The 114,665-nt window shown below is 69.5% G+C and carries 90 protein-coding genes and 1 pseudogene; 46 read left to right on the forward strand and 45 right to left on the reverse strand.

Features of this window, described 5'->3' with window-relative positions; all coding sequences use genetic code 11:
* Positions 1–272, forward strand: a 272-nt coding sequence (locus tag EAO72_RS37295; RefSeq protein WP_222724140.1) for a peptidoglycan-binding domain-containing protein, incomplete at its 5' end; no start/stop codon positions are given.
* Positions 273–376: 104 nt separating this feature from the next.
* Here EAO72_RS37295 and EAO72_RS37300 read toward each other — a convergent pair.
* From EAO72_RS37300 to EAO72_RS37335, 8 genes are all read right to left on the reverse strand, one after another.
* Positions 377–1,168, reverse strand: a complete 792-nt coding sequence (locus EAO72_RS37300; protein WP_148021425.1) for an ABC transporter permease — start codon at positions 1,166–1,168, stop codon at positions 377–379.
* A complete protein-coding gene (locus tag EAO72_RS37305) occupies positions 1,165–2,160 on the reverse strand; it encodes an ATP-binding cassette domain-containing protein (RefSeq protein WP_148021426.1) in 996 nt (331 codons plus the stop codon). Before EAO72_RS37305 ends, EAO72_RS37300 begins: the two co-directional genes overlap by 4 nt.
* 83 nt (positions 2,161–2,243) lie before the next feature.
* Entirely contained in the window at positions 2,244–3,089 is an 846-nt protein-coding gene (locus EAO72_RS37310) for a DUF4097 family beta strand repeat-containing protein (RefSeq protein WP_148021427.1), read from the reverse strand.
* Positions 3,090–3,172: 83 nt separating this feature from the next.
* Positions 3,173–3,691, reverse strand: coding sequence for a toxin-antitoxin system HicB family antitoxin (locus tag EAO72_RS37315; RefSeq protein ID WP_148021428.1), 519 nt, complete (start codon positions 3,689–3,691; stop codon positions 3,173–3,175).
* Between the two features lie 389 nt (positions 3,692–4,080).
* Positions 4,081–5,166, reverse strand: coding sequence for an ABC transporter ATP-binding protein (locus EAO72_RS37320; protein WP_148021429.1), 1,086 nt, complete (start codon positions 5,164–5,166; stop codon positions 4,081–4,083).
* The gene (modB, locus tag EAO72_RS37325; RefSeq protein ID WP_148021430.1) at positions 5,163–6,020 is read right to left on the reverse strand and encodes a molybdate ABC transporter permease subunit; all 858 of its coding nucleotides are present in this window, start codon (positions 6,018–6,020) and stop codon (positions 5,163–5,165) included. Before modB ends, EAO72_RS37320 begins: the two co-directional genes overlap by 4 nt.
* Positions 6,017–6,835 (reverse strand): molybdate ABC transporter substrate-binding protein, encoded by an 819-nt coding sequence (gene modA / locus EAO72_RS37330; RefSeq protein WP_148021431.1) that lies wholly within the window; start codon positions 6,833–6,835, stop codon positions 6,017–6,019. Before modA ends, modB begins: the two co-directional genes overlap by 4 nt.
* 259 nt (positions 6,836–7,094) lie before the next feature.
* Entirely contained in the window at positions 7,095–8,555 is a 1,461-nt protein-coding gene (locus tag EAO72_RS37335; RefSeq protein ID WP_261991749.1) for an MFS transporter, read from the reverse strand.
* A 302-nt stretch (positions 8,556–8,857) separates the two neighbouring features.
* Here EAO72_RS37335 and EAO72_RS37340 point away from each other — a divergent pair, with 302 nt between their 5' ends.
* The 4 genes from EAO72_RS37340 (at position 8,858) to EAO72_RS37355 (ending at position 12,248) form a co-directional block, all read left to right on the forward strand.
* Positions 8,858–9,181, forward strand: a complete 324-nt coding sequence (locus EAO72_RS37340) for a rhodanese-like domain-containing protein (RefSeq protein ID WP_148021432.1) — start codon at positions 8,858–8,860, stop codon at positions 9,179–9,181.
* A 96-nt stretch (positions 9,182–9,277) separates the two neighbouring features.
* Positions 9,278–10,672 carry an MBL fold metallo-hydrolase gene (locus EAO72_RS37345; RefSeq protein WP_148021433.1) on the forward strand — a complete coding sequence of 465 codons (1,395 nt, stop codon included), beginning with the start codon at positions 9,278–9,280 and terminating at the stop codon, positions 10,670–10,672.
* Between the two features lie 83 nt (positions 10,673–10,755).
* On the forward strand, positions 10,756–11,340 hold the full coding sequence (locus EAO72_RS37350) for a rhodanese-like domain-containing protein (RefSeq protein ID WP_148021434.1): 585 nt from the start codon (positions 10,756–10,758) through the stop codon (positions 11,338–11,340).
* Positions 11,337–12,248, forward strand: coding sequence for a sulfite exporter TauE/SafE family protein (locus EAO72_RS37355; RefSeq protein ID WP_148021435.1), 912 nt, complete (start codon positions 11,337–11,339; stop codon positions 12,246–12,248). Before EAO72_RS37350 ends, EAO72_RS37355 begins: the two co-directional genes overlap by 4 nt.
* Positions 12,249–12,255: 7 nt before the next feature.
* On the opposite strand, the gene EAO72_RS37360 is transcribed toward EAO72_RS37355, so the two are convergent.
* Positions 12,256–12,765 (reverse strand): DinB family protein, encoded by a 510-nt coding sequence (locus tag EAO72_RS37360; protein WP_187285339.1) that lies wholly within the window; start codon positions 12,763–12,765, stop codon positions 12,256–12,258.
* Between the two features lie 522 nt (positions 12,766–13,287).
* On the opposite strand from EAO72_RS37360, the gene EAO72_RS37365 reads away from it, so the two are divergent.
* Positions 13,288–14,004 (forward strand): LmeA family phospholipid-binding protein, encoded by a 717-nt coding sequence (locus EAO72_RS37365; protein WP_261991750.1) that lies wholly within the window; start codon positions 13,288–13,290, stop codon positions 14,002–14,004.
* A 211-nt stretch (positions 14,005–14,215) separates the two neighbouring features.
* On the opposite strand, the gene EAO72_RS37375 is transcribed toward EAO72_RS37365, so the two are convergent.
* Complete coding sequence (locus tag EAO72_RS37375; protein ID WP_148021436.1) at positions 14,216–14,794, reverse strand: Dps family protein; 579 nt, start codon at positions 14,792–14,794, stop codon at positions 14,216–14,218.
* Between the two features lie 243 nt (positions 14,795–15,037).
* Here EAO72_RS37375 and EAO72_RS37380 point away from each other — a divergent pair, with 243 nt between their 5' ends.
* Entirely contained in the window at positions 15,038–16,405 is a 1,368-nt protein-coding gene (locus EAO72_RS37380; RefSeq protein WP_187285340.1) for a dihydrolipoyl dehydrogenase family protein, read from the forward strand.
* Positions 16,406–16,676: 271 nt separating this feature from the next.
* On the opposite strand, the gene EAO72_RS37385 is transcribed toward EAO72_RS37380, so the two are convergent.
* The gene (locus tag EAO72_RS37385) at positions 16,677–17,399 is read right to left on the reverse strand and encodes an alpha/beta fold hydrolase (RefSeq protein WP_148021437.1); all 723 of its coding nucleotides are present in this window, start codon (positions 17,397–17,399) and stop codon (positions 16,677–16,679) included.
* A 47-nt stretch (positions 17,400–17,446) separates the two neighbouring features.
* Entirely contained in the window at positions 17,447–18,418 is a 972-nt protein-coding gene (locus tag EAO72_RS37390) for an alpha/beta hydrolase (RefSeq protein ID WP_148021438.1), read from the reverse strand.
* A gap of 439 nt (positions 18,419–18,857) precedes the next feature.
* Here EAO72_RS37390 and EAO72_RS37395 point away from each other — a divergent pair, with 439 nt between their 5' ends.
* From EAO72_RS37395 to EAO72_RS37415, 5 genes are all read left to right on the forward strand, one after another.
* Positions 18,858–20,735, forward strand: a complete 1,878-nt coding sequence (locus EAO72_RS37395; protein WP_187285421.1) for an amidohydrolase — start codon at positions 18,858–18,860, stop codon at positions 20,733–20,735.
* Between the two features lie 126 nt (positions 20,736–20,861).
* Complete coding sequence (locus EAO72_RS37400) at positions 20,862–21,524, forward strand: hydrolase (protein ID WP_148021440.1); 663 nt, start codon at positions 20,862–20,864, stop codon at positions 21,522–21,524.
* 45 nt (positions 21,525–21,569) lie between these two features.
* Positions 21,570–22,094: a DoxX family protein gene (locus EAO72_RS37405; protein WP_148021441.1), complete on the forward strand. Its 525-nt coding sequence runs from the start codon at positions 21,570–21,572 to the stop codon at positions 22,092–22,094.
* Positions 22,075–22,812 (forward strand): YoaK family protein, encoded by a 738-nt coding sequence (locus EAO72_RS37410; RefSeq protein ID WP_148021442.1) that lies wholly within the window; start codon positions 22,075–22,077, stop codon positions 22,810–22,812. The genes EAO72_RS37405 and EAO72_RS37410 overlap by 20 nt, the downstream gene beginning before the upstream one ends.
* Before the next feature lie 217 nt (positions 22,813–23,029).
* The gene (locus tag EAO72_RS37415; RefSeq protein ID WP_148021443.1) at positions 23,030–24,745 is read left to right on the forward strand and encodes an MFS transporter; all 1,716 of its coding nucleotides are present in this window, start codon (positions 23,030–23,032) and stop codon (positions 24,743–24,745) included.
* Between the two features lie 79 nt (positions 24,746–24,824).
* On the opposite strand, the gene EAO72_RS37420 is transcribed toward EAO72_RS37415, so the two are convergent.
* The 3 genes from EAO72_RS37420 to EAO72_RS37430 all read right to left on the reverse strand — a co-directional run bounded on the left by EAO72_RS37420 (position 24,825) and on the right by EAO72_RS37430 (position 28,635).
* Complete coding sequence (locus EAO72_RS37420) at positions 24,825–27,137, reverse strand: ATP-binding protein (protein WP_261991751.1); 2,313 nt, start codon at positions 27,135–27,137, stop codon at positions 24,825–24,827.
* Between the two features lie 165 nt (positions 27,138–27,302).
* The gene (locus EAO72_RS37425; protein WP_148021444.1) at positions 27,303–27,644 is read right to left on the reverse strand and encodes a GNAT family N-acetyltransferase; all 342 of its coding nucleotides are present in this window, start codon (positions 27,642–27,644) and stop codon (positions 27,303–27,305) included.
* A 10-nt stretch (positions 27,645–27,654) separates the two neighbouring features.
* Positions 27,655–28,635 (reverse strand): pirin family protein, encoded by a 981-nt coding sequence (locus EAO72_RS37430; RefSeq protein ID WP_148021445.1) that lies wholly within the window; start codon positions 28,633–28,635, stop codon positions 27,655–27,657.
* A 120-nt stretch (positions 28,636–28,755) separates the two neighbouring features.
* Between EAO72_RS37430 and EAO72_RS37435 the strand changes: the two genes are divergently transcribed.
* On the forward strand, positions 28,756–29,262 hold the full coding sequence (locus EAO72_RS37435; RefSeq protein ID WP_148021446.1) for a carboxymuconolactone decarboxylase family protein: 507 nt from the start codon (positions 28,756–28,758) through the stop codon (positions 29,260–29,262).
* Positions 29,263–29,595: 333 nt separating this feature from the next.
* Positions 29,596–31,815, forward strand: coding sequence for a helix-turn-helix domain-containing protein (locus EAO72_RS37440; protein WP_261991840.1), 2,220 nt, complete (start codon positions 29,596–29,598; stop codon positions 31,813–31,815).
* 147 nt (positions 31,816–31,962) lie between these two features.
* Here EAO72_RS37440 and EAO72_RS37445 read toward each other — a convergent pair whose 3' ends face one another.
* The 8 genes from EAO72_RS37445 to EAO72_RS37480 all read right to left on the reverse strand — a co-directional run bounded on the left by EAO72_RS37445 (position 31,963) and on the right by EAO72_RS37480 (position 40,409).
* A complete protein-coding gene (locus EAO72_RS37445) occupies positions 31,963–32,952 on the reverse strand; it encodes an alpha/beta hydrolase (RefSeq protein ID WP_148021448.1) in 990 nt (329 codons plus the stop codon).
* A 161-nt stretch (positions 32,953–33,113) separates the two neighbouring features.
* Positions 33,114–34,163 carry an AraC-like ligand-binding domain-containing protein gene (locus tag EAO72_RS37450; protein WP_148021449.1) on the reverse strand — a complete coding sequence of 350 codons (1,050 nt, stop codon included), beginning with the start codon at positions 34,161–34,163 and terminating at the stop codon, positions 33,114–33,116.
* A 374-nt stretch (positions 34,164–34,537) separates the two neighbouring features.
* Positions 34,538–35,497, reverse strand: a complete 960-nt coding sequence (locus EAO72_RS37455; protein ID WP_261991753.1) for an SMP-30/gluconolactonase/LRE family protein — start codon at positions 35,495–35,497, stop codon at positions 34,538–34,540.
* Between the two features lie 452 nt (positions 35,498–35,949).
* Entirely contained in the window at positions 35,950–36,669 is a 720-nt protein-coding gene (locus EAO72_RS37460; protein ID WP_148021451.1) for an alpha/beta fold hydrolase, read from the reverse strand.
* Positions 36,670–36,686: 17 nt separating this feature from the next.
* Positions 36,687–36,929 (reverse strand): hypothetical protein, encoded by a 243-nt coding sequence (locus EAO72_RS37465; RefSeq protein ID WP_148021452.1) that lies wholly within the window; start codon positions 36,927–36,929, stop codon positions 36,687–36,689.
* A gap of 236 nt (positions 36,930–37,165) precedes the next feature.
* The gene (locus tag EAO72_RS37470; protein WP_261991754.1) at positions 37,166–37,762 is read right to left on the reverse strand and encodes a helix-turn-helix transcriptional regulator; all 597 of its coding nucleotides are present in this window, start codon (positions 37,760–37,762) and stop codon (positions 37,166–37,168) included.
* A 299-nt stretch (positions 37,763–38,061) separates the two neighbouring features.
* Entirely contained in the window at positions 38,062–38,925 is an 864-nt protein-coding gene (locus EAO72_RS37475; protein ID WP_148021454.1) for an alpha/beta fold hydrolase, read from the reverse strand.
* 227 nt (positions 38,926–39,152) lie between these two features.
* On the reverse strand, positions 39,153–40,409 hold the full coding sequence (locus EAO72_RS37480; protein WP_148021455.1) for a PucR family transcriptional regulator: 1,257 nt from the start codon (positions 40,407–40,409) through the stop codon (positions 39,153–39,155).
* Positions 40,410–40,944: 535 nt separating this feature from the next.
* Between EAO72_RS37480 and EAO72_RS37485 the strand changes: the two genes are divergently transcribed.
* From EAO72_RS37485 to EAO72_RS37500, 4 genes are all read left to right on the forward strand, one after another.
* Complete coding sequence (locus EAO72_RS37485) at positions 40,945–41,337, forward strand: SsgA family sporulation/cell division regulator (RefSeq protein ID WP_261991755.1); 393 nt, start codon at positions 40,945–40,947, stop codon at positions 41,335–41,337.
* Between the two features lie 133 nt (positions 41,338–41,470).
* Complete coding sequence (locus tag EAO72_RS37490) at positions 41,471–42,568, forward strand: LLM class flavin-dependent oxidoreductase (protein WP_148021457.1); 1,098 nt, start codon at positions 41,471–41,473, stop codon at positions 42,566–42,568.
* Positions 42,565–43,245, forward strand: a complete 681-nt coding sequence (locus EAO72_RS37495) for a CE1759 family FMN reductase (protein ID WP_148021458.1) — start codon at positions 42,565–42,567, stop codon at positions 43,243–43,245. Before EAO72_RS37490 ends, EAO72_RS37495 begins: the two co-directional genes overlap by 4 nt.
* Positions 43,242–43,604 (forward strand): WhiB family transcriptional regulator, encoded by a 363-nt coding sequence (locus EAO72_RS37500; RefSeq protein ID WP_148021459.1) that lies wholly within the window; start codon positions 43,242–43,244, stop codon positions 43,602–43,604. The genes EAO72_RS37495 and EAO72_RS37500 overlap by 4 nt, the downstream gene beginning before the upstream one ends.
* A 787-nt stretch (positions 43,605–44,391) precedes the next feature.
* Here the strand turns inward: EAO72_RS37500 and EAO72_RS37505 are convergent.
* Genes EAO72_RS37505 through EAO72_RS37525 form a run of 5 tightly spaced genes read right to left on the reverse strand, consistent with a single transcriptional unit; the run spans position 44,392 to position 49,337 of the window.
* Positions 44,392–45,099, reverse strand: coding sequence for a GH32 C-terminal domain-containing protein (locus tag EAO72_RS37505; RefSeq protein WP_148021460.1), 708 nt, complete (start codon positions 45,097–45,099; stop codon positions 44,392–44,394).
* Positions 45,100–45,104: 5 nt separating this feature from the next.
* Positions 45,105–46,403, reverse strand: coding sequence for a phosphopyruvate hydratase (gene eno, locus EAO72_RS37510; RefSeq protein WP_148021461.1), 1,299 nt, complete (start codon positions 46,401–46,403; stop codon positions 45,105–45,107).
* Positions 46,400–47,398, reverse strand: a complete 999-nt coding sequence (locus tag EAO72_RS37515; RefSeq protein WP_148021462.1) for a phosphotransferase family protein — start codon at positions 47,396–47,398, stop codon at positions 46,400–46,402. Before EAO72_RS37515 ends, eno begins: the two co-directional genes overlap by 4 nt.
* On the reverse strand, positions 47,395–48,396 hold the full coding sequence (locus tag EAO72_RS37520; RefSeq protein WP_148021463.1) for a C-terminal binding protein: 1,002 nt from the start codon (positions 48,394–48,396) through the stop codon (positions 47,395–47,397). The genes EAO72_RS37515 and EAO72_RS37520 overlap by 4 nt, the downstream gene beginning before the upstream one ends.
* Positions 48,393–49,337, reverse strand: a complete 945-nt coding sequence (locus EAO72_RS37525) for a fumarylacetoacetate hydrolase family protein (protein WP_148021464.1) — start codon at positions 49,335–49,337, stop codon at positions 48,393–48,395. Before EAO72_RS37525 ends, EAO72_RS37520 begins: the two co-directional genes overlap by 4 nt.
* Before the next feature lie 185 nt (positions 49,338–49,522).
* Here EAO72_RS37525 and EAO72_RS37530 point away from each other — a divergent pair, with 185 nt between their 5' ends.
* The 5 genes from EAO72_RS37530 (at position 49,523) to EAO72_RS37550 (ending at position 54,840) form a co-directional block, all read left to right on the forward strand.
* Positions 49,523–50,452 carry a LysR family transcriptional regulator gene (locus EAO72_RS37530; RefSeq protein WP_148021465.1) on the forward strand — a complete coding sequence of 310 codons (930 nt, stop codon included), beginning with the start codon at positions 49,523–49,525 and terminating at the stop codon, positions 50,450–50,452.
* 125 nt (positions 50,453–50,577) lie between these two features.
* Entirely contained in the window at positions 50,578–51,552 is a 975-nt protein-coding gene (locus tag EAO72_RS37535) for a fumarylacetoacetate hydrolase family protein (RefSeq protein ID WP_148021466.1), read from the forward strand.
* Between the two features lie 7 nt (positions 51,553–51,559).
* Positions 51,560–52,516: a PDR/VanB family oxidoreductase gene (locus tag EAO72_RS37540; protein WP_148021467.1), complete on the forward strand. Its 957-nt coding sequence runs from the start codon at positions 51,560–51,562 to the stop codon at positions 52,514–52,516.
* Between the two features lie 166 nt (positions 52,517–52,682).
* Complete coding sequence (locus tag EAO72_RS37545; RefSeq protein ID WP_148021468.1) at positions 52,683–53,609, forward strand: VOC family protein; 927 nt, start codon at positions 52,683–52,685, stop codon at positions 53,607–53,609.
* Between the two features lie 100 nt (positions 53,610–53,709).
* Entirely contained in the window at positions 53,710–54,840 is a 1,131-nt protein-coding gene (locus tag EAO72_RS37550) for an FAD-dependent monooxygenase (protein ID WP_148021469.1), read from the forward strand.
* Positions 54,841–55,343: 503 nt separating this feature from the next.
* Here the strand turns inward: EAO72_RS37550 and EAO72_RS37555 are convergent.
* Positions 55,344–56,873, reverse strand: a complete 1,530-nt coding sequence (locus EAO72_RS37555; protein WP_148021470.1) for a helix-turn-helix domain-containing protein — start codon at positions 56,871–56,873, stop codon at positions 55,344–55,346.
* A gap of 487 nt (positions 56,874–57,360) precedes the next feature.
* On the opposite strand from EAO72_RS37555, the gene acnA reads away from it, so the two are divergent.
* The gene (gene acnA / locus EAO72_RS37560) at positions 57,361–60,075 is read left to right on the forward strand and encodes an aconitate hydratase AcnA (protein WP_148021471.1); all 2,715 of its coding nucleotides are present in this window, start codon (positions 57,361–57,363) and stop codon (positions 60,073–60,075) included.
* A gap of 85 nt (positions 60,076–60,160) precedes the next feature.
* Here the strand turns inward: acnA and EAO72_RS37565 are convergent, their stop codons facing one another.
* From EAO72_RS37565 to EAO72_RS37575, 3 genes are all read right to left on the reverse strand, one after another.
* Positions 60,161–61,075, reverse strand: a complete 915-nt coding sequence (locus tag EAO72_RS37565; protein WP_261991756.1) for an FG-GAP repeat domain-containing protein — start codon at positions 61,073–61,075, stop codon at positions 60,161–60,163.
* 115 nt (positions 61,076–61,190) lie between these two features.
* Positions 61,191–62,042 carry an FG-GAP repeat domain-containing protein gene (locus EAO72_RS37570; RefSeq protein WP_148021473.1) on the reverse strand — a complete coding sequence of 284 codons (852 nt, stop codon included), beginning with the start codon at positions 62,040–62,042 and terminating at the stop codon, positions 61,191–61,193.
* A gap of 174 nt (positions 62,043–62,216) precedes the next feature.
* Positions 62,217–64,229 (reverse strand): FUSC family protein, encoded by a 2,013-nt coding sequence (locus tag EAO72_RS37575; RefSeq protein WP_261991757.1) that lies wholly within the window; start codon positions 64,227–64,229, stop codon positions 62,217–62,219.
* A 546-nt stretch (positions 64,230–64,775) separates the two neighbouring features.
* Between EAO72_RS37575 and EAO72_RS37580 the strand changes: the two genes are divergently transcribed.
* Positions 64,776–66,008, forward strand: a complete 1,233-nt coding sequence (locus EAO72_RS37580; RefSeq protein WP_148021474.1) for an ROK family protein — start codon at positions 64,776–64,778, stop codon at positions 66,006–66,008.
* Positions 66,009–66,112: 104 nt separating this feature from the next.
* Here EAO72_RS37580 and EAO72_RS37585 read toward each other — a convergent pair whose 3' ends face one another.
* From EAO72_RS37585 to xylA, 5 genes are all read right to left on the reverse strand, one after another.
* The gene (locus tag EAO72_RS37585) at positions 66,113–67,492 is read right to left on the reverse strand and encodes a GH1 family beta-glucosidase (protein WP_148021475.1); all 1,380 of its coding nucleotides are present in this window, start codon (positions 67,490–67,492) and stop codon (positions 66,113–66,115) included.
* Positions 67,493–67,500: 8 nt separating this feature from the next.
* Entirely contained in the window at positions 67,501–68,355 is an 855-nt protein-coding gene (locus EAO72_RS37590) for a carbohydrate ABC transporter permease (protein WP_148021476.1), read from the reverse strand.
* A 5-nt stretch (positions 68,356–68,360) separates the two neighbouring features.
* Positions 68,361–69,332, reverse strand: coding sequence for a carbohydrate ABC transporter permease (locus EAO72_RS37595; protein WP_148021477.1), 972 nt, complete (start codon positions 69,330–69,332; stop codon positions 68,361–68,363).
* An 11-nt stretch (positions 69,333–69,343) separates the two neighbouring features.
* Positions 69,344–70,582 carry an ABC transporter substrate-binding protein gene (locus EAO72_RS37600; protein ID WP_148022259.1) on the reverse strand — a complete coding sequence of 413 codons (1,239 nt, stop codon included), beginning with the start codon at positions 70,580–70,582 and terminating at the stop codon, positions 69,344–69,346.
* 179 nt (positions 70,583–70,761) lie between these two features.
* On the reverse strand, positions 70,762–71,931 hold the full coding sequence (xylA, locus tag EAO72_RS37605) for a xylose isomerase (RefSeq protein ID WP_148021478.1): 1,170 nt from the start codon (positions 71,929–71,931) through the stop codon (positions 70,762–70,764).
* A 267-nt stretch (positions 71,932–72,198) separates the two neighbouring features.
* Between xylA and xylB the strand changes: the two genes are divergently transcribed.
* From xylB to EAO72_RS37625, 4 genes are all read left to right on the forward strand, one after another.
* On the forward strand, positions 72,199–73,683 hold the full coding sequence (gene xylB, locus EAO72_RS37610) for a xylulokinase (protein ID WP_148021479.1): 1,485 nt from the start codon (positions 72,199–72,201) through the stop codon (positions 73,681–73,683).
* A gap of 64 nt (positions 73,684–73,747) precedes the next feature.
* Complete coding sequence (gene yicI, locus EAO72_RS37615; RefSeq protein WP_148021480.1) at positions 73,748–76,003, forward strand: alpha-xylosidase; 2,256 nt, start codon at positions 73,748–73,750, stop codon at positions 76,001–76,003.
* A 113-nt stretch (positions 76,004–76,116) separates the two neighbouring features.
* Positions 76,117–77,001: an aminoglycoside phosphotransferase family protein gene (locus EAO72_RS37620; protein WP_148021481.1), complete on the forward strand. Its 885-nt coding sequence runs from the start codon at positions 76,117–76,119 to the stop codon at positions 76,999–77,001.
* Positions 77,002–77,128: 127 nt separating this feature from the next.
* The gene (locus EAO72_RS37625) at positions 77,129–77,773 is read left to right on the forward strand and encodes a histidine phosphatase family protein (protein WP_148021482.1); all 645 of its coding nucleotides are present in this window, start codon (positions 77,129–77,131) and stop codon (positions 77,771–77,773) included.
* Between the two features lie 9 nt (positions 77,774–77,782).
* Here the strand turns inward: EAO72_RS37625 and EAO72_RS37630 are convergent.
* The 3 genes and pseudogenes from EAO72_RS37630 to EAO72_RS37640 form a co-directional block, all read right to left on the reverse strand.
* Positions 77,783–77,869 (reverse strand): annotated as a pseudogene (locus EAO72_RS37630) (DUF397 domain-containing protein); the annotation flags it as partial.
* Between the two features lie 15 nt (positions 77,870–77,884).
* Positions 77,885–78,358: a DUF5753 domain-containing protein gene (locus EAO72_RS37635; RefSeq protein WP_261991758.1), complete on the reverse strand. Its 474-nt coding sequence runs from the start codon at positions 78,356–78,358 to the stop codon at positions 77,885–77,887.
* A gap of 119 nt (positions 78,359–78,477) precedes the next feature.
* Positions 78,478–82,323 carry a GH92 family glycosyl hydrolase gene (locus tag EAO72_RS37640; protein ID WP_148021484.1) on the reverse strand — a complete coding sequence of 1,282 codons (3,846 nt, stop codon included), beginning with the start codon at positions 82,321–82,323 and terminating at the stop codon, positions 78,478–78,480.
* Between the two features lie 501 nt (positions 82,324–82,824).
* On the opposite strand from EAO72_RS37640, the gene ngcE reads away from it, so the two are divergent.
* The 9 genes from ngcE to EAO72_RS37685 all read left to right on the forward strand — a co-directional run bounded on the left by ngcE (position 82,825) and on the right by EAO72_RS37685 (position 95,180).
* A complete protein-coding gene (gene ngcE / locus EAO72_RS37645; RefSeq protein ID WP_148021485.1) occupies positions 82,825–84,270 on the forward strand; it encodes an N-acetylglucosamine/diacetylchitobiose ABC transporter substrate-binding protein in 1,446 nt (481 codons plus the stop codon).
* Positions 84,271–84,320: 50 nt separating this feature from the next.
* Positions 84,321–85,244, forward strand: a complete 924-nt coding sequence (locus EAO72_RS37650; RefSeq protein WP_148021486.1) for a carbohydrate ABC transporter permease — start codon at positions 84,321–84,323, stop codon at positions 85,242–85,244.
* 91 nt (positions 85,245–85,335) lie between these two features.
* Positions 85,336–86,253, forward strand: a complete 918-nt coding sequence (locus EAO72_RS37655; protein ID WP_148021487.1) for a carbohydrate ABC transporter permease — start codon at positions 85,336–85,338, stop codon at positions 86,251–86,253.
* A 196-nt stretch (positions 86,254–86,449) separates the two neighbouring features.
* Complete coding sequence (locus EAO72_RS37660) at positions 86,450–87,649, forward strand: ROK family transcriptional regulator (protein WP_148022260.1); 1,200 nt, start codon at positions 86,450–86,452, stop codon at positions 87,647–87,649.
* Positions 87,650–87,772: 123 nt separating this feature from the next.
* Positions 87,773–88,840 (forward strand): sugar ABC transporter substrate-binding protein, encoded by a 1,068-nt coding sequence (locus EAO72_RS37665; RefSeq protein ID WP_410090533.1) that lies wholly within the window; start codon positions 87,773–87,775, stop codon positions 88,838–88,840.
* Between the two features lie 229 nt (positions 88,841–89,069).
* A complete protein-coding gene (locus EAO72_RS37670; protein ID WP_148021488.1) occupies positions 89,070–89,858 on the forward strand; it encodes an ATP-binding cassette domain-containing protein in 789 nt (262 codons plus the stop codon).
* Positions 89,855–91,171, forward strand: coding sequence for a sugar ABC transporter permease (locus tag EAO72_RS37675; protein ID WP_148021489.1), 1,317 nt, complete (start codon positions 89,855–89,857; stop codon positions 91,169–91,171). Before EAO72_RS37670 ends, EAO72_RS37675 begins: the two co-directional genes overlap by 4 nt.
* Positions 91,172–91,585: 414 nt before the next feature.
* Entirely contained in the window at positions 91,586–93,511 is a 1,926-nt protein-coding gene (gene dxs / locus EAO72_RS37680) for a 1-deoxy-D-xylulose-5-phosphate synthase (protein WP_187285422.1), read from the forward strand.
* Between the two features lie 163 nt (positions 93,512–93,674).
* Complete coding sequence (locus EAO72_RS37685; RefSeq protein ID WP_148021491.1) at positions 93,675–95,180, forward strand: amino acid permease; 1,506 nt, start codon at positions 93,675–93,677, stop codon at positions 95,178–95,180.
* A 70-nt stretch (positions 95,181–95,250) separates the two neighbouring features.
* On the opposite strand, the gene EAO72_RS37690 is transcribed toward EAO72_RS37685, so the two are convergent.
* The gene (locus EAO72_RS37690) at positions 95,251–96,348 is read right to left on the reverse strand and encodes an LCP family protein (RefSeq protein WP_148021492.1); all 1,098 of its coding nucleotides are present in this window, start codon (positions 96,346–96,348) and stop codon (positions 95,251–95,253) included.
* A 306-nt stretch (positions 96,349–96,654) separates the two neighbouring features.
* Between EAO72_RS37690 and EAO72_RS37695 the strand changes: the two genes are divergently transcribed.
* From EAO72_RS37695 to EAO72_RS37730, 8 genes are all read left to right on the forward strand, one after another.
* Entirely contained in the window at positions 96,655–97,734 is a 1,080-nt protein-coding gene (locus EAO72_RS37695) for a PLL family lectin (RefSeq protein WP_261991759.1), read from the forward strand.
* Between the two features lie 185 nt (positions 97,735–97,919).
* Positions 97,920–99,026: a PLL family lectin gene (locus tag EAO72_RS37700; RefSeq protein ID WP_261991760.1), complete on the forward strand. Its 1,107-nt coding sequence runs from the start codon at positions 97,920–97,922 to the stop codon at positions 99,024–99,026.
* 59 nt (positions 99,027–99,085) lie between these two features.
* Positions 99,086–100,549: a PLL family lectin gene (locus EAO72_RS37705; protein ID WP_261991761.1), complete on the forward strand. Its 1,464-nt coding sequence runs from the start codon at positions 99,086–99,088 to the stop codon at positions 100,547–100,549.
* A 191-nt stretch (positions 100,550–100,740) separates the two neighbouring features.
* Complete coding sequence (locus tag EAO72_RS37710) at positions 100,741–101,967, forward strand: CDP-alcohol phosphatidyltransferase family protein (protein ID WP_148021493.1); 1,227 nt, start codon at positions 100,741–100,743, stop codon at positions 101,965–101,967.
* Positions 101,964–106,439 carry a bifunctional glycosyltransferase/CDP-glycerol:glycerophosphate glycerophosphotransferase gene (locus EAO72_RS37715; protein ID WP_148021494.1) on the forward strand — a complete coding sequence of 1,492 codons (4,476 nt, stop codon included), beginning with the start codon at positions 101,964–101,966 and terminating at the stop codon, positions 106,437–106,439. The genes EAO72_RS37710 and EAO72_RS37715 overlap by 4 nt, the downstream gene beginning before the upstream one ends.
* Positions 106,440–106,452: 13 nt before the next feature.
* Positions 106,453–107,238: a rhamnogalacturonan acetylesterase gene (locus EAO72_RS37720; protein ID WP_148021495.1), complete on the forward strand. Its 786-nt coding sequence runs from the start codon at positions 106,453–106,455 to the stop codon at positions 107,236–107,238.
* Positions 107,239–107,312: 74 nt separating this feature from the next.
* On the forward strand, positions 107,313–107,975 hold the full coding sequence (locus EAO72_RS37725) for a cadherin-like domain-containing protein (protein WP_261991763.1): 663 nt from the start codon (positions 107,313–107,315) through the stop codon (positions 107,973–107,975).
* A gap of 368 nt (positions 107,976–108,343) precedes the next feature.
* A complete protein-coding gene (locus EAO72_RS37730; protein WP_261991764.1) occupies positions 108,344–109,345 on the forward strand; it encodes a phosphodiester glycosidase family protein in 1,002 nt (333 codons plus the stop codon).
* 50 nt (positions 109,346–109,395) lie between these two features.
* On the opposite strand, the gene EAO72_RS37735 is transcribed toward EAO72_RS37730, so the two are convergent.
* The 4 genes from EAO72_RS37735 to EAO72_RS37750 all read right to left on the reverse strand — a co-directional run.
* Positions 109,396–111,525, reverse strand: a complete 2,130-nt coding sequence (locus EAO72_RS37735; protein ID WP_148021496.1) for a 3-hydroxyacyl-CoA dehydrogenase NAD-binding domain-containing protein — start codon at positions 111,523–111,525, stop codon at positions 109,396–109,398.
* The gene (locus EAO72_RS37740) at positions 111,522–112,748 is read right to left on the reverse strand and encodes a thiolase family protein (protein ID WP_148021497.1); all 1,227 of its coding nucleotides are present in this window, start codon (positions 112,746–112,748) and stop codon (positions 111,522–111,524) included. The genes EAO72_RS37735 and EAO72_RS37740 overlap by 4 nt, the downstream gene beginning before the upstream one ends.
* Before the next feature lie 243 nt (positions 112,749–112,991).
* Positions 112,992–114,266, reverse strand: a complete 1,275-nt coding sequence (locus EAO72_RS37745) for a ribonuclease D (protein ID WP_187285343.1) — start codon at positions 114,264–114,266, stop codon at positions 112,992–112,994.
* Between the two features lie 115 nt (positions 114,267–114,381).
* Positions 114,382–114,665: response regulator transcription factor (locus EAO72_RS37750; protein WP_261991765.1), on the reverse strand; the 284-nt coding region annotated here is incomplete at its 5' end.

Genomic DNA, 114,665 nt, shown 5'->3' on the forward strand with positions numbered 1-114,665 from the left:
GGCAGCGGACGCAGAACTGGCTGCGGATCCAGTCCGGATACACCGGACCGATCGACGGCGTTCCCGGCCCCCGCACCTACACCGCACTCCAGCTGAACATGCGGAACTGGGGCTACACCGGACCCCTCGACGGAGTCCCCGGAACCAACACCTGGGCCGCGGTACAACGACTCTCGGCAGCACACGGCTACACCGGCCCCATCGACGGCGTCATGGGACCCAACTCCTGGCGAGGCTTCAGCCGCTTCATCAACCAGGACCAGTGGGACTGACCCCACCGAAAAGGGCGGCGCACGACCGACGTGGTGTCGGGTGCGCCGCCCTGGAGGCCGGACGGAGTGCGGGGAGTCCCTGTGCAGGCATGACCGAGGTTCGGCTACTTCGGGTCGTTGTTGAACTTGGCGGTGGACCAGAAGTAGCCGAGGACGGTGAGGGCGAGGGACCAGGCGAGGGTGAGCCAGCCGTTGTGGCCGATCTCGGTGCCGAGGAGGAGGCCGCGGAGGGTTTCGATGGCGGGGGTGAAGGGCTGGTATTCGGCGATCGGCTGGAACCAGCCGGGCATGGTGTCGACGGGGATGAAGGCGCTGGAGAGGAGGGGCAGCAGGATCATGGGCAGGGCGTTGTTGCTGGCGGCTTCGGCGTTGGGGCTGATGAGGCCCATACCGACGGCGATCCAGGTGAACGCGGTGGCGAAGAGGACCAGGAGCCCGAAGGCGGCGAGCCACTCCAGGGTGGTGGCGTCGGTGGAGCGGAAGCCGATGGCGACGGCGACGGCGCCGACGAGGACGACGCTGGCGATGCATTGCAGGACGCTGCCGACGACGTGTCCGACGAGGACGGAGCCGCGGTGGATGGCCATGGTGCGGAAGCGGGCGATGATGCCTTCGGTCATGTCGTTGGAGACGGAGACGGCGGTGCCGATGGTGGTGGAGCCGATGGTCATGAGCAGCAGACCGGGCACGATGTAGGCGATGTAGTCGGAGCGGGTCGCGTTGCCGCCGCCGATCCCGGCGCTCATGACGTCGCCGAAGATGTAGACGAAGAGCAGGAGCAGCATGATCGGGGTGAGCAGGAGGTTGAGGGTGAGGGAGGGGTAGCGGCGGGCGTGCAGGAGGTTGCGGCGGAGCATGGTGTTCGAGTCGCGGACGGCGAGGGCGAGGGCGCTCATCGGACTGTCTCCTTGGACTGGTGGGGCTGGGCGGCCGGCTGGTCGTTGCCTGTCAGGGCGAAGAACACGTCGTCGAGGTCGGGGGTGTGGACGGTGAGTTCGTCCGCCTCGATGCCGGCCGAGTCCAGCCGGTCGAGGATGGAGCGCAGCTCGCGCTGGCTGCCGTCGCTGGGGATCTGGAGCGCGAGCGCCTCGTCGTRCCGGGTGACCTCCTGCAGAGCGGACGCCGCGGAGCGGTAGGCGGCCGGGTCGGTGAAGCGGAGGCGGACGTGCCCGCCCGGAATGAGGCGCTTGAGTTCGTCGGCGGTGCCTTCGGCGGCGATRTTTCCGTCGTTCAGTACGGCGATGCGGTCGGCGAGTTCGTCCGCCTCGTCCAGGTACTGGGTGGTGAGGAAGACGGTGACGCCGCTGGTGACGAGGGCGCGGATGATGCCCCACATGGTGTGGCGGGAGCGGGGGTCGAGGCCGGTGGTCGGCTCGTCGAGGAAGATGATCCGGGGGTTGCCGACCAGGGTCATGGCGATGTCGAGGCGGCGTTTCATGCCGCCGGAGTAGGTGGAGGCGGGCTTCTTCGCGGCGTCGGTCAGGTCGAACCGTTCCAGCAGTTCGGCGGCGACCCGCCGTCCTTCCTGCTTGGACAGGTGGTGCAGGTCGGCCATGAGGAGCATGTTCTCCTCGCCGGTGATCAGGCCGTCGACGGCGGAGAACTGTCCGGTGACACCGATCGCCGCGCGCACCGCCTGCGGGTCGGTGGCCAGGTTGTGGCCGTCGACGTGCAGGTCGCCGGCGTCCGCGGTGACGAGGGTGGAGAGGATCTTCACCGCGGTGGTCTTGCCGGCGCCGTTCGGGCCGAGCAGCGCGAACACGGTGCCCGCGGGGACGGCCAGATCGATCCCGTCGAGGACGACCTTGTCCCCGTAGGACTTGCGCAGACCGACGGCGGAGACGGCGTCCGGCACCGACCGGCCGTCACCCTTCCTGGATGTGGGCATGACAGATGAAGGCATGGAGCCCTCCCGTTCGGAGGCTGGAGACGGATGGGAGTGGGCGAGCTGAAGGCTGTTGCCGCGGAGGGTCAGACCTTGGCGCGGCGGATGTCGATGTTGCCGAACCGGGTGCGGGCGCGGATGCTGACGGTGTCGTCGGTCTGCGCGGGGGTCTCGGAGGCGGTGAGCGTGTTGCGCACCTGGCCGGAGCCGGAGTTGACGTCGAGCCAGGCGGCCGTGCCCTCGCGGACGCCGACCTCGATGGCTCCGTAGCTCGTCTCCAACGAGACGGACCCGCGGGCGACTTCGGCGACGCGCAGGGTCCCGTGGGCGGTCGTGGCCGTGACCGAGTCATCCGCCCGGGTGATGTCGATGTCGCCGTTGGAGCCGCTCACCCGCAGCTCGCCGGTCGCGGCGCCGACGGTCGTGGTGCCGTGCGAGTTCTTCAGGACGGCGGGGCCGTCGACGAAGCCGACGCGCATGCTGCCGGAGCTGGTGGTGATCTCCGCCTTGCCCTCGACGTGGTCCACGGTGATCGAGCCGTGCGACGCGGTCAGGTGAAGCGGGCCGGTCGAGTCGAGGCGGACGTCCCCGGACGAGGTCTTCACGCGGACCTCACCGAGCCGGCCCTCGCCGAGTACCTGGGCCCAGGCGCCGGTCACGTCGATACGCGACCCGGTGGGCAGCTCGACCGTCACGTCGACCGTGCCGGTGCGGCCGATCAGATAGCGCTGCTTGGGCGTCCGGACGGTCAGCGCGCCGCCCGAGTACGTGATCTCGGTCTGCTCGGCCGCCCGGATGTCCTGGTCCTTCTTCGGGTCGCGCGGCCGCGCCTCGACGACGGTGTCGGGGCGGTCGCCCGCGGTGAACTGGATGGAACCGGCCTCCACGTGAGCGGTGACCGAGATCGGTTCGGAGGTGTCGAAAGAAGGCATGGCTGTCCCGTCCTCTTGGCTCTTGGTGGCGTCCCCGCAGGTGGGACGTGGTGTGGGTGAAGTGGTGCGGGTGGCGGATGTGGCTAGCGCACCCAGCCCGTGTAGCCCTGTCCGAGCGTCTGGCTCTTCTCTGTCGTGCGTGGTGCGGTGCCGCCGTCGACCGCGGCCGACACGGCTCGTACCAGCCACGCGTTGACCGACAGCCCCTCGCGGGTCGCGGCTTCCTCGGCGCGTGACTTCAGGTGGGCCGGCAGGCGCAGGTTGACGCGGGCGGTGCCACCCTCGTCGCCCTCCGGCAGGGCCGGGGCCTTGAGCGGTTCGGCGGGTGCGGAGGCGGACTCCGCGGGGCCGATGCCGGTGGCCGGCAGTGTCACGACGAAGTCGGGGTCGAGCCCGCGCAGCCGTACGTCGACCGAACCGGGGGCGAGCTCGCGGGTGATCTCGTCCATCGCGGCGGACAGGACGTTGAGCATGGTCAGCCGGGTCGCCGACTCCAGCGGAGCGGTGAGCCGCTCTGCCAGCGCGCGGGCTTCGTCGCCGCCGGCCTCGGCAGCCACCGCGAGTTCGCGGCGGAGGGTGTCGACATACGGGGTGAGGTCCATAACGCCATGATGGCATCACGATGGCATCATGCGCAACCCGTCTGGCGCCATTCTGGAGCGCGTTGCGACGAAACCCTTTCTGACCTGCGCACATGCGATGCGCTCTGGAGGCATGGGCGGAGTCTCCCGCCTGCCTGCGTGTCTCCACGCGCACGGAACGGCACCTCGTGGCACCTCGTGGTGCCACCTGGCGTCACGTGATGCCGCATCGTGCGGGCGCCGAGCCACGCGAGGGTCACCACCGGCGGACGACGTCAGTCGCGCGTCAAGGGCCGGCCGCCCGGGATCAAGACTCCGCCGCCAGGGAACGGTCGGCGATCCGCCGCTGACCACGCCGGGGTGCTGCCGGGCAGCCCCGGCCCCAGGTGTTCCCCGGTCAGGAGCTCGCCTCAGACCGGGTAGGCGTGGGTCTGCGCCGCCTTCACCGTCGCCCAGACCGCCGCGCCCGGGTGCAGGTCGAGTTCGGCGGCGGAGGCCGTGGTCAGGTCCGCGGTGAGCCGCAGCTCGCCGGTGAGGTCGGCGCGGATCTGGTCGCCGTGGGTCTCCAGGCCCGCGATCTCGCACTGCCAGAGGTTGCGGGCGCTGGAACCTGCGGGGCGGTCGCGGTGGAGGGTGACGGCGCTCGGCGGGAAGGCCACGAAGACCGGACCGGACAGGGCCTCCGTGGTGGTGGCGCATGGACCGTCGTCGAGGCGGACGGTGTGGCCGTCGGCCGAGCCCCGGTAGAGGTTCAGGCCGACCAGACGGGCGATGTAGTCCGTACGGGGATGGCGGGCGATGTGGGACGGCGCGCCCTCCTGGACGACCCGGCCGTCCTCGATCACGACCAGGCGGTCCGCCAGGACCATCGCGTCCAGCGGATCGTGGGTGACCAGGACGGCGACGGCCTCGAACTCCGCCAGATGTCTGCGCAGTTGCGAGCGGACCTCCAGCCGGGTGCGGGCGTCCAGCGCCGCCAGCGGCTCGTCCAGGAGCAGCAGACGCGGCCGGGTCGCCAGCGCGCGGGCCAGGGCGACACGCTGGGCCTGGCCGCCGGACAGGCTGCGTGGCCTGACGTCGGCGTGCTCCGCGAGACCGAGGCGGCCGAGCCACTCCGCGGCCTCGCCACGGGCCGCGGCCTTGGCCGCCCCGTGGCAGCGCGGTCCGAAGGCCACGTTGTCCAGGGCCGTGAGATGAGGGAAGAGCAGGTAGTCCTGGAAGACGACGCCGACGGGGCGGGACTCCGGCGGCGTACGCTCCAATGCCGTGCCGTCCAGCCGCAGATGGCCCTCGCTGAGGGGCGTCAGGCCGGCCAGCGCGCGCAGGGCCGTGGTCTTGCCGGCGCCGTTGGGACCGAGCAGGGCGACGACTTCGCCGGGTGCGACGGCCAGCCTCACATCGAGGCGGAAGGTGCCACGCTCGACGACGAGGCGGGCGTCGAGTCCCTCCTGGGGCGCATCGGCGCGCGGGGTGCGGGCGGGAGGCTCGGTCGTCATCCTGCTGTCATCCAACGGTCGCGCAGGCCGGCCAGCACCGCGATGGACACGGCGAGCAGGACCAGGCTGAGGGCGATGGCCGCCTCCGGATCGCTCTGCAGGGCCAGGTACACGGCCAGCGGCATGGTCTGGGTACGGCCGGGGAAGTTGCCGGCGAAGGTGATCGTCGCGCCGAACTCGCCCAGGGCGCGGGCCCAGGCCAGTACGGCTCCGGCTGCGATGCCCGGAGCGATCAGTGGCAGCGTGACCCGGCGGAACGCGGTGAAGCGGGAGGCGCCGAGTGTGGCGGCAGCCTCCTCGAAGCGCGGATCGGCGGCGCGCAGGGTGCCCTCGACGCTGATGACGAGGAACGGCATCGCGACGAACGCCTCCGCGATCACGACCCCCGCCGTGGTGAACGGCAGGGTGATCCCGAACCAGTCGTCCAGCGTCTTCCCGACGATGCCGTTGCGCCCCAGCGCCATCAGCAGGGCCACACCGCCGACCACGGGTGGCAGGACGAGCGGCAGGGTGACCAGGGCCCGTACGAGCCCGCGCCCGGGGAACTCGACACGGGCCAGCAGCCAGGCCAGCGGCACACCGATGACCAGGCTCACCGCCGTGGCGGCCGTGGCGCAGACCAGGGACAGCCGGAGCGCCTGCCATACCTCGGCACTGGTCAGCAGCTCGGGCATGCTGGTCCACGGGGCCCGTACCAGCAACGCGGCGAGCGGCACGATCAGGAACGCCAGGCCGATCAGCGCCGGGACCAGAAGGGGCAGCGGAACACCCCGGCCGACGCCCGCCCGGACACGCCGCCGCGGGCCGCCCCGGACGGGACCGGTCGCGGCGGCGGACTTGCCGAGATCCGTCACGGCTTCAGGAACCCCGCACCGGTCAGGACCTTCTGGCCGGCGGAGGACCGCACCAGGGCGATGAACGCCTGGGCGGCCTCGGTGTTCCGCGTGTCCTTGAGCCGGACGATCGGGTAGTCGTTGATGGCGTTCGCCGACTCGGGGAAGTCCACACCTTCCACCTTGTCACCCGCCGCGTGCACATCGGTCTTGTACACGACGGCCGCGTCGGCCTCCTTCAGCTCGACCTTGGTCAGGGCAGACTTGACGTCCTGCTCGTACGAGACCGGTGTGAGCTCGAGCCCGGCGGCGTCGAGCGCCTTCTGGGCGGCGGCGCCACAGGGCACCTCCTTGTCGCACAGGACCACCTTGAGTCCGGACCCGGTGAGGTCCTTCAGGGTGGAGATCCCGTCGGGGTTGCCCGGGAGCGTGGCGATCTCCAGCTGGTTGCGGACGAAGGTGGCGGGTGTACCGGAGGCGTCCCCGGCATCGGTGACGATCTTCATCGTCTTGGGACTGGCCGAGGCGAAGACGTCGGCCGGGGCGCCGCCGGTGATGCTCGCGGCGAGCGAGTCGCTGCCCCCGAAGCTGAAGGTCACCTTCGTACCGGGGTGCTGCTCCTCGAACTCCTTGCCCAGGGCCGTGAAGGACTCCTTGAGGGAGGCGGCGGCGAACACGGTCACCGTGCCCGACAGCTGGTCCGAGGAACCGGACGCGGAGGAGTCCGACGTCGAGGAGTCGTCGGAGGAGGAACAGGCGCTCAGGGCCAGTAGCGCGGCAACGCCTGCACCGGTCACCTGAAGCGTCCGGCGGGTCCGGCGTGCGGTACGGGTCATCACGGGTCTGCTCCCTCTCGTCCTGACGGACACATCACCTCTGGTCCCGGCGGACCGTCCACGGTCTCCCGACGGCCACGCCGGTCGGCTGGGGCACGGCAGCCGCCGGAACACCGGGCGTCCGCTCCGGTAGCCGAGCGTGCGCTGATGATAATGCCGCAGATGCGAGGCAAAAGTCTCCTGGCTCTTCGCATGAGTCCGGGCAATGCCTGACGTGGCTGGTATGTGCGTTTGTACGGTGCCTGCGTCCGGGTACCGGTCAACCGGGAGGTGGTAGTCCGTGAGTCAGTCCTTCGCCCGGCTCCGGACCGGGCTGTGCACGGGTCCGTTCGGCAGGCTCGTTCCGTTTCAGGAGCTGGGCACGGCGTGACGGTGGGCGGCCTCGGAGCGGCTGAGAACGGTCCAGTGATGGCACCGTGTCGCCGGCGAGCGCCGTACGGGGATGCCAGGGCCTTGCGGTGTCGGTCATCCAGCGGGCGGCGAGGAGCCCTGAGCCGGCGGTGAGGACGGCGGCTGCGATGACGGTTGCCTTCAGGCCGAATGCGTCGGCCAGGACACCGGCGACGAGGGCTCCTGCGGCGTAGCCGATGTCCCGCCAGAAGCGGTAGGTCCCCAGGGCGTTGGCGCGCCGGGCGGGGTGGGCGTGGTCGGAGACGGAGGCGATGAGGGTGGGGTAGACCATGGCGGTGCCGAGTCCGAGGACGACGGCGGACAGGATTCCGGCCAGGAGCGGAGTGTCCAGCAAAGCAGGGGCGAGGGCGAGGCCGACGGCTTGGATGAGCATGCCGGTGACGATGAGGGGTTTGCGCCCGATGCGGTCGGCGAGGTGGCCGGTGGGTATCTGGCCGAGGCCCCACAGGATCGGGTAGAGGCCTTTGATGAGGCCGACTGCGGCGAGGCCGAGGCCGTGGTCGGTGAACAGCAGAGGGAAGACACCCCAGGTCAGGCCGTCGTTGAGGTGGTTGACCAGGCCGGCCTGGCTGGCGCCGCGCAAAGAGCGGTTGCGCCAGGAGGTGCGGGCGAACGTGGCAGCCAGGCCCGTGCCCTCGCTGCTGGGCAGGGGCTTGCTGTGCTGGGCGAGTTCGAGGGCGGCATGTGCTGCGGTGTCCCGTACGGCGATGGTCAGCGCGAGGCCGGCGGCGACGAAGACGACGCCGATGAGTTCCGGGACGGGGCGTAGACCGTAGGAGGTGGCGAGGTAGCCGGTGAGCAGGGCGGTGGCGCCGACGGCGGTGTAGCCCGCGGCCTCGTTCAGCCCCGTGGCCAGACCCCTGCGGGAAGGCCCCACAAGGTCGATCTTCATGTTGACCGTCATCGACCAGGTCAGGCCCTGATTGAGACCGAGCAGGACGTTCGCGGCGACAATCCATCCCCAGGACGGCGCCCAGGCGAGGGCGAAGGGTACGGGGATTCCGATCAGCCAGCCGGCGACGAGGAGCTGCTTGCGGCGGAAGCGGGCTGTCAGCGTTCCGGCGGCGAGGTTCGTGAGTGCCTTGGTGAGGCCGAAGGCGATGATGAAGGAGAAGACCGCCAGGTCGCTCGTCAGGCCGAAGGCGCCGGTGCCGATGAGCGGCACCGTGGTTCGCTCCAGGCCCACCAGGCCGCCTACGGCGACGTTGACGACGACGAGCAGGGAGAACTGAAGCCAGTTCTCCCGCAGGCCGAGCCGGACAGGACGCCCCGACGCGCCGATCGGTTTGGCGGTCGCCGTGGCTTTCATGAGCATGCCCTTCCTGTCATGTGAGGCGGTAGGGAGGCGCCGGGCGTCCGGTGCCGGATTGGGCAAGTCGGGCCGGCCGCAGAGCTGCGGAGGGCATCTTCTGCCCGGGCGGCGGCGGTCCTGAGCTGTCGGGCAGGTCAAACCTGCACTTCAGAATACCCCCCACCGTATTTTCGGGTTCGGCCATGAAGCACCTTCCCTTGTGGCTCGGGATACCCAGGGGGGTATTTGACTTCCTCGTGGGCGTCGCCTTACCGTCGAGTACGTAAATACCTAGGGGGGTATCTGGAAGGGATGCCTCGATGCGTGAGGTACATCTGGACGTCTTCGCAGCCGAGCTCGCTGATGGCGTGTTCGTCATCGACGTCCGCGAGTGCGACGAGTACGCGACCGGTCACGTGCCGGGAGCGCTCAGCCTTCCCCTGCCGGCGCTCGGCGCCGCACTCGGCGAGCTGCCCGCCGACCGGCCGGTCCACGTGATCTGCGCGAGCGGCAATCGCAGCGCCTGGGCCGCCGAACACCTCGCCGGCTTCGGAGTGGATGCCGTCTCGGTCATGGGCGGCACCGCGGCCTGGGCCCGCACCGGCCGTCCGCTCCTGCGCGGGACGGGCGTGCGCGCAGCCTGAGCACCGCCTTCACCCCACAGCCCGGTTGTGGCACCGCCCGTGACACAACACCCTCGCACCCACCCTGGGGTGCGCGTTCCTTACGAAGGGATTGCCGTGTTCTTCACCCAGTACTACCTTGACTGCCTCTCCCAGGCGTCGTACATGATCGCCGACGAGGAGACCGGCCAGGCGGTGGTCGTAGATCCCCGGCGGGACGTCTCCGAGTACCTGGCAGACGCAGCCGCGCACGACCTGACGGTGGTCGGCGTGATCAACACGCACTTCCATGCCGACTTCGTCGCCGGCCACCTGGAGATGGCGGACGAGACCGGCGCCTGGATCGCGTACGGCCAAAGGGCCCGGACCGAGTACCCCATCCGCCTGCTGGCCGAAGGCGAGCGGATCTCCCTCGGCGACGTGACCCTGGAGATCCTGGAGACCCCCGGGCACACACCCGAGTCGATCAGCGTCCTCGTGTACGAGCACGCCGACGACACCGTGCCGTACGGCGTCCTCACCGGTGACGCGCTGTTCATCGGCGACGTCGGCCGCCCCGACCTGCTCGCCTCCGTCGGCGTCACCGCCGAGGAACTCGGCGCGATGCTCCACGACAGCGTCCAGAACAAGCTGATGGGGCTTGCCGACGCGGTGCGCGTCTTCCCCGCCCACGGCGCCGGCTCCGCCTGCGGCAAGAGCCTCTCGACCGAGAAGCAGTCCACGATCGGTGAGCAGCGTGCCACCAACTACGCGTGCGCCCCGATGGGCCGCGAGGAGTTCGTCTCGCTCGTCACGGCCGGCCAGTCGACCGCGCCCGGATACTTCGCCTACGACGCCGAGCTGAACCGCAAGGACCGCGCCCGGTACGACGCGACGACGGCCCCCCGGCCGCTGGCGCTCCCAGAGTTCACCGCGCTGCGCGCCGCCGGAGCGGTCGTGGTCGATGCCCGCGATCCGCAGGAGTTCGCAGCAGGACACCTGCGCGGCGCGGTGAACGTGCCTGCGGACGGGCGGTTCGCCGAGCAGGCAGGAACCGTGCTGGCCCCGGCTGACGAACTGGTCGTCATGGCGCCGCAGAACCGGGAAGAGGAAGTTGTCACCCGCCTCGCCAGGATCGGCTTCGACCACGCCGTCGGCTACCTGCGCAATCCCGAGGACGCGCTGGAAGCCCTGGCCGGCGAAGTCACTCCCGCCAGCCGTCTGACTGCCACGCACCTGCGCACCGCTCTCGCCGGGGACACTCCTCCCCTTGTCGTCGACGTCCGCACCTGCGGTGAGCGTGAGGCGAACGGCTTCATCGAGTCCGCCCTGCACATCCCGCTCAGCGAGCTGCCCGGGCGTACGGACGAGCTGCCCGCCGACCGGCCGTTGGTCCTGCACTGCGCTGGAGGCCACCGCTCGTCGATCGCGGCAAGCCTGCTGCGCTCGCGCGGATTCGAGGACGTCTCCGACATCCTCGGCGGCTACGCCGCCTGGGCCCTGGCGCCCGAGCCGGCCGAAGCCGGCGCCTGACCCCTGGGGGCCCCGGCAAACACCGGGGCCCCCTACACCCCCGAATATACCCCCCCGGGTATCTGTCCCTGAATGGAACCCTCATGAGCCCCACGCCCGCATCAGCCTCCTCCCTCAGCCCCGCCGCACTGCACCGCCTCGTCCGCGAAGGGCGGGCCCCACGCCTGCTCGACGTGCGCACGCCCGGCGAGTTCCGTGCCGCGCACATCCCGGGTTCCTACAACGTGCCGCTGGAAACCCTGCGTGAGCACCGGGCCGAGCTCCTGGCCCACCTCGACGAGGACGTCGTGCTCGTCTGCCGTTCCGGAGCCCGCGCCGCCCAGGCCGAGAAGGCCCTGGCCGAGGCGGGTCTGCCCAACCTGCGCGTCCTGGAAGGCGGCATCGTCGCCTGGGAGACCGCCGAGGCACCCGTCAACCGGGGCCCCGAGCGGTGGGACATGGAGCGCCAGGTCCGGCTGGTCGCCGGCTCGGTCGTCCTGGCCACCGGCCTCGCCGGCGTGTTCGTCCCCGGCGCGCACCTGATCGGCACCGCGATCGGTGCCGGCCTGACCTACGCCGCCGTCAGCAACTCCTGCGCCATGGGAGTCCTGCTGTCCAGGCTGCCCTACAACCGGGGGCCGCGCCCCGGCATCCGCACCGTGATCGCGGAGCTGCGGAGCACGTCATGAGCGCCCTGGTCGTCGCCGCCTCCCTGCTGATCGGTGTCAGCCTCGGTGTTCTCGGCGGCGGCGGCTCGATCCTGACGGTGCCGATCCTGGTCTACCTGGCGGGACAGGGCACCAAGGAGGCCATCGCCACCTCGCTGTTCGTCGTCGGCGTCACCAGCCTCGCCGCCCTGATCCCGCACGCCCGGGCGCACCGGGTCCGCTGGCGGACCGGCCTGCTCTTCGGCGCGTTCAGCATGGTCGGTGCCTACGGAGGCGGGCGCCTTGCCGAATACATTCCTGGCACCGTCCTCCTCGTCGCCTTCGCGCTGATGATGCTGGCCACGGCCTTCGCGATGCTCCGCAAGCCCCGCAACGGCCGGAAGAAGACACGACCCGCGCACCATGACCTGCCCCTGAAGCACATCGCGGCGGAGGGTCTCGTCGTCGGCGCGGTGACGGGCCTGGTCGGCTCCGGCGGCGGGTTCCTCGTCGTCCCCGCCCTCGCTATCCTCGGCGGACTGCCCATGGGCATCGCAGTCGGCACCTCGCTCCTGGTCATCGCGATGAAGTCCTTCGCCGGTCTCGCCGGCCATCTCTCCGGTGTCACGATCGACTGGCGCCTGGCCCTGATCGTGACCGCGGCCGCAGTGGTCGGCAGCCTGATCGGCGGCCGAGTCGCGGGCCGCATCCCCCAGGACGCGCTGCGCAAGGCGTTCGGCTGGTTCGTCGTCGTCATGGGGGTTTTCGTCCTCGCCCAGCAGCTCGACACGGCCATGTGGAGCCACCCGGCCACGTGGGCAGGACTCGGGGTTGCCGTGGTCGCCTTCCTGGTTGGGCGAACGAAGCGGACCGGCTCCGCGCTGCCGGCGAAGGAGCCTTCCGTAACCGAGGAAGAGCCCGCTCGGCGCGCTGTGAAGGCGCAATCCTGAATTAGGATCAGCCGGCGTAGGGGTTACCGCCGAGCCACGTGGTGCCGTCGATCAGTTCGCGCGCCGCGTCCAAGTGGCCACTGTGGCAAGCGACTTCGGTGAGCACGTGGATCAGGATGCGCCGCACATCAGGCAGTCGCCAGGTCGGCCAGAACTCCACAGGCCAAGCTGCCGGCTCCTGGTCGAGCGCGGTGGCGTCGAGCACAGTGTTCGCGGCCGTGATGGCTGCCCGGTAATCGGCGAAGACCTGCTCGGCGCTCATCCCCTCGGGCACGTACCAGTGCGCCTCCGCGCCCGCAGTGAGCTGTCCGGCCACCTCTGGATCGCCTGCGATCACCCCGAGGAACCAGAAGCGTTCGACGTCCACGGTGAGGTGGCGCAGCAATGCCAGACAGCTCCAGCCGCTGGGCAGGACCGGCCGCCGCAGATCCTCCTCCGACAGCCCTTCGAGGACTCCGATGACGTGATTGCGCTGGTGGTCAAGGGCGCTCTTGAGGGCGTCGAGTTCGGCGTTCACCGCACGGTGCGCAGTTCGGCGAGGCGTTCCAGGGTGCTTGCCGGCTGTCTCTCCCAGCTCTCCTGTCGTACCTGTCGTACCTGTCGTACTCGTCATCACGCGCCTCCGGTCTCCCGCAGATCATCTGCGGCCTGGACGCTACACCGGGGCTACGACAACACCTGGCCGAGCACGGACGAAGCCAGCCCTGCGCACACCCCCACCGATCCAGTCCTGCCGCCGGCACCACATGCCTCGGATGCGCGGTGACCTCCTGCGGGAAGTAGTCGCGCCAGTTGCGGCTCTTCTCCTGCGTCGGCTGCCCCGGCCGCTCAGCGCCACGTCGTCCGGCACCCGCCAACCCGGTAAACCTTGCCGGTCAGGTCACTAGCCCCTACTGGCGGACCCTCTAAGCCGACGGTTCAGTCCGCCGATGGTGGGTACGCGGCCCCGAGCCGTGCGGGTACTATGCCCCGTCGCCGTGTGTCTGTTCGGCGGCGTGGTCGCTGCCAGGGGGCGCGGCCATGGGATGGGGGCAGAGGAATGCGGCGGCGTTGGGTCAAGGTGCTCGCGATCGTCGCCGTTGCACTGGCTGTGCTGTTTACGGTGGCGGACCGGGTCGCGGTGCACTTCGCGGAGGGGGAGGCGGCTCAGCTCGCACAGCAGAAGTACGGATACGGCTCGGGCTCGACGGACGGTTACACCCATGTGTCGATCCACGGTTTCCCGTTCCTCAGCCAGGCGGCGGGCCGCGAGCTCGACCATGTCACGATCAGTGCGGGGAACTTCTCGCTCAACACGACGTCCAACGCGCAGGGCGACTACCTCGACGTGCGACAGCTCGCCCTCGACCTGCACGACCTGACGGTCACCTCGCTGTCCTCCCGCACGGCGCAGGCGAACCTGGTTACCGGCGACGTGTCCTTCTCCTACGAGGCGCTGTCCGGTGTGATCACGCGACTGATGGGCAAGGGCGGGGCGCTCACCGTCGGTCCGGCGGCCGGGTCGCACGGGCAGGAGGCGCGTATCCGGGTCAGCGGCACCTGGGACGGCCATGAGGTCAACACGGGCGGGAGTCTGCTGGCGCAGGGCGACGAGATCAGCGTCGCGGTGCCGGGCATCGGTGGACACTCCTACGTGTGGCGGCTGTCCCTGCCGCAGAACGCCGGCTTCACCGCTGCCCGTTCCACGCCGTCGGGGGTGGACTTCGGGATCACCGGCCACCAGGTCGTGCTCGGTTCCTCGATGTACACGAGGTGACGGGCCGCGCACGGATGACGTGGCGCGACCCGGGGCCGGGTATCCGAGGACGCGCAGCCCCCTCCGGGTACCCGACTCAAAGAGCGTTTTGTCCCCAGCAGCCCTGCGCTACGCGCTGCCGCAGCTGGTTGCCCTGCATCACCAGGACTTCGAGTACGCCATCCGTGACTTGATGCGCCGTGACGGGGGCACCGACGCCCGGCAGTGCCCGTCAGGCGCGGACGAGTGGGGTGTCGACCAGATGCTCGGCGAGGAACCACGTCTGCAGCTCCCCGGTCCTGATGACCTGTGAGACCAGCAGGTCGTTCGTGCCGTCGTCACCCAGCTCGATGGTCCGGGCGGCGGCGTCGTGGGCGTCGATCAGGATGGCCTCGTGAGCCTCCAGCAGCCGTGCCAGCATGGCGGGCACTTCCTCCACCCCGTCCGGCGGCCGCGGAATCGACGTGATCTCCGCGACGTGCCTGGCATCGCCCACCGCGACTCCGCCCAGGGACTGGACGCGTTCGGCGAGGGTGTCGATGAGTTCGAGCTGCTCCCCTGCGTGCTTGTCCAGGACCAGGTGCAGTTGATAGAAGGTCGCGCCGCGCATCAGCCAGTGATGCTTCTTGTAGAGCCCGTAGAGGATCTGTGTATCCGCCAGGGCCTTGTTCAGGCGCTGGCAGGAGTACATCCGCGCCTCGTAGGAAAGGCCGATCGGGAACTGCTTGACCGTGCCGAACTCCTGGATCACCGCGCCCTTCTGGTGCAACCGCGGCTGGCTGCTGCTCACGGGCTTGGAACTGGTGGTCATGGTCTTCCTCCTGCGCTGCCGTGCTGTGCGTACTCGGGTGACGCTAGACACCCGGCCGGAGTGCGCCTTGCCGGTCAGCGCACGCAGTGGCGTCCGCCAGCGCACTGGTGCGGCGTCCCGTGTGCGTCGTTCGCTCTCGGACAAGCCCCCGTGCGCCGTCGGAAACGGGTTCCCGGCCGACCCGCTCTAGCCTCGGGACGCCCCACGCACGCGTGGAGCGCGAAAACCCATGAGAGGCACGCAATGAGTGCGCATATGCAGGCGGATGTGGTCGTCGTCGGACTGGGGCCGGGGGGCGAGTACGTCGCGGGCGCCCTGGCCGAGGCCGGCCTGGACGTGGTGGGGGTCGAGGCGGAACTGGTCGGTGGTGAGTGTCCCTACTGGGCGTGCGTGCCCAGCAAGATGATGACGCGGGCCGGGAACCTGCTCGCCGAGGCGGGCCGGATGTCCGCCCTCGCCGGCGAGGCGGTCGTGACTCCGGACTGGGGCAGGGTCGCCGGCCGCATCCGTGACGAGGCGACCGACGACTGGGACGACCGGGTGGCCGCCGGCCGTCTCGCGGCCAAGGGCTGTCGGCTGGTCCGGGGACGGGGCCGCCTCTCCGGGCCCCGCCGGGTGACGGTCGGCGACCGTACATGGGAAGCGCGGCGCGGCGTCGTGCTGGCCACCGGCGCCAGGCCCCGGGTGCCCCCGGTGCCGGGACTCGCGGCCACGCCGTACTGGACCAACAGGGACGCCATGGCCGCCAGGGAACTGCCCGCGTCGATGGCCGTTCTCGGCGGGGGAGCCATCGGTGCCGAACTCGCCCAGGTGTTTGCCCGGTTCACGTGTGCGGTCACCGTGATCGAGGGACAGGACCGGCTGCTGGCGCAGGAGGAACCGGAAGCCGGGGAACTGGCCGCGGAGGTTCTGCGGGCGGACGGGGTCACCGTACTCACGGGCTCCCGGGCCCAGCAGGTCAGCCACGACGGCACCGCGTTCACCATCAGCCTGGGTGACGGCGCGGAGCCGCTGCGTGCCGAACGGCTCCTGGTCGCCGCTGGGCGCCGCGCCGACCTGACCGCGCTGGCCGTCGACACGGTGGGGCTGGATCCCGCGGCGTGGGCCGTCCCCACCGACGGGCAGATGCGGACCGGGGAGGGGCTGTGGGCGGTGGGAGACATCACCGGCCGTGGCGCCTTCACCCATGTGTCGATGTACCAGGCGCAGATCGCCGTGAGGGACATCCTCGGGGAACCCGGTCCCGACGCCGACTACCGGGCGCTGCCCCGCGTCACGTTCACCGACCCGGAGATCGGGGCCGTCGGGTTGACCGAGCAGCAGGCGCGAGCGCGGGGGCTGCGCGTGCGCACCAGTGTGCTGACCATCGCCTCCTCCACCCGCGGATGGATTCACGGGCCGGGCAACGAGGGGTTCATCAAGCTCGTCGAGGACGCCGACCGGGGCGTACTGGTCGGCGCGACCTCGGCGGGTCCCGCGGGAGGCGAGGTGCTCTACGGGCTGAATGTGGCCGTCCACGCCGCCGTACCCGTCGACCGGCTCCAGCACATGATCTACACGTACCCGACCTTCCACCGAACGGTCGAGGCCGCGCTCGGAGCCCTCCGCTGAGTCACCACCCGATCGCCTGGGCGTCCCTGTCCGGGCGACGGCAGACCACGGCCGAGTGGACTCCGTCCCCCGGCGCCGCGCTCGGTGTCCGGCCGGTCGCCTGCTCCCGCCACCAGCGCTCGCCATCGGTGCGCCGCAGGCGGTTCCCGTCGTGGTGGCCACGGTCGAACGCGGATGCGAGAGGACGCGGCGATATCTCGTGCGCGCTCAAGAGCGAAGGGCCGTGCGGCCGACTCCCSGGGAGRCGGCCGCACGGCCCTTCGCTGCTTCGTCAGCTCGTGGCGCGCACCGCGTCACGGATCAGAGCGGCGACCTCCTTGGGCCGGGACACGGCCACTGCGTGTGAGGCGCCCTCGATCTCGACGATCGTCGCGCCGGCCCGCTTCGCACCGAAACGCTCGACCTCCGGGTTGATGGCCTGGTCCGCGCCGGCCACGAGTGCCCAGGAGGGCTTGGTCCGCCACGCGGCTGCCGAGGCCGTCTCCGTGAACGCGGAAGCGGCCAGCGGACGCTGGGTCGTCGCCAGGACCTTGGTGACGGCGGCCGGAACGTCGGCGGCGAAGATGTCCGGGAACGCCTCGGCCTTGATGGTGACCTCGACCGCGGGCTCCGCCCCCTCCACGGGGTACGTCTCCTCCTTCAGGTTGCTGACGAGCGGCGAGAGGGGGAAGCGCCCCTGCAACTCGCCCAGGCTCTCGCCCTTTTCGGTGACATAGGCCGCCACGTAGACCAGCCCGACGACGTTCTTGGTGGCGCCTGCCACGGAGATGACCGCCCCGCCGTAGGAGTGACCGACGAGCACGACGGGACCATCGATCTGAGCGGCCACGGAGGCGATGTACGCGGCGTCGGACTCCAGGCCGCGCAGCGGGTTCGGCGGCGCCACCACGGAGATGCCGTCGTTCTGCAGTTCCGCGATGACCCCCGTCCAACTGGCTGCGTCAGCGAAGGCACCGTGCACGAGAACTGCGGTGGCGAGGGGAGACGTGGTCATGTCGGGTGATTCTCCTTGTTGGGTGGGTGTACGAGGGGGGGCTGGTGTCAGCCGGCGTGGAGCGCGGTGCGCAAGGTGCCGATGGCCAGCGTGATCGCCGTCTCGGCGGCGTGGGTTCCGCGGAGTGCGTTGAGCATCACGAAGTCGTGGATGACGCCCTGGAACCGGACGGCGGTGACCGGGACGCCGGCCTCACGGAGCTTGTTGGCATATGCCTCGCCCTCGTCGCGCAGGACGTCCGCTTCGCCGGTGATGACCAGAGCCGGGGGCAGGCCGGTGAGCTGGTCGGTGGTGGCCCGCAGCGGGGAGGCGGTGATCTGGGCGCGGTCCGCTTCGTCGGCGGTGTACTGGTCCCAGAACCACTGCATGCCGTCGCGGCGCAGGAAGTAGCCCTCCGCGAACTGGCGGTAGGAGCCGGTGTCGAAGTTCGCGTCGGTGACCGGGTAGAACAGCACCTGCTGCACGAGGGGGACGTCGCCGCGCTCCTTGGCCATCAGGGTCAGCGCGGCGCTCATGTTGCCGCCGACGGAGTCGCCGGCGACGGCCAGCCGCGAGCCGTCCAGTTCCTTGGACGCGCCCTGCTGTACGACCCACTTCGCGACCGCGTAGTTCTGCTCGATGGCGACCGGGTAACGGGCCTCGGGGGACAGGTCGTACTCGGGGAAGACCACGGCGGCGTTCGCGCCGACGGCGAGTTCCCGTACGAGACGGTCGTGGGTGCGGGCGTTGCCGAAGACCCAGCCCGCGCCGTGGATGTAGAGGATGACGGGCAGAGGTCCTTCCGCGCCCGCGGGGCGCACGATGCGTGCGCGGACGCTGCCTGTCGGACCACCCGGCGCGGTGATCCACTCCTCGTCGATCAGGGGCTTGTCGATCTCGCCCGACTGCACCTCGTCGACGGCCTTGCGCCCCTCTGCGGGCGGCAGGTCGAAGAGGTAGGGCGGATTGGCGGTGGCTTCGGCGAAAGCGGCTGCTGCCGGCTCCAGCACCGGCTGAACCGGCTCGACGGCATCAGACATGTGGTTCTCCTGGGATAGTGGGATGCGCCGGGCTTTCCGGCAGGGCGAGGCGACCGGGGGCAGACACAGATATCTGCGGGGCCGTCGCTCCGCACATTAAGACACCGAACGCGGCGGAGATTGACCACCAGCGCACTGGCGCTGAACTCACAGCGCATGGAGAGGAGGGCAGTGCGCTCGAGGAACGATTCCAGTGCACTGCCGGGACACTCGGACCCTTGCGCTCCAAATAGCCTGATGGCGAAGAAGTCGGGGGCCGCCGGGGCCCGGGCCTGCGTTTTGCACGAGAGCCCGCCCGGAATCCACTTCGGCGGGGTATGGGCGCGGTGAGCGCGAGTTTCTCCGGTCCTTCTCCGCTCGTTGCCCTCTCCCGTCGGAAGTCGATGCAAACGAAATCGACGCTGTTCACGCCTCAGGAGGTTGTCGAAAGGTGTCCACGATGCCGGTCGGTGGGCTGGTTCCCAGCGCCACCGACAACCCCGCGGACCTCGTTGTCCGCAATGCGAAGATTCATACGGGCGACCCGGGTCGTCCGAAGGCCGAGTCGATAGCCGTACGCGACGGTGTCGTCATCGTCGTCGGCGACGACAAGGACGTGGCTCCGCACGTCGGCCCGGCCACGAAGGTGGTCGACGCCCTCGGCCGCCGGATGATTCCCGGCCTCAACGACTCCCACCTCCACGTCATCCGGGGCGGACTCAACTACGTACTCGAGCTGCGCTGGGACGGCGTTCGTACCCTGCGCCAAGGGCTGGCGATGCTGCGCGAACAGGCGGCGCGGACGCCGAAGGGCCAGTGGGTGCGCGTGGTCGGCGGGTGGTCGGCCGAGCAGTTCGCCGAACGGCGGCTGCCGACCGTCGCCGAACTGAACGCCGCCGCGCCGGACACGCCGGTGTTCGTCCTGCACCTGTACCAGTCGGCGGTGCTCAACCGGGCGGCTCTCAAGGCCGCCGGATACACCAGGGACACGCCCGACCCGAAGGGCGGCCAGATCGTGCGGGGCCGGGACGGCGAGCCCACGGGCATGCTGCTGGCCGCCCCGAGCGCCCTGATCCTGTATTCGACGCTGGCCAAGGCGCCTGTGCTGGAGGGTGAGGACAGGAAGACCTCCACCCGTCATTTCCTGCGCGAACTCAACAGATTCGGTCTCACATCGGCGATCGACGCGGCGGGCGGATTCCAGAACTTCCCCGACAACTACAGCACGGTCGTCGAACTGGCCAAGGCCGGTCAGCTGTCGCTGCGCATCGCCTATCACCTCTTCCCGCAGACCGCCGGCCAGGAAATCGAGGACCTTGCCCGTTGGATCGAAATGGCCCGGCCCGAGGACGGAGATGAATGGCTGCGCCTCAACGGCGCAGGAGAGAATCTCACCTGGGCGGCGGCCGATTTCGAGAACTTCAACCAGCCGCGGCCGCAGCTCGCCGCTTACGAATCGGAATTCGAGAAGGCTGTACGGCTCCTCATGGAGAACGGCTGGGGATTCCGGCTGCACGCCACATATGACGAGACCATTCGCCGCGACCTCGCCGTATTCGAGAAGCTTTCCGCGGAAGGACTGTTCCCGGCCGGAAACCGGTGGCTGTTCGACCACGCGGAGACCGTTTCCGCAGACAGTCTCGACCGCATCGCGGCTCTTGGCGGCGCGATGTCGGTCCAGAACCGGCTGTCCTTCCAGGGCGAGGCGTTCGTCAGCCGCTACGGCCCCGGCGCGGCCGCGGACGCCCCACCGGTCCGGGCCATGCTGGAGCGCGGCCTGACGGTCGGAGCCGGCACCGACGCCACGCGGGTCTCCACCTACAACCCGTGGATCGCCCTGCACTGGCTGGTCACCGGCCGGACCGTCAGCGACCTGGTCGTCCGCCCGCCGCACAACCGGGTCGACCGGCAGACGGCGCTGGCGATGTTCACCGAGGCGGGTGCCTCCCTGACCGGCGAGGAGGGTCTCAAGGGCGTCCTGCGGCCGGGCTTCCTCGGCGACTTCGCGGTCCTGTCCGAGGACTACTTCGCCGTGCCCGAGCCGGAGATCCCCCACATCGAGTCCCTGTTGACGGTCGTCGGCGGCCGGATCGTCTACGCCGCCGCCGAGTACGAGGGCCTCGACGAACAGCTTCCGCCGGTCAGTCCCCGGTGGAGCCCGGTCGCGCACTTCGGTGGTTACCAGGCCACGCCGGGCACGGGCCTGTCGGGCTCCCGACAGGCCGAGTTGCTCGGCCAGGCCGCCGCCGAGTCGGAGCAGCACCGCCGGTGGCGCGCCCGCCGCGGCCTGGCCCCGGAAACCGAGAGCACGTTCTTCGACCCCTGCTTCTCGCTCTGAACTTCCGGGAGGGGCCCGGCCACGAGCCGCCCCTCCCGGGACACCACCCGATCCGCGCCGTCCACGGACGGTCGCCCACCACAGCGGTCACCTGACCGCTCACCCACCCATCGAAAGGTTCTTCCCATGGTCACCATCTCCGACGTCACCGCGGCCCCCAGCATCGACCTGCTGACCCCCGACAACTGCGCCGTGCTGTTCGTGGACCACCAGCCGCAGATGTTCTTCGGTACCGGCAGCGGCGACCGCACCGCGATCATCAACTCCACCCTGGGTCTGGCGAAGGCCGCCAAGGTCTTCGACGTGCCGGTCGTGCTGAGCACCGTTGCGGCCGAGTCCTTCTCCGGGCCGATCATGCCGCAGCTGGCCGCGGTCTTCCCCGAGCAGGAGATCATCGACCGCACCACGATGAACGCCTGGGAGGACGTCGCCTTCGTCGAGGCCGTCAAGACGACCGGCCGCAAGAAGCTCGTCATCGCGGGGCTGTGGACCGAGGTCTGCGTCGTACTCCCCGCCCTTTCCGCGATCTCTCAGGGGTACGAGGTCTACGTGGTCACCGACGCTTCCGGCGGTGTCAGCCCGCAGGCGCACGAACACGCCATTCAGCGCATGGTGCAGGGCGGCGCGATTCCGGTCACCTGGGTGCAGGTGCTGCTCGAGCTCCAGCGTGACTGGGCGCGGACCGAGTCGTACGTCCCCGTCACGGAGGTGGTGAAGGAGCACGGCGGCGCCTACGGCCTCGGGCTCGTCTACGCGCAGGCGGTCATGGGCGCCCACGCCGCCGGCTGACCTCGTCACACGGATATCCGGAACGTCAGGAACAGGCAGGAACGAATGAACACCGGACTATTGGTCCTCCGGCTGGTGGTGGGCCTCCTCATCGCCGGGCATGGAGTGCAGAAGGTCAGTTTCCGGCTGGACGGCAACGGTCTGGCGGGCGGAACCGCGGAGTTCCGGCACGACGGCTTCCGCGGCGGCCGGCTCACGGCGCTTGCCGCGGGCGCGGGCCAGATCGGCGCAGGCCTGTTCCTGGCGTCCGGACTGCTCACCCCCGCGGCGGCGATGGCCGCCGTGGGAGTGATGACGGTCGCCGGCACGGTCAAATGGCACAACGGGCTGTGGGTGCAGAACGACGGCTACGAGTACCCGATGGTCCTCGTCGTGGCCTCAGCGGTGCTGGCCCTGACCGGCCCGGGCCGCTGGTCGGCCGACAACCTCCTCGGGCTGACCCCCTGGCCGTCGTGGATCTGCCTGGCGGCCATCGGCATCGGCCTGGCCAGCGGACTGCTCACCCGCGTGCTACTGCACCGCCCGCCCGCCCCCGGTGAGAGGATCCCGCATGTACAAGCTGCTGACTGACGCCGCCCGCACGCTGGTCCCTCCGAAGGGGGACCGGCACGGCCCGCTGCCGCCGCTGATGCTGACGCTGACCGTGGTGACGGGGCTGGTCGACGCCGTGAGCTATCTGTCGCTCGGGCACGTCTTCGTGGCCAACATGACCGGCAACGTGGTCTTCCTGGGGTTCGCACTGGCGGGTGCCCAGACGCTGTCCGCGTCGGCGTCCGTCGTGTCGATGACCGCCTTCCTCGCCGGCGCGCTGGCGGGGGGCCGGTTCGGCACCCGGTTCGCGGCACATCGTGGGCGGCTGCTGACCATGGCCACGGCACTGCAGGCGGTTCTCGTGGCGGCGGCCGTCATCACGGCTGCCGCCTCCGACGGCAGGATGACCACCACCGTCCAGTACACCCTGATCGTGCTCCTCGGCCTCGCCATGGGGATGCAGAACGCGGTCGCCCGGCGGCTCGGCGTCCCGGACCTCACCACGACCGTGCTGACGCTGACCCTGACGGGACTGGCCGCGGACTCCAGCCGAGTCGGTGGGTCGGCGCCCCGGCCCGGCCGACGGATCCTGTCCGTGCTGGCCATGTTCCTGGGAGCGCTCGGCGGTGGCCTGCTCCTGCTGCACGCCGAGTTCGCCCTCACCCTGGGCCTGGCGCTGCTGCTGCTCGTGATGACCTCCGCTGCCGCCCATCGCCTCTCGGGCTCCGACGCCGCCTGGACCCGGCCGCCGTCGTGAACGCGGCGCCGGCCCCTCACCCGCATCGCGGGTGGGGGGCCGACGCACGTCCCGGCGTAGCTCGTCGAGATCACTGCGCCCAGGGGCCACAGACAGTGCGTTCTCAGTCAACCGGCTCGCACCGGCCGCTCCTACATTGGCCATCGGCTACGCCCGTACGGCGCCTGGGACATTGCCGGATGCCGGGCGCCGCTCCCCGATTCCGGCCTGGACCAGCATGAGCGCGATACCGTCAGCGAAAGACCGCCGTCCGGCCCCGGCCCCGGGTTCGGCCTGGGCCCCGTTCGCCGCGCGGGTCTTCCGCGCCCTGTGGATCGCGCAGCTGGTCTCCAATATCGGCAGCTGGATGCAGACAGTGGGCGCGCAGTGGCTGCTGGTCGGGCACAGCGCCGCACTGGTGACCCTCGTGCAGACGGCTTCCAGTCTCCCCGTCGTGCTGCTGGCCCTGCCCTCGGGCGTACTGGCCGACCGCTACGACCGCCGCAAGCTGCTGCTGGCCGCGCAGTTCGCCATGCTCGCCGTCTCCACAGCGCTTGCCGTGCTGGCCTTCGCGGGCGCGCTCACTCCCGGGCTGCTGCTCGGCCTCACGTTCCTGCTGGGGTGCGGCACCGCTCTGATGGGACCCGCCTGGCAGGCGATCCAGCCGGAGCTCGTGGACCGCCGCGAGCTGGGACAGGCGGCCGCGCTCGGCGCCGTCAACATGAACCTCGCCCGCGCCCTCGGCCCGGCACTCGGTGGAGCGGTGGTCGCGGCAGCGGGCGCGGGCTGGGTCTTCGCCTTCAACGCCGCGTCCTACCTCGGCATCGCGGCCGTTCTCATCTTCTGGCGGCGTTCCCCGGTCCAGGAGCCCGTGGCCCGGGGCGAGAGACTCTGGACGGCCCTCGACGCCGGCCGCCGCTACGTCTGGTACGCGCCCGGCGTCCGTCGGGTCCTGTGGCGGACAGTGCTGTTCATCCCCGGCGGCGCCGCGCTGTGGTCGCTGCTTCCCCTGGTGGCGAGCCGTTCCCTGGGCTTGGGCTCGGGAGGGTACGGGGTGCTGCTCGGTGCAGTCGGTGTCGGTGCCGTGGGCGGAGCCTTCGTCCTGCCCGCCGTGCGTCGCGCTCTCGGCGCCAACGGCACTCTCTCCGCGGGCGCCGTCGTCTTCGCCGGGGTGCTGGCGGTCCTTGCCACGACGCGGACCCCCTGGCTCGCGGTGGTCGCCCTGCTGCCGGCCGGTGTGGCCTGGATCGGTGTGCTGTCGACCCTCAACGCGGCCGTTCAGACGAGGCTGCCGGGCTGGGTCAGGGCCCGGGGACTCGCCGTCTACCTCCTGGTGTTCCAGGGCGGTCAGGCGCTTGCGGCGCCCGTGTGGGGCGCGCTGGCCGACGGTCCCGGGCTGACCATCTCCCTCCTGGCCGGCAGCGGGCTGCTCCTGGCCGGCGCGGTGGCGGCGCGGCGGCGGCCGCTGCACGGCATGGATGGCATCGACCCGACTCCGTCCGATCACTGGCCCGTTCCGCCCTTGGTGTTCGAGCCCGGACTCTCCGACGGGCCCGTGCTGGTCTCCGTGGTGTACCGGGTCGACCAATCGAACAGCGCCGCCTTCACCGCCTGCATGGAGCGCGTGGCCCGTTCGCGTCGGCGCACGGGAGCCGTCACGTGGGGCCTCTTCCAGGACGGCGCCGATCCGGAGCGATTCGTCGAGAACTACCTGGTCGGCTCGTGGCAGGGGCATCTCGCCCAGCACCACAGCAGACTCACGGCCACCGATCACCGTGACGAGGAGCGGGCCCGCCGTCTGCTGGTGGAGGGCACCGCACCGGAGGTGACCCACGCCTTCGACGCCGCCGCGGGGCCCGTGGTGCCCGGGACGGAGAAGAGGGCCGGGGTGGCAACGCCCACCGGACGGGGTGAGGACGAGGAGCCGGTCCTCGGCGCCGGTCGCGATGGCTGACAAACCAGGACCCGGGCCGTCGGTCGCGCGTGTGGCCCGGCCCCCGAGTCCTGCTTCCGGCAGCAGGCATGGGCTTGGCCTACTCGGTGCCGGTCGTACGGCAGCCCGCCTGGCCTTGCTCCGCGGACGGTTCCCGGTGGGTGCCGAGCTCAGCGAGGCGATCGCGGGCGCCGGCGAGGCTGCTGGGGTCGGCTGCCTTGCCGAGGGACACAGCGCGGGTGAAGGCGGTGCGGGCCTCGTCGCGGCGGCCGGCGGCCCGCAGGGCGTCACCGAGCCGGACCAGGGTGCGGCTCTCCAGACCGTGGTTACCGCTGTCCCGCCAGAGGTCCGCGGCGGCGCGCAGGTGCTCGGCGGCCTCGGACCAGTCCTCAAGGGCCGTGTGGGCGAGGCCGATGTTCATCTCCAGCGTCGTACGGGTGAACGCGGCGATATGCGGTTCGATGCGGTCACCGGCCTGATCGAGGAAGGCCAGGGTGCGCACGATCTCCGTGATGGATTCCTCGTGCCGGCCCCCCAGGGAGAGGTTCTGGGCGGTGCTGCTCCTGGCCTGGAGGGTGCCGTGGAGGTCACCGACGGCTTCGAAGAGCCTGGCTGTCTCGCGGTTGTGCCGCGCCGCCGCGGCGTGGTCGCCGAGCAGACCGAGGGCCCAGGCACTGTAGTAGTGGGACCAGCCCTGCTGCGTGAGATCTTCGGCGCGCTGGGCGGCGGCGAGGGCCTGGGCGGAGCGCTCGACGCTGTCGCGGTGGCGGCCCTCGCAGATCAGCAGGGCCCAGGCGTGGTAGTTGAGTTGGGTGGCTTCGACGAGCGGGTCCCCGAGCGCCTGGGCGCTTCGGACGGCGGTTCGGAAGACCTCGGGCCAGTGCCCCCAGAAGATCCACTGGTCGGAGAACCAGTGCAGGGCCTCGGCGACCTCCACGACGGTGGCGTGGTCCCCTGCCGCAGCGGCCGAGTGAAGGGCAGCGAGCCAGTTGTTGCCCTCGGCCTGGAGCCACCTGCGGGCGTGTTCGGCGGTGGACAGGTCGACGGTGCCCTGCCAGGAGGGGGGCGGGGCGCCGTGGTCGGGTTCGTACCAGCGCCCGGCCACGACCGCGGTGTCGAGCAGCCAGCGGTGCAGTGCCGACCGGGCCGCCTCGGCGTTCCCGTCGGGCTCCTCGGCCCGCAGCCGGCTGCGGGCGTACAGGCGCAGCAGGTCGTGGAAGCGGTAGCGGTCCTGGTCGGTTCCCAGCAGTCCGGTCTCGACCAGTTCCTCGAGGGTGTCCTCGGTGTCGAACAGTGACTGCCCGGTCAGCTGGGCGGCACCGGCGGCGCCGACATCGGGGCCGTCGACCAGGGCCAGCAGCCGGAACAGGCGGGCTGCCTTGGGGGTGAGCTGGCGGTAGGACAGCTCGAAGGCCGCCGAGAGATGCAGGTCACCGGCGGTCAGGGTGTCCAGGCGGCGCTCTTCGAGCGCGAGACGGTCGGCGAGGCGGCGTACGGTCCAGCCGGTGCGGGTGGCGAGCCAGTTTCCCGCCACACGCAGGGCCAGCGGCAGATGCGCACACCGCTGGGCGACCTCGGCGAGCGCGGTCGGGTCGGCATCCGCGCGCTCCTGGCCGACCAACGTGGTCAGGAAGGTGGCGGCTTCCGCGGGGGAGAGCTCGCCGAGGGGCAGGCGATGGACGCTTTCCAGGCCGGTGAGCATCCTTCGACTGGTGATCATCACCATTCCCGTGCCGGCGCTCGGCAGGAGCGGGCGGACCTGCGCTTCGTCGCGGGCGTTGTCCAGTACGAGCAGGCAGCAGCGTTCGGCCAGCGCCTGCCGGTACAGCTCAGGGTGGCCCTGCGGGCCGGCCTTGGCCAGGTCCCGGTCCGCCACCCCCAGGGCCTTCAGGACACGGAGTATCAGCTCGGCCGGACCGGGCGGGGTGTCGTCCATGCCGCGCAGGTCGACCATGAGCTGCCCATCGGAAAAGCGGTCGGCCAGCGCTCGGGCGGCGTGCAGTGCCAGAGTGGTCTTGCCCGTCCCCGGCGGTCCGGGAAGCGCCACTACCACCGGCTGTCCGGAGGCTGCCTGGTCGGCCAGTGCCGTCAGCCGTGTCAGCTCCGCCTCCCGGCCGACGAAGTGGTGGATGCCGCGTGGGAAAGCGCGCACGCCGACCGTGCTGTGGCGGGGTTGACGGCCCGTCCGTGCGGCGGCCAGCAGACGCTCCCGCTCCGCCTCGCCCAGCCCCAGCCCGTCCGCCAGCGCGGCGACCGTTCCCCGCTGTGGAGTCGCACGCCGCCCCCGCTCGAGATCCCCGATCCCGCGGACACTCACCCCCGACGCCTCCGCCAGCGCCTCGATCGTCAGAGTCGCTTTCAACCGCGACTGCCGCAACAGCGCCCCGAACTCCACACCACCCGCGTCGGCCACCGACCCCACCTGTTCCCTCACGTCGTCCGGGTCCGAACCGCCGGCCCGAACAAAACGGGGCGTCCTGCGGCGAAGAAGACTCTACGGCGGCCGACCAGGAGCGCCGGGCCGCGGTTCCGCGAGCGCACGCGGCAGGAGGAGGGGGAGAGGGCGGCGGCGCGGCGGTCAGTGTCGCAGCTCGGCCTCCAGCCACTGCAGGACTTCGGGGGTCACCGGGTCGGTGATGTCGGCGAACTCCTCGTGCTTCCTGAGGAACTTCGCGACGTAAGGGCAGACCGGCACGATGCGCTTGCCGCAGGCGCGTACGTCGGTCAGGGCCTGCTGCACGAGTGTCGCGGCCAAGCCCTGTCCGGCGAAGGCGTCGTCGATCTCCGTGTGGTAGAAAACACGCTGGTCATCCCGGTCCCGGTAGGCGGTGAGGCCTGCCTTCGTGCTGTCGACCAGGATCTCGTAACGGTGCTTGGCGTGCACTCGCCGGACAGTGGGAGCGGCGGCGGGCTGGGTCATGGTGTGCCTTTCAGTGACGTGTCGGGTTGGTGCGCGGTGCGAGGGTGGCGTTCGGCAGGGCGGGCGCGGGCAGACGGTCGCCGTCGTACGCTTCGACGCTGCCGAACCGGTCGGACGCGTTCTGCCACGCCGTCCGGGCTTCCGCGATGTCTTCGTGGCTGCGTCCGATGAAGTTCCACCACATGACGATCTGTTCTTCGAACGGTGTCCCGCCGAGCAGGACCGTCCGGGCGGGGGCGTCCGTCTCGTTCGTCAGTGTCAGTGTGTCGTTTCCCGTGCGCAGGTATCCGAGTTCCGTCGGCCGGAGGGGTGTTCCGGAGAGTCGGACGTCTCCTCGGTCGACCAGCAGTCCGTACTCGAAGGCGGGGTCCACCGGGAGCGTCGTCGTGGAGCGTGGTGCGAGGAGGAGTTCGGCGCCGAGCAGGGGAGTGAACGTCCGCACCGGAGAGGTGTCGCCGGCCAGAGACCCGAGGAACACGCTGATTTCCGCCCCGCCCACCCGGACCGGGCTCGGCACGTAATGCCGGAAGTCACGGCCGGCGTGCTGGTGTTCTCCGGGCAGAGCCACCCATAGCTGCACGCCGTGCAGGACCGTGGTGCGGGTGGTGGAGACTTCCGTGTGGCTGATGCCGTGACCGCCGGTCATGAGGTTCAGCTCACCGGGTCGTACCAGCGCGTGGGTGCCCATGCTGTCGCGGTGTTCGATCTCTCCGCTGAACAGCCAGCTCACGGTTTGCAGGCCGGTGTGGGGATGAGGAGCGACGTCCATGCCGCCGGTGTCGGCGACGTCGTCGGGGCCGTAGTGGTCGATGAAACACCAGGCCCCGATCAGCGTGCGGGCACGCTGCGGCAGCGTCCGGCGGACCGTCATCGCTCTCGGGCCGCCCAACGGGACGTCCCGCGCGGTCAGCACGTCGACCTGCGAGGCGCTCTCGCCGTGCTCCGCGGCACCCCCGAGCAGGCCGGTGGGATCCGTGTCGACGTTGCTCATCGCACTCCCTCTCACGCGAAGGTAATTTCATATTCAACAATAATGCCTGATAGTAAGTCCATGTCCTGCCTCCGCTCGGCAGATTGAGCGAGGGCGCAAGCGGCCCCGAAGGAGCCCACGTTGAGTCACACCGCAGCAGTTCCCGCGAGCCGCCGGGTCTTCATCGACAAGCAGAGCCCCAAGGCCTACCGTGCCCTGGTCGCGGCGGCCGAAGCGGTCCGCGCGGTCGCCGACGAGGCGGGCCTGGACCGCCGCTTGGTGGAGCTGATCAACCTCCGCGTCTCCCAGCTCAACGGCTGCGCCTTCTGCCTCGACGTGCACACGAGGGCCGCGCTGCGCGCCGGCGAGTCCGCCCAGCGGCTGGGCGTGCTGGCTGCGTGGCGCGATACCGGACTCTTCACGGAGCGGGAGCGCGCGGCACTCGCCCTGGCGGAGTCGACCACCGATCCGGCGGACGCGACGGCGCAGGACAGCGCGTACGAATCGGCTCGCCAGGTCCTCGACGACGATGAGATCTCCGCGGTGATCTGGGTGGCGATCACCATCAACGCGTTCAACCGGGTCTCCGTCCTGAGCAAGCACCACGTCCGCAGGATCCCCCCGACAACCGGATCGCCGAGTGAATGATCACCACCTCGTTCGCGGGTGAACACCGTCCGGACGACGGTGGCCGGGACCTTTCGTCCGGATCCTGCCGCGCACAGAACATTAGGGCGGCCGGGGAAGGGGCCTTGCCCGTCGGTGCACCACATGTGGCCTGTCCGCGCCTGGGGGAGGTGGCCAGGATGCTCCGGCCCCGCATTCCGTGGACCTGCCGACGGGCCCACGGACTCCGTCCGCTCATCACGACGCTGGGACTTCGGTACCCCGGCCCTGAGCCCGTGACCTGGAGAAACACGCCGTATTATTCCGTCGGGGGAGAAAGAGGGGGCGGTCGTGTCCGAGAAGTCGTTCGCGGTGGTGCTACGTGGTCTGCGGCAGCGGAGCCGTTTGACGATSGAGGSGCTGGCSGAGGTCTCGGGCGTGAGCGTCCGGGCGATCGGCGACATGGAGCGGGGGCGCAGCCGGGTTCCGCAGCGACGCACGGTGGTGGCGCTGGCGGASGGGCTGGGGCTGGCGGACGCGGAGCTGGAGTCGCTGCTCGTCGCGGCGCGGGCGGCGCGTTCGACGCGCGCGATGGCGGGGACCGCCGTGCCACGGCTTGTGGGGGACTTCACGGGGCGTGATCGTGAGCTGGCGCGGCTGACAGAGGCCGCAGCACGCTCAGGCGCGGGCGTCGGGGTGTCGGTCTCGGTCGTCTCGGGTCCTCCGGGGTGCGGGAAGACGGCGCTGGCGCTCAAGGCGGCAGCGGACCTGGCAGGAGACTTCCCTGACGGGTGCTTCGTGGTCGACCTGCACGGGGTGGAGGGCCCGTTGGACCCGGGGGAGGCAATGCTGAAGCTGCTGAGAGCCCTCGGCGTGCCCGACCGACGGCTGGCGCAGGAGGATCCGCAAGGTCGTGCGGGACTGCTGAGGGTGCTGTTGGCTGAGCGCAGGTGCCTGGTGGTCCTGGACAACGCCCGCGACGAGGGACAGGTCCGGCCGTTGCTGCCCGGCGGAGGGCGGAGTCTGGTACTGGTCACCAGCCGGCGGCCCTTGACCGGGTTGGAGGACGTCGACCGGCTGGCGCTGTCGGAGATGGCGCAGCCGGAGGCGGTCGAGCTGCTGCGCCGGATCCTGGGCGAGGCGCGCGCCGACGCCGAAGCGGAGGCCGTGGCGCGGGTCGCGGAACTGTGCGGGCGTCTGCCGTTGGCCTTGCGAGTGGCGGGAAACTGGCTGTCGGTCCGGTCCGGGTGGAACGTTGACCATCTGGTCCGTCGCCTCACCGACGAGGAGCGCCGGCTGGGCGCCCTGGTCGCGGGTGATGTGCGGGTGGAGGCGGCGTTCGAACTCTCCTACCGGCAGCTGACCGGCCAGGCCGCCCGGATGCTGCGGCTACTGAGCCTGGTCCCGGGGCCGGACATGACCGCCGCCTACGGAGCGGCGCTGACCGCGACGGGCGTCTTCGAGGCCGAGGACGTGATGGAGGAGCTGATCGAGGCCGGCCTGGTGCAGGCCACCTACACAGGGCGCTACCAACTGCACGACCTTCTCAGACTCTTCGCCCGCGCCCATCTTTCTCGCGAGGAGGAACCCGCCGAGCGGGAGGCGGCCGAGGATCGGCTGCGGACCTGGCTGCTGGAGACGGCCGCGGTCGCCGGCCGCTGGTACAAGCCCGGGTACGGGGCGCCGCCGCCCTCCTGGCAAGGACTGGTTTCGCTGGAGAGTGCCGAACAGGCCCGGGACTGGCTCCAGAGTGAGGCCCCCGCCTGGCTTGCCGCGCTGCGCGGCGCCGCCCAAAGGAATGAGCACGCCCTGGTCGTGGAGACCGCCGACGCCATGGGATGGTTCTGCGGCGTATGGGTCTGGGCCCATTGGACCGAGGTCTTCCGTCTGTCCAGCGAAGCCGCCGCCGCACTCGACGCCCCGTACCTGCGGGCTGTCCACCTCAACTACTGCGCCTGGGCCCTGAGCATCTGCGAGCACAGGGACCGGGAAGCCATCGAACGGGCCGACGAAGCGCTGGAATTCGCCCGCCGCGCCCAGGACGCCACCCAGCAGGCGTGGGCGCTGATGTACGCGGTGACTCCGCACCGGCGGTTCGGCGAGCTCCAGGAGGGATTCGATAAGGTGCGCGCCGCCGCCGACCTGTTCGAAGCCGCCGGTGATCACGATGGCTGGATCGGAGCCATAGGCGTCTACGGAGGCTGCCTGCGCGACCTCGACCGTGCCGAGGAAGCCCTGGTCCAGCACGAGCGCGTCATCACTTTCCTCGATGCGCCCGAATGCCCGGTGACCGGGCACGCCGCCGACACCTACCGTGCCATTGCGACCGGCGCCCTCGGTCACGACTACGCCGCTCTGGGGCGATGGCACGAGGCCGCCGAGTTCTATCGGGAAACGGTGGATCAGGCCCACCGCACCGGCCAGACCATCCTGGAGGGACTCACGCTCCTGGGTCTGGGTGAGGCGCTGAACGAACTGGGAGAAGCTGAGGAAGCCCGCTCCTGCTTCCGTCAGGTCCTCGCACTCAAGGGCGCGGCCGACAGCAGCCACCTGAGGACAGCACAGGAACTCCTGGACGCGCACCCCGCTGAGTGAGCGACACCGGGCCGGGCGCCGGCCCGTACGGGTCCGTATCTCCGTCCCGCAACCGCACCCCACGCCCCCGGCACCTGCGCTCGCCCGCTCGCGTACGGGGAAGACCTCCGCGCGCACCCGCGTCCACCTGGCCCGGAGCGGAGGCGATCAGCCGCGGTGCCGGTGCAGGGCGACGTGCACGGTGTCGAGGGCCTGGGTGAGAGCCGCACGGGCGGCGTCCGTGTTGCGCAGCGGATCCAGCAGCATGAAGCCGTGGATCGTCCCGTGGTACCGCATGGAGACCACCGCGACTCCGGCCGCCCGGAGCTTCGCCGCATAGGCCTCCCCCTCGTCGCGCAGCACGTCCGCCTCGCTGGTGACCACCAGCGCGGGAGGGAGCCCGGTGAGTTGCTCAAGGGTCGCCTTCAGCGGTGATGCGGTGGCCTCGTCGCGCTGCCGCGCATCGGGCAGGTACTGGTCCCAGAACCAGCGCATGGTCTCGCGGCCGAGGAAGTAGCCCCTGGCGAACCGCTGGTACGAGGGAGTGTCGAAGTCGGCGTCGGTGATGGGGCAGAGCAGCACCTGCTGCAGCAGTCGCACCCCGCCGCGCTCCTTGGCGAGGAGGGTCAGCGCCGCCACCAGGTTGCCGCCGGCCGAGTCGCCCACGGCGGCCATCCGGCTCCCGTCCAGACCGATCTCGCCGCCTCGTTCGCAGATCCATTTCGCGACCGCGTAGCACTGCTCGATGGCGACCGGATACCGCGCCTCGGGGGCGCGTTCGTATTCGACGAAGACCACAGCCGCGTCCGTACCGAGGGCGAACGCGCGCACCAGACGCTCATGGGTGCGGGCATCACCCAGGACCCAGCCCAGCCCGTGCAGGAACAGCACCACCGGGATTCTGCCGACGCTGTCGGCGGGCTTGACCACCTTCACCCGTACGTGACCGGTCGGCCCGCCCGGCAGTGCGAACCACTCCGTGGAGGTGTCCTGCTCCTGTGGCGGTCCGTCCTCGCCCTGCAGTCGGACCAGGTCCAGACGGACCTGGTCCAGGTCCGTGTCGCGCCCCGGCGGAGGGCAGGCGTGCCTGTCCACGAACGCTCGCGTGGGGTGGTCCAGGACCGGCTGCCGAAGGGGCGAGCGAGGGAGGTCGGTCACACGGTCTCCTGCCGAGAGGGCCAAGGGAAGAACTTGGAGGAAGGGGGTGGCCGGCACACCCCATCATGGTCGCCGGGCGGCGAAGCGATGGTGCGGCTGCCGGGCCGGGACAGACACCCGCCGGGGGCGCGGGGCAGCCGGCATGGCTCCGAGCGGGCACCCTACCCCCTGGCAGGCGCAAGGTCGGCCCCCGGCCGGCCGGCTAGCGCGGACGAGAGCGCGGGTCTGCCCGCGGGAGACGGTGCGATGCCGTCCTGGGGGGTGCGCAGGTCCCGCCACTCCCGGGGGGAGACGCCGTAGACGGCGCGGAAGACGCGGCTGAAGTGTGCGGGGTTGACGAAGCCCCACCGCTGGGCGACGGCGGAGACGGTCGGGGCTGTCCTGCCCCGGCGGGCCAGTTCGCGGCCGCACTCCTCCAGGCGCCGCTTCTGGATGAGCCGCCCGACCGTGGTCCCCTCGCCTTCGAACAGCCGGTGGAGGTACCGGGTGGAGATCCGGTGCGCCCGGGCGATGCTCTCCGGCGACAGGTCCGGGTCACCCAGGTGCCGGTTGATGTGGTCGCGAACGCGCAGGAGCAGATGGCTGCGCGCGGTGTCCTCGGCCTCCGTGCCGCTCGGGTGGGCCCGCTCGGTGATCAGGGTGGCGAACAGGTCGACGACATGGCCGGCCAACCGGTCCGCGACGGCGGGCGGGTAGGCGTCCGGCGAGGCGGCCAGGGATGCCAGGAACGGGAGCAGTACCGCGCCGAAGCCGTGGCGGGTGCCGATGGCGTGGCCGGTGACCTCCCGGAGGTCGCTGTCCGGCACGCCCAGCATGCGGCGGGGCAGTTGGAAGACGTGGGTGGCGAACCGCTGCGGATAGTCGAAGGAGTACGGCCGGCTCCTGTCGCACACCACGAGGTCTCCCTCACCCACCTCGGCCCGCCGGCCGTCCTGGATGAAGGTGGCCGTGCCCGATATCTGCACACCGACGGCCACCAGGGCCTCGGACGAGCGGGCGATCAGTGCCGGAGTGCGGCTGACGTGCTCCGCGTCGGCCTCCATGCTGGAGACCTGGAGGTACCCGAGCCGGTTGGTGGCGATCCGGGCGTCGAAGAGGCCGTCGCCGTGCGGGGTGACGGCCACCGGCACGAGCGTCCTGTTCACCGCATCGTTCCAGTAGGCGACCCTGTCCTGGTCCGGCACCGAGGTGGTCGTCAACACCGAGCTCAATTTGCTCCTCTTTCAGGGAAGTGACTCAAGGGCTGCAACGGACGGCTGGACCCTCCCGGAAGGCAGGGCCGGCGCCCGGCAGTACCGGGCGGCGCGTTGTACGGGCAGCGACTTCGCTGAGAGCGCGACCGGCCTGCTTCCCCGCGGTCCGGGGGGTTCCCGCCCGCGAACACAGCCAACCAGGGGAGCACTTCGGTCTCCAGGCAGAACCACAGGCAGAAATGGCGGGAGCGGACAGCCGCATCCGGTGCGGTGCGGTGCGGACCGGGTGCGGTGCAGAGGGCGCCATGAGGCGAGAAGAGGTCCTGCCCCGCCGGACAGGACATCCGGTCGCCCGGCGGAGGCGGCCCTGCGGTGGGCCGCCTCCGCTGCCCTTACCTGCCAGGGGTGATCCGGGCCGAGAGGATGTTGGGGTCGTGGTTCGTGGAGTAGGCGCCGCTGGCGATGGATGCCTTGGTGCCTCGTACGGCAAGGGACGTCGGGTTCTCCAGACCATCGGCAGCCGTCAGCACCACGGTGTGAGTGCCGTCGGGCCTGACCAGGACGACCTCGTTGTCCGCGTTGATCGCGGCCAGCAGGGTGTCGCCTGGTCCGGTGAACGCGAAGTCGTCGATGTTCACCAGGCCGGCGGCACGGGTCTCGACTCGGCCGGCAACGCCGTGGCGGGTCAGCGGGATGCGCAGCACAGTGCCCTTGTCCAGGTTGGACACCCAGGCGGCACCGTTGTGGATCTTGATGCCGTTGGCTCCCAGGAACCCGGCGGCTTCCAGCTCGGGTGCGGTGGCCCAAGGGCTGGGGGTGCCCCCGGCGGTGGGCACCCGCCAGACGGTGCCCAGGACCGAGTCGGCCACGTAGAGCCGGCCGCTGTTCCGGTCGAGGGCCAGGCCGTTGGGCAAGCTGTCGGCAGGGAGCGCGGCGATGCGCTCCGCCGTGCCGCCGGGGCGTAGGCGCCACACGCCGGTCAGGTCGCTGCTGCCGGTGGCGTACGAGAAGTACAGCGTTCCGTCATCGGTCCGGACGATGCCGCCCAGGAAGGGCGAGGCCAGGACGGGAGTGCCGGCGCCGGCCGATGGCGCCGGCAGCGTCGCGAGGACGTGCACTCGGCCGGTGGGGGTGATGCGGGCGACCTGGCGACTGAAGGCGAAGGTGACATCGGCGCTGCCGCCGGGTTCCAGGGCGATGTTCTCCGGCCGCTGCCCGTCGGTCATGTTCAGATGCGACACGAAGCGCACGTCGGACACGGGGGCGGTGGCGGCGGTCGCCGCCCCGGCGGTGGTCGCGGCGAGGACTGCCGCCGCGGCCGCGGCCAGAAGGGCGGTCCGCCTGACCTGCATGGTTGTTGCCATTGTCTCTTGCTTTCTCTCGGTTCTGCTTCTCTGCGGGATCGTGCGTGGGGCGAGGCAGCGCGCTCCGGCGTAGAAACGCCGGCGCGGTCCGAAGCCGGCTGTGGCACCGATGACTTGGTCGCCGGAGAGAGCCAGTGCCGCGGCTGGAGCGCCGGCGAGGACGACATCCCGCGGCGGTGGGGGAGCACCCCGGACGGACGGCCGGGAGAAGAAGACCGAGACGGATGACTCAGCCGGGTAGGGCCGCGCTGTACCTGCCTCGGTGACTCCTTCGGAGGGCTGCCGTCAGGACCCGCGCGCGGACTTCGTCGCGCGGGGCATCCCTGGCACGTGAGTGACTCTAGGAACTGACGGACGGCGCATTTGTCTCTCCGTGCCCTGACTATGGCCTGCTCGTGCCCATGTACCGGGGCGAGGCGGGAGAAGCGTCGCCGCAGGCGTCAACTCGTCGCGCGAACGGCGTCACGGATCAGGTCCGCCACCGCCGTCGGCCGGGAGACGGCGACCGCGTGGGAAACGCCTTCCAGTTCCACGGTCGTCGCACCGGTCCGCCGGGCTCCGAAGCGCTCGACCTCGGGGTTGATCGCCTGGTCCGCGCCGGCCACGAGGGCCCAGCAGGGCTTCGTCCGCCAGGCCGCCGCGGAGGCCGCCTCGGTGAACGTCGCTGCGGCCAAGGGGCGTTGCGATGCCGCCAGCACCCTGGCGACGGACGGGGAGACGTCGGCGGCGAAGACTGAGGGGAATGCCTCCGGGTCGATGGTGACCTCGGTGGCGGTCTTGCCCCCGTCGTCCGTGTAGGTCCACTGCTTCAGGCTGTCGACGAGCGGAGAAGCGGGAAAGCGGCCCTGCAACTCGCTGAGGCTTTCACCCTCTTCGAGCGCGTAGGCGGCGACGTAGACGAGTCCCACGACGTTGTCCGCCGTGCCCGCCACCGTGATCAGCGCACCGCCGTAGGAGTGGCCGACCAGGACGACCGGGCCGTCGATCTGCGAGATCAGCGAGGCAAGGTAGGCGGCGTCGCAGGTCAGGCCGCGCAGTGGGTTGGCCACCGCGAGGACCGCGATGCCGTCGCGCTGGAGTTCGTCGATGACGCCGAGCCAGCCCGCGGCGTCGGCGAAGGCGCCGTGGACGAGGACGACCGTAGGGGGAGCAGCAGACATGTGAGGACTCTTTCTTCTCACACCGTGTTCAGTGCGGTGTGCGGGGTGTTGGTGACCGGTGTGAACGCCGTTTCGCAGCGGGTGTGCCGGAGCGAGCCGGTTCCGGCCCTGCCCTCGTCGCCAGGACTTCGACTTCGCGGTGATGACCGGAGCCTGCGGAAGCCGGTGAACTGTTCGGCGGCGGCGGGCAGGCGAGCGGCGGTCCCGGGCGCGGTCGGCTGCACGGCGCGCGCCGGGGTGTGCGACAACACCCCTGTCACGACCTCCCGTACGGGAAACTCGCCGCCGGCGCGCACGTGGCCGGGGATTCCCCGCGTACGACCGCGCAAGAGGGTCCTCGATGGAGAGGATGGCGGGCGCGGGCAGGGGCAGGGGCCCTTCCACGACGGCGGGCCCACAAGCGTTCGCGGGCGTTGCCTGTCGAACCACCGGAACAGTGAGCCGCTTCTCGTCGATCAGCGGCTCGTCGGTCCGTCGGCGGCACCGGACTCGAATGTCAAAGGCCCCGTTCCCGGGCGGAAGCCGACACCTGCCATGCCCTGGGGGACTCGCCGTAGGCCTGGCGGAAGAGACGGCTGAAGTGGGAGGGGCTGGCGAAGCCCCAGCTCTGCGCGACCGCGGCTACGGAGCGCCTGCGGTTCGACACCCGACCGAGGTCGAAGCGGCAGGCGGCGAGCCTGCGCTGCCGTACATGCGTACCCACCGTCGTACCGTCGCCCTGGAACAGTTTGTGCAGGTAGCGGACTGATATGTGGTGGGCGCGCGCGATCGACTCCGGCGACAGGTCCGGGTCCATCAGGTTCTCTTCGATGTACGACCTTATGCGGGCCAGCATCTCGCCGCCGTTCTCGGGGGAACCGGACCGGTAGGGCGCGAGGAGTTCGGCGACGAGCAGTGCGATGACGTCCACGGCGTTGAGGGCGAGCCGCCTGCCGTTCGTCGCTTTCCACAGCCCGTCCTCTCCGATCAGTGCGGCCAGGAACTGCGACACCAGCGCCGCGACGCCGCCTGCCGCGCTGACCCGTAGGCCCGCCAGGTGCCGTACCTCGGCCTGCGCGATCCCCAGACAGGAGCAGGAAATGCGGAAGAACACGAACTCGTCGCCGCGCAGGTGCCGGGAGTGCAGAGCGTCGAGGAAGACGAGGTCCCCGGCCGTCGGTGAGGGTTCGGCTTCGTTCTGCGAAGACGTCTCCGCCGGGGGGCGTTCGAGTCCCAGACAAGGACGCCCAGGGAAGCGTTCGGAAGTGCCCGGAATCCGCGTTTCGCAGTATCGCCGGTCCGTGCTGTTCTGCGTTTTTGGGCATGTGTGAAATGACCGACCTGGTCATTGTGAGCTCCAGTCGTGCCGTTGTTCGTCCAAGTGAGGTGAAACGCCCGCCGATTGCGCGGCAGTTATGCGATCGCGAGGGAAGAGATCTCGTCCGCTGCAGAAAGGAAGGTGTCGACCACCGCGTTGAAGGCAGGCGGGTTTTCGAGGAAGGGGAAGTGGGAGTTCGCCACGCCGGCCGGGAAGACATGGAGACGCGCGTCGGGGATGAGGCCCGCGATGAACCGCTGGGAGGCCGGACTCACATGGCTTCCCTCGCAGCCGATCACCAGGGTCGGCACGTCCACTCGGGGAAGGACGTCGCGCCAGTCCTGCGCGCAGTGGTCGTAGAGCAGGGGCACCCCGGCGAAGGACGGGGTCGACTTGATCTCTTCCATGACGAACGCGATGAGGTCGCCGTCGGGGTCGCCGGAGAACATGCCGCGTACGAAGTCGTCACGCACCCGTCCGCCGTCCGGGCCGGCCAGTGCGGCGCCGAGTTCCAGCAGGTCGGCCACGCCGAAGATGGCGCCTGAGTCCCGCTGCTCCTCGGGGGTCAGCCAGGGCACGGCCGCCACGGCCGCCGGCTGGTCCACAGCGACGAGCCGGCGGATCCGGCCGCTGCCGTACTGGTCGATGAAGCTCCACCACACCGAGGCGCCCATCGACCAGCCGAGCGCGTCGAAACGATCGAGCCCCAGATGATCGACGAGGTCGAGAACGTCGTGGGCCAGCCGGGCGATGCGGTAGCCGTGCCGCGGCTTCTCCGAGAGTCCGTGGCCCCTGAGGTCCAGTGTGATGACGCGGCGGGCCGGAGCGAGACCGTCCATCTGATGACGGAACATCTTCTGGGTCTGCCCCCAACCGTGCAGCATGACCAGGGGAACGCCCTCGCCCCCGGTGTCCCTGTAGGTCAGCCGAACACGGTCGTTCGTCATCAACTCGCCCATGGTCCCCGCCTCATTCTCATGCCAAGCCTTCACGGCGCGTCCTGCTCCGCTGTGTCGGCAACCAACGCGACGGCCGGCCGACGTCGTCGTCGGCTCGTGCCTGAACCCATTGTCATTCGATCTAGTCCGCCGCCACCACCGCGCTTCGTAGGGATCGGCCGACAAAAACCGCGTCACTTCGTAGCAGTGGACCGGACAGACGGGGCAGGGCGAGGCCGCCGGTCCGTTCAGCCGGCGGTGGCGTGCCCGTCCGGCTGCAGCAGTGCCCGGATGCGCAGGCCGAGGTGCAGGACCAGTCGGTCCGCGCCGCTGTCCAGGTCCAGGCCGGTGATCTCCTGGATCTGTCGCAGCCGGTAGTACAGCGAGGTGCGGTGGATGTGCAGCGCTTCCGCGGTCCTCGGAACCGAGCCGGCGTGCTCCAGGAAGACCTGCAGGGTCTCCTCCAGCCGATGTCCCTGTCCTCCTGCGGCCGCGAGCAGGTCCCGCAGCGGCTTCGGCAGCAGGGATGCGTTCAGGGCGTGATCCGGAAGCTGGAGGAGGACCGCGAACTCCCCCAGTTCCTCCCACTCGCCGACGCGCTCGAAGTGGGGCATCCGTCGGGCCGCGCGCGCTGCCACGCGTGCCTCCTCGTAGGAGACCCACGCTTCGGCCACGCCGGTCCGACCCCCTCCGATGCCGAGCACGGGCGAGGCGGCGGCATCGAGGAAGGTGTCGAGGGCTTCGACGATCCGACGGGACTGCTCCTTCAGCTCCTTCGGATCCGGCGGCTGCTCGCTCAGCTGGAGCAGGACCGCGCTGTCAGCGGTGACCGCGACCGCGCCGTGTGCCCACCGCGTGCGGCAGAACCGCTCCAGCGCAGCACGCAGCGCGATCTCGACCTGCCCGGACGGCTCGTGGGAACGAGCCACCTGCACGACGCTGACGACGACGTGCGGGGCGTCCGGGAGCGCGCCGGTGTCCAGGATCTGCTGGTGGGCCGCACGGCGCGCGGTGGGGCTCGTGTCGAGAAGGGCCCAGGGCAGCTCCTGCGCGCCGCTCTCCTCGCCCTGTTCGGCAGCCCGTTCCGAGTACATCTGGGCTGCGATGCCCTGGGCCGACTTGGCGATGGCGGCTGTCTCGTCCGCTGTCAGGTCCCGGCCGGCGGAGACGACCATGAGCAGGCCGAGCAGGTGGCCGCGTTCTCGCAGCGGCACGCAGTAGCGCGGAAGCAGTCCCAGGTCGTCCCGGCCCTCGATGTACCCGGGCTTCGCCCACTGGGCAACCCCCTGGTCGAGTACGTACCGGATGATCTCGCTGTCCGCGAGGCCCTGGAGCAGGCTGCGGATGCGTACGGGGTCCGCGTCGTCGAAGTGCCTGCTGGAGCAGATGAACCTGACGAGCGGGTCATCGAGGACCACGGACCGCTGCAGCCTCTCGGCCAGCTCTTCCACGAGTTTCTGCAGGGCGTCGCTCCCCGCCCGAGCCCGTTGCAGCCGTTCCGTCATGGTGATCCTTCCGTGGATCTACTTTCTACAAGGCGTGAAACCGAGACTCCAAATTTTCGACAGTGTGAGGTGCGGCACCCCACCCGTCCCATGGTGTCCGGTTTGTGCTCGTCGGCAGTTGCCCATGGCCGACACGTGCGGCTGTGCCGAAGGGCCGGAGTTCCGGAGCGGCATGGCGGCCCGATCCGGGGCGAGAAGCCGGGCGGCGCGGCCCGGCGTGCGGAGACCCCGGCGCACCCCCGCACGGGTCGGGCGGTCGGCGTCCACGTCGGCAGCGGTCTGCCCGTACAGCGTCGCGAACCCCCTCCGGATCACTGCTGTCACGGCACTGCGGAGTTGCCGGAACGACTGCCGACGAGGCGGCGGAATTCACGGAGACGTGGGCCGGAGGGCAGTTCTTCCACGGGCAATACTCCGTGCGTTCCCCGTCAATCCGCAGCGGCAGACGGAATTTAGTGTCAGGCGTAGAAAACCGCTTCTGCAATCATCCTTTGGGGCAACCATGGTTCAGCGTCTCAGCACGGTCACATGCCCAGTGACGACGCACGTAAGCGACCTGAAGGGGCTGTCCGCTCCGCTGTCCGCGGACCTGCACTACGACATGGCGGACCCTTATGCCGTGCGCCTTTCCATCGGCGTGCCGATGGAAAGGCCCGTCGACTGGGTGTTCGCCCGCGAGCTGCTGGCCGAGGGGCTGCATCGGCCGACCGGGGACGGTGACGTGGTGGTCATGCCCTGGCGCCACCCGCACCCGGACTCCGTGCGCGTCGTCTTGAGGAACCGCTCCGGCACGGCGCTGGTCGAGATGGCGACTGCGGAGGTTGCCACGTTCCTTCTCCGGACCTTCGTGCTCGTTCCCGAGGGAGCGGAGGGCCGGCACCTGGACCTCAACCGCGCCATCAGTGAACTCACTGGAACAAGCGGCTGACGGAGACGACGGCCCACGTCGCACCTGGCGAGCACCCAGGACGTGCGCCGCGCCGCGACCGTCACCCCCGCCCGATCGTCCCCCCCAGCCCGTACGTACCCGAGAGGAATTCCGCGTGACCCGGAAGAGCGAAATGACCGCCACACAGTTCGGCGTCTTCACCATCGGTGATGTCACCCCCGACCCGACCACGGGCCGCCCACCGACCGAGCGTGAGCGCATCAAGGCCATGGTCGCGATCGCGCTGAAGGCCGAGGAGGTCGGGCTCGACGTCTTCGCGACCGGCGAGCACCACAACACACCCTTCGTCCCCTCGTCGCCGACCACGATGCTCGGCTACATCGCGGCGCGCACCGAGCGGCTGATCCTTTCCACCTCCACCACCCTCATCACCACGAACGACCCGGTGAAGATCGCCGAGGACTTCGCGATGCTCCAGCACCTGGCCGACGGCCGGGTGGACCTGATGATGGGGCGCGGCAACACCGGGCCGGTGTACCCGTGGTTCGGCAAGGACATCCGGGAGGGCATCAGCCTCGCCATCGAGAACTACGCCCTGCTCCACCGGCTGTGGCGCGAGGATGTCGTGAGCTGGGAGGGCAAGTTCCGCACACCGCTCCAGAGCTTCACGTCCACGCCCCGCCCGCTGGACGAGGTCGCGCCGTTCGTCTGGCACGGCTCGATCCGCTCCCCGGAGATCGCCGAGCAGGCCGCGTACTACGGCGACGGCTTCTTCCACAACAACATCTTCTGGCCGGCCGACCACACCAGGCGGATGGTCGAGCTCTACCGGAACCGATACGCCCACTACGGGCACGGCACGCCCGAGCAGGCGATCGTCGGCCTCGGCGGGCAGGTGTTCATGCGGAAGAACTCGCAGGAGGCGGTGCGCGAGTTCCGGCCGTACTTCGACAACGCACCGGTGTACGGGCACGGCCCGTCGCTGGAGGAGTTCACCGAGCAGACGCCGCTCACGGTGGGCTCACCGCAGCAAGTGATCGAAAAGACCCTGTCGTTTCGTGAGTACGCCGGTGACTACCAGCGTCAACTGTTCCTGATGGACCACGCGGGGCTGCCCTTGAAGACCGTCCTGGAGCAGCTGGACCTGCTCGGCGAGGAGGTCGTGCCGGTGCTGCGCAAGGAGTTCGCGAGGGACCGTCCGGCGAACGTGCCGGACGCGCCGACGCACGCGTCCCTGCGTGCCGCCGCCGAGGCAGGAGTCCGCGCATGAGGCTCGTCGTCGTCTCGGCGGGACTGAGCGTCCCGTCCTCCACCCGGCTGCTCGGCGACCGGCTGGCCGTCGGTGCCGCAGACCGGACCTCGGCGGACGTGACCGTGGTCGAACTGCGGGACCTGGCTGTGGAGATCGCGCACGACTTCACCAACGGGTTCCCTGGGCGGGCGCTGGGCGCCGCCTTCGACGCGGTGGCAGAGGCCGACGGAATGGTCGTCGTCACGCCGGTCTTCTCGGCCTCGTACAGCGGGCTGTTCAAGGCGTTCTTCGACGTGCTGAGCGTGCACGACGAGGGAGCCCTGGCCGGGAAGCCGGTGCTGATCGCCGCGACGGGTGGCACGGCCCGGCACTCTCTGGTCCTGGACCACGCGCTGCGCCCGCTCTTCGCCCACCTCAAGGCGGTCGTCGTCCCGACAGGGGTCTACGCAGCCTCGGAGGACTGGGGTGCCGAAGGGCTCGACGGTCGGATCCAACGGGCCGCGGGCGAACTGGCGGCGCTGATGACCGGTCCCTCGACGGCCGGACGGCCGGCTGGTGAGAGTCCCGCCGTGCTGCCCTTCGAGCAACGACTCGCCGCGCTGAAGCCGCCGACCGGGCAAGCGCGTTCCGCGTTTGTTCCTGCGACTGTCCCTCTCTCATCAGACCCGCGGGCACACGGAAGAAGCATCCGATGAAGACACCGCTCAAGCCACAGCGCACGCCACAGGGAAGGCCACAGGGCAAGCCGCAGACCAAGCCCCTCCTGCGGCTGTGGGCTTGGCAGGCCGACGCGGCGTGCCGTGGTGTGGACAGCTCGGTCTTCTACTCGCCGACCGGCGAGGGGGTCCAGGCGCGCCGTAGACGCGAGGAGGCGGCACGCGCCATCTGCCGGCGGTGTCCCGTGATTGATCCCTGTCGCCTCTTCGCTATGACAACCGACCAGAGGTTCGGCGTCTGGGGCGGACGAACGGAAGCCGAGCGCCGCTCGACGACCACTCCATCGTCGTCCGCGCGGCGCGCCGCCGCGCACGTGGACAGCTGGGCTGATTCATGACTGACCGGCCTTCGAGGCTCATGACAGCGCACGCCCAGAACTCAGGCACCCGTGCCGTTTTGAAGGACAGCGATCTGGAGATAGGGACTACGCCGACACGAGTACGGCTCCTGCGACCGCTCCGGCCACATGCGGGCCCCGCCGCATCACGAGCGAGGTCGCTTCGGCGACAACTCCGGGTGAAGGGTGCCGGCTGCTCAGTTTGGCCTGACGCAGGCCCTGAACAGCGGTTTCTGCTGGCCCGCTCCCCGCGACGTCTTTCCGATGACCTCATCACGTGAAGAGCGCGGTGCACGGAAGCCGTCGCTCCTGGTTCAAAGTCCCAGGGAATCCGTCACACCCCGCCGTGACTCGCATTTGTGCACGTCAAAAGGGGTGTGACGGTGCTTCTTCAGCAGGCTGTCAGATGTCCCGGAAGGGACCACGCAGTCCCATGATCTGCGGTGATACGCGGTCGTAGGCCGTTGACCTGCGTGAATCATCTTTCAGATGTTTCCTGCGCGTGCACGTTGATGCGGCCGAAAGTCCCAGAGAAGTCCCAGGGTTTCCTTCAGTCCACGATCGTTCTCTGGGCTACATGCGGCCCCGGCCCTTTGTGGGAGCACGGTGGAGCGGACGGCCCGACGCATGAGGTCGGCGGCGTAGGAGCCCCCTCCTTACAGGGGGCTGCGGCTCTGCGAGGCCGTAGGGAATCGCCTGTTCGGTCCACAGCCACGAGGCTGCGGACCGAACAGGTTGTGGGCACGGGAAACCGGTAGCTGCCTTGCTACCTGCATGCGTGGTCAGGTCAGTCGGTCATGTTGCCCATCTTCCAGACGGTCATGGACTTGATGACGCTGCCGTCGCCGAACAGGCGCAGGCCCTGGGAGTCCTGGCGGAAGGGGTAGGCACGGGTGGTGATGGACTTGTGTGAGTTGGCGCATGCCTCGATCATCGAGTGGTCGAGGAACACGTCGAGGGTCAGGTTGCCGTTGGTGAGCGCGAGCGGGCCCTTCTGGATCCCGAGGTCGGGTTCGGCGCTGGAGTTGTTCCCGGATCGTGTGCGGTCGACGCCCAGTTGTCCTGCGGGGGCGTCGTAGAAGAGGCGGGTGCGTTCCTCGTCTCCGGGGCTGCGCAGTACGTCGAGTCCGAAGGTGCCGGCGGTGCCTTGCTCCATGGTCAGCTTGATGTGGAGCATGTCGCCCTTGATGCCGGCCAGGCGTGTGTTGGCGTCGTTGACGGAGGTCGGTTCGCCGATGTCCAGGAGCGGCGCGCCGGTGTGGAGGCGGGAGACTTCCTCCACGGGGCTGAAGCCGAGGTCTCCGTCGGGGCGCATGGACAGTTCGATGGCGAGGCCGGCGTTGTGGGCCCACCCGGCGTCGTAGTGGGCGCGTTCGGTGCGCCGGTCCTGCGCGATGCTGAAGACGAGGGATCGTCCCTTGTCGTCGACCGTGCCGCTGGGGCCGGTGAAGTGGTCGCCGTAGTCCATCAGCTTGGGCTCGGTCAGGAGGGGCATGGGTGTCACGGCTGCTTGGCGAAGGCAAGCGCCTGCGCCCCGGCGTATTCCGCGCGGTCACCCAGTTCGGCCTCTATGCGCAGCAGGCGGTTCCACTTGGCGGTGCGCTCCGAGCGGGTGGTGGAGCCGACCTTGATCTGGCCGGTGCGCCAGCCGACGGCCAGGTCCGCGAGCCAGTTGTCCTCGGTCTCGCCGGATCGGGCGGACAGGACGGTCCCGTAACCGGCGGCGTGCGCGTGACGGACCACGGTGCGGGCGGCGTCCAGCGTGCCGGTCTGGTTCGGCTTGACCAGGACGGCGTTCGCGACCCCCTGGGTGATGCCGCGGCCGAGCCTGTCCAGGTCGGTGACGAAGAGGTCGTCCCCCAGCAGTTGCCGACCCGCGAGCCGCTTGCTCACCAGCGACCACCCGTCCCAGTCGTCCTCGGCCAGGGCGTCCTCAAGAGAGACGATCGGGTAATGGGCGCACCAGTCGGCCAGTTCCTCGACCAGTGCCGCTGAGGTCAGCTCCCGGTCCTCGGCGGCGAGCCGGTAGGAGCCGTCCTCCTGCTGGAACTGGGTGGCCGCGATATCGATGGCGATGCCGACATCGTCGCCGGGTCGCAGTCCGGCCCGCTCGATGCCCTGGACGAGTACGTCCAGGGCCGTACGGTTGCTGGGCAGGACGGGGCCCAGACCCCCTTCGTCGGCGACGAGAGCTACGGGCAGGCCCTGCTCGGCGAGGACGTCGGCGGTGCCTGCGCGGACACGGGAGGCCCATGCGATGGCCTGCTCGAAAGTGGTCGCGCCCAGGGGCACGGCGAGGAAGTCCTGCACGTCGATCGAGCGGCCCGCGTGGGCACCGCCGGAGATGATGTTGATCATCGGCAGGGGGAGCAAGGGGGTGGTGCCGGGTTCGGCGACCGCTTCGTACAGCGGGAGGCGCCGGGCGTCGGCGGCGGCGCGTGCCGTCGCGGCGGACACGGCCAGGATCGCGTTGGCGCCCAACCGTCCGAGGTCGGCGGTTCCGTCAAGTGTCCGCAGGGTGCTGTCGAGCTGCTGCTGGTCGGCGCCGTCCAGGCCGCGCACGGCGTCGGCTATCTCGCCGGTCACGTTCGCCACGGCCCGGCGGACGCCGTTGCCGTCGTAGCGGGCCTCGCCGTCGCGCAGTTCCCGTGCCTCGTGCCGACCGGTGGAGGCGCCCGAGGGCACCGTCGCCGTGCCACGTCCGCCGCCCGCCAGCCCGACTTCGCACCCGACGGTGGGCTTGCCCCGGGAGTCGAGGGCTTCCCAGGCGAAGAGGCGGGTGATGAGGGTGTCGTTCACTTCAGGTACTCCCAGGCGTCGGTGATGAGTGCGGGCGGGTGGTGCAGGAGGTCGCGGCCGAGCGTTCGGGCCCTGTCGCGTGCCTCGGCGTCGAGGTAGGGGGCGGGGCTCTTGCCGTCGACGCGTGCGAGGACGAGGCAGGCGGTCTGCCGGACGAGCTGTGCGGGGTCGAGGGCGACCACCCCCTCGGTTTCTGTGCGGAGGGCGCGCAGGAAGGTCCGGGCGGCCTCGGCGTACGACGCGGCGTAGCGGGGCTCGTTGATGGTCTTGAGCAGCAGATGGCCGGTGATCCAGGCGGGGTCGAAGGTCGGGTCACCGACGTGGGCGACCTCCCAGTCGATCACCCAAACGCCTCCCCCGGCGGGGTCGGCAAGCACGTTCTTGGGCGAGTAGTCCCCGTGCACCAGGCAAGTGCGCGCTTCCGCCATGACGGCGACGGTCTCCTCGATCGGCTCGGCGAGGTCCGGGTGCCGTTCGCGGATGGCGTCATGGAAGGGATCGACACGCAACTGCCTGAACACCGTCAGGTCCGTGAACTCGGCCGTCAGATGTGGCTCCTGCGCGGTCGTCCGTTGCCAAGTGCCAAGGACGTGGCCGAGTTGTTCGGCGACCGACAGGCTCACGGCGCCGACCATGAGGTCGTCCCGCCAGGTGTGCCAGCTGTGGGGGGCGCGCTCGATGACCAGGTACCCATCGCTGAGATCGTGCACCTGCGGCACCGCCGCGGGGGTGAGACGACCGGCCAGGCGCAGTGCGCGGCCCTCGGTGTCCAGACGCGCCGTGTCGGCAGTCCAGGGCTGGGCCACGCGCAGTTGACTCAGGGCACGTTTGACCACGACATCGAGGCCGGGTCCGGTGACGGCGAAGACGTCGTTGGAGACGCCGCCGGTCATCGGTCGGATGTCCGGGGCGGAGTCCGGGGAGGCGAGGCCGCGACGGACGAGGTGCTCGGTGAGCGCTTGAGCCTGTTCGGTGCCGGTGGGGTGGGCGGTCATGAACGGTCCTCCAGGGCCGGACGCAGTGCGGGGCTGGTCAGGACCGTGGGATTCACGACAGTCGCAGGGGAGCGCCCGAGCAGCACGTCGGCGGCGTTGGCGGCCGCCTTCCTCGCGAGCTCGGCCAGGGAGCCGTCGGAGGAGAAGGCGACGTGCGGGGTGATCACCACGTCGTCGCGGTGACGAAGCGGGTGATCCGCGGGCAGCGGTTCGGGATCGGTGACGTCGAGGCCGGCGCCGGCGATGTCTCCGCGTTCCAGGGCGGCGACCAGTGCCTCGGTATCGACCAGCGGTCCCCGCGCGGTATTCAGCAGGACGGCCGTCGGCTTCATCGTAGCGAGTTCGGCGGCGCCGATCAGACCCCGGGTGTCGGAAGTGAGAGGACAGTGCAGGGAGACTGCGTCCGCCTCAGCCAGCAACTCCTCCAGGGACGAGACGGTACGAACGCCTTCCGGGGTCTCACCCGGCCGCCGCTGCAGGGCGATCACGTCCATGCCGAGTGCCTGTGCGCGGGGGACCAGGGCCCGCCCTATGGTGCCCAGGCCGACCAGGCCAAGGACCTTGCCCCGCAACCGAACGGGAGTCGGCACGGCGGTCCCGTCCCAACCGCCGGCGCTGATCTGCCGAGCCAGAGGCAGGAGCCGCCTGGAGAGGGCCAGAAGCATCAGCAAGGCGTGGTCCGCGACTTCTTCGGAGCAGTAGTCTGGGACGTTGCTGACGATCACGCCGAGCCGGGTCGCGTGGTCGACGTCGATGTTGTCCACGCCCACGCCGTAGCGGGCCACCGTGCGGCAGCGCGGCGCCGCGTCCAGTACCTCTTGGGACACTTTGGCGAAGCAGGTGAGGATCGCGTCGGCGTTCTCGGCCAGGCGGACGAGTTCTGCGGTGTCACCGGTCTTGGCGACGACGAGTTCGGCGTCAACCCGGGCGAGCACCGAGGTCTCGACGTCCAGGGTCGGCCAGGCGTGGTCGGTGACGAGTACCTTGAACGTGCTCATGGCTGGCTCCAAGGCTGGATGACATGGGGTTCAGCGCCGGCGATGACGCGGTTCTGAGTGCCGCCGAGCAGGTCGACGCTGGTGGTGACGGTGTCACCGGGCTGGAGCGGCCGGTGGAAGTCGTAGCCGTGCCGGCCCCACATCTCGGCCAGGCATCCGCCCTGGCAGGTGCCGGATCCCAGCAGGTCGCCCGGGCGGATCCACGTTCCTCGCGAGGCGTAGGCGGCGAGGGCTTCGAAGCTCCAGGCCATGTTGTCCAGCCGGTCGCTGCCGAGGAGTTCGCCGTTGACGCGTACCTCCATGGTCAGGTCGAACGACGCTCCCGATCGGCGTTCTGCCAGTTCATCGGCGGTGACGAAGAATGCACCGAGCGCCGTGGCGGTGTCCTTGCCCTTGGCGGGGCCGAGCCGCATCCGCATCTCGTGGAACTGCACGTCCCGCGCCGAGAAGTCGTTCATCACCACGAAACCCGCGATGTGCGACGTGGCGTCCTCGACGCTCAGGTCCCGGCCGGGCGCCCCGACGACGGCCGCGACCTCCAGCTCGTAGTCGAAGCGCTTCGCGCCGGGCGGTACAGGTACGTCGTCGTTCGGACCGATCGTTGCGTAGGGATTGGAGAAGTAGAACGTCGGTATCTCCCAGAATTCCGGTGGGATGCCCCCTGCCGGATCCAGGGTCTTCACGATGCCCGCGGTGTGCTCGGGGAAGGTGGAGAAGTCCCGCACGGTGGGTGGGTCCAGTGGGGCCATCAGTTCGGCCGTGGCCAGCGGGGTGACCGAGCGCCGGGTCCGCAGGGCGGTGGTCGCCGCGTCCGCGAGACGGCCTTCCTCGGCAAGCAGGTCAGGCAGCCCCCCGGGCCCAGGTAGATCGACCAGATGGTCTTCTGTGTCCAGGACGGCGAGCCGTGGGCCCTGCTGCGTCCAGTGGCGGGCAAACCTCATCACGTCTCCTTGTGCGGCTCTGTGCGCCGATGCTAGGGAGGCGGAGACCCGGGCGGAAATACACAGTGTGATTGGCTGCCATAAGCGCTGCGCATACATCCGTGCCAGGGACGGCACGGCCTTGCGCGGTAGTAGACGTGAGCCGTGGCGGCCGTGCCGCCGTATCGAAGAGCAGGTGATGAGCGATGAAGCTCGGCCAAGTGGACCTCAACCTCCTCGTCGTCCTCGACGCACTGCTGCGCGAGCAGAACGTGACCCGGGCGTCGGAGAGTCTGCACATGACCCAGCCGGCCACCAGCACCGCTCTCGCCAGACTCCGAAAAGTTCTGGGCGACCCGCTCTTGGTCAAGCACGGTCGCCACATGCAGCTGACCCCACGGGCCGAAGCGCTCATCGAGCCCGTGCGCGGGGTGCTGGCGACGATCGAGCAGACGATCGTACGGCCGCCCGGATTCGACCCCGCCCGCGACAGCCGGGTGTTCGCCCTGACAGCCAGTGACTACATCGGCGTCGTACTGATCCGCCCCCTGCTGGTCGGCATGGCCAGCCTCGCGCCTCACCTCAGGCTCGACCTGGGGCCGATCAGCGGGCGGTTCCTCGCGGCACTCCAGCGGGACGAGATGGACCTTGTGGTGCTGCCCGACCGGATCGTCGCGGAGACCGACCTGCGGGACTGCTCCCGGATGCCCGTGATCGAGGACCGGTTCGTCGGGGCCGTCTGGAAGGAGCATCCCGCGGCCGGGAAACGGCTCACCGCAGACGTCATCGCGGCCCACCCCTACCTGGCCTACCAGCCGGTCGGCGGACGAAGTCTGGTGGAGGACGACCTGGACGCGGCCGCTGTGCTGCGGCGGACCGAGGCCACCGCCAGCACGTTCACGACCATGCCGTTCATGCTCGCCGAGACCGATCTCATCACCATCATTCCGGAACGTCTCGGGCGCAGAGTCGCGCAGGCGGCGGACATCGTCCTGCTGGACACCGACATCGAACTCCAGCCGCTGCGCCAGTCCGCCTACTGGCACTCCCGGCGCGACGCCGACCCGGGGCACCGCTGGTTGCGCGAGAAACTGCTCGCCGTCGCCCAGTGCGACGGCGACGGCCGAACCCCGTGACGGGCGCCCCGCCCATGCCGGCCGTACCGCCCACGGGCAGGCGGGTATAGCTCGTATTCACAGCGTTTATTTCCGCCCGGCGTGCACTGTCACTAGCGTCACCGGCGGAACCAAAGGAGGACGCAGTGAAGCGCTGGGTGGAAGGTCATGCCCTTGGCACCTTCTCGGACGGACAGGACCCGTATGCCGGTCTTGTCGTCGGAGACCGGGTGCTACGTCTTGACCAGTTCGGGCTGGTCGAATCGCCGGTGACGGTCAGAGCGCTTCTGGAGCACTGGGACGCCGTGCAGCCCAGACTCACCGAGATCGCCGCGACCGCGGACGAGGTGAACACGCGACCCCTGACACAGGTACGCGTCCACGCACCGGTCGACGCGCGTCAGATCATCCAGGCGGGCGCCAACTACCGCTCCCACGTCGCCGAGATCATCGTCTCCGGCCGTGCCGACGACGACCCGCGCTCCGAGGACGAACTGCGCCGCGCGGCCGAGGAGATGATGGACGAGCGGGCCCGCACCGGGAGTCCCTTCTTCTTCACCGGTCTGGCATCCGCCGTGTGCGGCCCGGACGACGATGTGGTCCTTCCGGCCGAGGCGCACCAGGTCGACTGGGAAGTGGAACTGACCGTCGTCATCGGCAGGACCGCCCGGCGTGTGCCGCCGGAGCAGGCCATGGACTACGTCGCCGGGTACACCGTCTGCAACGACATCAGCGCCCGTGACCTGCAGTTCCCGGCCGAGCACCGTGCCCTGGGCGGCGACTGGCTCCGGTCCAAGAACCGTCCGACCTTCCTGCCGTGCGGACCGTTCATCGTCCCGGCCGGCCTTGTCCCCGACCACCGTGAGCTGGAGTTGACGCTCGACCTCAACGGCGAGCGCAAGCAGCGGGACTTCGCCGCCAACCTGCTCTTCGACGTGCCCACGTTGATCGCCGAGGCTTCGGCAGCCACCACCCTCCACCCCGGCGACCTGATCCTCACCGGCAGCCCTGCGGGCAACGGGGGCCGCTGGAAGCGCTGGCTGCGCCCTGGCGACGTGCTGGAAGCCGCTATCACCGGCCTCGGCGGTCAGCGGAACACCTGTGTGGCGGAAAAGGTGTGACCACGCCGTGGGCGAGACGCGACGTGTCCGTGACCTTGTCGTACGGGGCAAACGCCCGGTCGGTGCCCGTACGGTGGAACTCCTGCTGTGCGACCCGGACGGGAGGAAGCTGCCCAGGTGGCCGGCAGGAGCACACATCGACTTGTTGCTCCCCCATCGGTTGATCCGCCCGTACTCCCTGGCCGGAGACCCTTCCGACACGGCCGGCTGGCGTCTGCTGATCAGGTGCCCGTCGGCCGCGGACAGCCGGGAAGCGGCCGTCTCGGCTTCCGCGTACGTGCGGGACGTCCTGGCCGTCGGGGACCGGGTGAGAGCACGTGGACCGTACGACCGCTTCCGGCTGGCAGGTGCCCCCTCTTACCTGTTCCTGGCTTCGGGCGCGGGCATCGCACCGCTCCTGCCGATGGCCCGCCTGATCCAGGCGGCCCTTGTCTATCCGTGGTCCCTGATCCACATCGACCGGGCGGAGGAGTCCGGTGCGCTGCGCGCAGAGGTGTTGTCCCTGGGGCCGGGCGTATCTGTCCAAAAGGAGCTGGACATCGACGCGGTACTCACTGCGGCCGCGCCCGGAACCGCCGTGTACGTCTGCGGTCCGAGCCGCTTCGTGACCGCCATGGAGGCGGCCGCGCAGCGCACTCCTCACGTGCAGGTGCACAGGCAACGCTTCGACGCGGCGGAACCCCGGGGCGGCAGCGGCCGCCCCTGCGACATCGTGCTGGCCAGGCGAGGCGAGCGCGTCCATGTTGATGCGGGCACTCCGGTCCTCACCGCTCTGCTCGACGCGGGCGTCGACGTGCCGTACGCCTGCGGCGCCGGAATCTGCGGCGCCTGCGCCGTCCGGGTCATCGACGGACCCATTGACCACCGCGACTCCGTTCTCACGAAGCGCGAACGTGACGGGGGCGCGGTGATCATCACCTGTGTCTCACGTGCGTCGGGCGACGGGATCACCCTCGACCTTTGACGCCTTCGCGTGTCCGGTAACGGTTCCGGGCGGCGGCGATCTATTCGGATTTCCGCATGCCAGCAATAGAGAACAAGTATTTCCGCTGTGTTACCGCGAGCTTCTAACGTCGCGTCCACACGAATTCACCGCAGCACCGCCCTTCGGCGGAGAGTGGAGAACCCCCATGGGTGAGATCGCCAAACTCGGCTACGTAGGAGTCGAGTCCCCCGACCACGAGGAATGGCGCACCTGGGCGCCGAAGGTACTCGGATGCATGATCGGTCCCGATGGCGCGGACGGTGCCGTGCGCGTCAAGATCGACGATGCCGACTACCGGATCTCCGTTCACCCCGGCGAGGAGCACCGGTTCGCGTACGCGGGCTGGGAGGTCCTCAACCACCGTGACCTGGGCGCCGCTGTGAAGCGTCTGGAGAACGCCGGCGTCAAGACCGAAGTCGCCGACCAGGAGACCACCGAGGCGCGCGGTGTGGACCGGCTGGTGCATTTCGAGGACCCCTTCGGTCAGCGTCTGGAGCTGTTCTGCTACCAGGAGTCCGGCTACCGCGACTGGAATCCGCCTCGGCCGCACGCCGGGTTCGTCACCGGTGACCAGGGCCTCGGCCACGTCGTCTTCGCCGTACCCGACGTCCGCAAAGCGGTCGACTTCTACGTCGACGCCATGGGCTTCCTCACCAGCGACATCATCACGCTCAATGAGCCGCTCGGCGAGATGTGGTTCCTCCGGGCCAACCCGCGACACCACAGCGTCGCACTGCTCGAAGTCCCCAACTCCCTCGGCCTGCACCACGTCTACCTGGAATCCCGCACCCTGGACGACGTCGGCTACTCCTACTACGACGTCCTGGGCGGCGACGAGAACCCCGACCTGCTGATGAACCTCGGCAGGCACATCGGCGACCAGACGGTCTCCTACTACATCCACTCGCCGGCCGGCTTCTTCATCGAGTACGGCTGGGACGGCCTGGCCATCGACGACCTGGAGCGCAGGTCACCGCACAACATCAACGTGCGCAAAGGCAAGCGGCCGGAAATGTGGGGGCACAAGTTCCGCTTCCAGCCCAACGAGACGGTCAAGCCCTACGAGTCCTGAACCCGGCCTCGGAGGATCACATACCTCCGGGCCACCAGCACCACGGCCGCGCACCGTAAACACCGCGCACGACAACGAACCGGCCCGGAGGGAACACACGATGCCCGCAGTCAGCAACGTACTTGTTGTAGGAGGTGGTACAGCCGGTACCGCAGCCGCGATCCTGCTCGCCGAGGTCGGCGTTGCCGTCGATCTCGTCGAGCTCAAACCCGACATCACCGCTCTGGGATCGGGGATCACCCTGCAGGGCAACGCGCTGAGGGTGCTGCGGCGGCTCGGAGTGTGGGACGACGTCCAGCGCGAGGGGCATTCGCACAACCGGCTCGCACTGCGCGCACCCGACGCCGAGGCCACAGTGCTGGTCGAGCTGGACGTGGAGCGGACCGGCGGTCCAGACCTGCCCGCCACGGTCGGCATGTACCGGCCGGCGCTCGCGCGTATCCTCATGGACCGTGCGGTGGCCACGGGAGTGAAGGTCCGCACCAGCACGACGTTCGCCGAACTCGAACAGGACGGCACCGGGGTGACCGCACGGTTCACCGACGGCTCGACCGGGCGTTACGACCTGGTGATCGGCGCCGACGGAATCCGTTCCGCGACGCGGCAGGCGCTGGGAATCGACGCGGACATCCAGGGCGCGGGCCTCGGAGCGTGGCGGGCCATCGTGCCCCGCCCGGCGTCGGTCACTCACACCGAGCTCTACTACGGCGGCCCCTCCTACATCTCCGGTTACTGCCCGATCAACGACCGTGCCATGTACGCCTACTTCACCGAGATAGCCCAGGACCGCATGCGGACGGCCCCGGAGGAGAAGCTCGCCGTCATGCGCACGTTCGCCGAGCACTATCACGGCCCCTGGGACGAGATCAGGGAATCACTGACCGACCCTTCGGCGATCCACTACACCTGGTTCGAGTCCCACCTGCTCGACGACCCCTGGCACCGGGGCCGCGTGCTCCTCATCGGCGACGCGGCCCACTCCTGCCCGCCCACTCTCGCCCAGGGAGCCGCCATGGCGCTGGAGGACGCCCAGGTCCTGGCAGAGATGCTGGCGACCGCCGACCGCGTGGACGACGAGTTGCTGGAATCGTTCGCGAGGCGCCGGCTGCCGAGGGCCCGAGCCGTAGTGGAAGCCTCCCGGCAGATCGTGCAGTGGACACTGGCCCGGGACGTCGGCGACGTGCCCGCTCTGCAGGCCCGGATTGCCGCGTTGGTGACGGACCCCGCTTGAGAAACTGCCCTTCGTCCCGCACAGGAGGGAGTGTGCGGCACGTCCACGTCGAGGTGGTGAACACCGTGCGGCGCCGCTGTGCGGCCTCGTCGACGGTCCGGGGTCCGGAAGGCCAACCTAGGGCGCTACAGGCACCTGGCGTGCAGGGGTCCTCAATACGGGTGCATCAGGCTGTTAACGGCTGCCGCCGCTATGGCGGCGGTGTGGGAGCTCGCAGCGATCTCCCCCTGTGTCGCCAATTCACCGCCGTGACGCTCCTTTGACGCTCCGAGCTCCGTACGTCTCCCTGACCGAGTAGAAAAAGGGTACCTGACCTGCAGTTTCGTGCCCAGACGTCCAGGTCGACATCTTTCCGATGACTCATCACGTGAAGATCGCGGTGCACGGAAGTCGTCGCTCCTGGTCCAAAGTCCCAGAAAAGTCCCAGGGACTCCGCCACACCCCGCCTCAACTTGCATTTGTGCAGGTCAGAAGGGGTGTGACGGGGCCATTTTTGCGGGCTTTCAGATGTCGCGGAAGATCTCGATCTGCGCCCCCACCGAGTTCAGCCGCTCCGCCAGCTCCTCGTAACCGCGGTTGATCACATACACGTTGCGCAGTACGGAGGTCCCCTCGGCCGCCATCATCGCGAGCAGTACCACCACGGCCGGGCGCAGGGCCGGCGGGCACATCATCTCCGCCGCGCGCCACCGGGTCGGGCCCTCGACCAGGACCCGGTGCGGGTCCAGGAGTTGGAGCCGGCCGCCGAGGCGGTTGAGGTCGGTGAGGTAGATCGCGCGGTTGTCGTAGACCCAGTCGTGGATCAGGGTCTGGCCGTGGGCCGAGGCCGCGATGGCCGCGAAGAACGGCACGTTGTCGATGTTGAGGCCCGGGAACGGCATCGGGTGGATCTTGTCGATGGGCGCCTCCAGTTTGGAGGGCCGGACCGTCAGGTCGACCAGGCGGGTGCGCCCGTTGTCGGCCGCGTACTCCGCGGTGCGGGCGCAGTCGACGCCCATCTCCTCCAGGACCGCGAGCTCGATCTCCAGGAACTCGATCGGCACCCGGCGGATCGTCAGCTCCGACTCCGTGACGACGGCGGCGGCGAGCAGGCTCATCGCCTCGACCGGGTCCTCGGAGGGGGAGTAGTCGACGTCCACGTCGATGTTCGGCACGCCGTGCACGGTCAGCGTCGTCGTACCAACGCCGTCCACCCGTACGCCCAGAGCCTCCAGGAAGAAGCAGAGGTCCTGGACCATGTAGTTGGAGGACGCGTTGCGGATGACGGTGGTGCCGTCGTGCCGGGCGGCGGCCAGCAGCGCGTTCTCGGTCACGGTGTCGCCGCGCTCGGTCAGCACGATGGGGCGGCCGGGGACGACGGAGTGGTCGACCTGGGCGTGGTAGATGCCCTCGGTCGCGGCGATCTCCAGGCCGAAGCGGCGCAGCGCGATCATGTGCGGCTCGATCGTGCGGGTGCCGAGGTCGCAGCCGCCCGCGTACGGCAGCTTGAACCGGTCCATGCGGTGCAGCAGCGGACCGAGGAACATGATGATCGACCGGGTCCGGCGGGCCGCGTCCGCGTCGATGGCGTCCATGTCGAGCCGGGCCGGCGGGATGATCTCCAGGTCCGTGCCGTCGTTGATCCACCGGGCGCGCACCCCGATGGAGTTCAGCACCTCCAGGAGGCGGTAGACCTCCTCGATCCTGGCCACCCGGCGCAGCACCGTACGGCCCTTGTTGAGCAGCGAGGCGCAGAGCAGCGCCACACACGCGTTCTTGCTGGTCTTGACGTCGATGGATCCGGAGAGCCGGCGCCCGCCGACCACCCGCAGATGCATGGGTCCGGCGTAGCCGAGCGACACGATCTCGCTGTCGAGTGCTTCACCGATGCGGGCAATCATCTCAAGGCTGATGTTTTGGTTGCCGCGCTCGATGCGGTTCACGGCGCTCTGGCTGGTGGCGAGCGCCTCGGCGAGCTGACTCTGTGTCCAGCCCCGGTGCTGACGGGCGTCACGGATGAGCTTGCCGATACGTACGAGGTAGTCATCTGACATGCCGGAAGGCTATCTCAGATATGAGATGAGGATCTTGGTGGGGTGTGGCGTTCGGGTGACGGGGGTGTGTGAGGGGTGCGACCGTATGCGCCGTGGGTGGTGGGGCCGTTGCTCATGTTCCGGCCGGTGGGCCCGTTCGGCGCGTGGTGCGCACCCATCGGCGCAGCTGGACGGTGGGGGTGGGGTGGCGGATGGCCGGCCCGGGCCCATGAGGCGTTGTCGGGTACGGCCGGGTGCGCCACCGAAGGACACGATCGACTGACGGCGGCAGGGGGTGGCCGGACATGACCCGTCCACGGTGATGTACTAGAGTTATCTCGACATCGAGATATATGCCGAAGGCGCACAGCGGGCCACCGTGCGGTAAGGGTTACCTAACTAAGCCTTACCTTAGCGGATGTCCGGCTCGCCGAAGGCGGCACCACGCGGCGCCCGCCGAAGTGAGGCGCGGCGCGGAGTTACGCGCACATTGATGAAGGAGACTGTCGTGTCGGCGAACAGCTTCGACGCCCGCAGCACGCTGCGCGTGGGCGACGAGTCGTACGAGATCTTCAAGCTGGACAAGGTCGAGGGCTCCGCGCGCCTCCCTTACAGCCTGAAGGTGCTGCTGGAGAACCTGCTCCGCACGGAGGACGGCGCGAACATCACCGCCGACCACATCCGGGCGCTCGGCGGCTGGGACTCCCAGGCCCAGCCCAGCCAGGAGATCCAGTTCACCCCGGCCCGCGTGATCATGCAGGACTTCACCGGTGTGCCCTGTGTCGTGGACCTCGCCACCATGCGTGAGGCCGTCAAGGAGCTCGGCGGCGACGCGACGAAGATCAACCCCCTCGCGCCGGCCGAGCTGGTCATCGACCACTCCGTCATCGCCGACAAGTTCGGCACCAACGACGCGTTCGCGCAGAACGTCGAGCTGGAGTACGGCCGTAACAAGGAGCGCTACCAGTTCCTGCGCTGGGGCCAGACCGCCTTCGACGAGTTCAAGGTCGTCCCCCCGGGCACCGGCATCGTCCACCAGGTCAACATCGAGCACCTGGCCCGCACCGTCATGGTCCGTAACGGCCAGGCGTACCCCGACACCCTCGTCGGCACCGACTCGCACACCACCATGGTCAACGGCCTCGGTGTGCTGGGCTGGGGCGTCGGCGGCATCGAGGCCGAGGCCGCGATGCTCGGCCAGCCGGTCTCCATGCTCATCCCGCGCGTCGTCGGCTTCAAGCTGACCGGCGAGCTGCCGGCCGGCACCACCGCCACCGACCTTGTGCTGACCATCACCGAGATGCTGCGCAAGCACGGCGTCGTCGGCAAGTTCGTCGAGTTCTACGGTGAGGGCGTCGCCGCCACCTCCCTCGCGAACCGCGCCACCATCGGCAACATGTCGCCGGAGTTCGGCTCCACCGCCGCGATCTTCCCGATCGACGAGGAGACGCTGAAGTACCTGCGTCTGACCGGTCGTGACGCGCAGCAGGTCGCGCTCGTCGAGGCGTACGCCAAGGAGCAGGGCCTCTGGCTCGACCCGGCCGCCGAGCCCGACTTCTCCGAGAAGCTGGAGCTCGACCTCTCCACGGTCGTCCCCTCCATCGCCGGCCCGAAGCGCCCGCAGGACCGCATCGTCCTCGCGAACGCCAAGGCACAGTTCGCCCAGGACGTCCGCAACTACGTGGACTGCGTCGACGAGGCGGGCAAGGAGTCCTTCCCGGCCTCCGACTCCCCGGCCATCGGTGCGGCCGGCCCGACGAACCCGGTCACCGTCACCGCCCCCGACGGCACCACGTACGAGCTGGACCACGGCGCCGTCACCGTCGCCGCGATCACGTCCTGCACCAACACCTCGAACCCGTACGTCATGGTCGCCGCGGCGCTCGTGGCGAAGAAGGCCGTCGAGAAGGGCCTGACCCGCAAGCCGTGGGTCAAGACCACCCTCGCCCCGGGCTCGAAGGTCGTCACCGACTACTTCGACAAGGCGGGCCTGACCCCGTACCTCGACAAGGTCGGTTTCAACCTCGTCGGCTACGGCTGCACCACCTGCATCGGCAACTCCGGCCCGCTGCCGGAAGAGGTTTCCAAGGCGGTCAACGAGCACGACCTGGCCGTGACCTCGGTGCTCTCCGGCAACCGTAACTTCGAGGGCCGGATCAACCCCGACGTCAAGATGAACTACCTGGCGTCCCCGCCGCTGGTCGTCGCGTACGCCATCGCCGGTTCGATGAAGGTCGACATCACCAAGGACGCCCTCGGCGTCGACCAGGACGGCAAGCCCGTCTTCCTCGCCGACATCTGGCCGTCCGAGGCCGAGGTGAACGACGTCGTCGCCAACTCCATCGGCGAGGACATGTTCAACAAGTCCTACCAGGACGTCTTCGCGGGCGACGCCCAGTGGCAGGCGCTCTCGATCCCCACCGGCAACACCTTCGAGTGGGACGCCGAGTCCACCTACGTCCGTAAGCCCCCTTACTTCGAGGGCATGACGATGGAGACGACGCCGGTCGAGGACATCACCGGCGCCCGCGTCCTCGCCAAGCTGGGCGACTCGGTCACCACCGACCACATCTCCCCGGCCGGTGCGATCAAGGCCGACACCCCGGCCGGCAAGTACCTCACGGAGCACGGCATCGAGCGCCGTGACTTCAACTCCTACGGCTCGCGCCGTGGCAACCACGAGGTCATGATCCGCGGCACGTTCGCCAACATCCGTCTGCGCAACCAGATCGCGCCGGGCACCGAGGGCGGCTTCACCCGCGACTTCACGCAGGCCGACGGCCCCGTGTCGTTCATCTACGACGCCTCGCAGAACTACCAGGCCGCCGGCACCCCGCTCGTCATCCTGGCGGGCAAGGAGTACGGCTCCGGCTCGTCCCGCGACTGGGCGGCCAAGGGCACCGCGCTCCTGGGCGTCAAGGCCGTCATCGCCGAGTCCTACGAGCGCATCCACCGCTCGAACCTCATCGGCATGGGCGTCCTCCCGCTCCAGTTCCCGGAGGGCCACACCGCCGAGACCCTCGGCCTCACCGGCGAGGAGACCTTCTCCTTCACCGGCGTGACCGAGCTGAACGACGGCACCACCCCGCGCACCGTCAAGGTCACCACCGACACCGGTGTGGAGTTCGACGGTGTCGTCCGCATCGACACCCCCGGTGAGGCGGACTACTACCGCAACGGCGGCATCCTGCAGTACGTGCTCCGCAGCCTGATCCGCAAGTAGGCATCAGCGGCAGTACGGCGAGAGGGCCGCACCCCCGGCGACGGGGGTGCGGCCCTCTCTCATGATGTGGGGGTGACTACCGGGCTCAGTAGAGCAGTCGGTAGGTGCTCCAGCCGCCACCGATCTTCACGCGCGCCTTGAACGGCGAAGCCGCGTTGCCGGTGCCGGAGTAGCGCCAGAGGACGCCGTCCTTGTCACGGGCGAGCAGGTCGGCCCTGCCGTCGTAGTCGAGGTCGCCCGTCGAGATGAGCGTGTTGTACGCGCCCCAGCCGCTGCCGATCTTGGTGCGGGCGGCGAAGGGGGCCTTGTAGTTGCCGGTGCCCTTGTAGAGCCACAGGACGCCGGACTTGTCCTGGGCGACGAGGTCGTGCTTTCCGTCGCCGCTCAGGTCGCCGTTGCCCGCGATCTGGCTGTACGCGTTCCAGCCGCTGCCGACCTTGTAACGGGTCGTCAGCTTGCCGTTGCCCGTGCCCAGGTAGAGGTAGAGCACGCCCGAGCCGTCACGGGCCAGCAGGTCGCCGGCTCCGGCGCCACCGAAGTTGCCCGCGGAGACGATCTTGTTGTAGATGTTCCAGCCGCTGCCGACCTGCGACCCGACACTCTTCCAGGGCAGGTACAGCAGGTGGCCGTAGTAGTCCCGCGCCCACAGGCCGTCGGTCATGGCGTCCGTGCCGTTGTTGACCTGGGCGAGGTCCTTGATGTCCGACCAGTTGTCGTCGCTGTTCGACTCGCGGGCGAGGAAGCCGCCCTTCTGGTTCTGCGTGTAGCCGTACGAGTTGCCGGCCTTGTCGATTCCGTACAGGGCGGACGACACGGTGGCAGCGGCGGCTGCTGCTGCCGCGGCGGGCTGCTGCGCGGAGTTGGCCGAGCTCGGAGCCACCGGGCTCGGGGAGTCGGCGGCGACGGCGGAGGTGCCGGTGCCGACGAGGGCGGCGGTGATCGCCGCGGCGGCCACGCGGGCGGCTATGCGTCTGTGCTTACGGCCAGAGGTTTTGGCCACGAAGTACTCCATGGATCTAGATGAAGGGTGGCCCGCCCGACCCAGGAGGGCGGACAGGCCACGGGTTTCATCCGAATCGTGTCATGACTTCGGTCGCGAAACCTTCACTTTTTGATCAGAAGACAAGACGGTAGGTGTTCCAGCCACCGGTCCCGATCAGCGCGCGGGTGCCGTACGGCGCCGCGGCCTTGCCCGTGCCCTTGTAGAGGTACAGCGCACCCTTGGCGTCGCGGCCGACGAGGTCGGTCGTGCCGTCCAGGTCGATGTCGCCGGGGGCGAAGACGGTGTTGTACGCGTTCCAGCCACCGCCGACCTTGGTGCGGGCGGTGAACGGGGCCTTGTAGTTGCCGGTGCCCTTGTAGAGCCACAGGACGCCCGACTTGTCGGCGGCGACGATGTCGTTCTTGCCGTCACCGGTCAGGTCGCCGTTGCCCGCGAGCTGCGTGTACGCGTTCCAGCCACCGCCGACCTTGTACCGCTGGGTGACGGTGCCGTCGCCGTAACCCAGGTACAGGTACAGGTTTCCGGCGGCGTCGCGGCCGAGGAGGTCACCGGCCTCACCGCCGCCGAGGTTGCCCGCGGAGACGAGCTTGTTGTAGATGCCCCAGCCGTGACCGACGTTCTTGAGGTCGGAGTTGTCGTTGGCCGCGTAGCTGAGGACGCCCGCCGCGTTGGTCTGCCAGCGGCCGTCGGGGAGGCTGTCCGCGTTGCTGTCCACGAGGCCGAGGAACTTGGTGTCCTTCCAGCCCGTGTCGAACGGGACGCGGGCCTGCAGGCCGCCTTCGCCGTCCGGTGCGTAGTAGTACGAGGCGCCCGTGCTGTCCACGCCCGTGATGCCGTACAGGGGCGCGTCGCCCGTGTCCGCCGCGAAGGCGGAGGTGCCGGTGCCGATGAGGGCCGCGGTTATCGCGGCGGCGGCGACGCGGGTGGCTGCCCGCCCGGGCYGACGGSCGGAGATCTTGGCCACGTGTGTTCTCCATGGGTGGTGGGTCGAGGCGTGACGCGCCGCGGGATACGGGGACACGCCACGGAATTGAGGGTGATCCTTTCACGAGTCCCTCACGGCTCCAAGGGTTTGACGGAAAGGCGTCAAAGCGACATCTCCGCCCGTCCGCCCGGGCGTTGCGCCAGGGCCCCCAGGTCAGGGACGGGTCACGGAACGGGCCGCCGAGGGCTCGGCGGACCCCGCTGTGGTCAGCCGGTGAATGCCGTGCAACTGCGTCATCACATCCCGCAGCGACCGGCAGTCCCGCGGACCCGGGCCCGGCGCCGGCCGGGCGGTGCGGTGGCCGTCCTCCAGGGCGTCCGCCAGCACGGACAGCGCCGTCGTCACCCGCTCCGCCTCGCCGGACGAGGGCCGCGGCACCCCGTTCTCGACCCGCAGCGCGCACGCGGTCGCCGCGTCGACGACCAGCTCGGCGGCCACCGTCACCGCCGACCAGTCGTGGCGCCGCCCGCCGAACGGGCCCGGCAGCTCGGCCGCGACGGTCTCCGCGGCGGCCCGTGCCTCGGCCAGCGCCCGGTACGCGGCGCCGCGCAGCGCCAGCCCTTGCGCGTCGTCCCGCTGCCGGTCCCCGGCGTCGGCCCGCGGCCGTCCGTCCCCGGCGCCGCGCGGCTGCCGCCCACCCCCGGCGCCGCCCGGCAGCCCGTCCTCGGCCGGGTGCGGAGTGCCCAGGACATGGCGCAGATACCGCTCCGTGCAGCGCAGCGTGACGGCGAACCGGTGACCGACCCGTACCCGGGGGTCGGCCACCAGCGGCAGATGGCCGACGAGCAGCACGATGACGCAGGCCAGGAAGGTCTCCAGCAGCCGGGACGCCGCCGCCTCGGTGTCACCCGCGGTGTGCACGAACGACAGCACGAGCACGGTGATCACCGCGGTCTGGAACGCGAAGTGGCGGGTGGACAGGGGCACCAGGGCCCCGGCCACGACGACCGCCGCCACGACCACGGGCGCGCCGAGACCGCCGAGCGCGGCCATGAGGGCGACGAAGGAGAGGACTCCGGCGACGGTCCCGGCGAACCGGTTCACCACCCGGGAGAACAGCGGGCCCATGTCGGGCTTCACCAGGAACGCGGCGGTGGCGGGCAGCCAGTACCAGTGGTTCTCGTGCAGCAGCAGCGCGACGGCCGCCGTGACGGAGACACAGAGCGCCACCCGCAGCCCGTACTCACGCCCGGCGGAGGTGAACAGACCCGGACGGAGACCGGGGCGCGGGCCCACCGCACGGGCGTGCCCGGGGTCCTGCGGGGCGTGCGCACCGGCCGTCGTCCGGTCGAAGACCACCGCGGCCTCCAGCACCGCCCGGTCGAAGGCGAGCCGTTCGACCGTGTCCGGCGGCGGGCCCGGCAGGGTGCCCGCCGGTCCGCCGGAACGGACCGCCGCGGCGAGCCGCCGGGGGCCCTCGGCCACCGTCTCCGGGACGGGGCGGCCCTCCCACAGCAGCGCGATGCTCGCCTCGCAGAGCGCGACGCCGGAGCCGTACCTCTCGACGAGGGCGTGCTCCGTCCGGCCCGACCGGCGGGGCCACGGCAGCAGCCGCATCAGGCGCAACGCCTCGTCGGCCTGCTGCTGCGCGGCGACCAGAGTGCGCCGGGCGGGGGCCGCACCCGGTCCGCCGAGCGCGCCCAGTGCGTCCGCCAGCGCGTCGAACACGGCGGCGACGGCCTCGCGTTCACCGCTCCACCGGGTCGCACCCGGTGAGCGCGGGGCGCGCAGCAGCAGCCGCAGGAGGACGAGCCAGCCCGCGCCGGCGAGGAAGCACAGCGCCTTCAGCCACGCGGGACCGGCCAGCGGCATCCCCATGCCGATCGTCGTGGCGACGAGCATCTGGAGGGCGGCCGCCGACCACACGGCGCCCCTGGCGCTCAGCGCCCCGGAGACCCAGCCCACCATGAAGAGCACGGGGACCGCCGCCCACCGCCCCGTCGCGTCCGCGACCAGGGCGCCGACGAGCAGCCCCAGCGATCCGGCCGCGGCCGGCAGCCCTATGTGGACGAGACCCTTGCGACGGGTGCCTGGGCGGTCGTTGACCCCGGCGAGCATCGCCCCGAGCGCGGCGAGGACACCCGCCCCCGGCTGCCCGAGGGCGATACCCGCGCCGAGGAGGGGGCCGGCGCCGAGCGCGCCGCGCACCATCGCCGTGCGGGGCACCGGGGCGCGGCGCAGGCGAAGGACGTGGGTGAGCCAGGCGGGCGCGGGGCGCCGCCGTGGCCTCGTGCGGGCGGATCGGTCGGACCGGATGGACCGGATGGACCGGTCGGATCGGCGGTCGGACGGGACGGACCGGTCGGACGGGATGGATCGGTCGGACGGGATGGATCGGTCGGACCTGCGGTCGAGCCAGGTGGATCGGTCGAACCGGTCGGACCGGCGATCGAACCAGATGGATCGGATGGATCGGCCGCCGACCCCGATGGATGGGCCGTCGGGCCGGATGGATCGGCGGTCGGATCGGTCGGCCGGAACGTGCACCGCTTACCTCCTCGTTCACCGGCCGGACCACGGGTCCGGCGGCGGGTGGGGCGGGCAACGGCGGCCGCGTACACCGAACGTAACAGGGGGACTTGTCGGGCGGGCTGCGGTGATGTTTCGGGCGTGTGATCTTGCCGGACAGGCAGCCGCAGCGGACGAAACCCGCAGGTCGTCCGCGGGTGTGCGCGCGACGCGGACGGCCGAGGGCCTACGCTCGAAGGTCTGATGACGACGATCCGACCCACCTCGCCCGGCGCCAAGGCCGGAGCCGAGTCCGTGCGCCGCAACAACCTCGGCCTGGTCCTGCGTGCCGTCCTGGAGGAGGGCGAGGTGACCCGCGCCCGGGTGGCGGCCCGTGTCGGACTGACCCGGGCCGCGGTCTCCTCGCTCGTCGAGGAACTGCTGGAGCTCGACCACCTGACCGAGTCCGGCAAGACGTTCAGCGGAAGCGCGGGCCGCCCCGGCACCGTCCTGAAGGTGTCGGAGACCGGCCCGGCCGGGCTCGGCGTCGAGATCAACATCGACTACGTCTCCGTGTGCGCGGTTGGGCTCACCGGCACCGACCGGGTCCGCGTCACCGAGCACATCGACAACCGGAACACCCCGCCGGCCGAGGTCCTCGCCCACGCCGCCCGCCTCACCAACCGGGTCATCACCTCGACCGGCGAGCAGGGGCTGCGCGCCGTCGGCGTCGAACTGGCCCTGCCCGGCCTCGTCTCCGGCGGCATGGTCCGCCAGGCACCCAACCTGGGCTGGTACCGCGTCGCGGCCGAAGGCATCTTCGGCCAGGCACTCAGCACACTGCGGCCCGCCGGCCGGGCGCTGGCGGTCAGTTCCGACAACGAGGCCAATCTGGCGGCGCTGGCCGAGCTGTGGTTCGGCGGCCTCGGCGACGCCCGCGGGTTCCTCTACCTCACCGGCGAGATCGGCGTCGGCGGTGCGCTGGTGCTCCGGGGCGAACTGCTGCGGGGCGCCCACGGATTCGCGGGGGAGGTCGGGCACGTGGTCGTCGACCCGGACGGGCCGCTGTGCGGGTGCGGCGCCCGGGGCTGTCTCGAGCAGTACGCCGGTCAGGCGGCCCTGCTGCGGGCCGCCGGCATCGACCCGGCGGCGGGGGTGCGCGGACTCGGGGAGCTGGAGAAGCGGGCGAGATCGGACGACCCGGCCACGCTGGAGGTGCTGCGGGCGGCGGGGGACCGCATGGGCGTGGTGCTGGCCGGGGCGGTCAACCTCTTCGACCTGGACACCGTCGTCCTCGGCGGCGTCTACCGCGACCTGATGCCCTGGCTCGCCGGGGTGGCCCAGGCACAGCTCGCGGACCGGGTGGTCTCGGGCCGGTGGCGCAGCGACGGCGGCGGGCTGCGGGCCTCCTCGCTCTCCGGCGACGCCGCGCGAGGCGCGGCGGCGCGGGTGGTGCGCGGGGTCCTGGCGGACCCGGCGGCGTACGCGGCGCGCTGAAGGCCGGGGCACGTAACGCACTGCCCCCGTCCGCCTCGGGGCGAACGGGGGCAGGACCGGATGATGAGACCGGACCGGATGAGACCGGACCGGACCGGGCCGGACTACTTCCGGTGCGCCGCGATCAGCTCCTGATACCAGCGGTAGCTGTCCTTCGGCGTGCGCTCCAGCGTGTCGTAGTCGACCCGGATGATCCCGAACCGCTTCGCGTACCCGAGTGCCCACTCGAAGTTGTCCAGCAGCGACCAGACGTAGTAGCCGCGCACCTCGACGCCCGCGTCCATCGCCGCTCGCAGCGCCGTCAGGTGCGTCTGGAGGTACTCGACACGGTCCGCGTCGTGCACCGAGCCGTCGGCGTCCACGGTGTCGAACTCCGCCGAGCCGTTCTCCGTGATGTGCACCGGCGGCAGCGCGTCGCCGTACGTCTGCTTCAGCGCGGTCAGCAGGTCGGTGAAGGACTCGGGCACGACCGGCCAGTTCATCGCCGTCTTGCGGACGCCCCGGTACTCGCCCTCGCTGTAGCGGTTGTCCGTGGCGACCCGCAGGGCCGGGTCGGCCTCGCGGTGCGGGGCGGCGGCGACCACGATGGGGCGGTAGTAGTTGATGCCCAGGAAGTCCATCGGCTGGGAGATCAGCTCCAGGTCGCCCTCGCGCCGGAAGTCCTGCGCGGTGATGAGCTCGCCCCAGGTCTCCTCCTCGGTGGACGGGTAGCGGCCCGCCAGGATCGGCTCGGTCCACACGAGGTTGTGCTGGGTGTCCGCGCGGACGACTGCGGCGAGGTCGGCGTCCGACTCGGTGGCCGGGACGTTGCGGTCCAGGTTGAGCGTGATGCCCGCCTCGCGGACCCCCGCCGCGCGCAGCGCGGTCATCGCGTGGCCGTGGCCGACGAGCAGGTGGTGCGCGGCGGCCAGGGCGCCGCGGCCCTCCTTGGCGCCCGGTGCGTGCCGGCCCACCGAGTAGCCGAGGAAGGCGCTGCACCACGGCTCGTTCAACGTGATCCAGCGCGGCACCCGGTCACCCAGGTGCTCGGCCATGATCGCCGTGTACTCACCGAAGCGCTCCGCGGTCTCGCGTACCCGCCAGCCGCCCTTGTCCTCCAGGGCCTGCGGCAGGTCCCAGTGGTAGAGGGTGGCGGCCGGCTCGATGCCCGCCTCGAGGAGCTCGTCGACCAGCCGGGAGTAGAAGTCCAGGCCCTTGGCGTTGACCGCACCGCTGCCCTCGGGCTGGATGCGCGACCAGGCTATGGAGAAGCGGTAGGAGTCCACGCCGAGGTCACGCAGCAGTGCCACGTCCTCGGGGTAGCGGTGGTAGTGGTCGCACGCGACGTCGCCCGTGTCACCGCCGTCGGTCTTCCCCGGCGTGTGGCTGTAGGTGTCCCAGATGGACGGCCCGCGGCCGTCTTCATCCACGGCGCCCTCGATCTGGTACGAGGCCGTGGCCGCGCCGAAGACGAAACCGGGCGGGAAGACCGGGAAGTCACTCATGGAAACCCTTACTTGACCGAGCCGCCGGTGATTCCGGCGGCGATGTATTTCTGGGACAGGACGAGCAGGACCGCGGCGGGCACGGCCGAGAGGACCGAAGCCGCCATGACCGAACCCCAGTCACCGACGTGGGCGCCGATGTACTGGTAGATGCCCAGTGTGATCGGTTTGACGTCGTCCGTGGTGTTCAGGGTCAGCGCGAACATGAAGTCGCTCCACGCGTACAGGAACGAGAACAGCCCTGCGGTGATGAGCGAGTTGCGGCTCATCGGCAGGACGACCTGGATGAACGTACGGATGCGGCCGGCGCCGTCGACCTCGGCGGCCTCGATGACCTCGCGCGGGATGGACACCATGAACGAGCGCATCAGCACGATCGCGAACGGGATGCCCAGCGAGGCGTCCGCCAGCATCAGGCCGAAGTAGGAGTTGACCAGGCCGAGGTCCACGTACGCGCTGTACAGGGCGTTCGCGATGACGATGCCCGGCACCATCTGGGTGATGAGCGTGCCGAAGACGATCGTCTTGCCGCCGCGCAGGTTGAACTGCGCCAGGCCGTACGCCGCCGGTGCGGAGATCGCCAGGCAGATCGCCACGGCGCCGAGCGCCACGGCCAGCGAGGTCAGCAGGTTGCCGCCCTGCTCGGTGAAGGCGGAGGTGAAGCCGGAGAAGTCCACGCCGCTCGGGACCGGGCCGACGTCGACCAGGCTGGCGTCCGGCTGCAGCGCGGTGTTGATCATCCAGTACAGCGGGAACAGCATCACCGCGAGGATGACGACGCCGAGGACGGTCGCTCCCCAGCGGCGCTTTTGCCGGTGGACGGCGGGAGCCGGGGCGGCGGGGATCTGGGTGGTGGTCGCCATGCCGGTCACTTCCCCTCGTTGCGGTTGACCCGCAGGTAGAACACCGCGAAGACGGCGGAGATCAGGATCAGGATGTTGCCGACCACGGCACCGGCCCCGAAGTCCATCTGGACGAAGGAGTTCTGGTACGTGAGCGTGCCGAGCGTCTGCGTGGAGTCGGCGGGCCCGCCGTCGGTGAGGGCGAGGACCAGGTCGAGGATCTTCACCGTCGACATGAAGCCGAGCACCAGCACCACGGTGATGACGGGCTTGAGCATGGGCAGGGTGACCGAGCGGAACGTACGCCAGGCGGACGCGCCGTCGAGCGAGGCGGCCTCGTTCAGCTCCTTGGGGACCTCCTGGAGGCCGCCGTACAGGATCACCATGTTGAACGGGATGCCGATCCAGATGTTCACCAGGATCACCGAGATCAGCGCCATGCTGGTGCTCGTCAGCCACGGCGTGTCGCCGGGGAGGCCGATGGTGCCCAGGAAGGAGTTGAGGACGCCGGTGTCCTGGTCGAAGATGCGCCGCCACACGATGCCGGAGACGACCATCGGGACGAGCCACGGCAGCAGGATCAGCGAGCGCAGGATCCCGTTCAGCGGGAAGCGGCGGGTGAAGAAGACGGCGAGGCCCAGGCCGATGCAGAACTGGCCGACGAGCGATCCGATCGTGAACAGGATCGTCTGCCACAGGGCCTTGCCGAACAGCCCGTCGTTGAAGACGTTGCTCCAGTTGTCGAAGCCGTTGAACGGCGCGTCGCCGGTGAAGAAGGTGGACGGCGAGTAGTCCTGGAAGCTCATCACGATGTTGCGGACGAGCGGGTAGCCGAAGAACAGCGCCATGAAGATCACGGCGGGGGCGATGAACCCCCACTGGGCGAGCGTACGGCGCCGTTTGGCGCTCCGCGGGTTCACCGGCTTCTTGACCGCACCGGCCGCGGGGGCCTTCGGGTCGGCCGACAGCGCGGCGGCCGAGGCTGTGGTGGATGACATGGTTCGTTACCTCAGTTCCCGCTCGTGACCTGCTGCTGGGCACGCTTGAGCGCGGCCTCGCTGGACTCGCCGGTGAGCGCGGACTGGAAGGCGCTCTGCAGGGCCAGCGACACGGACGACCACTGCGCGCCGAGCTTCGCGGTACGCGAACGGGCCGTGGCGACCTGGTCGGCGAGTGCGGCCAGCTCCGGAGCCTTCGTACGCCAGACGGCGGCGGCCTTCTCGTTGGCCGGAACCATCCAGCTGTTGATCGCGTAGGTGATCTGCTCCTGCTCGCCCGACATGCAGCCGATGATCCGGGCGGCCATCTTCTCCCGCGCCTCGTCGCCGGTGTTGGGCACGGTCAGCACGCCGCCGCCCAGCGGACCCACCGAGTCGTCGCCGGCCTTCGGGACCGGGATCTGGGCGATGCCCCAGTTCAGACCCTTCTTGGAGTTGAGGGTCTCCACCTGCCACGGGCCGTTGATCATCATGGCGGCGTTGCCTGCCATGAACTGGTCGTTCACGTCCGCCTGGGTCCAGTTGACCGTCGACTTGGACAGCGAGCCGTCCTTGAGGAGGCTCTTCCAGTAGTCCAGCGCCCCGGCGACCTGCGGGCTGTCGAGCTTCGTCTCGTCGCCGCCGTTGGACCACATGAACGGGGTGAACTGGAAGACGCCGTCCTCCGCACCGCCCGCGCTGAGCGCGAGGCCGTACCGCTTGCCCTGGGTGAGCTTCTTCGCGGTCGCCTGCATCTCGGCCCAGGTAGTGGGCACCTCCAGGCCGGCCTTGGCGAGGGTGTCCTTGTTGTAGAACAGCGCCAGGGTGTTCACGGTGCGCGCGGCCCCGTAGTACTTCCCGTCGTACGAGCCGAAGTTGACGATGCCCTCGGGGATGTCCCGCGTGGTCAGACCGAGGTCCTTCAGCGGGATCAGCCCGCCCGCCTCGGCGAACGTCGGCATCTCGGAGGCGTCCAGCTGGAGCACGTCGGGCAGCGACTTCGAGGACGCCATCCGCAGGGCCTTCGTCATCACCTGCGAGGCGGGGACGCTCTGCTGCTCGATCTTCACCCCGAGCGTCTTGCTGCACCGGGCCAGCGTCTGGGCGTCCCAGCGGTGGTAGGACTCGTCGGTCGACGAGTTCATGACGGTGTACACGTCCGCATCCCGCTGCTGCCCGCAGCCGGACAGGACGACGCCGCCGACCAGCGCGGAGACGACGGTGAGCGGGACGATGACCCGCCGGTGATGACGGCGGCGCGGCTGGCGCATGCCGTCCGGAGAAGGTGCTGTCACGATGGTGCCCTTGCGTGAGAGGGGTGCCGGGCCCGGGGGGACCACTGTGTCCCGACGAGGTGGATCCGTCCGCCCGGGCGCGGGTCCGGCAGGCCCGCGCGCGGGGAGAGAGGGGTGTCCGGCGGCGACGGTCCGCGCCGGACACCCCGGTGGGGTCAGCTGACGCCGAGCAGGTGCTCCATGGCGAGCTGGTCGAGCGCCTCGAAGGCCATCGAGCGCTCGGCGGCGCCGTCCACGTCGAAGTCCTCGTACGCGGAACGGTCCGCGAGCAGGGCCTTGACGCCGTCGGCGGCGGTGGGCTGCGCCAGCTCGTCCAGGCGGGAGGCGGCCAGCGCCTCCTGGACGGCCGGGTCGGCGCGGAACGCCAGCGCGCGCTCCTTGAGGATCAGGTAGTTGCGCATGCAGTTCTTCGCGGACTCCCACACCCCGTCGATACCGTCGGTGCGCACCGGCTTGAAGTCGAAGTGCAGCGGGCCCGCGTAGTCCGAGCTCTCCAGCAGGTCGACGAGCCAGAAGGCCTGGCGCAGGTCGCCGGCGCCGAAGCGGAGGTCCTGGTCGTACTTGATGCCGGACTGGCCGTTGAGGTCGATGTGGAAGAGCTTGCCCGCCCACAGGGCCTGCGCGATGCCGTGCGCGAAGTTCAGCCCGGCCATCTGCTCGTGGCCGACCTCGGGGTTCACGCCGTACATCTCCGGGCGCTCCAGGCGCTCGATGAAGGCGAGGGCGTGGCCCACGGTCGGGAGCAGGATGTCGCCGCGCGGCTCGTTCGGCTTGGGCTCGATCGCGAACTTCAGGTCGTAGCCCTGGTCGACGACGTACTCGCCGAGCAGGTCGAACGCTTCCTTCATCCGGTCCAGCGCGACGCGCACGTCCTTGGCCCCGCCGGACTCGGCGCCCTCGCGGCCGCCCCAGGCGACGTACGTCTCGGCGCCCAGCTCGACGGCGAGGTCGATGTTGCGGATGACCTTGCGCAGCGCGAAGCGGCGGACGTCGCGGTCGTTGGCGGTGAAGCCGCCGTCCTTGAAGACGGGGTGCGTGAACAGGTTCGTGGTGGCCATGGGGACCTTGAGACCGGTGCGGTCCAGGGCGCCCTTGAAGCGCGCGATGATCGCGGCGCGCTCGGAGTCCGAGGATCCGAACGGGATCAGGTCGTCGTCGTGGAACGTCACACCGTGCGCGCCGAGTTCCGCGAGGCGCTCGACGGACTCGACCGGGTCCAGGGCGGGGCGGGTGGCGTCACCGAAGGGGTCGRTGCCTCGCCAGCCGACGGTCCAGAGCCCGAAGGTGAACCGGTCGGCGGGGGTGGGGGTGAAGCGATTCGACATTCTGCTGCCTCTTCGACATGGCCCGGGCGGCTGCTCTGCCGTCCGACCGATTTGTTTGCTGGCAGTACTAATACGGCATCTCGGCGTTTGTTTCTAGACCACTTCTGTGACACATGCGTCACATAGGGACAACGTGGCAGCCCTTCATGGGGTCTTGCGGCCCAGGCGGGGCGGGGTTTGAGTGGCTCCCGGAGGCGTCGAAGCGCTTCGAAGAATTATTTGTTTTGTGTACGATCAAAATCGGGACCCACAGGAACGAGGTACGACATGCCGTCGCGACCAGCCAGCATCCCGGCCACCGCACCGGTATCGGCCGTCATCGGCGTGGACAGCTCCACGCAGTCCACCAAGGCCGCCGTCGTCGACGCCGCCACCGGCCGGCTCCTCGCCGTGGGCCGCGCCCCGCACACCGTGACCGGCCACGGCGGTGCCCGCGAGAGCGACCCCGAGCAGTGGTGGCAGGCCCTGCGCACGGCCGTCGCCGCCGCCCTCGCCGAAGCCGGCCTGGACCCGGCCGCCGTCACCGGGATCGCCGTGGCGGGCCAGCAGCACGGCCTGGTGACGCTCGACGCCGACGGCCGCCCGCTGCGCCCCGCCCTCCTGTGGAACGACACCCGCTCCGCCCCGCAGGCCGCCGCCCTCACCGCCGCACTCGGCCGGGAGGCATGGCTGGACCGCACCGGCACGGTCCCCGTCGCCTCGATGACCGCCGCCAAGTGGATGTGGCTCCGCGAGAACGAACCGGCCACCGCCGCCGCGACCGCCGCCGTCCGCCTCCCGCACGACTTCCTCACCGAACGGCTGACCGGCGCCGCCGTCACCGACCCCGGCGACGCCTCCGGCACCTGCTGGTACGACCCCGCCACCCAGGCGTACGACCCCGAGCTGCTCGCCCTCACCGGCATCCGCGCGGACATGCTGTCCACGGTCGCCGCCACCGGAGCCACCCGCGCCGGACACCTCACCGCCGAAGCAGCCCGCACTCTCGGCCTGCCCGCCGGCATCCCCGTCGCCGCCGGCACCGGCGACAACATGGCCGCCGCCGTGGGCCTCGGCCTCGGCGCCGAAGGGCTCCTCGACCACCCCGTCGTCAGCCTCGGCACCTCGGGCACCGTCTTCGCCGCCACCCGCAACCGCCCGCACTCCGCGCTCCTCGCCGGATTCGCCGCCACCGACGGCACCCGCCTCCCGCTGGGCTGCACCCTGAACTGCACCCTCGCCGTGGACAAGGTCGCCGAGCTGCTCGGCCTGGAGCGGGAGGACGCCGCACCCGGCGGCGAGGCCGTGCTGCTGCCCTTCCTGGACGGTGAACGCACCCCGGACCTCCCGGCCGCCTCCGGGCTCCTGCACGGGCTGCGGCACGACACGACCCGGCAGCAGATCCTCGGCGCCGCCTACGAGGGCGCGGTCGTCGCCGTCCTGCGGGCCCTGGAGGAGCTGCCGCTCGACGCGCCCGACGCGCCGCTGCGCCTGATCGGCGGGGGAGCGAAGGGCACGATGTGGGTGGAGACCGTGCGACGCCTGTCCGGGCGTGCGGTGATCCTTCCGGACTCCGGCGAGCTGGTCGCCCTGGGCGCGGCCGCCCTCGCCGCGGGCGCCGCCACCGGCCGCGACCCGGTGGCCCTGGCGACGGAGTGGGGCACCGGCGAGGGCCGGGAACTGCCCGCCGTGCCCCGGGACACGGCCACCTGGGACCGGGTGACCTCGGTCCTGGACCGGGCGGCACCCGCACTCCTGACGACGAACCCCTGAACAACGCACCCCTGACGACACCCCGCAGCACGCCCCCCGTACCACCGCCTAAGGAAGACCCCCCATGAAGTTCACCGACGGCTTCTGGCAGATGCGAGACGGTGTGAACGCCTCGTACGCCACCGAGATCCGCGACCTCCGCCTCGACGCCGACCGCCTCACCGCCCACGCCGCCGTCAAGCGCGTGACGCGGCGCGGGGACACCCTCAACGCCCCCCTGATCACGGTGGAGGCGTACGCCGCCGCGGAGGGCGTCATCGGCGTCCGCGTCACCCACCTCGCGGGCAAGCGCCGCCCCGGCCCCGAGTTCGGCCTCCCCGGCGCCGTCGGCGACACCGCGGCCACCACCCGCGAAGAAGGCCCCATCGCCGAGCTCACCAGCGGACCGCTCACGCTCCGCCTGCCCACCGAGGGCGGCTTCGGCCTTGAGTTCCTGGACGCGGACGGCCGGCTCCTGACCGCCGCCGGCCGCAAGGGCACCGCCTTCGCGACCGTCCAGGACGGCGGCCACCACATGTTCGCCCAGCTCGGCCTCGGCGTCGGCGAGACGATCCACGGACTCGGCGAGCGGTTCACCCCGTACGTCAAGAACGGCCAGGTCGTCGACATGTGGCAGGCCGACGGCGGGACCAGCAGCGAGCAGGCGTACAAGAACGTCCCGTTCTACCTCTCCTCGCGCGGCTACGGCGTCTTCGTCAACCACCCCGGCAAGGTCTCCTTCGAGGTCGGCTCCGAGGCCGTCGGACAGGTGCAGTTCAGCGTCGAGGACCAGACGCTGGAGTACTTCGTCGTCGCCGGCCCCACGCCCAAGGACGTCCTCACCCGCTACACCGCGCTCACCGGCCGCCCGGCCCTGCCGCCGGCCTGGTCGTTCGGCCTCTGGCTGACCACCTCGTTCACCACCGACTACGACGAGGCGACCGTCACCTCGTTCGTGGACGGCATGTCCGAGCGCGGCATCCCGCTCTCCGTCTTCCACTTCGACTGCTTCTGGATGCGCGAGTACCAGTGGTGCGACTTCGAATGGGACCCGCAGACCTTCCCCGACCCGGAGGGCATGCTCGCCCGGCTCAAGGACAAGGGCCTGAAGATCTGCGTCTGGATCAACCCGTACATCGCGCAGAAGAGCGCCCTGTACGCGGAAGGGGCGGAGAAGGGCTACTTCGTCCTCACGCCCGAGGGCGACATCTGGCAGTGGGACAAGTGGCAGGCCGGCATGGCGCTGGTCGACTTCACCAACCCCGAGGCCACCGCCTGGTTCCAGGCCAAGCTGAAGACCCTCCTCGACCAGGGCGTCGACGGCTTCAAGACGGACTTCGGCGAGCGCATCCCGACCGACGTCGTCTGGCACGACGGCTCCGACCCGGAGCGCATGCACAACTACTACACGCACCTGTACAACAAGGCCGTCTTCGAACTCCTGGAGAAGGAGCGCGGCCAGGGCGAGGCGGTCCTGTTCGCCCGTTCCGCCACCGCCGGCGGCCAGCAGTTCCCGGTCCACTGGGGCGGCGACTGCTGGTCCTCCTTCGGCGCCATGGCCGAGTCCCTTCGCGGCGGCCTCTCCCTGTCCCTCTCCGGCTTCGGATTCTGGAGCCATGACATCGGCGGCTTCGAGGGCACCCCGGACCCGGCGGTCTTCAAGCGCTGGCTCGCCTTCGGCCTGCTCTCCTCGCACAGCCGTCTGCACGGCTCCTCGTCCTACCGGGTGCCGTGGGAGTTCGGCGACGAGGCCGTCGCGGTCGCCAAGCAGTTCACCGAGCTGAAGCACCGCCTCATGCCGTACCTGTACGGAGCCGCCGTCGAGGCACACCGCACCGGCGTCCCCACCATGCGCCCGATGCTGCTGGAGTTCCCCGAAGACCCGGCCACCCGCACGGTGGACCGCCAGTACCTGCTGGGCCCCGACCTCCTCGTGGCGCCGGTCTTCAGCGAGGACGGCCAGGTCGAGTACTACGTCCCCGAGGGCACCTGGACCCACTTCCTGACCGGCGAGACCGTCACCGGCCCCGCCTGGCACCAGGGCACGTACGGCTTCGACAGCCTCCCGCTGCTGGTCCGCCCCGGCGCGGTCCTGCCGATGGGCGCCGACGCCTCCCGCCCCGACGCGGACTGGACGCAGAACCTCCAGCTGCGCGTGTACGCCCCCGAGGGCCTCGGCGACTTCAGCCGCACGGTGACGGTCCCCGACCTCACGGGCGCCCCGGCCGCCACGTACGAACTGGTCCGCGAGGGCGGCACGCTCCGCGTCACGGCTGACACGGACCGGCCGTACGAGGTCGTGGTCGTCGGCGACGCGGCGCTGGAGGTCGTCAAGGGCTGACTGATCCCCTTTCCCGCCCGGGGSACGTCCCCCGGGCGGGAAAGCGGTTGACCCGGCTGCCGCCGCCGAGGTCGTATGGCGGGCGACCGAGATCACCCTCCAGGACGGTAGTGATGCACGCCGACGAACCCCGTACCGACGCCTCGCTGGTGCACCGGCTGATCGCCGCGCAGTTCCCGCAGTGGTCCGGCCTCCCCGTCGAGCGCGTCGGTGCCGCCGGAACCGCCAACGCGATGTACCGCCTCGGTGACGACCTGGTCGTCCGCCTCCCGCGCACCGCCGGATCGGCCGACGACATCGCCGGCGAGCACCACTGGCTGCCGCGCCTCGCGCCCTCGCTCCCGGTCGCGATCCCCGTGCCGCTGGGTGCGGGCGTGCCCGGCGAGGGCTATCCACACCCCTGGTCCGTCTACGGCTGGCTCGACGGGAGCTGCCCGGTGGTCGGCGACACCGCCGAAGCCGCCCCGCTCGCGCGGGACCTGGCCCGCTTCGTCACCGCACTCCACCGCATCGACCCCACGGACGCACCCCCGTCCTACCGCAGCGAAACCCTGGCCGCCCGGAACTCCGCAGTCCGCGGGGCCCTTGCGGACCTGCGCACCGAGATCGACACGGCAGCGGCCGCCGAGATCTGGGAGACGGCCCTGCGCGCCCCCGCGCCGACCGGGCCGCCCGTCTGGATCCACGCCGACCTGCAACCCGGGAACATGCTGACGGCCGACGGCCGGCTCACCGCCGTCATCGACTTCGGCTGCCTCGGGCTCGGCGACCCGGCCGTCGACCTGATCGTCGCCTGGTACGTACTGCCCGCCGCGGCGCGCGACACCTTCCGCGCCGCCGTGGAGGCGGACGACGCCGCCTGGACGCGGGGTGTCGGCTGGGCCCTGTCGATCGCACTGATGGAGCTCCAGTACTACCGGGAGACCAACGCGTTCATGGCCGACACCGCACGCCACGTCATCGCGGAGATCCTCGCCGGCCACCGCCCGCCCGCATAGCCGCATCCGGGCACTCCCGGGCGCGCCCGCCCGCCTCACCAAGGCAAGGAATGCGATCGTGGCACAGCGGGTTCGCACCATCGACAGCACGTGAGCGGTAACAGCACTGAGAGCGGATGGCCTTCACATGGGCGAGTTGATCCTGATCCGGCACGGCGAGACCGAGTGGTCCCGGAACGGACAGCACACGAGCCACACCGATCTGCCCCTGACGCCCCTCGGCGAACGCCAGGCCCGCGCCCTCGCCCCCTTGCTCGCCGACCGCGACATCGCGCTCACCCTGGTCAGTCCCTCGGTCCGGGCCCGGCGCACCGCCGAACTCGCCGGCCTCGCCGCGCCCCGCATCACACCCGAGCTGCGCGAGTGGGACTACGGCGGCTACGAGGGCGTCACCACCCACGAGATCCACCGCACCCGCCCCGACTGGAACCTCTGGACCGACGGCGTCACGGCGGGCCCCGAGGCGCACCCGGGCGAAACCCCCACAGCGGTCGGCGAACGGGCCGACCGGATCCTGGCCGAGGTCCGGGAAGCCGCCGCGCGGGCCGGGGACGAGGACATCGCTCTCGTCGCCCACTCCCATTTCCTGCGCGTCCTGACCGCCCGCTATCTGGGCCTGACCCCGGCTGAGGGCACGCTCTTCCAGCTCGCCACGGGCGCGGTGTCCCGGCTCGGCAGGGAGCACGGCCAGCCGGTCATCACGGCGTGGAACGTGACCCTGCCGGAGAGCCTGTTTCCCGCGGCGGTTCCGGACACCCCGGAACACGTCTGAGTACGCGCCTCAGAGCGTGCCGTTCCCGACGGCCGCGACGAAGGGGGCCCAGCGCTCCCGCGCGAAGGTGAGCGCCGGCCCTTCGGGGCCGGCCTTGCTGTCGCGTGGTGCTCATGGCGTCGCGAACTCCTTCGCCGCCGGGACGATCCGGCGCAGGGATGCCTCCGGCGACAGCGCGGCAGCCCTGGCCCAATCGTATGCGGCACCGTACTGCTCCACCAGCAGCGGTTCTTCCACGAGTTGGCCGCTGTAAGCGCTCTCCGTGTAGACCACGGCCGGACTGTCGGTGAACTGCATCAGCAGCATGGACGCGTGCAGGAACGGATGTGCTCCGGCAGAGAAGGGAAGAGCAGCCCCGTGAATCATGGCCCACAGAACCGGCGCTGACGGTGAGTCGAGGAGCTGTGCGCGCTCCATGCGCGCCGTGACATGGCCTTCGACGACTTTCGTGGTGGCGTAGGGATGGGCGGCCCGGGTGAGCGCTCGCGCGTACCGCTCGGTCTGCAACAGGCGCGGCGTAACTCGGCACCGCGAAGGCGCGGGGATCGGTGTACGGGTCCAGGTCCTTCGGCTGCGGCATGGCACGGAATGTAGCGGCTGCCCAGGGCCCCGCCCCCTGATCGGCGCGGATCCATCCGCACGGGAGAACCACGACCGGCCGGCACCCCGCGAGGAGGTACCGGCCGGCCGTGACGGAGCGCGGATCAGGAGATCAGCTCCACCTCCGCGAGCGTCGACTCACCGCTGAGCACCAGCCGGTAGTGCGCGTACGAACCGCGCGCGTTCACCGTGAAGGCCCTCGTCTGCTTGTCCCAGGCGAACGACTGGCCGGACCGCTTGTCGAGGTCCTTCCACGTCGTGCCGTCCGGCGAACCCTGCAGCACCCAGCCGCTCGGCGCCGCGGCGGCCTTGCCCGACGTCAGCGTGTACTGGACCGCGTTCGTCGCCGAGGGGACCGGCAGCTCCACCGCGGAGACGGCGGCCGTCGTGGCCGAGGTGTTGTCGAACAGCGCGCCCTCGCCCTTCAGGACGTCCTTGCTCGGCGTCGGCACCTGGTCGTCCTTGGTGATCGAGACCGGGGCGGCGTCCTTGCCGGTGCCCCAGGCGGACGGCTCCGGGCCCATGTCGAACTCCAGCACCCCGCCCTTGGCCAGCAGGTCGTGCGGCAGCGAGGTGGAGGCCCACTTCTTGCCGTTGACCTTCAGGCCCTGCACGTAGATGTTCTTCGCGCTGTTCTTCGGCGCCTTGACGACCAGGTCGTGGCCGTTCTCCAGGTGCACGGTGGTCTTGGTGAACAGCGGCGAGCCGATCGCGTACTCACCACTGCCCATGACCAGCGGGTAGAAGCCGAGGGAGGAGAAGAGGAACCAGGCCGACTGCTCGCCGTTGTCCTCGTCGCCGTGGTAGCCCTGGCCGATCTCGCTGCCCGTGTACAGACGGCTCAGGACCTCGCGGACCTTCTCCTGCGTCTTGTACGGCTGCGAGGCCGCGTCGTACATGTACGTGACGTGGTGCGCGACCTGGTTGCTGTGGCCGTACTGGCCCATCCGTACGTCACGGGCCTCCGTCATCTCGTGGATGACGCCGCCGTAACTGCCGACGAACTCGGGGCCCGCCGTCTCGGGGGTGGAGAAGTACGTGTCCAGCTTCTTGGCCAGACCGTCCCGGCCGCCGTACAGGTTGGCGAGGCCCTTGCTGTCCTGCGGAGCGGTGAAGGCGTAGCCCCAGCCGTTGGTCTCCGTGTAGTCGTAGCCCCAGACCCGCGGGTCGTACTGGTCGGACGGGAGGCGCCAGCCGCCCTTGGCGTCCTTGCCCTGGAAGAAGCCCGCCTTGTCGTCGAAGAGCTCGACGTAGTTACGGGCCCGGTTCAGGAAGTACGCGGACTCGTCCTTGTAGTGCTGCTTGTGCGTCTTCTTGTAGAGCGCCTGGCCCATCTGCGCGATGCCGTAGTCGTTGAGGTAGCCCTCCAGCGACCAGGACAGGCCCTCGTGGGTCGAGGTGTTGGCGTACCCGGCGAACGGGGACGTCTCCATGCCCTTGCGGCCGACGCCCGAGGACGGCGGGACGACCTTGGCGTTCTTCAGGGCGGCGTCGTACGCGGCCTCCGCGTCGAAGTCCACGCCCTTGACGTACGCGTCCGCGAACGCGACGTCCGAGGAGGTGCCCGTCATCAGGTCCGAGTAGCCGGGGGAGGACCAGCGGGAGATCCAGCCGCCGTCCTTGTACTGCTGGACGAAGCCGTCGACCATCTCGCCGGCCTTCTTCGGCGTGAGGAAGGAGTACGCCGGCCACGTCGTCCGGTAGGTGTCCCAGAAGCCGTTGTTGACGTACACCTTGCCGTCGACGATCTTCGCGCCGGTGTGTGTCGGGGTGTCCGAGCCGACCTGCGGGGAGAAGGGGGAGGCGTACTTGTCCTTCTCCCCGACCTTCTCGAAGCCCGAGTTCGGGTAGAGGTACAGCCGGTACATGCTGGAGTACAGCGTGGTCAGCTGGTCGGCGGACGCGCCCTCGACCTCGATCTTGCCCAGCAGGTCGTCCCAGGCGTTCTGCGCCTTGTCCTCGACCCGTGCGAAGGAGCGCGAGGCGGGGATCTCGGCGGCGAGGTTCTGCTTCGCCTGGTCGATGCTGATCAGCGAGGTCGCGAGCCGCAGGTTGACGGTGCGGTCCTTGCCCGCGTCGAAGCGCAGGTAGCCCGTGACGTCGTCACCGCCGCCGCCGGAGAGCTTGCCGCTGCCGGTGACGGGGGCGTCGAAGACGCCGTATACGAAGAGCCGGGTGGCACCGGTCGAGCCGCCGCTCTTCACGTCGGAGAAGCCCGTGAAGGAGCTCGTCCCCGGGTCCAGGGTCAGACCGCCGTCGTTGGAGACGTTGTCGAAGACCATGCTCGCGTCCTTGCCCGGATACGTGAACCGCATCCGTGCCGCGTGGTCGGTCGGCGTCATCTCGGCCTTGAGACCGTTCTCGAACGTCACCCCGTAGTAGTGGGGCCTCGCCGTCTCGTTCTCGTGCTTGAACGGCAGCGCGCGCGCCGTGCGCGAGGCGTCCGGGGTGCCGGAGACCGCCGACGGCATCAGCTGGAAGGTCTGCCGGTCGCCCATCCAGGGGCTCGGCTCGTGACTGGCGCTGAAGGCCTGCAGGGTGGGCAGGTTGTCGTCGTTGTTGCCGCGCGCGTAGTCGTACAGCCAGCTGGTCGACCCGGCGTTGGTGACCGGAGTCCAGAAGTTGAAGCCGTTGGGGACCGCGGTGGCGGGGAAGTTGTTGCCCCGCGAGAAGCCGCCGCTGGAGTTGGTGCCGCGGACGGTCGAGGCGTAGTCCGAGAGGTGCTTCTTTCGCTTCTCGGGCGCCTTCGGGGCGATCGTGACGTCGTCGATCCAGCCCTGGAACTTCGACGGGCCCTTGGGGGAGTCGTACGCGACGAGGATCCGGTCGACGGTCCTGCCGGCCGCGACCGTGCCGATCCGTGCGTCGACCTTGTTCCACTGGTTGACGTACAGCCGCTTGGCGTCGGCCTGGCCGCCGGGGGTCAGCAGCCCGCCGTTGGTGTCGGTGGCGCGCAGGTCGCTGAGATAGGTGCCGTCCGTGAACGCGAGGTCGACCGCGATGTGCGTGGCCGGGTAGGACAGGTCCGTCTCGCCCATCTGGGGGTACACCAGGTAGGAAAGTTCGGTGTCCTTGGTGACGGCCGTGTTGACGTCGAAGATCTTGTTGTACGAGTACGCCCGGCCGCCGGCCTTGTGGGTGCCCGCGTACCGCAGCGCCTTCTTGCCCGTGAAGCCCGCGCCGGCCTTGGCGGTGGGGGAGCCGGACGGGCCGCGGTCGATCTGGCTGCGCATGTCGTCGGGGGCGGGGGCGGAGGTGTCGCCGTCGGAGAACTGGACGTCGGCGAGCTGGGTCGCGTCGCCGGCCCCGTTGTTCTTCGTGATGTCCAGGCGGAAGTGCTGGTAGGCCTTGTCCGCCGTGAAGTCGTACGACTTGGTCTGGAAGCGCTCGCTGAACGTCTGGCCGGTCCGGGTGTCCAGGTCAGTCCAGGTCTCGCCGTCCTCTGAGCCCTGAAGGGTCCAGTCCTTCGGGTCCCGTTCGTCGTGGTCGTCGGCGGAGGTCAGCGCGTACGTCACGACCTTGACCGGCTCGACCAGATCGAACTCGGCCCAGGCGGTGGGCTCGAACGACAGCCACTTCGTACCGGATTCGCCGTCGACGAGGTTTTCCTTCACCTCGCCGCCGCCGGTGTTCTCGTCGCTGGCGCGGACTTCTGTGACCTTGTCGGTCACATTGCCCGGTATTCCGGCGGAGAAGCCGCCATCGACACCTGATGCCCGCTTCTTTCCGTCGGGGCCTTCTTCCACGGTATTGCGCCAGTCCGGCTGCTTTTCGTCCGCCTCGAAGGACGAACTGAAAGTCCGGTCACCGGCGGTCTTCTGGCCCTTCGCGCCCGCGCCGGCCGACGTGGCGGCGGCCGCGGTGGGGGCGGTCACGAGCAGGACGAGTGAGGCCGCGATCAGCGCGGCCGTGCTGCTTTGTCTCTTGCGAGAACCATGTCGGGGCTGCATGCCGAGCCATTCCTCCCGAGGAAGTGCGCCTTGGACAACGTTGTCAGGGGTGAACGCAGGAACCAGTAGGGAGTGAAGTGGCGGTTGGTGTCAAGGGTGTTGGATCAGAGCCGGTGTTCGAATCGACCGGAATGCGGAAATCGTTACATCCGAAGGAGGCCGTGCGGTGCCGAGGTATCCGCGAGGTCTCAACTCGGGAAAGACTGCCGTCCAAACCTGCATTCGATCTTGCTCAGTTGGCGACAAGTGGACTATACCTGTCGGCGTCTGCACAGCTTCTTTCCAACTGTGCGGTCAGGGGAGACACGGGGGCAGGACAACAGGGCGGCGCGAGCACGTCCGCTGTCCGGTCCCCTCACGGCCCCCCACTGCATTGACCAGCCAGAAATCTGTACCACCCAAGCGCAACTGACCGCGGTGGCGGGGCCCTTCGCCTGAGGCGAATATCGACGGGCGACCGGTACACACCGCCTGAGTCCTGGAGAAGGCGAGGACTTGAGCATGGGATCCACCTCCGGCCACAAGAATGAGGGCCTTGGCCGTCGCGATGTGATCAAGCGTTCTGCCGCACTCGGTCTGATCACCATCCCGACGATGAGCTTCCTGTCGGCCTGCGCGAGCAGCGACGACGGCGGCGACAAGCAGGTCGAGAAGGGCAAGACCAGCGCGAAGAACCCGCTGGGCGTCAACGAGACGGCCGCGCTCGACGTGGTCATCTTCGACGGCGGCTTCGGTCAGCAGTACGCGATCGACGCCGAGAAGAAGTACACCGCGGCCTTCCCGAAGGCCAAGGTCAAGCACTCCGCGACCCAGAAGATCCAGTCGCAGCTCCAGCCGCGCTTCAACGGTGGCACCCCGCCGGACCTGATCGACAACTCCGGTGCCGAGCAGATGGACATGGGTGTCCTGGTCGACAAGAAGCAGCTGATGGACCTGACGGCGCTGATGGACGCCCCGTCCATCGACGACCCGAGCAAGAAGGTCCGCGACACGCTGCGCCCGGGTGTCCTGGAGATGGGCCAGTTCGAGGGCGACCCGGTCTGGATCATGTACTACGCGTACACCGTGTACGGCGTCTGGTACTCGCAGACCAACCTGGAGAAGCTGGACGCCGAGTATCCCGAGGACTGGGATGCCATGCTCGCCCTGTGTGCGAAGGCGAAGAAGCAGGGCATCGCCGGCTGGACGTACCCGGGCAAGTACCCGTACTACCTGCCGTTCTCGCTCTACCCGTTCATCGCCAAGATCGGTGGCCGGGAGGTCCTCGACAAGATCGACAACCTGGAGCCGAACGCCTGGAAGGACCCCGCCGTCAAGGCGGCGTTCGAGGCGTACTACGAGCTTCAGCAGAAGGGCTACATCCTCAAGGGCACCCCGGGCCTGACCCACATCCAGTCGCAGACCGAGTGGACCAAGGGCAAGGCGCTCTTCATCCCGAACGGTTCGTGGGTGGAGAACGAGGCGGCGCCGACCACGCCCAAGGACTTCAAGATGATGGTCTCGGCCCCCTCGGGCCTGGACTCGTCGGACAAGCTGCCCTTCGGCACGATCTGGGCGTCCGGCGGCGAGCCCTTCGTCGTCCCGGCCAAGGCGAAGAACCCCCAGGGCGGCATGGAGCAGCTGCGCATCATGCTCTCCGAGGAGTCCTCGAAGAACTTCACCAAGCAGGTCAAGTCCCTCAGCGCCTTCAACGGCGGCACCGACGGCCTGACCCTCTCCACGGCCATGCAGGCCGGTGTCGACGCGCTGAAGAAGGCCGGCGACAACGTGGTCAACCCGCGGCTGCAGGACTGGTACGTGAAGCTCCAGAAGGAGCAGATCGGCACCGCCGGCATCGGCGAGATGATGGCCGGGCGTCTGACGCCCGCCGAGGCCATCAAGAAGATCCAGGGCTACGCGGACGCCGCGGCCAAGGACTCGTCCGTCAAGAAGTACAAGCACCAGTGAGCAACCGTCACCAGCGGCGGCACCCGCGGAAAGATCGGGGTCGGTAAACGATGCAGCACGGCAAGTACCGGTTCATTGTGGGGTTCCTGGTAGCCCCACTGGCGTTGTACGCGGTCTTCGTCATCTGGCCGTTCATCCAGTCCATCTACTACTCCTTCACGGACTGGACCGGCCTGAGCCCGGACTTCAAGATGGTCGGCCTCGACAACTACACGAGGATGTTCAAGGACGACATTTTCTGGAAGTCGCTGCAGCACAGCGTGCTGCTCGTGCTGCTGCTGCCGTTGGTGACGCTGGGCCTCGCGCTCTTCTTCGCCTTCATGCTCAATGTCGGAGGCCGGCGGCGCAAGAACGCCGCGGTCTCCGGCGTGCGGGGCTCGGGGTTCTACAAGATCGCCTATTTCTTCCCGCAGGTGCTTTCGATCGTCATCGTCGCCCTGCTGTTCCAGTTCGCGTACAACCCGCGCAGTGGAATGCTGAATTCGGCGCTCAAGGGAGTCGGGCTCGACTCCGTCCAGCCGGACTGGCTGGGTGACCCGAACCTGGCGCTCATCTGCGTCATGGTGGTTCTGGTCTGGTCGACGGTCGGATTCTTCGTCGTCCTCTTCTCCGCCGGAATGGCCTCCATTCCGAAGGACTTCTACGAGGCCGCGCTCCTGGACGGGGCCAGCCGCGTCACGACGTTCTTCAAGATCACCCTGCCGCTGCTCTGGGACACCGTGCAGTCCGGGTGGGTCTACATGGGCATCCTGGCGCTCGGGGTCGAGGCGTTTACGGCCGTACAGGTCATGACCGTCGGCCCCGGCGGCCCCGACTACGCGACCTCGGTGCTGCCGCTGTACGTCTACCAGACGGCCTTCCGCGACGGTCAGGCCGGATACGCGACCACGATCGGTGTGGGGCTGCTCATCGTCACCATGGTGTTCGCCGCCATCGTGATGCGCCTGGGCCGGCGCGAGCGGCTGGAGTTCTGATGCTGTGCTTCCCGGGACATGTCGCCCGGACCCCCAGCAGGCAAGACAGCCCGGTCCCGGCGGCCGGCTCGACAGTACGAGGTGAGCACACGTGAAGGCCACTGAAACCCCTCCCGTGGTCACGGTGACGGAACCGGCCCCCGTGTCCAAGGCGCCTGCACCGGACGGCAAGAAGAAGGGCGGCGAGGGCAAGGTCCTCAACGTCTTCTCGCACGGTGTGCTGATCATCTGGGCGATCCTGGTGGTCATGCCGCTGCTCTGGGCGGTCATGACCTCGTTCAAGACCGACGACTCGATCCTGTCGACGCCGTGGGCGCTGCCGGACAAGCTTCACTTCGAGAACTGGTCACGCGCCTGGGGCCAGGCGCACATGAGCGAATACTTCTTGAACACCATCGTGGTGGTCGGGGGTTCACTCATCGGCACTCTGCTGCTGGGTTCGATGGCGGCCTACGTGCTGGCCCGGTTCGACTTCCCGGGCAACCGTTTCGTGTACTACCTGTTCATCGGCGGGATGAGCTTCCCGATCATCCTGGCGCTGGTCCCGCTGTTCTTCGTGATGAACAACATGGGGCTGCTGAACACGACGCACGGACTGATCCTGGTCTACATCGCCTACTCGCTGCCCTTCACCGTCTTCTTCCTCACCGCCTTCTTCCGGACCCTGCCGGGCTCCGTGGCGGAGGCGGCGATGCTCGACGGGGCCTCGCACACCCGGACGTTCTTCCAGGTGATGCTGCCGATGGCGAAGCCGGGCCTGATCAGCGTCGGCATCTTCAACTTCCTGGGGCAGTGGAACCAGTACATGCTGCCCACGGTGCTGAACAGCGACCCCGACCACCGGGTGCTCTCCCAGGGCCTGGTCGAACTGGCCAACAGCCAGGGCTACAAGGGCGACTGGTCCGGGCTCTTCGCCGGTCTGGTGATGGCGATGCTCCCGGTCCTCGCGGCCTACATCGTCTTCCAGCGCCAGGTCGTGGCCGGTCTGACCGCGGGAGCGGTGAAGTAGTAGACGAGTACCTTCTTTACCGAACCGCCCGCCGGCATCCATGCCGGCGGGCGGTTCGTCTGTGTAAAGGGGAGTTCGCGCTGCGTGTTCCGTGCTCATCCGAGGCTTCGACTGCTCAAGGTCTTGACGGGGCGCACCCCAAAACGGTCAGCTTAGGGTTCACATGTTGGAGAATATGGCAGGAGTGAGAGAGTCGATGGAGACTCCGGGGTCGCAGACATCTCTGCATCGCGCCAACCTTGAGCGGGTCGTGCGCGCCGTACGTATGGCGGGCTCGCTCACCCAGGCGGAGATCGCCAGGAGTACGGGCCTCTCCGCGGCCACCGTCTCCAATATCGTTCGTGAACTGAAGGAGGGCGGCACCGTCGAGGTGACCCCCACCTCGGCCGGCGGCCGCCGGGCCCGCAGCGTCTCGCTCAGCGGGGACGCGGGCATCGTCATCGGCGTCGATTTCGGACATACGCACCTGCGGGTGGCGGTCGGCAACCTGGCTCATCAGGTGCTCGCCGAGGAGTCCGAGCCGCTGGACGTGGACGCCTCGTCGGCCGAGGGCTTCGGACGGGCGGAACAGCTGGTGAACCGGCTGATCGAGACCACCGGGATCAGTCCCGGCAAGGTCATCGGGGTGGGCCTCGGTGTTCCCGGCCCGATCGACGTCGAGTCCGGCACGCTGGGCTCCACGTCGATCCTGCCGGGCTGGACGGGCATCAACCCCAGCGAGGAGCTCGCCGGACGCCTGGGCGTGCCGGTCTACGTCGACAACGACGCCAACCTCGGGGCCCTGGGCGAGCTGGTGTGGGGGAGCGGCCGGGGCGTCCGGGACCTCGCGTACATCAAGGTCGCGAGCGGTGTCGGCGCCGGTCTGGTGATCGACGGGCACATCTACCGGGGGCCCGGCGGCACGGCCGGCGAGATCGGCCACATCACCCTCGACGAATCGGGCCCTGTCTGCCGCTGCGGCAACCGCGGGTGCCTGGAGACCTTCGCGGCCGCGCGGTACGTCCTGCCCCTGCTCCAGCCCGGCCACGGGCCCGATCTCACGATGGAGCGGGTGGTCCAGCTGGCCCGCGAGGGCGATCCGGGCTGCCGCCGGGTGATCGGCGACGTCGGGCGGCACATCGGCAGCGGGGTGGCCAACCTCTGCAATCTGCTGAACCCGAGCCGGGTCGTGCTCGGCGGCTCGCTCGCGGAGGCCGGGGAGCTGGTCCTGGGGCCCATCCGCGACTCCGTGTCGCGCTACGCCATCCCCAGCGCCGCGCGACAGCTCTCGGTGCTCCCCGGCGCCCTCGGCGGACGGGCGGAGGTGCTGGGTGCCCTGGCCCTCGTCCTGAACGAGATGGGGGATTCAACCCTTTTGGAGAGCACCCTCCCCGCGGCGACCCCTGCCTTCACTTAGATAACGAATGGCACCGTTGTCATCTCGTTAAGAATTTACTCCTTGACGCCAAGCCTGGGGCCGAGTTGACTCCAACCCACCTCGGCCGCAACGTTGCGGCCTCGTCAGGGAGGCACACCCGCAATGAACGCAATGACGCGACGCATCGTCATAGGCACGGCCGCCGTCTCGATGGCCGTCTCCCTCGCCGCTTGCGGCAAGGCCGGCGACGACAAGAAGGACTCGGCGGGCTCGGGCAGCAAGACCAAGATCGGCCTGCTGCTCCCGGAGAACAAGACCGCTCGCTACGAGACGCTGGACAAGCCGCTGTTCATCGAAGCGGTCAAGAAGGACTGCGCGGACTGCGAGGTCGTCTACAACAACGCGGCCGGTGACGTCGGCCAGCAGAAGCAGCAGTTCGAGCAGCAGATCGCCGACGGCATCAAGGTCATCGCGATCTCCTCGGTGGACGCCGAGAAGTCCGCCTCGTGGATTGCCAACGCGCACAAGAAGGGCGTCAAGGTCGTCGCGTACGACCGCGCCATCGTCGGTGCCGACGCCTACGTCAGCCACGACAACGAGAAGATCGGCAAGCTCCAGGGCCAGGCCGTCCTCGACGCCCTCGGTTCGAAGGCGGCGGGCGCCAACCTCGTCATGATCAACGGTGACGAGAAGGACCCGAACGCCGGCCTGTTCAAGAAGGGCGCTCACTCGTCCCTCGACGGCAAGATCAAGATTGCCTACGAGGCGTCCGGCGAGTGGGACCCGAAGATCGCCGGCGAGAAGATGACCGCCGCGATCTCCTCGGTCGGCAAGGGCAAGATCGACGCGGTCTACTCCGCCAACGACGGCATGGCCGGCGGCATCATCACGTCCCTGGGCAACGCCGGCATCAAGGACATCCCGGTGGGTGGCCAGGACGCCGAGCTCCCCGGTATCCAGCGGATCATCGCCGGCACGCAGACCTTCACGATCTACAAGTCGCCGAAGCAGCTCGCCCCGACGGCCGCCCAGTTCGCCGTCAACCTGCTCCAGGGCAAGGACATCGGCGCCCAGGGCGAGACGGACGGCGTTCCGTCCACGCTGCTCGAGCCGACCGTGGTCAACAAGGACAACATCGAGTCCACCGTGGTCAAGGACGGCATCTACCAGGCCTCCGCGATCTGCGTGAAGGACATCGCCGCCAAGTGCACCGCACTGGGCATCAAGTAGTCCCTCCTCGCGCCAGGGCCGACAGGCCCTGGCGCGTACGGGTTTGATCCGCGCCGCACGGCGGGAGTCCGCCCGCCCCATGACTGTCCGGCCCCGGTCGGCCCACACCCCGCTGCCGCCCGGGTGCCGGACATTTCCCCCAGTACTTCAGTACGTCGACGCTGCCCGTCGTGGCGCGGCGTCTCCGCCGGTCAGGCGGCACATCCCCGCCGGTCAGGCGGCGAAGGAGATGGTTCACGTGTCACAGACGCCCGTGCTGGCGTTGCGTGGAGTCTTCAAGCGATTCGGAGCGGTCCAGGTCCTCTCCGGTGTCGATCTCGAAGTCCACGCCGGAGAAGTGGTCGCCCTGGTCGGCGACAACGGTGCAGGAAAGTCCACGCTGGTCAAGACGATCGCCGGCGTGCACCCCATCGATGAGGGCGTCATCGAGTGGGAGGGCGCGCAGGTGGACATCAACCGTCCGCACGACGCCCAGAACCTCGGCGTCGCCACCGTCTACCAGGACCTCGCGCTCTGCGACAACCTGGACGTCGTCGCCAACCTCTTCCTCGGTCGCGAGATCAAGAAGGGCGGCGTCCTCGACGAGGTCGCCATGGAGAAGCGGGCACAGGACCTCCTGTCCACGCTCTCCATCCGTATCCCCAGCGTCCGTATCCCGGTTGCCGCGCTCTCCGGCGGCCAGCGCCAGGTCGTGGCCATCGCCCGCGCCCTGGTCGGCAACCCCAAGATCGTGATCCTGGACGAGCCCACCGCGGCCCTCGGCGTCGAGCAGACCGCACAGGTGCTCGACCTGGTGGAGCGGCTGCGCGAGCAGAACCTCGGCGTCATCCTCATCAGCCACAACATGGCCGATGTGAAGGCGGTCGCCGACAAGGTCGCCGTGCTGCGACTCGGCCACAACAACGGCATCTTCCCCGTGGCGACGACCAGCCACGAAGAAATCATCGCCGCGATCACGGGCGCCACCGACAACGCCGTGACCCGCCGCAAGTCCCGCAGCGCGGAGGCATCCAAGTGAGTGAGACCAGCAAGACTTCGGCCGAGGTCCCGGCCCAGGCAAAGGCCACCGAGACCACCGAGACCACCGAGGCTCCCGTAGCGGCAGCCGGCGCGGTCAAGGTCGTCGACCCCCGCCTGCTCGTCCGCGAGCAGGGCTTCAAGGGCTACTGGACCGAGTTCAAGCGCAAGGTGCGCTCGGGCGAGATCGGCTCGCTGCCTGTCGTGGTGGGCCTGATCATCATCGGGATCGTCTTCCAGCTCGAGACCGGCAACTTCCTCACCTCGTACAACCTCGACCAGATCACGCTGTACGCGGCGGGCCCCGGCATCATGGCCGTGGGCATCGTCTTCGTCCTGCTGCTCGGCGAGATCGACCTCGCCGTCGGTTCCGTCGCGGGTCTCGCGGGTGCGGTCTGGGCCGTGGTCGGCACGGACCTGCCCGACGGCCTCGCCATCGTGGTCGGCATCCTGTCCGGCACGCTCATCGGCGCCTTCCACGGCATCGTCTTCGCCAAGATCGGCGTGCCCGCGTTCGTCGTGACCCTGGCAGGCTTCCTCGGCTGGGCCGGTCTGCAGACCTGGGTGATGGGCGACAAGTCCACCATCACGACCCCGCTCGGCAGCTTCGTCCGCGACCTGACCAGCTACTACTTCGCCGACGTCGCCGCCGCATACGGTCTCGCCGTGTTCGTGATCGTCGCCTTCTACCTCGCGCAGCTGCGTGACTCCGGCCGCCGCAAGGCCGCAGAGCTGCCGCACCGCCCGCAGAGCGAGATCATCCTGCGCACCGCGCTGCTCGCCGTCCTGTGCCTGCTCGCCGCGTACGCGTTCAACCAGGAGCAGGGCCTCCCGCTCTCCCTGGTGATCTTCCTCGCGATCCTGGTCATCACCGACTTCGTGCTGCGCCGCACCACGTACGGCCGTCAGATCTTCGCGGTCGGCGGTGGCATCGAGGCAGCGCGTCGTGCCGGTATCAACGTGTCCTGGATCCGCATCTCGGTGTTCATGATCTCCGGCACGCTCGGTGCGGTCGGCGGTCTCTTCCTGGCCTCCGCGACCGGCGGCGCCGACCGTTCGCTCGGTGGCGGCAACCAGCTCATGATGTGCATCGCCGCAGCCGTCATCGGTGGTACATCCCTGTTCGGCGGACGCGGCAAGGTCTGGTCCGCGCTGCTGGGCATCCTGGTCATCCAGTCGATCGTCCAGGGCCTGAACCAGATGAACCTGTCGTCGAACGCGATCCAGTACATGATCACCGGTGGCGTACTCCTCATCGCCGTGATCATCGACTCGGTCTCGCGCAAGACCCAGAAGACCGCGGGCCGCGCCTGACGCGTCACCTCACCGGGCCCGGCGGGGCCCGGTGACACGGCAACGCCCGACCGTGCCCGGCGCCCTTTCCAGGGCGCCGGGCACGGTCACGTACCGGCCCGGGCGGGCCGGCCCGCGCATGCCCGATGTCCGAGTGGGCGGGCGGAACATGACGGACTCCCCCCCCGGCAGGGCGCGGATCAGCGGGCGGCGTCGCGGCTTCGATTGCAAGGCGGAGGAGGGGGGGCGACGCGGAACGTCCTCGACCGACGACAACGCCGCAGGCGGAGTCGCAGGGCGTCGGGCGCCCGCGCCCTGCCGGGAGGGAGGCCGTTAGACTCAGCGGATCGGCATGCTCGACCAGCACAATCGCAAGGAGGCACGGTGACACAGCCGCGCGAAGCGCGTCAGGCGGTGACGGGCGAGGGATGGGATCTGCTGGCCCGCATCGGCGGACCGCGTGACCTGGACCGTCTCACCCCCGAGCAGCTGGAGCAGCTCGCCGAAGAGATCCGGACCTTCCTCGTCGACGCCGTCTCCAAGACCGGCGGACACCTCGGACCCAACCTGGGTGTGGTCGAGCTGACCATCGCCCTGCACCGGGTCTTCGACTCGCCGAAGGACAAGGTCCTCTTCGACACCGGCCACCAGAGCTATGTGCACAAGCTCCTCACCGGCCGCCAGGACTTCTCGAAGCTCAAGAGCAAGGGCGGCCTCTCCGGCTACCCCTCGCGTGCCGAGTCCGAGCACGACGTCATCGAGAACTCGCACGCCTCCACCGTGCTCGGCTGGGCCGACGGCCTCGCCAAGGCCAACGAGGTGCTGGGCAAGGACGATCACGTCGTCGCGGTCATCGGTGACGGCGCCCTCACCGGCGGCATGGCCTGGGAGGCGCTGAACAACATCGCCGCCGCCAAGGACCGCCCCCTCGTCATCGTCGTCAACGACAACGAGCGCTCCTACGCCCCGACCATCGGCGGCCTCGCCAACCACCTGGCGACCCTGCGCACCACGGACGGCTACGAGCGCTTCCTGGCCCGCGGCAAGGACCTCCTGGAGCGCACCCCCGTCGTCGGGAAGCCGCTGTACGAGACGCTGCACGGCGCCAAGAAGGGCCTCAAGGACTTCATCGCGCCCCAGGGCATGTTCGAGGACCTCGGCCTGAAGTACGTCGGCCCGATCGACGGCCACGACCTGGAGGCCCTGGAGTCCGCCCTCCAGCGCGCCAAGCGCTTCGGCGGGCCCGTCATCGTGCACTGCCTCACGGAGAAGGGCCGCGGCTACACCCCGGCCCTGCTCGACGAGGCCGACCGCTTCCACGCCGTCGGCAAGATTCACCCCGACACCGGCCTCCCCGTCGCCACCTCCGGCCTCGACTGGACCTCCGTGTTCGGCGAGGAGATGGTCAAGCTCGGCCACGAGCGCGAGGACATCGTCGCGATCACCGCGGCCATGCTCCAGCCGGTCGGCCTGACCAAGTTCGAGAAGGCCTTCCCGGACCGGATCTACGACGTGGGCATCGCCGAGCAGCACGGCGCGGTCTCCGCCGCCGGACTCGCCACGGGTGGCCTGCACCCCGTCTTCGCGGTGTACGCCACGTTCCTCAACCGGGCCTTCGACCAGGTCCTGATGGACGTCGCCCTGCACAAGTGCGGTGTGACGTTCGTCCTCGACCGGGCCGGGGTCACCGGTACGGACGGTGCCTCGCACAACGGCATGTGGGACATGTCGATCCTCCAGTGCGTGCCGACGCTCCGGATCGCCGCCCCGCGCGACGCCGACCAGGTCCGCGCCCAGCTGCGCGAGGCCGTCGAGGTCGACGACGCCCCGACGGTCGTCCGGTTCTCGAAGGGCGCGGTCGGCCCGTCGGTCAAGGCCGTCTCCACGGTCGGCGGCATGGACGTGCTCCGCGAGCCGGCCGCCGCCGCCCGCCCGGACGTCCTGCTCGTCTCCATCGGGGCGCTCGCTCCGATGTGCCTGGAGATCGCGGACCTGCTCGACGCCCAGGGCATCTCGACCACCGTCGTGGACCCGCGCTGGGTCAAGCCCGTGGACGAGGCCATGGCCCCGCTCGCGGCGAAGCACCGGGTCGTCGTCACCGTCGAGGACAACAGCAGGGCCGGCGGTGTCGGCTCCGCGGTCGCCCAGGCGCTGCGCGACGCCGACGTCGACGTACCACTGCGCGACTTCGGCATCCCGCCGGTGTTCCTCGACCACGCCTCCCGCAAGGAGGTCATGGCCGAGATCGGGCTGACCGCGCCGGACATCGCCCGCCAGGTCACCGGTCTGGTCGCCAGGCTCGACGGCCGCTACGAGACCGAAGCGGAGAGCCGCTCCGTGGTGGAGCCGGTCCGGGACTGACCCGGCTGCCGCCGCACTCCGATTGGGCCGGTCGCCCACCCCGTACGGGTGGTCCGACCGGCCCATTCGCGTGAAATACGGCCGTCCGCGGCGTGCTGTGGGCGTCCAGGGGCTCGGCGGGTCCGAATCATGGCGTACACGACGAGTGCGTGGAGGTACGCCGGTGAGCACGCAGCAGGACCTGCCCCCCAGCGGAGACGGACTGTTCAGGACCAAGACGGTCGAACAGTCGATCCGCGACACCGAGGAGCCGGAGCACGCCCTCAAGAAGTCGCTCTCCGCCCTGGACCTCACGGTCTTCGGAGTGGGCGTCATCATCGGAACCGGAATCTTCGTGCTCACCGGCAAGGTCGCCAAGGAGACGGCGGGCCCCGCCACTGCCATCGCCTTCGTGGTCGCGGGCGTCGTCTGCGCCCTGGCCGCCCTCTGTTATGCGGAATTCGCCTCCACGGTCCCGGTGGCCGGCTCGGCGTACACGTTCTCCTACGCCTCGCTCGGCGAACTCGTCGCCTGGATCATCGGCTGGGACCTGGTCCTGGAGTTCGCGCTGGGCACGGCGGTGGTGGCGGTCGGCTGGTCCGGCTACGTCCGTTCCCTGCTGGACAACGCCGGCTGGCATCTGCCGGACGCGCTCTCCGGCCCCGATGTGGCGGAGGGATTCGGCTTCGACATCCTCGCCTTCGTCCTGGTGCTGGTGCTGACCGTCATCCTGGTGCTCGGCATGAAGCTCTCCGCCCGGGTCACGACGGTCGTCGTCGCCATCAAGGTGGCGGTCGTCCTGATCGTGATCATCGCGGGCCTGTTCTTCATCGACACCGCGAACTACTCACCGTTCATCCCCGAGGCCCAGCCCCAGCCCTCCGGATCGGGCCTGGACGCCCCGCTGGTCCAGCTGATCTTCGGATACGCGCCCACGAACTTCGGCGTCATGGGCATCTTCACCGCCGCCTCCGTCGTCTTCTTCGCCTTCATCGGCTTCGACGTCGTGGCCACGGCCGCCGAGGAGACCAAGCTCCCGCAGCGCGACATGCCGCGCGGCATCATGGCCTCGCTCTTCATCTGCACGACGCTCTACGTCGCCGTATCGATCGTCGTGACCGGCATGCAGCACTACACCGAGCTGTCCGTGAGCGCCCCGCTCGCCGACGCCTTCAAGGCCGTCGGACACCCCTTCTACGCGGGCGTCATCAGCTTCGGCGCGGCCGTGGGCCTCACCACGGTCTGCATGATCCTGCTGCTCGGCCAGACCCGGGTCTTCTTCGCGATGAGCCGTGACGGCCTGCTCCCGCGGTTCTTCTCCAAGACGCACCCGCGCTTCCACACCCCGTACCGCCCGACCATCCTGCTCGGCGTGCTCATCGCGGTCATCGCGGGCTTCACCAGCATCAACGAGCTCGCCACGCTGGTGAACATCGGCACGCTCTTCGCCTTCGTGGTCGTCGCCCTGGGCGTCATCGTCCTGCGCCGCACCCGCCCCGACCTCCACCGCGCCTTCCGCACGCCGTGGGTGCCGCTGATCCCGATCCTGTCGGTCGCCGCGTCGGTCTGGCTGATGCTCAACCTGCCGGCGGAGACCTGGCTGCGGTTCGGCATCTGGATGGTCATCGGCGTGATCATCTACTTCGCGTACGGACGCGGGCACAGCCGGGTGAACCGCACCCGGGTGTGAACGACGCCGAAGGCCCCGGCCTGCCCGAGATGTCGGGCAGGCCGGGGCCTTCGTGTGATCTGCCGCCGGGTCAGCCGCCGGTGGCGGGGGACTTCTTGGCGGACTCCGGTATGGCGGAGTCCGTCCGGACCGCCTTCCAGAGGGTGTCGGCCTGCGGTTGCGCGGCCACCACCCGGTTCGGGTCGATCTTGTCGTAGGCGACGGGGAGCATGATGGTCTCCATCGAGGCCGGGTCGACGCCGTTCATGGAACGGGCGAAGCTGGTCAGCGACGTCAGCGAGGCGAGCCCCTCGTCCGTCGTCAGCGACTTGGTCGCGGAGTTGGCGATCTTGTAGGCGCTGGTCGGACTGCCCAGCAGATTCTGCTTCTTGACCTCGCTGAGGAGCGCGAACAGGAACTGCTGCTGGAGCCCGATGCGTCCGAGGTCGCTGCCGTCTCCGATGCCGTGCCGGGTGCGTACGTAGGCGAGCGACTGGGTGCCGTCGAGCTTGTGGGGTCCGGCGGTCAGTTCGAGGCCGGAGGACGTGTCGTGGATGTCCTGGGGGACGTCGACGGTGACACCGCCGATGGCGTCCACGAGCCCCTTGAACCCGGCGAAGTTGATCTCCAGGTAGTGGTCGATGCGGACGCCGGACATCTTCTCGACGGTCTTGACGACACAGGCGGGACCGACCTGGGAGTACACGGAGTTGAACATCTTGCGCTCCGCGGAAGGCACCTTGGTCCCGTCGGCCTTGGTGCACTCGGGCCGGGTCACCAGGGTGTCGCGGGGGATCGAGATGGCGACGGCCTTGCTGCGGCCCTCGGGGATGTGCACGACCATCGCGGTGTCGGACCGGGCCCCGCTGACGCTGCCCCCGCCGCCCAGCTCCTTGTTCTCGGCCCCGGCGCGCGAGTCCGAGCCGAGGACCAGGAGGTTCTGCCCGCTGGTCGGGAGCTTCTCGGGCCGGTCCTCGCCCAGCGCCTTGTTGATGTCGACGCCCTTGATGTTGCCGTCGAGCCGGCTGTAGAGCCAGTAGGCGGTGCCGCCGGCGGCGATGGCGAGAACGAGAACGGACAGCAGGACGGCCCGGCGTATGCGCTGTCCCCGCGTCCGCACGCGCTTGCGCCCGCGGGAAGGGGTTTCCGGGGAACTCCGGTGCCCGGGCGTGGTGGCGTCTTGGCTCATCCTGAGTGAGTCCTCACAACTTATGGCCTGGTCAGGGCGCAGATGATGGGATGGGACTCGGGTGGGGGGTCATGCCGGTCCGCGATTTCCTGGTGAGTGAGCACTATAGACAGTCGATCTGGTGTACGGACGAAGTCTGTGGCGTGACTGTGACATAGCGGGCGGACCGCGGAGCCGGGGCGCAGCGGCGAATCGTAGGCTGGTGAGGCCAGGGAAGTGTCTGCGCGCCGGGGCTCTAGGATGTGACAGCTTCGAAATGCTGTACGGGTTGTCGGAAGTCAGTTCTTGAAAAGGTGATCACAGACCATGCTCGGACAGGATGCCCGTGCGACCTCGAAGGTCGCGCCTGAAACCAAGGGGCTCCGCGGCATCTGGCTCACCCGGGGGAAGGACGCAAGGCTCACGTTGTACGTCCCCGGCAGTGGCGGTCTGCGACGCTGGACCGAGGCCCGTGCGGGAGGCCCGGACTGGGACGCCCCGGACGTCGTGCCGACGCCGGACCTCACCCATCTGTCCGTGACGCAGAACGCCGACGCCTATGTGCACTTCGCCGGTCGTCGTGAACGGATCACGGCCGACGGCGGCGTCGGCGTCGACATCGTGCACGCGATCCAGTACCAGACCGGTCGTCCGGTGTCGGCATGGAATTCGCTGGGCAGCCCTCACAAGGAAGCCGGCGTGGGGCGCAGGCTCGGTGCTCCGGTCGCCGTCGTCAGCAAGTCCGGCGAGACGCACATCGCCGTACGCAACGGCGGTAGCGGCATGATGATGCGTCGAGAGCGGCCCGACGGTAAATGGCGTGGTTGGGAAGACCTGCGCGGCAAGCACATCAAGGCCGAGCCCGCCGTGGTCGCGCTCAGCTCCGGATGCGTCGCTCTCCTCGCGTCGACGGACGAGGGTTCGCTCTACTGGGAGCAGGCGGAGCCCGGCGGCGGCTTCGGAGCTTTCCAGTCCTTGGACATCCAGCTGAGGCCCGGCTCGCTGACCGTGCTGGAGACGGCCCCCGGCCGCGCCACCTATTACGGGACCGATCCGGTGAACGGTGTGGTCGCCTTCCGTTCCGGGGCTGCGGCCCTGCCCCTTGGCGGTGCCCCCGGGGATGGCCCGAACGCCGTGATCCGTACGGTTCTGGACGGCCTCGACTGCACGGTGCTGGCCCACCGCGGCGTCAACGGGACCGCGGTGGTCGGTGTCGGGGTGACCGAGAACGAGAGCAACGGTCTGTGGTGGTCGGACACCGGTGTGCCTTGCCTGGCGACCCCGGCGCTGGCGCACGACGCCCAGGGCCGGCTGGTGATGGCGGTGGCCGGCCCGGACGGCGCCCCACGAGTGGCGCGCCAGACGGACGGGGCGGGGCTGAGCTTCGAGCAATGGCGCGAGCCCTGAGCTGTCGCGCTTGCCGCGATCGGCCGGGTGCAGCCTGGCAAGGCATGCGGGGTGCCCGCCGCCGACCGGGCACGCTTCCGAGGAGTGGAAGCAGCCATCCGTTCACGCGCCTGTTCCCGCCTATGATGTCTCGATTCTGGCCCTCGATAGGGGGGCCCGCTGCCCTGGAAGGTTGAGGACAAGCCATGCGGGGTGCCCTGCCCCAAGGGGGACGACGGGGCGGGCCTGCCGCCACTGATGCGGCAGGACCGCTCGGCCGAGTCCTGGGCGGTCCGTGGCTGCTGGTCGGCCAGGACGCCAGGCTCACTGCCTACGTGCACACCGAGGACGCGCTCCTCCGGTGGACGGAAGAGCGCGTGGGCGGTCCGCGCTGGTCGGGGCCGGACGCGTTCCCGGCGAAGAACCTGACGCACCTCACCGTGGTTCAGGGACCAAATCGCTACGCCCACTTGGTCGGACGCCGGGTGCGGCCGAAGGCCGACGGCAGATCGGCTGTGGACATCATGTGCGCCACTCAGTACCAGACCGGCCGCCCCGTGACCGAGTGGCGGTCGTTGGGTAGTCCCTTCAAGGACATTGACCGCTCCGAGCAAGTGGGGGCTCCCGCAGCTGCCGTGGCCGCCGGGGGCGCGCTGTACGTCTGCGTTCCCACGGCATGGGGAGGCGCGGCGCTGCGACGTGAGGACAAGCACGGGCAGTGGGAGGCGTGGCGAGAGCTCGACGTCGCCGGTGTTACCGACCAGCCTTCGCTCGCGGCGACGGCAGCCGGGCTGGTCGAGGTGCTCCTTCCCACCCGCGGGGCAGCTCTCCATCTGCGCCAGAACGATCCGGGCGGGCCCCTGGTCCGGGGATATGACGCCGGAGTGATCCCCTTGCCCGGCTCTGCGACATCCTTGGAGACCGCTCCTGGCCGGGTGACGCACTACCTGACCGACGTCCGTGGCACGGGGGTCGTCGCCTTTCGCGCCGGAAGCTGGCCGATGCCTCTCGGCGGAGCTCCCGGCGACGGGCGGACCGCGGCGCTGCGTGCGACGGTGGATGGTTTCGACTGCACGCTGCTGGCGTTGCGGGGTACGGACGGTGCGGTCCACGTGGGGGCCTGTGCGACCGAGGCGGAACGGGGCGGAATGTGGTGGACGGAAGGCGGGACGGCCTGCGTCGGAGACCCGGCGCTCGCGCTCGACGGACACGGGCGGGCGGTCCTGGCGGCTATCGGGAGTGACGGGCACTTCGTCCTCGCACGACAGACGGACGGGCCGGGCCTGACCTTGAGCGACTGGAGCCGGATATGAAACCCATTGCCGGTAACGGCCGGGTGGCCATAGTCGCGGAGTGCGCGAGCGACGCCGCAATGCTCCTCGCGGCCGAGAGGGCCGGTGGGGGCGAGATCAGTGTGATCTGTCTCCGGGACGAGGGCCGGCAAGGCCGGGCCGCCCTGGATCGCGCGTTTGCCGAGGCCTCCGGGCGCGGATGCCGGATGGCGGGCCCGCCTCGAATCGTGAACGACGAGCGCCGGACGGGCGTCGCCGAGCTCCTGAAGGAGCTGCGCGCGCTGCGACCCCAGCGGATCCTGATGCCGGACCCCGATCCGACCCATCGGGACTGGGACACGGATCTGGGCAGCCCCGTGTACGACGAGCCCCCCGAGCGCGCCGCGGCGGCCTTGCTCACGCTGCAGGCCGCACGCGAGTACCAGCTGGAGTCGTCGACTCCCCTTTTCGTGGACTGCATGCGTACGGCGGCGGCCCCCGCCGCCTTCAGCCCTCGTTATCCGGCTGTCACCGGCTGGCTGACCGAGGGCTTCGGTGGCAGGCTGACCGCGTTTCTGGCCTCTGCCGCCGGTGTACTGAGGTGGACCCAATCGGGGCAGCACGGTACTGCCTGGGACGGCCCGGAGCTTCTGCCGGGGCCGAGACTCATGCCCGGCCTCCGCGTGGTGCGGGACGTCTCTGGTCTGGCTCATCTCTTCGCGCTGCGCAGGACCGCCCGAAAGGATGGAGGCGAGGACATTGAGATCGTGCACGCCGCCCAGTACCGCACCGGGCATCCGCTCACTCCGTGGCATTCCCTGGGCAGCCCGAACGCCGGCGACGCGTACAAGAGCCGGGAGACCGGATTTCCCGCTGCCGGGTTCGACGCCCTGGGCGGCCTCGTGGTCTTCACAAGGAATTTTGGGCACAGCGTCAGCTATCGCGAGCAGCGGCCGGACGGGGTCTGGACCCCCTGGCGGCACCTCTCGGGTGTGCGCGTGGCCGACGAACTGGTGACGATCACTACGCACAAGGGAGAGATCGACCTCCTGGCGCGAGCGAGGGACTCGGATGGCGTCGTGCGCTGGCACCGCTCGGGGTACGACGGGGAGTGGATCGAGGACCGCGCGGTGCCGTTCGAGCCCCGCCCCGGAACCATGGCGGCGGGTCCCGAGCCGGGGACTGTTGTATTCCGCGACCTCCGGACCGGCGAGCCGTGTCTGTGGCAGGTGGGATCGACAGCACCGGTCCCCCTCGGCGGTTCCGGCGGGGAAGGGCCGCTCACGGGGGTGCGCGGTGTCGAGGTGGACGGTTGGGGCTACTCGTTGCTCGTGAGTTCCGACGGCGCTGGAACGTGTGCGGTCGGCGCGTTCCTCGAGGGCCGGCCTGACGGCGGGGTGTGGTGGAACAGCCTGGCCGGGAAAGCGACTTACGGGGTGGCGGTGGTCCGGGATCGTACCGGGATGGTCACGGTCGCGGCGGTCTCAGGAGAGGCAGAGCTCTCTGTTGCGAACCCAGAGTCACGAACAGGGGGCCTCGAGTTCGGCCCGTGGCACTCAGTGTAATGTTCATGGCCGGGTATGACCGTATGGCTTCGCGTGAGCGTCTAACAGTGATGAACTTCTGTTTAGATTTTGATAAAGTCCGCCAAGCCTTCATGTGAGGGACCCGTGGACATGTTGCGAAGATGAAGGCACCTCTGGCCTGAACTGCAGTGACCCGGGCTGGTTGCTGTCGTTCTCGTGACTGAGGGGTTATGGCCAAGCTGTCCTTGCGCGCTGTCCAGAAGCTGACATGCAAGAAGCGTGACGCCTGGTGGACGGTCCTCCTCGTTGATCCCCTCGCGACGCGCATGCTCATCGTCATGGCCCGGTTCCGCTTCATCACGCCGAACCGCGTGACCTGGGCCGCACTCTTCATCGGGCTCGGATCTGCGGCACTGTTCCTCAAAGGCGACACGCAGTCCCTGATCATCGGGGCCGCGCTCTACCACCTGAGCTTCATCTTCGACTGCATCGACGGCAAGCTCGCACGCCTCAAGGGCAACGGCACCGTGTTCGGCGGCTGGCTGGACTACGTCTTCGACCGCATCCGTGTGCTCTTCTGCGCCCTTGCGCTCATGGGCGGCCAGTATCTGCGGAACGGGGACGAGCGGTACCTGCTGGCAGCGCTGCTCGTCGTCTTCCTCGACATGCTTCGCTACGTGGACGCTCTGCAGATCTACAAGATGCGCATGTCCATGCGTACGAAGATCGAGAAGGTCACCCGAGAGAGGCAGGAGGCCGAACTCGCCGAAGCCGAGGCCACGACGGGCGCGACGGCGGTCCCGCAGATTCAGTTCATGGAAGACCTGCTGCGCGAGAATCCCGAAGCAGAGGCCGAGACGCTCAAGCAGCAGGTGGACGCCGATCACGTCGTGGACCTGCACGCGCAGTTCCGCCACCGTTTCCCCTGGTACCAGCGGTTCCGCCAAGCACTGCTCCGCAGCCGGATCCGGCCGCACCTGATCAGCGGCATCGAGTTCCAGATGTTCATCTTCATCGTGGGTCCGCTGGTCGGCCAGATCCTGATGACCACCCTTGTCTCCGCTGTGCTGCTCGGCATTTTCGAACTGATCATCATGTACAAGTTCTGGCTGTCCACCCGTGACTTCACCGCCGTCATGGAAGAACTGCGCACGGCCCCCACCGACGCGGGCACCATAGCCCCCCACCTGCACCGCGGTCGTCATCGCCGGGGAGTGCAGGATGAATTCCTGGCGGCCCAGAGGCTTGTCGAGCCGCTGCCCGACGAGGACCCGTACTTCCAGCCGTACCCCGAGCCGTACACGTTGCACGAACCGCAGGCCTGGGAACCCGGCGTGCAGACGGACGTACAACAGCCGGGGGACGGGTACGGCCCCAGCGGGCCGCACGTCACCGATACCTACCACCCGCTGTCCCAGCAATACGGATACCCGGGTGAGCGAGAGAGCGTCCGATGAACGAACGGGACAGCCCTGACGTCTGGGTGACAGTGGTCATCCCCGCCTACAACGCCGCGACGACCATCGGCAAGGCGGTCCAGTCGGCGGTCAACCAGACGTACGAGCTGGTCGAGGTCGTCATCGTCGACGACGCCTCGACGGACAACACGCTCGACGTCGTCGCGGGTTTCGCGGGTAACAATCCGCGGGTGCGTGTACTGCGCCGACAGCAGAACAGTGGTGGAGTCGGTGCGCCGCGCAACATGGGCATCGCCCAGGCCGCGGGCCGCTATGTGATGTTCCTCGACGCCGACGACGAACTGCCGCCGCGCGCTTGTGAACTGCTGTTGGCAAGCGCTCTGGAAACGGGCAGCGACATCACCGCGGGCAAGGCCGTCCGGATCAACCGGACCAGCGGCGACAGCCAGACATGGGCTCCCGAGGTCTTCGCGCTGGGACGCACCGTCCCCAACCTCACGGAATTCCCGTTGATGCTCACTGACCCGATCGCAGCGGCGAAGCTGTACCGGGTGGACTTCCTGCGGTCGCAAGGGGTCTATTTTCCCGAAGGCGTCTTCTACGAGGACACCTACTTCTCCACCGTGGCCGGCTGTCTGGCAGACGGGATCACGATCATCACCGATCCGGTCTACCGGTGGATGTGGGAGTCCGAAGGCACCTCGATCACCGGCCGGACGGGCGAACTCCGCAGCATCGCGGACCGGATCACGGTGCACCGCGCCACTGACGCGTTCCTTCTGGACCGCGGTCTGTGGCAGCTCAAGGTGCGCAAGGACTCCAAGTTCCTCGCACACGACCTTCGTCTCTACATGAGGGCACTCGCCGAGGGCGGCTCGGACTTCCAGCAGGGTTTCGCGCAGATAGCGAGCAACTACCTCTTCTCCATCAGCGAGGAGGCGTTCGAGCTGTGCGACCCCGTCGACCGGGTCCGTGCGTTTCTCCTCATGTACCAGGAGATCGAAGCGGCACTCACGACGCTGGACTACGCACAGCGCAAGAGCACGCTTTCGTCCTTCCTGGTTGAGGAGGAAGGACGCGTCTACTGGTCGGGCGACCACCTGCATCTGCCCGAGGCCCGGCGCATGCTCGATGTGACGGAACTCGGTCTGCCCGCCGCGAACCTCTCGCAGGTACCGCTCTTCGCTCAACTGGAGCACTGGTCGGTTGCGGGAGGGAAACTCCGCTTCGAGGGCAGTCTCGTCAACCGGTTCGGGCGGATAGCGGCGGGCGATGACCTCAAGCTCACCCTGGCCGTTCGCAACCGGCACACGAAGCGCGACCTCACCGCTGCGATATCGAGCACGGAGGTCGACGAACGGTTCGTGTCGTTTGACGGTCTGGTGCATCTGGAGTCCGTGCTCGGTCCGGACTTCTCCGAAAGTACTGTCTGGAACGTGTCCGTCATCGTTGAGTGGAAGCGGACACGCTCCCGGTCCCCGCTCAACGTGCGCGACGTCGACCTCTCCGATTTCTCCTTCCGGGCGCGGGGCCAGGACCTTGAGGGGTACCGCACCGTCAGCGGCAATCTCGCCCTGCGATGCGCCGCAGACGGGCGCAGGACGTTCGACGCGGAGCAGAGCGACCCGACCGCCCCCTGGATGTGGTGGCGGAACAAGATCTCTGCGCCTCTGCCGTACGTGACGGGCGACTACGATCTCGCGGTCGTCGTGCCCTGCTACAACGTCGAGAAGTACATCGACGACTGTCTTGGCTCGGTCGCCGCCCAGCGCGGCTTCGCGGAGACCCAGGTGATCCTCGTGGATGACGGATCCACGGACGCGACCTCCCGCATGCTCGACCACTTCGCCGGGTTCTACGCCAACGTGGTCGTGGTTCACCAGCAGAACGGCGGTCTCGGGAACGCCCGCAACAACGGCCTCGACCAAGTCACTGCTCCCTTCGTCACGTTCTTGGACTCCGACGACATCCTCGGCGAGGACGCCCTGGCGGAGATGCTCCGGGCAGCCCGGCGCGACGCATCAGACGTTGTGGTCGGTGACCTGGTCAACTTCCCGGACCGGCCCTACGGCCCCTGGAAGCAGTACTTCGGAGCGGGCGACCGAGTGGTGGACAACCTCGCGGAGGTGCCCGACCTGGTCTTCAGCGGTTCGGCCTGCAACAAACTCTTCAGGACCCGCCTGCTGCGCGATCTTGGCCTCCGCTTCGGGGAGGGCGTCCACTTCGAGGACGCATGGCTGACGCTGCCGGCCATGCTGCGCTCCCACGCCGTCAGCATCGTGGATCGGCCCGTCTACTACTACCGCGGTCGTCCCGACGGTTCGTCCATCATGGACTCTCTGTGGAGCAAGCCGGCGAACTACTGGGACCACCTGAAGCTCAACCACTTCCTGCTGAACATGTCGGCGGGTGAATCACCGGAAATTCGCAGGATATTCCAGAGGTATGTGACTCGCACGTACAAGGGATTCCTCTGCAATGCCCGCAATATGATGGGGAGATCGCAGCTCGAGCAGATATTCCCGGGTATCACTGCGCACTACGAGGATATTCCGGACGATGTGATCGACGAGTTCGTGACCAACCCGGCGCAGCAACTCGACCACTACGCGGCGAAGACGGGCAATTTTGCCCTGTTTGTCGCCCCCGAGGATATTCTGGAAAACGTCCCGTTGGTCGTGCATGTGGATGACCAGGGCTTCTACCGCATGTTCGGAAATCCAGTACGGCAGTCGAGTGCGGCCCGCGTGAAGGATCCCAACGTCGTTGTGGAATCGGTGCGCTCGCGTGGGTCCGTTCTGGTTGTGGAGGGCTGCATGTCCTTCCCGGGCATGAACATCGACTCGAAGTTCGTCAACCGCCTGGAGTTCGTCCATCAGACGCGCGCGGAGAAGATCGTAGTACCGCTTCGCCAGATCTACAGGCGTGATCTCAACAATGCCAGGAATGGCAAGGATGTCTATGCCGGCTGGTATGCGGAGATTCCGTCGAACCTGCTCGTCCGGGGAGGCTTCAAAGCGGGGGACTTCCGGTTGCGCGTGCATTCACCGGACGGAAAGCGTCACCGAAATGTGGTGATGAAGGCGCGTCTGCCGCTGCACCGTCTCAAAGGGATGGGTGAAGTGGGTGATCACTCGTACATGATGACGATTGGCGACAGTGACTCCCTGCACTTCAGGCTGATCGGCCGTACGGTGAAGGCTCGTCTGAAGCAGACTCTCTGGCGGACTGCGCGTGAACTAAGGATTATGAAAAGGCGGAACCCGGGCTGGAGGATGAGGCTGGCCTACTGGCTCGTTTATCCCCTGTTGCACGGGCGCGAGATATGGATCATCGGCGAACGTTCCGACACGGCACAGGACAACTCGTATCACTTCTTCAAGTGGATCAGGGAGAACCGGAAGCGTTGTCGTGCCTACTACGTCATCGACGGTGACTCTCCTGACTTCGCGAAGGTCAGCCCCTATGGAAATGTGCTGAAACTCGGCTCGTGGAAGCATCGCATGTACCTGCTCCACGCGACCAAGCTCATCGGGGCTTATGATTCCGAGTCCTACCTGGTCCCGCAGGGCTACCGGAAGGCTCTGTACCTGCACCGGTTCGGCGAACTGATCCGCTACCAGCGCATATTCCTGCAACACGGAATCACGTACAACGACGTGACCAGTGGTGCCTCGCAGTGGGTCACAAGCTACGACATGATCATTACCGGCGGGCGTCAGGAGCGCGAGTTCTTCGCTGAAGAGGCGGGGTATGGGGCTAGGGCGGTTCTCGCCGGATTCACCCGGTTCGACGCCCTGCGCAAGGAGCCGAGGGAGCGCCCGAGGATCCTTCTCATGCCCACCTGGCGCCAGTGGATTGTCACGGCCTCTTACAAAAAGGGCGCGGGCCCCGCGAAGACGTCGTTCACGCAGTCCGAGTACTTCCGGTTCTACCGTGCGCTGCTTTCCGACCCCCGGCTGACGAAGGCGCTGGAGCATTTCGGAGTCGATCTGGAGTTCTTCCCGCACTACGAGATCCGGCCCTACCTGCATCATTTCCAGCTCGAGTCGCCTTCGATCATCGTGGCCGATCCGCAGTCGCGGAATGTGCAGCAGGCGATGAAGGAGTGCTCCCTGATGGTGACGGACTATTCGTCCGTGTTCTTCGACGTGGCATACATGGACACCCCGATCGTCTATGTCCCGTTCGACGAGGAGGATTTCTACGGGCGTCACTACAAGCGAGGCTATTTCAACCTCTCGGACGACGGTTTCGGTCCGGTCTGCCGCACGGTGGACGGGGCCGTGAATGAAATCATCGCTTCGATCAGGAATCGATTCGTCGTGCAATCTCCTTACCGTGAGCGGGCCGAGCAGTTCTTTGCCCACCGAGACCACGGGAACTGCGAAAGAGTCTTCGAGGCGATCGACGGTCTGGGATCCGTGGGCGCCAGTTCACTGGCCCCTCCGGGGCCGGTGGTCCCGGGGCATGTGCGGCAGACGGAGAAGGTGTGGGGAAGTGCTGCCTGAGAACCACGGGGACATGCAACACACCTATCGGATCTTCATCGCCGGTGATTCGACTTCAGTCGACAGAGAAATGAGCCGGGCGCCGATGACAGGGTGGGGGCAGGCGCTTCCCCTATTCTTCGACCGCCGGGTCGACATAGTGAACTGCGCCCGGGCAGGTGCCAGTTCCCGTACGTTCAGCGAACGCGGCCGACTGGACTGGATCCTTGAGAACATCGCGCCGGGCGACTACATGCTCATCTCGTTCGGCATCAACGATGCCAAGCCCGAGAAATGGCTGAGAACCGAGGCGTTCGGCGACTTCCGGACCTGTCTCCGCCGTTTCGTGGATGGTGCTCGTTCGCGTAACGCTCATCCGGTACTGGTGAGCACTCACGAACGGGACACGTACGACGTGCACGGAAACCTGTCGCGAGAACATGTGGAATACGCCATGGCGATGAGTGACGTCGCCGTCGAAACCAGTACGCCGTACATCGACCTGTACCACCAGAGCCTCTCGTGGTGGACCGACCTCGGAGACGAAGGCACCCGTTCGTTTTTCGTGCACCTTCGGCCGGGTGAGCATCCCAATTACCCCGACGGCTTCGACGATCCAGGGCACCTGGTTCCTGCCGGAGCCATCGCGTGCGCCCGTTTCGTCGCCTACTCCCTCGTTGCGCAGCAGATCGTCCCGCCGAATTGGGCCGTTGATCTCGACCGGCAGGATTTCCCGGCCACGGCGGTGACCTGGCTCGACGACGAGACGCACGCCGCCCTGACACGGGCCCGGACCGTCGGCGCGGGGGCGGAGCTGTGACGGACACGCGGCGGATGTACCCGATCGCGCGTCTGAGGAGCGTGCAGCCCGGCCACCCGGCCATCGTGTGCACAGTGGAGCTCTACGGCGACAAGGACCCGGCGCTTCCACTGAGGCCGGGTGAGACGGCCGAGTTCGAGTTCAGGGTCATACCCGAGGGGCCGGGTTCGCGCTACTACGGTTACTTGATGGTCGAGTCCTTCGACGAGGCGGCAGTGGTGGAACGCGCCGCGGGCATGAGCCTTCTCGCAGTGGGCGACCGGTATGCGACCTCCACTGTGCCGGGGGAGGAGAGGACTGCCCGGTTCGCGCTGAAGGTCCGCGAGAAGGTGGCCCGGGACGCCTTCTTCGTTCCGCAGCTGCGGGCGGGCATCATCGCCGACGGGGGAAGCAGCCTTACGGCGAGCACCCGGTCGATCAAGCAACTCGGCTACCGGATCGCCTCGTTCCCGGCCCAGGGGAGAAAGCTCACGGTGCCGCCGGGGTACCGGGGCGTGCTCGACGGTCTTACGGACGGACTGGGTGAGGGCGCGCGACTCGTCGGCGTCGGTCCGGCCCGCTACGGAGACACCGGTGTGGGCCGGGACGGGTTGGTCACCTACAGCCCGGTCAGCGGTTTCGCGGGCTACGACTCGTTCGACTACGTACTCGCCGACGCGACGGATCGGCTCACGCGCACGCAGGTCACCGTCTTCGTGGGTGATCTGAGCGCGACACCGGGGGTAATCGCGGGCTGAGACCCGCAGCGAGGGCCGGTGGGATGAGTCCACGGATCGAACCGTTGAGTGCGCGTGGGGGCAGTGTGGCACCGGCAGGCCGTCGGATCGGCGTGTGCGCCCTGGTCATCGGCCTCGTGGCGGGGTGCGGCCCGGGAGCGGGTCACGGCGGCAGCCCAGGCGTTCCGCCCCCGGAACGTCCCGCGGCATCGGCTGCCGGCGTGCCCGCCCCGGCCTTGCCGGACGGAGTGCGACTCACCCGCTCCACCCGACGGCTCGCTGACGGAAGCCCCGTCCGGATCAGCGCCATGGCCCTCTCGCCCGATGCGCGAGTGACGGTGAAGGGCGTGCACGGCAGGAGCCTTGCCACGGCCGAGACCGTGCGGCGTATGGCCCATGAGGTTGGTGCCTGGGCTGCGGTGAACGCTTCGTACTTCGACATACGCGGTGGGCCGGCGTTCAGCGGCTACGAGGGGGACCCGCTCGGCGTGTACGCGACGGGGGGAAGCCTGCTGAGCGAGGCGGCGCAGGGGCGAACCGCCCTGATCCTGGGCGGCACCCGCGCGCGACACCGCATCGACGAGATCACCACGTCCTCGTCCCTCGTCGCGTCCGACGGCGCGCACCGGGAACTGGACGGGATCAACAGGGTGCCCGGGCGCATCGTGGGCTGCGGGGGTGTCGGCGGCGATCGCCTTTCCCGCACGGGGGAGCTGGTCTCCTTTCCCGTCCACAACCAGTTGTGCGTGGACCCGGACGAGATCGTGGACATCGGGGCGGCGTGGGGCGTTTCGTCGCCCGAGGGCGGCAAGGACAGCCAGGACGCCCTCATCGACCGCACGGGGAGGGTTTCCGCACTGCGGGTTCCCGCGGGGGGCCGGATCCCGCCGGGGGGACGCGTCCTGTCCGGGATCGGCAAGGGCGCGGCGTGGCTCGCACGCCATGCGCGGCCCGGTGCGACCGTCACGGTGACTTCTGCCATGTACGACAGCCGGGGCGCACGCCTGTCAGGAGCGCAGAGCTCGGTCGTCGGGGCGGGTCCCTCACTGGTCCGTGACGGACGCATACGGATCAACGCCGAGGCCAACGGGTTCTCCCGCACCGCGCTGACGCGGCGGGAGCCCAGGACCGTGGCGGGCATCACCGCGGACGGAACCCTGCTCCTGGTGACGTTCGACGGACGGAGGCCCGGCATCAGCGTCGGCGTGTCCCTCCAGGAGGCGGCGGACATCCTGATCTCGATGGGGGCGACCGACGCCCTCAACCTGGACGGCGGAGGATCGACGACGATGGTGGTCGAGGACAAGGTGTGGAACCGGCCCACGCAATCGCCCGGTGGTCCTCGGACGGAGCGAGCGGTGGCCACGGCCCTGGCGGTGATCACCGAATGAACTGCGGCCCGGCACGTGGGTGCCGGGCCGCAGTTCAAGGAAGGGGCACGCTACGCCGGAACGCTCGCCACGCCCCGCTCCAGGAACGTCTTCCCGTTCACCCGCTCCGAGACACCCTCGCGGTCCAGGTACGGCGTGATGCCGCCCAGGTGGAAGGGCCAGCCCGCGCCCGTGATCAGGCAGAGGTCGACGTCCTGGGCCTCGGCGACGACGCCCTCGTCCAGCATCAGGCCGATCTCCTGCGCCACCGCGTCCAGGACGCGGTCGCGGGCCTGCTCCTCGGACAGGACGGTGTCGCCCTGCTTCAGGAGTGCGGCGACCTCCGGGTCCAGCTCCGGCTTACCGGAGTCGTAGACGTAGAACCCGCGCTTGCCGGCCTTGACGACAGCGGCCAGGTTCTCGGAGACCGTGAAGCGCTCCGGGAAGGCGCGGTTCAGGGTCTCGGAGACGTGCAGGCCGATGGCCGGGCCGACCAGCTCCAGGAGGACCAGCGGCGACATCGGCAGGCCGAGGGGTTCGACGGCCTTCTCGGCGACGGCGACGGGGGTGCCCTCGTCGATGATGTTCTGGATCTCGCCCATGAAGCGGGTCAGGATGCGGTTGACGACGAACGCCGGGGCGTCCTTCACCAGCACCGCGGTCTTCTTCAGCTTCCGCGCGACACCGAAGGCCGTGGCCAGCGAGGCGTCGTCCGTCTGCTCGCCGCGGACGATCTCCAGGAGCGGGAGGATCGCGACCGGGTTGAAGAAGTGGAAGCCGACGACCCGCTCGGGGTTCTTCAGCTTCGACGCCATCTCGGTGACCGAGAGGGACGAGGTGTTGGTGGCGAGGATCGCGTGCGCCGGGGCGACCGCCTCGACCTCCGCGAACACCTGCTGCTTGACGCCGATCTCCTCGAAGACGGCCTCGATGATGAAGTCGGCGTCGGAGAAGCCCTCCGCCTTGTCCAGCACACCGGAGACCAGGGCCTTCAGGCGGTTGGCCTTGTCCTGGTTGATGCGTCCCTTGCCGAGCAGCTTCTCGATCTCGGCGTGGACGTAGCCCACACCCTTGTCGACGCGCGCCTGGTCGATGTCCGTCAGGACGACCGGGACCTCCAGGCGGCGCAGGAACAGCAGGGCGAGCTGGCTGGCCATCAGGCCCGCGCCCACCACGCCGACCTTGGTGACCGGACGGGCCAGGGCCTTGTCCGGGGCACCGGCCGGGCGCTTGGCGCGCTTCTGGACCAGGTTGAACGAGTAGATCCCGGAGCGCAGCTCGCCGCCCATGATCAGGTCCGCCAGGGCCTGGTCCTCACGGTCGAAGCCGGCGCCCAGGTCGCCGTCCTTGGCCGCGGCGATGATCTCCAGCGCGCGGTACGCGGCCGGGGCGGCGCCGTGCACCTTGGAGTCGGCGATGGCCTTGCCGCGGGCGACGGCCTGGTCCCAGGCGTCACCGCGGTCGACCTCGGGGCGCTCCACCGTGAGCGTGCCGTTCAGCACGTTCGCGGTCCAGATCAGCGACTGCTCCAGGAAGTCGGCGCCCTCGAAGAGCGCGTCGGCGATCCCGAGCTCGAAGACCTGCTTGCCCTTGAGCTGCCGGTTCTGGTTCAGCGAGTTCTCGATGATCACCGAGACCGCGCGGTCGGCACCGATCAGGTTGGGCAGCAGCGCGCAGCCGCCCCAGCCGGGGACCAGACCGAGGAAGACCTCGGGCAGCGAGAACGCGGGCAGCGCCTTGGAGACGGTGCGGTACGAGCAGTGCAGACCGACCTCGACACCGCCGCCCATCGCCGCGCCGTTGTAGTACGCGAACGTCGGGACGGCGAGGCCGGAGAGGCGGCGGAAGACGTCGTGACCGCCCTTGCCGATCGCGAGCGCGTCCTTGTGCTCCTTCAGCAGCTCGACGCCCTTGAGGTCGGCGCCGACCGCGAAGATGAACGGCTTGCCGGTGATGCCGATGCCGGTGATCGCACCCTCGGCGGCCTCCTTCTCGACCTGGTCGATCGCGGCGTTCAGGTTCGCCAGCGACTGCGGTCCGAAGGTGGTCGGCTTGGTGTGGTCCAGGCCGTTGTCCAGCGTGATGAGGGCGAAGCGGCCCGCACCGGCCGGGAGGTCCAGGTGGCGTACGTGCGCCTGGGTGACGACCTCGCCGGGGAACAGCTCGGCCGCACCCTTCAGAAGCTCAGTGGTGGAGCTCACTTGTCGCCTCCGGCGGTGTTGAAGTGCGGGTTCTCCCAGACGACCGTCGCGCCCATGCCGAAGCCGACGCACATGGTCGTCAGGCCGTAGCGGACCTCCGGCTGCTCCTCGAACTGGCGGGCCAGCTGGGTCATCAGCCGGACGCCGGAGGAGGCCAGCGGGTGGCCGTACGCGATGGCGCCGCCGTACTGGTTGACGCGGGCGTCGTCGTCGGCGATGCCGTAGTGCTCCAGGAAGGCGAGCACCTGCACGGCGAACGCCTCGTTGATCTCGAAGAGACCGATGTCCGAGATGGACAGGCCGGCCTTGGCCAGGGCCTTCTCCGTGGCCGGGATCGGGCCGTAGCCCATGACCTCCGGCTCGACGCCGGCGAAGGCGTAGGAGACGAGGCGCATCCTGACCGGGAGGCCCAGCTCGCGGGCGACGTCCTCGGCGGCGAGCAGCGAGGCGGTGGCGCCGTCGTTGAGACCCGCGGCGTTACCGGCCGTCACGCGGCCGTGGGCACGGAACGGGGTCTTCAGACCGGCCAGGGACTCCATCGTGGTGCCCGGACGCATCGGCTCGTCGGCGGTGACCAGGCCCCAACCCGTCTCACCGGCCTCCGGGTTGGTGCGGCGCACGGAGACCGGCACCAGGTCCTGCTGGATCTTGCCGTTGGCGTACGCCTTCGCGGCCTTCTCCTGCGAGCGCACGGCGTACTCGTCGGCGCGCTGCTTGGTGATCGTGGGGTACCGGTCGTGCAGGTTCTCCGCGGTCATGCCCATGAACAGGGCGGACTCGTCGACCAGCTTCTCCGACACGAAGCGCGGGTTCGGGTCCACGCCCTCGCCCATCGGGTGGCGGCCCATGTGCTCGACGCCACCGGCGACGACGACGTCGTACGCGCCGAAGGCGATGGAGCCGGCCGTCGAGGTGACGGCGGTCAGGGCGCCCGCACACATGCGGTCGATGGAGTAACCGGGGACCGACTGCGGCAGCCCGGCCAGGATTCCGGCGGTGCGGCCGAGCGTGAGGCCCTGGTCACCGATCTGCGTGGTCGCGGCGATGGCGACCTCGTCGATCAACGCGGGGTCCAGATCCGGGTTGCGGCGCAGCAGCTCCCGGATGGCCTTCACGACGAGATCGTCGGCGCGGGTCTCGTGGTAGATGCCCTTCGGGCCCGCTTTGCCGAACGGGGTGCGGACGCCGTCGACGAAGACGACGTCCCGGATGGTACGAGGCACGGTGGCTCTCCTCCAGGGTGCGGGATGGCACTGCTGCGGGGCACGCCCGGGAGCGTGCCGCCACCCTCATGCTACTTGCGGGTAACCAGACTGCCCAGTCCTTGCGGCGGGAGCGGCGAAGGTCACATACGCGAAATGGCCCGGACGCCCCGAAAGGGGGCCGTCCGGGCCATGTGGAGAACGATGCGCATGGGCCGCGGGCCGCGCCAACCTGGCGTGAATGCGACCCTGTCACATGCCTTCTCAGGCCTCCGAAGCGAGCGCGCGCAGCAGGATGGGGGCCACTTGTTCGATCTGCCAGCGCCGCGCGCCGTAGCCGGCGAGTGCGTTCTCCACCGTGTCCGGCGTGAGCTTCTTCGGCGGTTCCCAGCACACCCGGCGCACGGTGTCGGGGGTGATGAGGTTCTCCTGCGGCATGTTCAGCCGCTCCGCGAGCTCGGACACGGCCGTGCGGGCGGCCGACAGCCGGGCCGCGGCGGCCGGGTCCTTGTCCGCCCAGGCGCGGGGCGGCGGCGGTCCGGCCAGCGGCTGGCCGGGCTGCGGGAGCTCCGCGTCGGGCAGTTCCTTCGCCCGGTCCACGGCGGCCTGCCACTGCTCCAGCTGACGCCGGCCCATGCGGTGGCCGAAGCCGGGCAGCGCGGTCAGCGCGTGGGCGTTGGGCGGGAGCGCGAGGGCGGCCTCCACGATCGCGGCGTCGCCGAGCACCTTTCCGGGCGAGATGTCGCGGCGCTGAGCGATCTGGTCGCGCATGGTCCACAGCTCCCTGACCACCGCCATCTGCCGGCGCCGGCGGACCTTGTGCATGCCGGACGTGCGGCGCCACGGATCCTGGCGCGGGGGAGCGGGCGGTGCCGCGGCGATGGCGGAGAACTCCTCCCGCGCCCATTCCAGCTTGTCCTGCCTGTCGAGCTCCTCCTCCAGGGCGTTGCGGAGGTCGATCAGCAGCTCGACGTCGAGTGCCGCGTAGCGCAGCCAGGGGTCGGGCAGCGGGCGGGTCGACCAGTCGACGGCCGAGTGGCCCTTCTCCAGGGTGTAGCCGAGCACGCTCTCGACCATCGCGCCGAGGCCGACCCGCGGGAAGCCGGCCAGCCGCCCGGCCAGCTCGGTGTCGAAGAGCCCGGTCGGCGTCATCCCTATTTCGCGCAGGCAGGGCAGGTCCTGGGTCGCCGCGTGCAGGATCCACTCGGTGCCGCGCAGCGCCTCGCCCAGCCCGGACAGGTCGGGACAGCCCACCGGGTCGACGAGCGCGCTGCCCGCGCCGTCACGGCGCAGTTGTACGAGATAGGCGCGCTGTCCGTACCGGTAACCGGAGGCGCGCTCGGCGTCCACGGCCACCGGGCCGGAGCCCGCGGCGAAGGCGGCGATCACCCGGGCGAGGGCATCGTCGGAGGCCACCACCGGTGGAATGCCCTCGCGAGGTTCGAGCAAGGGGATCGGCGCCGGGGCGACGTCGTCCGGGGGGGCGCCCCCGGTGGTTCGCAGTGAAGTGTCTGCTGCGGTCTCTTGGGCGTCGGTCACGTATCAAGGGTATCTGTGTATGCGCGGCGCCCGTCGACGGAATGATCCGTCGGCGGGCGCCGATGCATGTAATCCAGCCGGATCCGCATTTCTGCACACCGGCGGGGGTGCGGAATCAGTGGATGATGCCCGTCCGCAGGGCGACGGCGACCATGCCTGCGCGGTCTCCGGTGCCGAGCTTGCGGGCGATTCGGGCGAGGTGGCTCTTGACGGTGAGGGCCGACAGGCCCATGGAGACACCGATGGCCTTGTTGGACTGCCCTTCGGCGACGAGCCGCAGGACCTCCACCTCGCGGCCGGACAGTTCGCGGAGTACCGCACGGGCCGGCTGCTGGGCGTGCAGATCGTGGGCCGGGAGGGTGCGGCGAAGCGGGTGGACGTGGCGGCGGTGGCGCTCAC

Source organism: Streptomyces sp. OR43 (assembly GCF_008042275.1).
GTDB lineage: Bacteria > Actinomycetota > Actinomycetes > Streptomycetales > Streptomycetaceae > Streptomyces.

What these genes read in the sequence shown, in the direction of transcription:
- EAO72_RS37300 (WP_148021425.1), bottom strand. Translation starts at nt 1,168, where the DNA reads ATGAGCGCCCTCGCCCTCGCCGTCCGCGACTCGAACACCATGCTCCGC.
- EAO72_RS37310 (WP_148021427.1), bottom strand. Translation starts at nt 3,089, where the DNA reads ATGCCTTCTTTCGACACCTCCGAACCGATCTCGGTCACCGCTCACGTG.
- EAO72_RS37315 (WP_148021428.1), bottom strand. Translation starts at nt 3,691, where the DNA reads ATGGACCTCACCCCGTATGTCGACACCCTCCGCCGCGAACTCGCGGTG.
- EAO72_RS37320 (WP_148021429.1), bottom strand. Translation starts at nt 5,166, where the DNA reads ATGACGACCGAGCCTCCCGCCCGCACCCCGCGCGCCGATGCGCCCCAG.
- modA (WP_148021431.1), bottom strand. Translation starts at nt 6,835, where the DNA reads ATGACCCGTACCGCACGCCGGACCCGCCGGACGCTTCAGGTGACCGGT.
- EAO72_RS37335 (WP_261991749.1), bottom strand. Translation starts at nt 8,555, where the DNA reads ATGAAAGCCACGGCGACCGCCAAACCGATCGGCGCGTCGGGGCGTCCT.
- EAO72_RS37340 (WP_148021432.1), top strand. Translation starts at nt 8,858, where the DNA reads ATGCGTGAGGTACATCTGGACGTCTTCGCAGCCGAGCTCGCTGATGGC.
- EAO72_RS37350 (WP_148021434.1), top strand. Translation starts at nt 10,756, where the DNA reads ATGAGCCCCACGCCCGCATCAGCCTCCTCCCTCAGCCCCGCCGCACTG.
- EAO72_RS37355 (WP_148021435.1), top strand. Translation starts at nt 11,337, where the DNA reads ATGAGCGCCCTGGTCGTCGCCGCCTCCCTGCTGATCGGTGTCAGCCTC.
- EAO72_RS37365 (WP_261991750.1), top strand. Translation starts at nt 13,288, where the DNA reads ATGCGGCGGCGTTGGGTCAAGGTGCTCGCGATCGTCGCCGTTGCACTG.
- EAO72_RS37375 (WP_148021436.1), bottom strand. Translation starts at nt 14,794, where the DNA reads ATGACCACCAGTTCCAAGCCCGTGAGCAGCAGCCAGCCGCGGTTGCAC.
- EAO72_RS37380 (WP_187285340.1), top strand. Translation starts at nt 15,038, where the DNA reads ATGAGTGCGCATATGCAGGCGGATGTGGTCGTCGTCGGACTGGGGCCG.
- EAO72_RS37385 (WP_148021437.1), bottom strand. Translation starts at nt 17,399, where the DNA reads ATGACCACGTCTCCCCTCGCCACCGCAGTTCTCGTGCACGGTGCCTTC.
- EAO72_RS37390 (WP_148021438.1), bottom strand. Translation starts at nt 18,418, where the DNA reads ATGTCTGATGCCGTCGAGCCGGTTCAGCCGGTGCTGGAGCCGGCAGCA.
- EAO72_RS37395 (WP_187285421.1), top strand. Translation starts at nt 18,858, where the DNA reads ATGCCGGTCGGTGGGCTGGTTCCCAGCGCCACCGACAACCCCGCGGAC.
- EAO72_RS37400 (WP_148021440.1), top strand. Translation starts at nt 20,862, where the DNA reads ATGGTCACCATCTCCGACGTCACCGCGGCCCCCAGCATCGACCTGCTG.
- EAO72_RS37405 (WP_148021441.1), top strand. Translation starts at nt 21,570, where the DNA reads ATGAACACCGGACTATTGGTCCTCCGGCTGGTGGTGGGCCTCCTCATC.
- EAO72_RS37410 (WP_148021442.1), top strand. Translation starts at nt 22,075, where the DNA reads ATGTACAAGCTGCTGACTGACGCCGCCCGCACGCTGGTCCCTCCGAAG.
- EAO72_RS37415 (WP_148021443.1), top strand. Translation starts at nt 23,030, where the DNA reads ATGAGCGCGATACCGTCAGCGAAAGACCGCCGTCCGGCCCCGGCCCCG.
- EAO72_RS37425 (WP_148021444.1), bottom strand. Translation starts at nt 27,644, where the DNA reads ATGACCCAGCCCGCCGCCGCTCCCACTGTCCGGCGAGTGCACGCCAAG.
- EAO72_RS37430 (WP_148021445.1), bottom strand. Translation starts at nt 28,635, where the DNA reads ATGAGCAACGTCGACACGGATCCCACCGGCCTGCTCGGGGGTGCCGCG.
- EAO72_RS37455 (WP_261991753.1), bottom strand. Translation starts at nt 35,497, where the DNA reads ATGCAGGTCAGGCGGACCGCCCTTCTGGCCGCGGCCGCGGCGGCAGTC.
- EAO72_RS37460 (WP_148021451.1), bottom strand. Translation starts at nt 36,669, where the DNA reads ATGTCTGCTGCTCCCCCTACGGTCGTCCTCGTCCACGGCGCCTTCGCC.
- EAO72_RS37475 (WP_148021454.1), bottom strand. Translation starts at nt 38,925, where the DNA reads ATGGGCGAGTTGATGACGAACGACCGTGTTCGGCTGACCTACAGGGAC.
- EAO72_RS37480 (WP_148021455.1), bottom strand. Translation starts at nt 40,409, where the DNA reads ATGACGGAACGGCTGCAACGGGCTCGGGCGGGGAGCGACGCCCTGCAG.
- EAO72_RS37490 (WP_148021457.1), top strand. Translation starts at nt 41,471, where the DNA reads ATGACCGCCACACAGTTCGGCGTCTTCACCATCGGTGATGTCACCCCC.
- EAO72_RS37495 (WP_148021458.1), top strand. Translation starts at nt 42,565, where the DNA reads ATGAGGCTCGTCGTCGTCTCGGCGGGACTGAGCGTCCCGTCCTCCACC.
- EAO72_RS37500 (WP_148021459.1), top strand. Translation starts at nt 43,242, where the DNA reads ATGAAGACACCGCTCAAGCCACAGCGCACGCCACAGGGAAGGCCACAG.
- EAO72_RS37505 (WP_148021460.1), bottom strand. Translation starts at nt 45,099, where the DNA reads ATGCCCCTCCTGACCGAGCCCAAGCTGATGGACTACGGCGACCACTTC.
- EAO72_RS37515 (WP_148021462.1), bottom strand. Translation starts at nt 47,398, where the DNA reads ATGACCGCCCACCCCACCGGCACCGAACAGGCTCAAGCGCTCACCGAG.
- EAO72_RS37520 (WP_148021463.1), bottom strand. Translation starts at nt 48,396, where the DNA reads ATGAGCACGTTCAAGGTACTCGTCACCGACCACGCCTGGCCGACCCTG.
- EAO72_RS37525 (WP_148021464.1), bottom strand. Translation starts at nt 49,337, where the DNA reads ATGAGGTTTGCCCGCCACTGGACGCAGCAGGGCCCACGGCTCGCCGTC.
- EAO72_RS37530 (WP_148021465.1), top strand. Translation starts at nt 49,523, where the DNA reads ATGAAGCTCGGCCAAGTGGACCTCAACCTCCTCGTCGTCCTCGACGCA.
- EAO72_RS37545 (WP_148021468.1), top strand. Translation starts at nt 52,683, where the DNA reads ATGGGTGAGATCGCCAAACTCGGCTACGTAGGAGTCGAGTCCCCCGAC.
- EAO72_RS37550 (WP_148021469.1), top strand. Translation starts at nt 53,710, where the DNA reads ATGCCCGCAGTCAGCAACGTACTTGTTGTAGGAGGTGGTACAGCCGGT.
- EAO72_RS37555 (WP_148021470.1), bottom strand. Translation starts at nt 56,873, where the DNA reads ATGTCAGATGACTACCTCGTACGTATCGGCAAGCTCATCCGTGACGCC.
- EAO72_RS37580 (WP_148021474.1), top strand. Translation starts at nt 64,776, where the DNA reads ATGACGACGATCCGACCCACCTCGCCCGGCGCCAAGGCCGGAGCCGAG.
- EAO72_RS37585 (WP_148021475.1), bottom strand. Translation starts at nt 67,492, where the DNA reads ATGAGTGACTTCCCGGTCTTCCCGCCCGGTTTCGTCTTCGGCGCGGCC.
- EAO72_RS37590 (WP_148021476.1), bottom strand. Translation starts at nt 68,355, where the DNA reads ATGGCGACCACCACCCAGATCCCCGCCGCCCCGGCTCCCGCCGTCCAC.
- EAO72_RS37595 (WP_148021477.1), bottom strand. Translation starts at nt 69,332, where the DNA reads ATGTCATCCACCACAGCCTCGGCCGCCGCGCTGTCGGCCGACCCGAAG.
- EAO72_RS37600 (WP_148022259.1), bottom strand. Translation starts at nt 70,582, where the DNA reads ATGCGCCAGCCGCGCCGCCGTCATCACCGGCGGGTCATCGTCCCGCTC.
- xylB (WP_148021479.1), top strand. Translation starts at nt 72,199, where the DNA reads ATGCCGTCGCGACCAGCCAGCATCCCGGCCACCGCACCGGTATCGGCC.
- yicI (WP_148021480.1), top strand. Translation starts at nt 73,748, where the DNA reads ATGAAGTTCACCGACGGCTTCTGGCAGATGCGAGACGGTGTGAACGCC.
- EAO72_RS37620 (WP_148021481.1), top strand. Translation starts at nt 76,117, where the DNA reads ATGCACGCCGACGAACCCCGTACCGACGCCTCGCTGGTGCACCGGCTG.
- EAO72_RS37625 (WP_148021482.1), top strand. Translation starts at nt 77,129, where the DNA reads ATGGGCGAGTTGATCCTGATCCGGCACGGCGAGACCGAGTGGTCCCGG.
- EAO72_RS37640 (WP_148021484.1), bottom strand. Translation starts at nt 82,323, where the DNA reads ATGCAGCCCCGACATGGTTCTCGCAAGAGACAAAGCAGCACGGCCGCG.
- ngcE (WP_148021485.1), top strand. Translation starts at nt 82,825, where the DNA reads ATGGGATCCACCTCCGGCCACAAGAATGAGGGCCTTGGCCGTCGCGAT.
- EAO72_RS37650 (WP_148021486.1), top strand. Translation starts at nt 84,321, where the DNA reads ATGCAGCACGGCAAGTACCGGTTCATTGTGGGGTTCCTGGTAGCCCCA.
- EAO72_RS37660 (WP_148022260.1), top strand. Translation starts at nt 86,450, where the DNA reads ATGGAGACTCCGGGGTCGCAGACATCTCTGCATCGCGCCAACCTTGAG.
- EAO72_RS37665 (WP_410090533.1), top strand. Translation starts at nt 87,773, where the DNA reads ATGAACGCAATGACGCGACGCATCGTCATAGGCACGGCCGCCGTCTCG.
- EAO72_RS37670 (WP_148021488.1), top strand. Translation starts at nt 89,070, where the DNA reads ATGGTTCACGTGTCACAGACGCCCGTGCTGGCGTTGCGTGGAGTCTTC.
- EAO72_RS37690 (WP_148021492.1), bottom strand. Translation starts at nt 96,348, where the DNA reads ATGAGCCAAGACGCCACCACGCCCGGGCACCGGAGTTCCCCGGAAACC.
- EAO72_RS37695 (WP_261991759.1), top strand. Translation starts at nt 96,655, where the DNA reads ATGCTCGGACAGGATGCCCGTGCGACCTCGAAGGTCGCGCCTGAAACC.
- EAO72_RS37700 (WP_261991760.1), top strand. Translation starts at nt 97,920, where the DNA reads ATGCGGGGTGCCCTGCCCCAAGGGGGACGACGGGGCGGGCCTGCCGCC.
- EAO72_RS37705 (WP_261991761.1), top strand. Translation starts at nt 99,086, where the DNA reads ATGCTCCTCGCGGCCGAGAGGGCCGGTGGGGGCGAGATCAGTGTGATC.
- EAO72_RS37710 (WP_148021493.1), top strand. Translation starts at nt 100,741, where the DNA reads ATGGCCAAGCTGTCCTTGCGCGCTGTCCAGAAGCTGACATGCAAGAAG.
- EAO72_RS37715 (WP_148021494.1), top strand. Translation starts at nt 101,964, where the DNA reads ATGAACGAACGGGACAGCCCTGACGTCTGGGTGACAGTGGTCATCCCC.
- EAO72_RS37720 (WP_148021495.1), top strand. Translation starts at nt 106,453, where the DNA reads ATGCAACACACCTATCGGATCTTCATCGCCGGTGATTCGACTTCAGTC.
- EAO72_RS37730 (WP_261991764.1), top strand. Translation starts at nt 108,344, where the DNA reads ATGGCCCATGAGGTTGGTGCCTGGGCTGCGGTGAACGCTTCGTACTTC.